General features: G+C 42.4%; 110 protein-coding genes and 1 rRNA gene (1 of these 111 running past the window's edge). 43 read left to right on the forward strand and 68 right to left on the reverse strand.

The window, feature by feature from the left end:
- Positions 1-1,722 carry the 5' portion of a MutS-related protein gene (locus AC1DUD_RS14320; RefSeq protein ID WP_477375422.1) on the reverse strand. The gene continues 87 nt to the left of window position 1, outside the view, so 1,722 of the gene's 1,809 nt are visible here — the first part of the coding sequence; the start codon lies at positions 1,720-1,722; its stop codon lies beyond the left edge, outside the window.
- Positions 1,723-1,785: 63 nt separating this feature from the next.
- Here AC1DUD_RS14320 and rlmH point away from each other — a divergent pair, with 63 nt between their 5' ends.
- From rlmH to AC1DUD_RS14350, 6 genes are all read left to right on the forward strand, one after another.
- On the forward strand, positions 1,786-2,259 hold the full coding sequence (gene rlmH / locus AC1DUD_RS14325) for a 23S rRNA (pseudouridine(1915)-N(3))-methyltransferase RlmH (protein WP_477375424.1): 474 nt from the start codon (positions 1,786-1,788) through the stop codon (positions 2,257-2,259).
- A gap of 165 nt (positions 2,260-2,424) precedes the next feature.
- Complete coding sequence (locus tag AC1DUD_RS14330) at positions 2,425-3,369, forward strand: cation diffusion facilitator family transporter (RefSeq protein WP_477375426.1); 945 nt, start codon at positions 2,425-2,427, stop codon at positions 3,367-3,369.
- Positions 3,370-3,444: 75 nt separating this feature from the next.
- Positions 3,445-3,726: a hypothetical protein gene (locus AC1DUD_RS14335; protein ID WP_477375428.1), complete on the forward strand. Its 282-nt coding sequence runs from the start codon at positions 3,445-3,447 to the stop codon at positions 3,724-3,726.
- Position 3,727: 1 nt separating this feature from the next.
- Positions 3,728-4,030: a hypothetical protein gene (locus AC1DUD_RS14340; RefSeq protein WP_477375430.1), complete on the forward strand. Its 303-nt coding sequence runs from the start codon at positions 3,728-3,730 to the stop codon at positions 4,028-4,030.
- A 64-nt stretch (positions 4,031-4,094) separates the two neighbouring features.
- On the forward strand, positions 4,095-4,502 hold the full coding sequence (locus tag AC1DUD_RS14345; protein ID WP_477375432.1) for a Dabb family protein: 408 nt from the start codon (positions 4,095-4,097) through the stop codon (positions 4,500-4,502).
- Positions 4,495-4,767 (forward strand): hypothetical protein, encoded by a 273-nt coding sequence (locus tag AC1DUD_RS14350; RefSeq protein WP_477375434.1) that lies wholly within the window; start codon positions 4,495-4,497, stop codon positions 4,765-4,767. The genes AC1DUD_RS14345 and AC1DUD_RS14350 overlap by 8 nt, the downstream gene beginning before the upstream one ends.
- Before the next feature lie 47 nt (positions 4,768-4,814).
- On the opposite strand, the gene AC1DUD_RS14355 is transcribed toward AC1DUD_RS14350, so the two are convergent.
- The 5 genes from AC1DUD_RS14355 to AC1DUD_RS14375 all read right to left on the reverse strand — a co-directional run bounded on the left by AC1DUD_RS14355 (position 4,815) and on the right by AC1DUD_RS14375 (position 7,260).
- A complete protein-coding gene (locus AC1DUD_RS14355; protein ID WP_477375436.1) occupies positions 4,815-5,207 on the reverse strand; it encodes a type II toxin-antitoxin system HicB family antitoxin in 393 nt (130 codons plus the stop codon).
- Positions 5,200-5,463, reverse strand: a complete 264-nt coding sequence (locus AC1DUD_RS14360; protein ID WP_477375438.1) for a type II toxin-antitoxin system HicA family toxin — start codon at positions 5,461-5,463, stop codon at positions 5,200-5,202. The genes AC1DUD_RS14355 and AC1DUD_RS14360 overlap by 8 nt, the downstream gene beginning before the upstream one ends.
- A gap of 166 nt (positions 5,464-5,629) precedes the next feature.
- A complete protein-coding gene (locus AC1DUD_RS14365) occupies positions 5,630-6,133 on the reverse strand; it encodes a DUF5606 family protein (RefSeq protein ID WP_477375440.1) in 504 nt (167 codons plus the stop codon).
- Between the two features lie 79 nt (positions 6,134-6,212).
- Positions 6,213-6,650, reverse strand: a complete 438-nt coding sequence (locus AC1DUD_RS14370; protein WP_477375442.1) for a peptidylprolyl isomerase — start codon at positions 6,648-6,650, stop codon at positions 6,213-6,215.
- Between the two features lie 106 nt (positions 6,651-6,756).
- A complete protein-coding gene (locus AC1DUD_RS14375) occupies positions 6,757-7,260 on the reverse strand; it encodes a hypothetical protein (RefSeq protein WP_477375444.1) in 504 nt (167 codons plus the stop codon).
- A gap of 275 nt (positions 7,261-7,535) precedes the next feature.
- Between AC1DUD_RS14375 and AC1DUD_RS14380 the strand changes: the two genes are divergently transcribed.
- Positions 7,536-8,717, forward strand: a complete 1,182-nt coding sequence (locus AC1DUD_RS14380) for an asparagine synthetase B (RefSeq protein ID WP_477375446.1) — start codon at positions 7,536-7,538, stop codon at positions 8,715-8,717.
- A 290-nt stretch (positions 8,718-9,007) separates the two neighbouring features.
- On the opposite strand, the gene sucD is transcribed toward AC1DUD_RS14380, so the two are convergent.
- The 4 genes from sucD to AC1DUD_RS14400 form a co-directional block, all read right to left on the reverse strand.
- Positions 9,008-9,886 carry a succinate--CoA ligase subunit alpha gene (gene sucD / locus AC1DUD_RS14385; protein WP_477375448.1) on the reverse strand — a complete coding sequence of 293 codons (879 nt, stop codon included), beginning with the start codon at positions 9,884-9,886 and terminating at the stop codon, positions 9,008-9,010.
- A gap of 326 nt (positions 9,887-10,212) precedes the next feature.
- On the reverse strand, positions 10,213-11,439 hold the full coding sequence (dctA, locus tag AC1DUD_RS14390; RefSeq protein WP_477375450.1) for a C4-dicarboxylate transporter DctA: 1,227 nt from the start codon (positions 11,437-11,439) through the stop codon (positions 10,213-10,215).
- Between the two features lie 134 nt (positions 11,440-11,573).
- Entirely contained in the window at positions 11,574-12,353 is a 780-nt protein-coding gene (locus AC1DUD_RS14395; protein ID WP_477375452.1) for a hypothetical protein, read from the reverse strand.
- Between the two features lie 384 nt (positions 12,354-12,737).
- A complete protein-coding gene (locus AC1DUD_RS14400) occupies positions 12,738-13,538 on the reverse strand; it encodes a hypothetical protein (protein WP_477375454.1) in 801 nt (266 codons plus the stop codon).
- Between the two features lie 336 nt (positions 13,539-13,874).
- Between AC1DUD_RS14400 and AC1DUD_RS14405 the strand changes: the two genes are divergently transcribed.
- Positions 13,875-14,624: a YoaK family protein gene (locus AC1DUD_RS14405; protein WP_477375456.1), complete on the forward strand. Its 750-nt coding sequence runs from the start codon at positions 13,875-13,877 to the stop codon at positions 14,622-14,624.
- 20 nt (positions 14,625-14,644) lie between these two features.
- Positions 14,645-15,301, forward strand: a complete 657-nt coding sequence (gene can / locus AC1DUD_RS14410; protein ID WP_477375458.1) for a carbonate dehydratase — start codon at positions 14,645-14,647, stop codon at positions 15,299-15,301.
- A 343-nt stretch (positions 15,302-15,644) separates the two neighbouring features.
- On the opposite strand, the gene pruA is transcribed toward can (AC1DUD_RS14410), so the two are convergent.
- Complete coding sequence (gene pruA, locus AC1DUD_RS14415; protein WP_477375460.1) at positions 15,645-17,282, reverse strand: L-glutamate gamma-semialdehyde dehydrogenase; 1,638 nt, start codon at positions 17,280-17,282, stop codon at positions 15,645-15,647.
- A 587-nt stretch (positions 17,283-17,869) separates the two neighbouring features.
- Here pruA and AC1DUD_RS14420 point away from each other — a divergent pair.
- Both AC1DUD_RS14420 and AC1DUD_RS14425 read left to right on the forward strand, forming a co-directional pair.
- Complete coding sequence (locus AC1DUD_RS14420) at positions 17,870-18,250, forward strand: DUF1801 domain-containing protein (protein ID WP_477375462.1); 381 nt, start codon at positions 17,870-17,872, stop codon at positions 18,248-18,250.
- A gap of 116 nt (positions 18,251-18,366) precedes the next feature.
- The gene (locus AC1DUD_RS14425) at positions 18,367-18,714 is read left to right on the forward strand and encodes an MmcQ/YjbR family DNA-binding protein (RefSeq protein WP_477375464.1); all 348 of its coding nucleotides are present in this window, start codon (positions 18,367-18,369) and stop codon (positions 18,712-18,714) included.
- A 253-nt stretch (positions 18,715-18,967) separates the two neighbouring features.
- Here AC1DUD_RS14425 and leuS read toward each other — a convergent pair whose 3' ends face one another.
- The 4 genes from leuS to AC1DUD_RS14445 form a co-directional block, all read right to left on the reverse strand.
- Positions 18,968-21,772 (reverse strand): leucine--tRNA ligase, encoded by a 2,805-nt coding sequence (gene leuS, locus AC1DUD_RS14430; protein WP_477375466.1) that lies wholly within the window; start codon positions 21,770-21,772, stop codon positions 18,968-18,970.
- A 270-nt stretch (positions 21,773-22,042) separates the two neighbouring features.
- The gene (gene can, locus AC1DUD_RS14435) at positions 22,043-22,762 is read right to left on the reverse strand and encodes a carbonate dehydratase (RefSeq protein WP_477375468.1); all 720 of its coding nucleotides are present in this window, start codon (positions 22,760-22,762) and stop codon (positions 22,043-22,045) included.
- Between the two features lie 14 nt (positions 22,763-22,776).
- Positions 22,777-24,381 (reverse strand): SulP family inorganic anion transporter, encoded by a 1,605-nt coding sequence (locus tag AC1DUD_RS14440; protein ID WP_477375470.1) that lies wholly within the window; start codon positions 24,379-24,381, stop codon positions 22,777-22,779.
- Positions 24,382-24,463: 82 nt separating this feature from the next.
- Positions 24,464-24,796, reverse strand: coding sequence for a hypothetical protein (locus tag AC1DUD_RS14445; protein ID WP_477375472.1), 333 nt, complete (start codon positions 24,794-24,796; stop codon positions 24,464-24,466).
- 106 nt (positions 24,797-24,902) lie between these two features.
- Here AC1DUD_RS14445 and AC1DUD_RS14450 point away from each other — a divergent pair, with 106 nt between their 5' ends.
- Complete coding sequence (locus tag AC1DUD_RS14450; RefSeq protein WP_477375474.1) at positions 24,903-26,444, forward strand: acyl-CoA carboxylase subunit beta; 1,542 nt, start codon at positions 24,903-24,905, stop codon at positions 26,442-26,444.
- Between the two features lie 443 nt (positions 26,445-26,887).
- On the forward strand, positions 26,888-27,322 hold the full coding sequence (locus AC1DUD_RS14455) for a GNAT family N-acetyltransferase (RefSeq protein WP_477375476.1): 435 nt from the start codon (positions 26,888-26,890) through the stop codon (positions 27,320-27,322).
- Here AC1DUD_RS14455 and AC1DUD_RS14460 read toward each other — a convergent pair.
- The gene (locus AC1DUD_RS14460; protein ID WP_477375478.1) at positions 27,297-28,202 is read right to left on the reverse strand and encodes a DUF6340 family protein; all 906 of its coding nucleotides are present in this window, start codon (positions 28,200-28,202) and stop codon (positions 27,297-27,299) included. The two genes, AC1DUD_RS14455 and AC1DUD_RS14460, sit on opposite strands and share 26 nt — an antisense overlap.
- Before the next feature lie 34 nt (positions 28,203-28,236).
- The gene (locus tag AC1DUD_RS14465; RefSeq protein WP_477375480.1) at positions 28,237-29,133 is read right to left on the reverse strand and encodes a DUF6340 family protein; all 897 of its coding nucleotides are present in this window, start codon (positions 29,131-29,133) and stop codon (positions 28,237-28,239) included.
- 242 nt (positions 29,134-29,375) lie between these two features.
- Between AC1DUD_RS14465 and AC1DUD_RS14470 the strand changes: the two genes are divergently transcribed.
- The gene (locus tag AC1DUD_RS14470; protein WP_477375482.1) at positions 29,376-30,491 is read left to right on the forward strand and encodes a M42 family metallopeptidase; all 1,116 of its coding nucleotides are present in this window, start codon (positions 29,376-29,378) and stop codon (positions 30,489-30,491) included.
- A 103-nt stretch (positions 30,492-30,594) separates the two neighbouring features.
- Positions 30,595-31,497 carry a nucleotidyltransferase family protein gene (locus AC1DUD_RS14475; RefSeq protein ID WP_477375484.1) on the forward strand — a complete coding sequence of 301 codons (903 nt, stop codon included), beginning with the start codon at positions 30,595-30,597 and terminating at the stop codon, positions 31,495-31,497.
- A 77-nt stretch (positions 31,498-31,574) separates the two neighbouring features.
- Here AC1DUD_RS14475 and AC1DUD_RS14480 read toward each other — a convergent pair whose 3' ends face one another.
- Positions 31,575-31,961: a hypothetical protein gene (locus tag AC1DUD_RS14480; protein ID WP_477375486.1), complete on the reverse strand. Its 387-nt coding sequence runs from the start codon at positions 31,959-31,961 to the stop codon at positions 31,575-31,577.
- Positions 31,962-32,451: 490 nt separating this feature from the next.
- Here AC1DUD_RS14480 and AC1DUD_RS14485 point away from each other — a divergent pair, with 490 nt between their 5' ends.
- Entirely contained in the window at positions 32,452-34,716 is a 2,265-nt protein-coding gene (locus AC1DUD_RS14485) for a glycoside hydrolase family 31 protein (RefSeq protein WP_477375488.1), read from the forward strand.
- 56 nt (positions 34,717-34,772) lie between these two features.
- On the forward strand, positions 34,773-35,237 hold the full coding sequence (gene tnpA, locus AC1DUD_RS14490) for an IS200/IS605 family transposase (RefSeq protein ID WP_477375490.1): 465 nt from the start codon (positions 34,773-34,775) through the stop codon (positions 35,235-35,237).
- Positions 35,238-35,532: 295 nt separating this feature from the next.
- Here the strand turns inward: tnpA and dnaK are convergent, their stop codons facing one another.
- Positions 35,533-37,428: a molecular chaperone DnaK gene (gene dnaK, locus AC1DUD_RS14495; protein WP_477375492.1), complete on the reverse strand. Its 1,896-nt coding sequence runs from the start codon at positions 37,426-37,428 to the stop codon at positions 35,533-35,535.
- A 256-nt stretch (positions 37,429-37,684) separates the two neighbouring features.
- Between dnaK and AC1DUD_RS14500 the strand changes: the two genes are divergently transcribed.
- Positions 37,685-37,975 (forward strand): hypothetical protein, encoded by a 291-nt coding sequence (locus AC1DUD_RS14500; protein ID WP_477375494.1) that lies wholly within the window; start codon positions 37,685-37,687, stop codon positions 37,973-37,975.
- 500 nt (positions 37,976-38,475) lie between these two features.
- Entirely contained in the window at positions 38,476-38,967 is a 492-nt protein-coding gene (locus tag AC1DUD_RS14505) for a GNAT family N-acetyltransferase (RefSeq protein ID WP_477375496.1), read from the forward strand.
- 78 nt (positions 38,968-39,045) lie between these two features.
- Here the strand turns inward: AC1DUD_RS14505 and AC1DUD_RS14510 are convergent, their stop codons facing one another.
- From AC1DUD_RS14510 to rplC, 30 genes are all read right to left on the reverse strand, one after another.
- Positions 39,046-39,528 (reverse strand): hypothetical protein, encoded by a 483-nt coding sequence (locus AC1DUD_RS14510; RefSeq protein WP_477375498.1) that lies wholly within the window; start codon positions 39,526-39,528, stop codon positions 39,046-39,048.
- Positions 39,529-40,141: 613 nt separating this feature from the next.
- Entirely contained in the window at positions 40,142-40,693 is a 552-nt protein-coding gene (gene rplQ / locus AC1DUD_RS14515; protein ID WP_477375500.1) for a 50S ribosomal protein L17, read from the reverse strand.
- 153 nt (positions 40,694-40,846) lie between these two features.
- Positions 40,847-41,839 (reverse strand): DNA-directed RNA polymerase subunit alpha, encoded by a 993-nt coding sequence (locus AC1DUD_RS14520; RefSeq protein ID WP_110585880.1) that lies wholly within the window; start codon positions 41,837-41,839, stop codon positions 40,847-40,849.
- Between the two features lie 193 nt (positions 41,840-42,032).
- Entirely contained in the window at positions 42,033-42,641 is a 609-nt protein-coding gene (gene rpsD, locus AC1DUD_RS14525) for a 30S ribosomal protein S4 (protein WP_110585879.1), read from the reverse strand.
- Between the two features lie 67 nt (positions 42,642-42,708).
- A complete protein-coding gene (gene rpsK / locus AC1DUD_RS14530; RefSeq protein ID WP_112574505.1) occupies positions 42,709-43,098 on the reverse strand; it encodes a 30S ribosomal protein S11 in 390 nt (129 codons plus the stop codon).
- Between the two features lie 134 nt (positions 43,099-43,232).
- Positions 43,233-43,610, reverse strand: a complete 378-nt coding sequence (gene rpsM, locus AC1DUD_RS14535; protein WP_090529226.1) for a 30S ribosomal protein S13 — start codon at positions 43,608-43,610, stop codon at positions 43,233-43,235.
- 91 nt (positions 43,611-43,701) lie between these two features.
- Positions 43,702-43,818 (reverse strand): type B 50S ribosomal protein L36, encoded by a 117-nt coding sequence (gene ykgO, locus AC1DUD_RS14540; protein WP_022833269.1) that lies wholly within the window; start codon positions 43,816-43,818, stop codon positions 43,702-43,704.
- A 4-nt stretch (positions 43,819-43,822) separates the two neighbouring features.
- Positions 43,823-44,041 (reverse strand): translation initiation factor IF-1, encoded by a 219-nt coding sequence (infA, locus tag AC1DUD_RS14545; protein WP_022833270.1) that lies wholly within the window; start codon positions 44,039-44,041, stop codon positions 43,823-43,825.
- Between the two features lie 64 nt (positions 44,042-44,105).
- Positions 44,106-44,897, reverse strand: coding sequence for a type I methionyl aminopeptidase (gene map / locus AC1DUD_RS14550; RefSeq protein WP_477375504.1), 792 nt, complete (start codon positions 44,895-44,897; stop codon positions 44,106-44,108).
- Positions 44,898-44,903: 6 nt separating this feature from the next.
- On the reverse strand, positions 44,904-46,247 hold the full coding sequence (gene secY, locus AC1DUD_RS14555) for a preprotein translocase subunit SecY (RefSeq protein WP_477375506.1): 1,344 nt from the start codon (positions 46,245-46,247) through the stop codon (positions 44,904-44,906).
- Between the two features lie 5 nt (positions 46,248-46,252).
- A complete protein-coding gene (rplO, locus tag AC1DUD_RS14560; protein WP_330861300.1) occupies positions 46,253-46,699 on the reverse strand; it encodes a 50S ribosomal protein L15 in 447 nt (148 codons plus the stop codon).
- A gap of 4 nt (positions 46,700-46,703) precedes the next feature.
- Positions 46,704-46,883, reverse strand: coding sequence for a 50S ribosomal protein L30 (rpmD, locus tag AC1DUD_RS14565; protein ID WP_022833274.1), 180 nt, complete (start codon positions 46,881-46,883; stop codon positions 46,704-46,706).
- A 6-nt stretch (positions 46,884-46,889) separates the two neighbouring features.
- The gene (gene rpsE, locus AC1DUD_RS14570) at positions 46,890-47,408 is read right to left on the reverse strand and encodes a 30S ribosomal protein S5 (protein ID WP_090529238.1); all 519 of its coding nucleotides are present in this window, start codon (positions 47,406-47,408) and stop codon (positions 46,890-46,892) included.
- A 12-nt stretch (positions 47,409-47,420) separates the two neighbouring features.
- Positions 47,421-47,771 (reverse strand): 50S ribosomal protein L18, encoded by a 351-nt coding sequence (gene rplR / locus AC1DUD_RS14575; RefSeq protein ID WP_477375509.1) that lies wholly within the window; start codon positions 47,769-47,771, stop codon positions 47,421-47,423.
- A 5-nt stretch (positions 47,772-47,776) separates the two neighbouring features.
- Positions 47,777-48,334 (reverse strand): 50S ribosomal protein L6, encoded by a 558-nt coding sequence (rplF, locus tag AC1DUD_RS14580; RefSeq protein ID WP_477375511.1) that lies wholly within the window; start codon positions 48,332-48,334, stop codon positions 47,777-47,779.
- A gap of 17 nt (positions 48,335-48,351) precedes the next feature.
- Positions 48,352-48,750: a 30S ribosomal protein S8 gene (gene rpsH / locus AC1DUD_RS14585; protein WP_377023524.1), complete on the reverse strand. Its 399-nt coding sequence runs from the start codon at positions 48,748-48,750 to the stop codon at positions 48,352-48,354.
- A gap of 147 nt (positions 48,751-48,897) precedes the next feature.
- Complete coding sequence (rpsN, locus tag AC1DUD_RS14590; protein WP_091215973.1) at positions 48,898-49,167, reverse strand: 30S ribosomal protein S14; 270 nt, start codon at positions 49,165-49,167, stop codon at positions 48,898-48,900.
- Positions 49,160-49,723: a 50S ribosomal protein L5 gene (rplE, locus tag AC1DUD_RS14595; protein ID WP_091149795.1), complete on the reverse strand. Its 564-nt coding sequence runs from the start codon at positions 49,721-49,723 to the stop codon at positions 49,160-49,162. The genes rpsN and rplE overlap by 8 nt, the downstream gene beginning before the upstream one ends.
- Positions 49,723-50,052 (reverse strand): 50S ribosomal protein L24, encoded by a 330-nt coding sequence (rplX, locus tag AC1DUD_RS14600; RefSeq protein ID WP_121233543.1) that lies wholly within the window; start codon positions 50,050-50,052, stop codon positions 49,723-49,725. The genes rplE and rplX overlap by 1 nt, the downstream gene beginning before the upstream one ends.
- A gap of 1 nt (position 50,053) precedes the next feature.
- Entirely contained in the window at positions 50,054-50,422 is a 369-nt protein-coding gene (gene rplN, locus AC1DUD_RS14605; RefSeq protein WP_090529260.1) for a 50S ribosomal protein L14, read from the reverse strand.
- A gap of 1 nt (position 50,423) precedes the next feature.
- Positions 50,424-50,678: a 30S ribosomal protein S17 gene (rpsQ, locus tag AC1DUD_RS14610; RefSeq protein ID WP_477375617.1), complete on the reverse strand. Its 255-nt coding sequence runs from the start codon at positions 50,676-50,678 to the stop codon at positions 50,424-50,426.
- Between the two features lie 25 nt (positions 50,679-50,703).
- On the reverse strand, positions 50,704-50,913 hold the full coding sequence (rpmC, locus tag AC1DUD_RS14615) for a 50S ribosomal protein L29 (RefSeq protein WP_022830221.1): 210 nt from the start codon (positions 50,911-50,913) through the stop codon (positions 50,704-50,706).
- Between the two features lie 122 nt (positions 50,914-51,035).
- Positions 51,036-51,458 (reverse strand): 50S ribosomal protein L16, encoded by a 423-nt coding sequence (gene rplP / locus AC1DUD_RS14620; RefSeq protein WP_090529269.1) that lies wholly within the window; start codon positions 51,456-51,458, stop codon positions 51,036-51,038.
- Between the two features lie 50 nt (positions 51,459-51,508).
- A complete protein-coding gene (gene rpsC / locus AC1DUD_RS14625) occupies positions 51,509-52,390 on the reverse strand; it encodes a 30S ribosomal protein S3 (RefSeq protein WP_377023526.1) in 882 nt (293 codons plus the stop codon).
- 6 nt (positions 52,391-52,396) lie between these two features.
- A complete protein-coding gene (gene rplV, locus AC1DUD_RS14630) occupies positions 52,397-52,819 on the reverse strand; it encodes a 50S ribosomal protein L22 (protein WP_477375516.1) in 423 nt (140 codons plus the stop codon).
- A 6-nt stretch (positions 52,820-52,825) separates the two neighbouring features.
- Entirely contained in the window at positions 52,826-53,092 is a 267-nt protein-coding gene (gene rpsS, locus AC1DUD_RS14635; RefSeq protein WP_022832979.1) for a 30S ribosomal protein S19, read from the reverse strand.
- The gene (gene rplB / locus AC1DUD_RS14640; protein ID WP_330861690.1) at positions 53,092-53,919 is read right to left on the reverse strand and encodes a 50S ribosomal protein L2; all 828 of its coding nucleotides are present in this window, start codon (positions 53,917-53,919) and stop codon (positions 53,092-53,094) included. Before rplB ends, rpsS begins: the two co-directional genes overlap by 1 nt.
- An 8-nt stretch (positions 53,920-53,927) precedes the next feature.
- On the reverse strand, positions 53,928-54,218 hold the full coding sequence (gene rplW, locus AC1DUD_RS14645) for a 50S ribosomal protein L23 (protein ID WP_477375518.1): 291 nt from the start codon (positions 54,216-54,218) through the stop codon (positions 53,928-53,930).
- 2 nt (positions 54,219-54,220) lie between these two features.
- Positions 54,221-54,853 carry a 50S ribosomal protein L4 gene (gene rplD / locus AC1DUD_RS14650; protein WP_477375520.1) on the reverse strand — a complete coding sequence of 211 codons (633 nt, stop codon included), beginning with the start codon at positions 54,851-54,853 and terminating at the stop codon, positions 54,221-54,223.
- Position 54,854: 1 nt separating this feature from the next.
- Entirely contained in the window at positions 54,855-55,472 is a 618-nt protein-coding gene (gene rplC / locus AC1DUD_RS14655) for a 50S ribosomal protein L3 (protein ID WP_477375522.1), read from the reverse strand.
- Between the two features lie 707 nt (positions 55,473-56,179).
- Between rplC and AC1DUD_RS14660 the strand changes: the two genes are divergently transcribed.
- The gene (locus AC1DUD_RS14660) at positions 56,180-56,992 is read left to right on the forward strand and encodes an O-fucosyltransferase family protein (protein WP_477375524.1); all 813 of its coding nucleotides are present in this window, start codon (positions 56,180-56,182) and stop codon (positions 56,990-56,992) included.
- Positions 56,993-57,011: 19 nt separating this feature from the next.
- Here the strand turns inward: AC1DUD_RS14660 and AC1DUD_RS14665 are convergent, their stop codons facing one another.
- The gene (locus tag AC1DUD_RS14665; RefSeq protein WP_477375526.1) at positions 57,012-58,724 is read right to left on the reverse strand and encodes a hypothetical protein; all 1,713 of its coding nucleotides are present in this window, start codon (positions 58,722-58,724) and stop codon (positions 57,012-57,014) included.
- Between the two features lie 1,418 nt (positions 58,725-60,142).
- Here AC1DUD_RS14665 and AC1DUD_RS14670 point away from each other — a divergent pair.
- Complete coding sequence (locus tag AC1DUD_RS14670; protein WP_477375528.1) at positions 60,143-60,610, forward strand: SRPBCC family protein; 468 nt, start codon at positions 60,143-60,145, stop codon at positions 60,608-60,610.
- 150 nt (positions 60,611-60,760) lie between these two features.
- Here the strand turns inward: AC1DUD_RS14670 and AC1DUD_RS14675 are convergent, their stop codons facing one another.
- From AC1DUD_RS14675 to AC1DUD_RS14690, 4 genes are all read right to left on the reverse strand, one after another.
- Positions 60,761-61,147 (reverse strand): Imm7 family immunity protein, encoded by a 387-nt coding sequence (locus AC1DUD_RS14675; protein ID WP_477375530.1) that lies wholly within the window; start codon positions 61,145-61,147, stop codon positions 60,761-60,763.
- A gap of 507 nt (positions 61,148-61,654) precedes the next feature.
- Positions 61,655-61,954 carry a hypothetical protein gene (locus tag AC1DUD_RS14680; RefSeq protein WP_477375532.1) on the reverse strand — a complete coding sequence of 100 codons (300 nt, stop codon included), beginning with the start codon at positions 61,952-61,954 and terminating at the stop codon, positions 61,655-61,657.
- A gap of 322 nt (positions 61,955-62,276) precedes the next feature.
- Positions 62,277-64,943, reverse strand: a complete 2,667-nt coding sequence (locus AC1DUD_RS14685) for a DEAD/DEAH box helicase (protein ID WP_477375534.1) — start codon at positions 64,941-64,943, stop codon at positions 62,277-62,279.
- A gap of 12 nt (positions 64,944-64,955) precedes the next feature.
- Complete coding sequence (locus tag AC1DUD_RS14690) at positions 64,956-65,885, reverse strand: HamA C-terminal domain-containing protein (protein ID WP_477375536.1); 930 nt, start codon at positions 65,883-65,885, stop codon at positions 64,956-64,958.
- A 398-nt stretch (positions 65,886-66,283) separates the two neighbouring features.
- Between AC1DUD_RS14690 and AC1DUD_RS14695 the strand changes: the two genes are divergently transcribed.
- From AC1DUD_RS14695 to AC1DUD_RS14715, 5 genes are all read left to right on the forward strand, one after another.
- A complete protein-coding gene (locus tag AC1DUD_RS14695) occupies positions 66,284-67,486 on the forward strand; it encodes a PQQ-dependent sugar dehydrogenase (protein ID WP_477375538.1) in 1,203 nt (400 codons plus the stop codon).
- A gap of 233 nt (positions 67,487-67,719) precedes the next feature.
- The gene (locus tag AC1DUD_RS14700; protein WP_477375540.1) at positions 67,720-68,286 is read left to right on the forward strand and encodes a TetR/AcrR family transcriptional regulator; all 567 of its coding nucleotides are present in this window, start codon (positions 67,720-67,722) and stop codon (positions 68,284-68,286) included.
- Positions 68,287-68,397: 111 nt separating this feature from the next.
- Positions 68,398-69,270 carry an alpha/beta fold hydrolase gene (locus AC1DUD_RS14705; RefSeq protein WP_477375542.1) on the forward strand — a complete coding sequence of 291 codons (873 nt, stop codon included), beginning with the start codon at positions 68,398-68,400 and terminating at the stop codon, positions 69,268-69,270.
- Between the two features lie 89 nt (positions 69,271-69,359).
- The gene (locus AC1DUD_RS14710) at positions 69,360-69,815 is read left to right on the forward strand and encodes a nucleoside deaminase (protein WP_477375544.1); all 456 of its coding nucleotides are present in this window, start codon (positions 69,360-69,362) and stop codon (positions 69,813-69,815) included.
- Positions 69,816-69,965: 150 nt separating this feature from the next.
- Positions 69,966-70,523 carry a hypothetical protein gene (locus tag AC1DUD_RS14715; protein ID WP_477375546.1) on the forward strand — a complete coding sequence of 186 codons (558 nt, stop codon included), beginning with the start codon at positions 69,966-69,968 and terminating at the stop codon, positions 70,521-70,523.
- Between the two features lie 483 nt (positions 70,524-71,006).
- Here AC1DUD_RS14715 and AC1DUD_RS14720 read toward each other — a convergent pair whose 3' ends face one another.
- Positions 71,007-72,266 carry a prephenate dehydrogenase/arogenate dehydrogenase family protein gene (locus AC1DUD_RS14720; RefSeq protein ID WP_477375548.1) on the reverse strand — a complete coding sequence of 420 codons (1,260 nt, stop codon included), beginning with the start codon at positions 72,264-72,266 and terminating at the stop codon, positions 71,007-71,009.
- Between the two features lie 130 nt (positions 72,267-72,396).
- On the opposite strand from AC1DUD_RS14720, the gene AC1DUD_RS14725 reads away from it, so the two are divergent.
- Together AC1DUD_RS14725 and AC1DUD_RS14730 are read left to right on the forward strand one after the other, a co-directional pair.
- Positions 72,397-73,143: a hypothetical protein gene (locus AC1DUD_RS14725; protein ID WP_477375551.1), complete on the forward strand. Its 747-nt coding sequence runs from the start codon at positions 72,397-72,399 to the stop codon at positions 73,141-73,143.
- 111 nt (positions 73,144-73,254) lie between these two features.
- On the forward strand, positions 73,255-73,920 hold the full coding sequence (locus tag AC1DUD_RS14730; RefSeq protein WP_477375553.1) for an NUDIX hydrolase: 666 nt from the start codon (positions 73,255-73,257) through the stop codon (positions 73,918-73,920).
- A 144-nt stretch (positions 73,921-74,064) separates the two neighbouring features.
- Here AC1DUD_RS14730 and AC1DUD_RS14735 read toward each other — a convergent pair whose 3' ends face one another.
- From AC1DUD_RS14735 to AC1DUD_RS14750, 4 genes are all read right to left on the reverse strand, one after another.
- Positions 74,065-74,748 (reverse strand): carboxypeptidase-like regulatory domain-containing protein, encoded by a 684-nt coding sequence (locus tag AC1DUD_RS14735; RefSeq protein ID WP_477375555.1) that lies wholly within the window; start codon positions 74,746-74,748, stop codon positions 74,065-74,067.
- Positions 74,749-74,958: 210 nt separating this feature from the next.
- Positions 74,959-75,945: a LiaI-LiaF-like domain-containing protein gene (locus tag AC1DUD_RS14740; protein WP_477375557.1), complete on the reverse strand. Its 987-nt coding sequence runs from the start codon at positions 75,943-75,945 to the stop codon at positions 74,959-74,961.
- Positions 75,946-75,949: 4 nt separating this feature from the next.
- Complete coding sequence (locus tag AC1DUD_RS14745; RefSeq protein ID WP_477375559.1) at positions 75,950-76,549, reverse strand: PspC domain-containing protein; 600 nt, start codon at positions 76,547-76,549, stop codon at positions 75,950-75,952.
- A gap of 33 nt (positions 76,550-76,582) precedes the next feature.
- Positions 76,583-77,287 carry an SDR family oxidoreductase gene (locus AC1DUD_RS14750; protein ID WP_477375561.1) on the reverse strand — a complete coding sequence of 235 codons (705 nt, stop codon included), beginning with the start codon at positions 77,285-77,287 and terminating at the stop codon, positions 76,583-76,585.
- Positions 77,288-77,454: 167 nt separating this feature from the next.
- Here AC1DUD_RS14750 and AC1DUD_RS14755 point away from each other — a divergent pair, with 167 nt between their 5' ends.
- From AC1DUD_RS14755 to AC1DUD_RS14775, 5 genes are all read left to right on the forward strand, one after another.
- A complete protein-coding gene (locus tag AC1DUD_RS14755) occupies positions 77,455-78,186 on the forward strand; it encodes an MlaE family ABC transporter permease (RefSeq protein ID WP_243485392.1) in 732 nt (243 codons plus the stop codon).
- Positions 78,183-78,935 carry an ABC transporter ATP-binding protein gene (locus AC1DUD_RS14760; RefSeq protein ID WP_477375563.1) on the forward strand — a complete coding sequence of 251 codons (753 nt, stop codon included), beginning with the start codon at positions 78,183-78,185 and terminating at the stop codon, positions 78,933-78,935. Before AC1DUD_RS14755 ends, AC1DUD_RS14760 begins: the two co-directional genes overlap by 4 nt.
- A 118-nt stretch (positions 78,936-79,053) precedes the next feature.
- Positions 79,054-79,944, forward strand: coding sequence for a class I SAM-dependent methyltransferase (locus AC1DUD_RS14765; protein WP_477375565.1), 891 nt, complete (start codon positions 79,054-79,056; stop codon positions 79,942-79,944).
- Positions 79,945-80,059: 115 nt separating this feature from the next.
- On the forward strand, positions 80,060-81,133 hold the full coding sequence (locus AC1DUD_RS14770; RefSeq protein ID WP_477375567.1) for a hypothetical protein: 1,074 nt from the start codon (positions 80,060-80,062) through the stop codon (positions 81,131-81,133).
- Positions 81,134-81,410: 277 nt separating this feature from the next.
- Complete coding sequence (locus AC1DUD_RS14775; protein WP_477375569.1) at positions 81,411-82,376, forward strand: Gfo/Idh/MocA family protein; 966 nt, start codon at positions 81,411-81,413, stop codon at positions 82,374-82,376.
- A gap of 252 nt (positions 82,377-82,628) precedes the next feature.
- On the opposite strand, the gene AC1DUD_RS14780 is transcribed toward AC1DUD_RS14775, so the two are convergent.
- From AC1DUD_RS14780 to AC1DUD_RS14810, 7 genes are all read right to left on the reverse strand, one after another.
- Positions 82,629-83,474 carry a metallophosphoesterase family protein gene (locus tag AC1DUD_RS14780; RefSeq protein ID WP_477375571.1) on the reverse strand — a complete coding sequence of 282 codons (846 nt, stop codon included), beginning with the start codon at positions 83,472-83,474 and terminating at the stop codon, positions 82,629-82,631.
- 152 nt (positions 83,475-83,626) lie between these two features.
- Positions 83,627-84,442, reverse strand: coding sequence for a glycerophosphodiester phosphodiesterase (locus tag AC1DUD_RS14785; protein WP_477375573.1), 816 nt, complete (start codon positions 84,440-84,442; stop codon positions 83,627-83,629).
- Positions 84,443-84,466: 24 nt separating this feature from the next.
- Positions 84,467-87,205: a hypothetical protein gene (locus AC1DUD_RS14790; protein WP_477375575.1), complete on the reverse strand. Its 2,739-nt coding sequence runs from the start codon at positions 87,203-87,205 to the stop codon at positions 84,467-84,469.
- A 39-nt stretch (positions 87,206-87,244) separates the two neighbouring features.
- Positions 87,245-88,339 (reverse strand): alkaline phosphatase family protein, encoded by a 1,095-nt coding sequence (locus tag AC1DUD_RS14795; protein WP_477375577.1) that lies wholly within the window; start codon positions 88,337-88,339, stop codon positions 87,245-87,247.
- Between the two features lie 76 nt (positions 88,340-88,415).
- Entirely contained in the window at positions 88,416-90,026 is a 1,611-nt protein-coding gene (locus AC1DUD_RS14800) for a SusD/RagB family nutrient-binding outer membrane lipoprotein (RefSeq protein WP_477375579.1), read from the reverse strand.
- A 17-nt stretch (positions 90,027-90,043) separates the two neighbouring features.
- A complete protein-coding gene (locus tag AC1DUD_RS14805; protein WP_477375581.1) occupies positions 90,044-93,340 on the reverse strand; it encodes a SusC/RagA family TonB-linked outer membrane protein in 3,297 nt (1,098 codons plus the stop codon).
- 178 nt (positions 93,341-93,518) lie between these two features.
- A complete protein-coding gene (locus AC1DUD_RS14810) occupies positions 93,519-94,103 on the reverse strand; it encodes a phosphonate degradation HD-domain oxygenase (protein ID WP_477375583.1) in 585 nt (194 codons plus the stop codon).
- Between the two features lie 300 nt (positions 94,104-94,403).
- Between AC1DUD_RS14810 and AC1DUD_RS14815 the strand changes: the two genes are divergently transcribed.
- The 7 genes from AC1DUD_RS14815 to AC1DUD_RS14845 all read left to right on the forward strand — a co-directional run bounded on the left by AC1DUD_RS14815 (position 94,404) and on the right by AC1DUD_RS14845 (position 103,629).
- The gene (locus AC1DUD_RS14815) at positions 94,404-94,982 is read left to right on the forward strand and encodes a helix-turn-helix domain-containing protein (RefSeq protein ID WP_477375585.1); all 579 of its coding nucleotides are present in this window, start codon (positions 94,404-94,406) and stop codon (positions 94,980-94,982) included.
- Positions 94,983-95,232: 250 nt separating this feature from the next.
- Entirely contained in the window at positions 95,233-95,919 is a 687-nt protein-coding gene (locus tag AC1DUD_RS14820) for an HAD-IA family hydrolase (protein ID WP_477375587.1), read from the forward strand.
- 4 nt (positions 95,920-95,923) lie between these two features.
- Positions 95,924-97,267 (forward strand): DUF5690 family protein, encoded by a 1,344-nt coding sequence (locus AC1DUD_RS14825; protein ID WP_477375589.1) that lies wholly within the window; start codon positions 95,924-95,926, stop codon positions 97,265-97,267.
- 49 nt (positions 97,268-97,316) lie between these two features.
- Positions 97,317-98,468: a TIGR03364 family FAD-dependent oxidoreductase gene (locus AC1DUD_RS14830; protein ID WP_477375591.1), complete on the forward strand. Its 1,152-nt coding sequence runs from the start codon at positions 97,317-97,319 to the stop codon at positions 98,466-98,468.
- A gap of 195 nt (positions 98,469-98,663) precedes the next feature.
- Positions 98,664-101,219 carry a phosphocholine-specific phospholipase C gene (locus AC1DUD_RS14835; protein ID WP_477375593.1) on the forward strand — a complete coding sequence of 852 codons (2,556 nt, stop codon included), beginning with the start codon at positions 98,664-98,666 and terminating at the stop codon, positions 101,217-101,219.
- A gap of 155 nt (positions 101,220-101,374) precedes the next feature.
- Entirely contained in the window at positions 101,375-102,325 is a 951-nt protein-coding gene (locus AC1DUD_RS14840; RefSeq protein ID WP_477375595.1) for a bifunctional helix-turn-helix transcriptional regulator/GNAT family N-acetyltransferase, read from the forward strand.
- 296 nt (positions 102,326-102,621) lie between these two features.
- On the forward strand, positions 102,622-103,629 hold the full coding sequence (locus AC1DUD_RS14845) for a hypothetical protein (protein WP_477375597.1): 1,008 nt from the start codon (positions 102,622-102,624) through the stop codon (positions 103,627-103,629).
- Positions 103,630-103,834: 205 nt separating this feature from the next.
- On the opposite strand, the gene AC1DUD_RS14850 is transcribed toward AC1DUD_RS14845, so the two are convergent.
- On the reverse strand, positions 103,835-104,203 hold the full coding sequence (locus AC1DUD_RS14850) for a winged helix-turn-helix transcriptional regulator (protein ID WP_477375599.1): 369 nt from the start codon (positions 104,201-104,203) through the stop codon (positions 103,835-103,837).
- Between the two features lie 147 nt (positions 104,204-104,350).
- Between AC1DUD_RS14850 and AC1DUD_RS14855 the strand changes: the two genes are divergently transcribed.
- The 3 genes from AC1DUD_RS14855 (at position 104,351) to AC1DUD_RS14865 (ending at position 107,032) form a co-directional block, all read left to right on the forward strand.
- Positions 104,351-105,151, forward strand: coding sequence for an SDR family oxidoreductase (locus tag AC1DUD_RS14855; protein WP_477375601.1), 801 nt, complete (start codon positions 104,351-104,353; stop codon positions 105,149-105,151).
- A 202-nt stretch (positions 105,152-105,353) separates the two neighbouring features.
- Complete coding sequence (locus AC1DUD_RS14860; RefSeq protein ID WP_477375603.1) at positions 105,354-106,070, forward strand: DUF4397 domain-containing protein; 717 nt, start codon at positions 105,354-105,356, stop codon at positions 106,068-106,070.
- A gap of 143 nt (positions 106,071-106,213) precedes the next feature.
- A complete protein-coding gene (locus tag AC1DUD_RS14865) occupies positions 106,214-107,032 on the forward strand; it encodes a cytidylyltransferase domain-containing protein (RefSeq protein WP_477375605.1) in 819 nt (272 codons plus the stop codon).
- A gap of 443 nt (positions 107,033-107,475) precedes the next feature.
- On the opposite strand, the gene rrf is transcribed toward AC1DUD_RS14865, so the two are convergent.
- A 5S ribosomal RNA gene (rrf, locus tag AC1DUD_RS14870) occupies positions 107,476-107,587 on the reverse strand.
- Between the last annotated feature and the right edge of the window lie 69 nt (positions 107,588-107,656).

The raw sequence follows: 107,656 nt of genomic DNA on the forward strand, positions 1-107,656 counted from the left end.
AAATAGCATTTCGCCACTCACTACCTGGATATCAAAATAAAAGTTGCGCACATAATCAGGGTATTTACTTTCGAGCTGGGCGATTTGCAAATCATGAGTAGCCACCATGCCTACCGCATTTTTGCGGATCAGCTGCTCTATAACTGCTTTTGATCCCAGGTATTTATCAACTGAGTTGGTACCCCGCAGCATCTCATCTATCAGGAAAAATACTTTCGGCTCGTTTTCAACTGCAGCCAACAGCATTTGCAGGCGGTCGAGTTCAGCCTTAAAGGTTGAAGTACTCTCATTGAGCGAATCTTTGATCCGCATATAGCTGATCATGGTAATCACAGAAACCTGCATGCTTTTGGCGCAGACAGGCGCACCACTTAAAGCCAGCACGGTATTAATGCCCACTGTGCGTAAAAAAGTACTTTTGCCGGCCATATTTGATCCGGTGATGATATCGACTTTAAAAGTATTATCCAGCTCATAGTCATTTTCGATACGTTTGGTAGCATCAATAAGCGGGTGGGCAATGGCTTTGGCAGTAAGCGTATAGCCCGGTCTGTCGTCAATAACGGGGAAGCTCCAGTCCGGGTAATTTACCGCTAAACCGGCCAGGCTCACCAGCGATTCAAATTCGGCAATAACATCAAATGCGGCTTCAAGACTGTCCTGGTTTTGGCGCTTCCAGTTTTCAATGGCGATGATCTGGCGGATATCCCATAAAAAAAACAGGTTGAGCACAAAACCTATAATAACGTTAAGGTGATAATTAAGTTTGTTAATGAGTTGCCCAAGCTCTTTTATTTTGGCCGATGTTTTACTGGTTTTTAGCTGCTGCGCTAATGTACTGTTATAGGAGGCCTGCCATTGCTGATCTTCAATACACTTAAACACGTCGGCATAGTTGGCTAAAGTGTCGCCTATTTTACCAGCAATAAGATCGGCTTTGCGGATATAGGCCGCTTTTGAAAATACCACACCCATATTAAACAAGCCAACAACAATTGCCGCCAATTTGGCCAGGGGATAAAAATAAGCCGCTATCAGCAAAGCTGTAAATAGGTAAGGAGCCACTTTGGTATAAGTAGCGAGCCATTTTTCGCCGGGCATATCAAGCGGGATATGCAGGTATTTGAACAGATTTTTAAGCTGGTTCACATCCTGTTTTATAGCAAAAATGAGCCGCGTTTGCAGATCAAGCTTCCAGCTGTTCGTTGCGGCAATTTCCTTAACTGCTTCCTGCCGCTGCAATACAGTTTGCTTGTTTGCCGGGGCATTGAGCCAACTGGCTAATTTGTTATTACCCGGCGTGGTAGCTGTACGGTTGATGAACTGATATAACGACGCGTTGCCGTAGATATCCAGATCGGAAGTGTAAAAGTGTTTATCGTTACCATAACGTGCACCATCATTGTAAATATTGCTGTGGGTTTGGATACTGCTTATTTCGTTTTCATTTACCCGCTGCAGGTCGTCATAGTACTGTTTTTGTTTTTCAAAAGCGCTTTGGCGCGATACCAGCCAGGCAAAGGCAAAAACCAGCAATACAAAAGCGATGGCAATGATGCTGAAATTGTCGTAATGGATGGCGATGCCTATAGTTACAGCTACCATGGCGAAAAGGCCAAGCCGGAGCAGCGAATAGGCATTGGCGAGGCTTTTATATTTTGTGGCTTCGGTAGCGGCGAGGTTTGCCCGTTGGGTATAGTCGGTTATAATTGTTTGTTCCATGTGCAGATAAATTCAACCAAAATAAACACATATATTTTAAATAAACGTTTATTTGTTTCAGATATGAAGATCACGTTCCTTACCGTTGGAAAAACTGAGGATGCCTACCTGAAGGAAGGCATAGATAAATATGTAAAACGGCTAAAACACTACACCAAACTGGAGCTTGCCGAAATCCCCGAGCTTAAAAACACCAAAGCCCTAAGCCCGGAGCAGCAAAAAGCTAAAGAAGCCGAGCTGATCCTGAAAAAAATCACCCAGCTTGATTTTGTGATATTAATGGATGAGAAAGGCTCCGAATTTACCTCAACCCAGTTTGCAGCTTACATTAATAAAAAGGAAGTTACCACGTCGGCCAATTTGATATTCATTATAGGCGGGCCTTATGGCTTTGACAATTCCGTTTATCAGCGGGCTAATGACAAGATCTCCCTTTCGCGCATGACCTTTTCGCACCAAATGGTGCGCTTGTTCTTTGTGGAGCAGCTGTACAGGGCGTATACTATTATGAAGGGGGAGCCTTATCATCATGAATAATCTGAACCATGATTTTTAGGATTTTAGGATTGCCTTGATAGTTCATCCTCAGAACCAAATTTATGAAATCATGAAATTAAGTTAATCAAGGTTCAGAAAATGAATAACAAATGAATCTGCATATCTAAAATCTGCACATCTAAAATCTTTACCTACCTTTGCTAAATGTCAGCAGGTCACGATCATTCACACTCACATTCGCACGGGCATGGGCACCATCACCATGACCATGCCCCCAAGCTCGATCATTTAAATTCGGCTTTTATATGGGGTATTGTGCTTAACTCGGTGTTTGTTGTGGTTGAGGCCATTACAGGCTTCATCACCCACTCTTTATCTTTATTAACTGATGCCGGCCATAACCTGAGCGACGTAGCCTCACTTGCCTTGGCGCTGCTTGCTTTTAAGCTCACCAAAGTAAGCGCTAACAGTCAATATACTTACGGTTACAAACGTTCAACCATTATTGTATCCTTTTTCAATGCGGTAATATTATTCGTTGCTGTTGGCTTCATTATTTATGAGGCGGTAATGCGCTTCATGACCCCCGAAACAGTATCGGGCGGAACAATGGCCTGGGTTGCTTTTATAGGCATTGGCATTAATGCTTTTACGGCCTGGCTATTTGTTAAAGATAAAGATACCGACCTCAACGTAAAAGGCGCTTACCTGCACATGGCTGTTGATGCCATAGTGTCCTTTGGCGTGGTGATATCCGGCCTCATCATATACTTTACCAAACTATACTGGATTGATAGCGTAGTGAGCCTTATAATAGGTTTTGTGATACTGCGGGGCACCTGGAGCCTGCTTACGGCCAGTCTGCGTTTGGAAATGGACGGCGTACCTGCCGAAATGGACCTGGATAAGATCAAAGCCGAGCTTAAAAAAGCCAAAGGTGTAGTTGATGTACACCATATGCACGTTTGGGCGCTCAGCACTACTGAAAATGCCCTCACTGCACACCTGGTGATCAACCCTGAATCAATAGGCGATTTTGACAATATTAAACATGACCTTCGCCACCGTTTAGAACATCTGGATATCAGCCATAGTACTTTTGAGCCTGAGTTTTCCGAAGAGGAATGCAAGCAACCGGAGTGTTTGTAATTTTTAAGTTTGTTGCTCTATTCTATTTCTTAAAAGCCCGGGTTTGTTTATTTTTATGGTAAACATTACCTGAAAATGAGCAAAGCCAAAACTTTAAAAGTACTTTCTGTAATTACCATCCTGGAGATTATCGGGATGGTAGTATGGCCAATTATAACAGGCTGGGGCCAGCTTATTGGTCCTGCCGGACTGCTTTTAGCCGTAATATTCGTATTTCCGTTCATCTATTATATAGCTTTCCTTATATTCCTGTCCCGCTATGCAAAAAGAGAGACGCAGGATCAAAATATCGGCCTCGTGATATTCTTTAATGTGGTACCTATTATTGGGCTTCTTTATGTTTTAGACGTGTTTTGATATGAATATTGAAGATTTGTTGGCCATAAACAAAATTGACGAAAGTTGGGGATTAGATGGCTTTCTGGGTAAATTGAAAGAAGGCATTTTTGATCAGGATAAATATAATGAGCTTAAAACTGCTTTGTCAAAGCTGGATTTCGATAATGACCAGCATATAGATCGGGATATTATAAGGATTCTTTGGTTTATACCGATATTCATGTACCGGTTTAAGGAACACGTGGCCAATTGTCCATCTAATTATGACGCCATGAGAGAAGATATTGAGGAGTGCCTTGCTGATATCTTCGGTTACCCCTAAGGAACTACGTATTGATGATTATTTATAATTTCTTGCTACCTTAAAGGCGATTATTTAACCTCTTATGAAATCAACCAGAAGAAAATTCATAGCCACAACTGCCGCATTGGCTGCTGGCACAGTTACCGCATCAGCAATATCACTGAAGGAGCAAAAAGAAGAATGGCCAATAGTTCACCATGTATTTTTCTGGCTTAAAAACCCAGGCTCAACAGAAGACCGCGACAAACTGGTAGCAGGCGTTAAAACCCTTGCTAAAATTGAAACCGTACGCAAACTACGTGTGGGCATTGTAGCCAGCACCGAAAAACGCGATGTGGTTGATAATTCATGGGCGGTATCCGAACTGATGTTCTTCAGCGACCTGGCCGGACAGGCAACCTATCAAACCCACCCCATCCACCTGGAGTTCATCAAAAATTGCAGCCACCTTTGGGAAAAGGTTATAGTTTATGATGCGATGGATGCCTAAATTAAAGGATCTGTTTGCCACTAAGCCAGTCCGCGCCGACAACATTGCTCAAGAGGAAGCACCATTTTTAAAAATAAAGCCAGCGTCCGGCGCAATAAAAGAAGCGTTGAATCATCCTAATGGTTGGGTGTATGAAATAGATGCCGCCTTTGAGCATGATGCAAACGTGCCGCCACAAGCTATCAAAGGTGCATGGAAGGTGAATTCAAAAGGAGTAATTGAAGGAGATTTTATTCCCAATCCTAATTATTTAGCTACGAAGTAAAAATGGATCACTAAACAAAAAAAGCCGATTATTCGGCTTTCTTTGTTTTATGCTATTCCTATCATTTCGTTATCATTTTCAGCAGATTTTTTGATGATCTGCTCCTTGCGCTGAAGCGCGAAATGCATTGCCATTTTAACAAACTCGTTTAATGTGATATTGTTAATTGCAGCAAATACTGATGCTTCTTTATGCAGGGTTGAAGGGACGCGAACGTTAAATGTGCCTTTGTAAGTTTTATCAGGCAATTTACCAATAGTATTACAAGTATCAATATAATCTTCAACCGCCTCTTCAAATGCAGCTTTAAGCTCTTTTACCGATGAGCCTTCAAAGTTAACCAAATCGCTGATTCCTAAAACTTTACCATAAAACACTTCATCATCAGCGCTAAAATGCACCGATCCGTAGTAGTTCTTATACTGTATGATATCATTCATCTTTTAAATGCCCTTTCAGCTTTAAATGTTCGATAATTTCCTTTATTGCATAACCCTTTACAATATTGGCAGGATGGGGTTTATGAAGCGTTATAATATTCTTATCTCCGTCAACAAACGGCCTTCTTGATCCTCCGGTTTTCCCACCCTTTAACTCTTCGTATCCAAATGAATTTAATACTTTGACCAACTCATCCCACGTAAAATCTTTAGGGACAGATAGTAGACGAACGATTAGTTTTTCTTGTCTTGACATTGTCTTTCGTTAATGCTTTTTTATTTATCATAATAATCCCCTTTCTACATATCTATGGGCAATTCCTTCAACCGTTGAAGTAAAATATAAAGCTAATAATAACGCCGCTTATTTGCAACTAATTTTTAGTTACAAATAAGCGGCGTTATTTCACAAAAAAAGCCGATTATTCGGCTTTTTTTGTGGCTTTTTTAGCTTTTGCTTTTGGAGCAGGTTCGGCTTCCGGTTCAGCAGTTACTGTTTCGGCAACTGGTTCTTCTGCAACCGGAGCAGGTGCCTGGGTTGGATCGRCCTCTTCAAAAATTGGAAGCGGTTTTAATATCTGGAACCAGGCTATTACCTTTTTAATATCTGATGAGTAAACTTTTTCTTCATCATGATCAGGTGCTACTTCGTAAAAGAAAGTGCGTAATGCTTTTCCGTCGGCTTTAACATCAGGTACGTTTGATGCTGTTTTCATGCGTTCAAGCACATCAGTTAACCTGATATCGTCTTCTACACCAAAAATGGTGATCTCGCTTAAAGCTGCTAATTTGGCGGTTGAAAGGTTGGCTATCAGCTTTGTTTTTTGCGCATCTAAACTTTCCAGCACATAGCCGGTTTTGTTTTGTGCCAAAGCTCTCCATAAACCCGGTTTTCCCGATACTGATACAATTCCCTGTAAATTCATATATTTTTATTGGTCAGGTTGATTGAGTGAGTGATCTATCTCATTTAACCGATAAACCACTCACCTCATCAAAATTCACTTAATCCTCTATAACTTCGATACCTAAAATTTTGTCTCCCTGACGGATAGCGTCAACAACGTCAACATTCTCGATCACTTTACCAAAAACGGTATGATTACGGTCAAGGTGAGCAGTATTTGTACGGTTGTGGCAAATGAAAAACTGTGAGCTGCCTGTGTTACGGCCAGCGTGAGCCATTGAAAGCACACCGCGGTCATGATATTGATTGTCGCCGGTTAGCTCGCAATCAATTTTGTAACCAGCGCCACCAGCACCAGTTCCTGTTGGGTCGCCACCCTGAACCATAAAATTAGGGATAACACGGTGAAAGATCACGTTATCGTAAAAGTTTGATTTTGCTAATTTTTTAAAGTTAGCAACGGTATTAGGGGCATCCTGATCGTAAAATTCTACGGTCATGTCACCTTTTTCGGTTTTGATTATTGCTTTGCTCATTTTTTTGTTTTTTTAGAAAACAGTTGGCAAAGGTAATAAAATTGAGGATTAAAGAAAAAGGTAAAAACTGAAAGGTAAAACGCGAAAGGTTTGCAAGAATTATTAATTACCAGGGCGTAAATGTCATGGTAAAAGTCTTTTCTTTAGGCGAGTAACTGATCTCCCCTTTTCTTTTCGAATCAAAGATCTTGATTTCCGTAACTGGTCTTTTATAATCTTTGCCCAATTCGGCCAATTGCGCAAAAAAACAGTCGAGCCCTTCCTGGTCTCCCAATGTATTGGCAAACCAGGCCAGTTTTTGCAGTTCGATGAGATTTACTTTTTCATCAGCCTTGAAAACGTAGGTCCACTTTACAATCATCAGTTCATCAGGCTTACCAATTAGCTGGGCCCGGCTTCCGTTGGCATCAACAGCTACAAAATTAGGCAGCAGGCTAATATCTGTATCTTGTTTAAAAACAAGGTCTTTATCAGCTTCTGTAAGCTTTTTAATTAATACATCCCGATTAAGTCGCATCCCTGCACTACCGCTTTGGGCATGCGCAGGCAAACAGGATATTAACAATACAGACGCAAGGAAAATATTTCTAATGATAACAGATAAGCTCATTTAAGGCCTGGATTTAACAGCAGCATAAAACTAAAACAACCTGCCCGATACCCGAAGCCCTGATGTGTTAAAAATGGTTAAAATACATTAGCTGTTTATTCGTTACATTTGATAACCCGGCAGTAAACAAATCATCAAGGATCGTGGATAATTCATCAGGCAATAACTTTTCACTTGTTACATTTCGTCTTTTAATTATAAAGTTAAAGTTCCTTTTACCTTTCGCCTTTTACCTTTTACCTTTAACATCAAAAGCCGCATCTATCTTAATCCCCATGGATGATGAGCAAAAAGATCATCTCAAATCATACGGAATAGCCTTTTGGGTGCTCAAAAACGGCGAGGAAGTCGACTGGCTGCTCAACTATCGCGGAGGAAGCTTTATGCTGAAATACGGCCAGAAAGTTGAAGAAGAGTGCAAGATCCGCGGGGTAAGCTATGAGGTTATTGCCGATGCCAAAGCGAATGAGATTATTACCGAGGTAAGTGATCCATCGGTAAATATGGACTTGGTTAAACTGGAGAAAGCGCCCCGGATGGCAGTTTACTCGCCCAAAAACAAACTCCCATGGGATGATGCCGTTACCCTTGTTTTAAAATATGCCGAAATTCCGTACGACCTGGTGTACGATGAAGAAGTGATCCATGGCGAACTGCCCAAGTACGATTGGCTACACTTGCACCACGAGGATTTTACCGGCCAGTACAGCAAGTTCTACGGCGCTTTCCGTTACGCACAATGGTATACCGACGATATCAAGATCCAGGAGGCCATGGCCCATAAACTGGGCTTTAGCAAGGTGTCAAAAATGAAACTGGCCGTAGCGCAAAACATTCGTGATTTTTGTGCCGGCGGTGGTTTCCTGTTTGCCATGTGCTCAGGTACCGATACTTTTGATATTGCATTATCCGCCGCAAACACCGACATCTGCGAACGCATGTTCGATGGTGATGCTGCCGACCAGGATGCACAATCCAAACTCGATTTCAGCCAGACTTTCGCCTTTCAGAATTTCACGCTGGATATGAACCCCATATCACATTCATTCAGCAATATTGATGTAACTACTACCCGCCAGGTTGATCGTACACGTGATTTCTTCACACTGTTTGATTTTTCGGCCAAATGGGATGTGGTGCCCAGCATGCTTACGCAGGATCATGACAAGGTGATTAAAGGATTTATGGGCCTAACCACGGCCTACAATAAAAGCATGCTCAAACCCGGTGTTACCATCATGGGCGAAATGAAAACCGCCAACGAAGCCCGCTACATTCACGGTGAATACGGCAAAGGCCAATGGACATTTTACGGCGGTCACGACCCTGAAGATTACCAGCATGCGGTAAATGATCCACCGACAGATTTGAAGCTTCACCCCAATTCACCCGGCTACAGGCTGATATTGAACAATGTGCTTTTCCCGGCCGCTAAAAAGAAAAAACAGAAGACCTGATTTATATAGGAGCTAAAAGCGAAATGCCGAAAGCTTAAAGCTATAAACGCACGTTGCAAACGAGCACAAGTTCAAAAACTATGTCATTTCGAGCGCAGCGTGGCAACCGCACGGAAGCTGAGTCACTCTTGATAACATGCGATTGCCACGTCGCACCCGGGGGCTCATACCCGTTTTGCTCCTCACAATGACATAATTTTATTAGACGTTAAACAAAAAATCCCGGCCAAACCATGACCGGGATTCTCAAATATTATAAAGCTTTTTCTTTCGGCTTTCAGCCTTTAGCTTTAAGCTAACTTAGCCAATTCTTCAGCCATGGCAGCACCAATTTCGGCTGGTGACTCAACCACGCGGATGCCGCACTCGGCCATGATCTTCATTTTGGCAGCAGCAGTATCATCGGCACCGCCAACAATAGCACCTGCGTGGCCCATACGACGACCCGGAGGCGCTGTTTGACCTGCAATAAAGCCAACAACCGGTTTACTACCGTTTGCTTTGATCCAACGGGCAGCGTCAGCTTCCATATTTCCGCCGATTTCGCCAATCATGATGATACCATGAGTATCCGGATCGTTCATTAATAATTCAACAGCTTCTTTGGTTGGCGTACCAATGATCGGGTCGCCACCGATACCGATAGCTGTAGTGATACCCAAACCGGCTTTAACAACCTGGTCAACCGCTTCGTAAGTTAAAGTACCTGATTTTGAAACCACACCAACATTACCCTTTTTGAAGATAAAGCCGGGCATGATACCGATTTTACTTTCATCGGCAGTGATGATACCCGGGCAGTTAGGACCAATCAGGCGTGCATCCTTATCGGTAAGATATTCTTTAACCGCAATCATATCCTTTGTAGGGATACCTTCGGTGATACAAACAATAACCTTGATACCGGCTTCGGCAGCTTCCATAATGGCATCAGCGCCAAAAGCAGGAGGTACAAAAATGATGGATACATCAGCACCTGTTGCAACTACGGCATCTTTAACCGTGTTAAAAACCGGCCTGTCTAAATGGCTTTGGCCACCTTTACCTGGTGTAACACCACCAACTAACTGAGTGCCATAAGCAATCATTTGCTCGGCATGGTATGAACCCTCTTTACCGGTGAAACCTTGTACAATAACTTTTGAATCTTTATTTACGAGTACACTCATTGGTTTTTTCGTTTTAGTACGGCAAAGCTAAAGTTTTTGCCCGAATGTCAAACCCTATTGCAATCTAAATTTATATGTTAACATAAAAGTGACTTTTGACGGGTTGGGGTATGATATCCGGTTGCGTAACGCGAAGGCACGAAGGCGCAAAGATGGTTACTGTCTGAACTCGAATTAAAAGAATTAAGTGAATTAACAGAATGAAAAGCAAATTCAATAAATTTCAAAAATTCGTTTAATTCGAGTTCAGACAAAATCGCTGAATCAAAAATCAACTAATGTAATCCTCAAAAAAAAATCCGAATTCGAAAATCCCAAATCCGAAATCATTCCTGTGGCCTAAACTCCCCCTCGCTCTTCGCTATCACAATTGTTGCCACGCCATTACCTATCACATTGGTTATAGCCCGCGCTTCCGACATAAACCTGTCGACACCTATTAATATCGCCAAACCTTCCACCGGAATAATTTTAATGGCTGTTAGCGTACTGGTAAGCACAATAAAACCGCTGCCGGTTACGCCTGCCGCACCTTTTGAAGTGATCATCAATATGCCGATGATCGTTAGCTCCTGCCCCAGCGAAAGCGGGATATTGAACACCTGTGCCAAAAATATAACACACATGGATAAGTAAATGGTAGTGCCATCCAGATTAAAAGAATACCCCGTAGGGATCACCAAACCCACTACCGATTTAGAACACCCAAACTTCTCCATCTTCTCCATCATGGCCGGCAATGCCGATTCGGACGAGGAGGTGCCCAGCACAATCAATATCTCCTGCCTGATATACTTCAGGTATTCCCAAAGACTAAATTTGAACAACCTGCAAATGATATTCAATACCACAAATATGAACAGGAACATGGTCAAGTAAACCGAACCCATCAGCAGGGCCAGCGGCTTCAATGTTTGGATCCCGTATTTACTTACTGTGAACGCCATCCCGGCAAACGCACCGATTGGTGCTACCTTCATCACTATCTTCATGATGTTAAAAAACACTTTCGAGAGTTTATCAAACAGCACGATAACAGCTTCGCCACTTTTGCCCATGCGGCTTAATCCAAAGCCAAATAGGATCGCAAAAAACAGGATCTGTAAAATATCGCCTTCAGCAAAAGCTTTAAACATATTGGAGGGAACAATATGGGCAATGAAATCGCCCCAGTGCATTTCAGCGGCCGCTTTTTCATATACAGCCAGTTTGCCGGTATCCATTTTAGCGGCATGGTTTTCAAAGCCGGCACCGGGCTTAATGATATTGGCCACAGTAACACCAATGATAAGCGCAAACGTGGTCACGATCTCAAAATACAGCAAAGCCTTGCCGCCTACCCTGCCAACCTTTTTCATATCGCTCATGCCGGCAATGCCCAGCACAATAGTTAAAAATATGATAGGCGCAATCAGCATAGTGATCAGGCTAATGAATGTTTTACTGATGAGCTCAGCAGTGGGGGCAAATCCTTTGACATATAAGCCAGCTACTACCCCAAGGGCTATAGCGATAAGTACCTGGAATGTTAGGTTTGATAAGAGGCGCTTCATGGTTGATCCCCCCAGCCCCCTAAAGGGGGAGCAACAGGTTGGGGCGGCAATATAGCAAGTTGTTATTTCAAACACAAAAAAGCCCCGTACCGGAAACCGGCACGGGGCATAATTTATTGATTGAAAGATCGTGATTAGGCCGGTGTTGCTGTGCCGGTAATTAAATCAATTAAGAATATCTTATTAAGGAAAGTCAGTTTAGCCTTGTGGTTACCAAGGAAAACAATGGTACCGCTGTAATCCCAGCCGCCACCGTTTGTTTTTCCTTCCGAACGGAAAGTAGCTGTACCGCTGGTGATATCAAAGTTATCATCGCCATGCACATAAAGGTTGCTGAACACATAAGTGTTGTGCACCCTGCTAAATGTTTTGTATTTAGTGTATTCGTTATCAACATAGGCTTTCATCGGGCCATCAAGCGAGAAGTTAGAGTTGTTGGTATTAAGTCCGCGTACTTTATACTTCTGCACAATGTTATAAACGAAAGAATAACCCGGGCCGCTGCCTACTGTATTTAATGAATCGACAGAATCGTAACCGATAGTTTTGTTGCCATCACATACAAAATAGTATTTAGTGCCGCCTGTTTTGGTAGCTTTTAAAGTATCGCCCTGGTTAAATACAAGGTTCAGGCTGGTATCAACATAAAAACCGCAATTGTAAGTACTTTGTACTTTAAGTTTTGATGTTGAAGCATTGGTTGATGGGGTAACACCATCTTTAACGCTGGCACCGCCAAATGAACCTGCTAATGATTTTGCAAGGTTATCTGCAATAGATGAGCTGGCTACGTTGTCGCTTGCTTTTGTAGTTGTTGAATCGGATTTTACATTGATCCCTGTTTTTGTACAGGCCGAATAAAGAACAGCTACACCTGCCAATAGAGGTAATATGCTGCGTAGATTTAGTTTCATAAAACGTGATATCAGATTAAAGTTTAGATCTCTTCTACCCCATTTTGCAACAAGTATACCACAGGCGAAATAATTTGGCAAAAAACATCACGATATCTATTTTTAACTCATTTTCTATTTTTGAATAGAATATACCTATGTGTTTATATTCCTAAATACAATATCAAACAGAAGTACCCACAACCATCTTTCCCCGTTTCGAGGAAAACAACGTGGAAAATATTCCCCACATCCACATAGAGCAAGCTCGATATAAAAATCATGCCGCGCTAAATATTATGTTCACTTAAATATGATTTTATAGAATTGGGGGTTGAAAATGCAAAACATAAAAAGCCCTGCATCCGATAAGGGAGCAGGGCTTTTATATATTATTAACTGATGTTAGTTCACCTCTCCGGTGATCAGATCGGCAGTGTAAACTGTACCGTCAATAGTGATCTTAGCTTTGTGACCACCTAAAAATGTTATCGTTCCTTTGTAGTTCCAGCTGTTTTTTCCCATATTTCCTTTACTCGAAAATGTAGCACTTCCGCTTAAAATAAAATCAGGATCTTTTGTAGGATCAACTACTATCGATTTAAAGTTATAGTTAAATGTACCTTCAACATTTGGCTGATCTGTTGTGGGTTTGGTATAAGCAACTTTGGCATAATAATTCACAGGACCATCAAATGAATACTGTGCGTGCTCAACACCCGGGTTAAGGCTTCTCAGCGTCAGGTTTTCGCCCATTTTTAAAGCCATTGTAAAACCGCTGCCTACCATGGTCATGTTTAAGCTGTCGTTAGCAGTAACGCCAGATGGAACGCCATTAGTGCAGGTAAGCTCATACTTCACCTTAGCCCAGATATCAAGCTTAGAAGTATCACTTTGATCCAAATTAAGTGATATCGTTGTATCCATTTTAGCACCGCATTGTGGCCTGGGATCAACAGATTGAACCTTGATTTTACCTTTTTTGTTCAGGGAAAGATCTGTTGGCATACTCAAACCGCTCTTAAAATCAAAGCCTCCGTTTTCGGGGTTAAAAATACCAACAAGGCTTTGTGCAATTTGTACACTCGCTTCTTTTTTGCTTACGGTACTTTGATTGTTAGGTGCCATATTAAGCTTATGGCACGAGGTGTAAATGGCAGTGATGCCGGCAAGCAGCAATACTATAATTTTGTACTTGTGTTTCATGTTTAGGATTTTAATTCCGCGCAAATTTAACTTATTATCAATCAATTAAGAAATTTTGAAATATTTAAGGGTAGAAGGCTATAATCTTGTTTATATCCGCTTTTACGAATGCGGTTAATAAAAAGTTATCCCACTGCCGTCGCCCATTTGCCCCCCTTTGCCTGTTGTTATGCAAATATCCATGGTATGTATCATTAAAGTATGAAAGCTTTTAGCCCGACAATTTATTAATTATTCCTAATCTGTTTTAATTATTATCCGTTGCATCAAACAAGCTTCCATAAACTCGGTTAAGTTTTTTGTAAATTTAACTTAACCTCTGCCGCCGAAATATATATGCTTAAAGCTATAAAAGAACAACGCACCCTTAAACAAAACCTGATGCTGGCCTCGTCGACCGCCTTTGTGGCCGGGGTTACCAATGTGGCGGGGATGCTGGCTTTTTTGGCCTTTACATCTAACATAACCGGCCACGTAGCCAATTTGGCCAAGCACATTGTTGAACAAAACTACCACCAGATGATCATCTTTTTGGTTTGGCTGATGATGTTCTTTGCCGGGGCATTTGTATCCAGCTTTATAGTGCGGTCGTTTGAAGAAAAGAGCCGGTGGCGGGCAAATTCGACCCCCATGATAATTGAAGCCATTATTTTACTGGCAGTTGCTGTGTACGGGCACAACTTTTACCAGGAAACACAATTGGAACGCGAAATTGTGATTAGTGCCATTTTATTTTCAATGGGGCTGCAGAACAGCCTGGTGTCGAATATCTCCGGCGGGCTTATCAAATCAAGCCATTTAACAGGCTTATTTACCGACCTGGGCAGTGAGGTTGCCGAATGGTTCCATCCACGTACCAAAAACACCGAGGCAGCAGGCAACAAGATATTGATCAGATTTACTGTGCTTGGGTTTTACTTATTTGGAGGATTAGCCGGCGGATATTTCTTTAACCTGTATGAGTTTGCCATTTTTTACTTTATCCCCCTTATTTTACTCACTATAATGTATTACGACGTTTCGCCACTTGCATTGCATAAACTAAGCCGTATGTTTGCACCAGGCAAACGCCAAACCGCATCTTAAAACATCAATCTTAAAAAATTATGAGTTCTCAAATTCATGACACCAGTCACATCACCTACGAAGGTTTACTGGAAGGAAACAAAAAGTTTATTGAAGGCGCTTTAGCCGAAGATCCAGAATACTTTGATAAGCTGGCTAACGGCCAAAAACCACCGGTATTATGGATTGGCTGTGCCGATAGCCGCGTACCAGCCAACCAGATCACCAATACTGCTCCGGGCGAGATTTTTGTACACCGTAACATTGCCAACATGGTTATCCACTCGGATATGAACATGCTGAGCGTACTTGACTACGCCGTGAACGTGCTTAAAGTGAAACATGTAATAGTAACCGGCCACTACGGCTGCGGTGGTGTTAACGCCGCTATGGGTAATAACCAGTTCGGGCTTATTGATAACTGGCTGCGCCACATTAAAGACGTTTACCGTTTACACGCCGATGAGCTTGACGCTATTACCGACGAAACAGAACGCAGCAACCGCCTGGTTGAATTGAACGTGATAGAAAATGTGAACAACCTTTGCAAAACATCCATAGTACAAAATGCCTGGGCGAATGGGCAGGAACTTTCTGTTCATGGCTGGGTTTACAGTTTAAGCACCGGCGCTATCAACGATATGAAAGTAAGCACCTCCAGCAATGAAAAGATGGATGCTGTTTTTAAGTTTAAATAGTAGCCCCCCGGGTCCCTAAAGGGGGAGGGACATAGCATAAAAAAGCGATGGGTTGTTACTGGCCATCGCTCTTTTTACTATAAAAAAATGTCATTTCGAAAGAGCAAGGGTGGGATTGAGCGCTGGGGCGAAAGAGAAATCTTGTACGCCGCGCAAGGCGGCCGTTCTTATCGGCTTTGCAAGGCGTACAAGATTTCTCCTCACCCTCGCGCGCTCACCCTCCCGCTGTTCGTCGAAATGACAATAGGTTTTTAAGTTAAACTGCATAAAAAAAGCGATGAGTGAAACCAACTCATCGCTTTTATATTCATCCACCATTCCTCCCCTTTATGGGGCCGTGGGGCTACACTTCTTTCGCCAAAAACGGATACCTGTAATCCTTAGGTGGATCAAAGGTCTCTTTGATGGTGCGTGGCGATACCCAGCGTAACAGGTTGATCATTGAACCGGCTTTATCATTAGTGCCTGATCCTCTTGCGCCGCCAAATGGCTGCTGACCAACTACAGCTCCTGTAGGTTTATCATTTATGTAGAAGTTACCTGCCGCGTTGCGTAAACGGGTGGTAGCCTTTTCAATAGCATACCTGTCTTGAGAGATAATTGAGCCTGTAAGCGCGTAGATTGATGTTTTATCTACAATGTCAAGGATCTCATCAAATTTATCGTCTTCGTAAACGTAAATAGTAAGCACCGGGCCAAAAAGCTCCTCGCACATGGTTACATAATACGGATCTTCAACTTTAAGCACGGTTGGCTCAATGAACCATCCCTGGCTTTTGTCATAGCCACCACCGGCAACAATTTCAACACCTTCGTCGGCTTTTGCCGCATCGATGTATTTGGCCAGTTTATCAAACGATACTTCGGTGATAACAGCGTTCACGAAATTCTCAAAATCCTCTACCGGGCCAATTTTAAACGAAGTGATGTCGCGCTGCATGTTTGCCTTTACCGCAGGCCATAACGAAGCCGGGATATAGGCTCTTGAAGCAGCCGAACATTTTTGTCCCTGGTATTCAAATGCACCGCGAACAAGAGCGGTACTCACCACATCGGCATTGGCGCTTGGGTGGGCAAGCACAAAGTCTTTACCACCGGTTTCGCCCACAATACGCGGGTAAGTTTTGTATTTGTGGATATTGGTGCCAATAGTTTGCCAGATGTTCTGGAATACTTTGGTTGAACCTGTAAAATGGATACCGGCAAAATCAGGATGGTTAAAGATCACCTCGCCTGCAATAGGGCCATCAACATAAATAAGGTTGATAACGCCATCAGGTACACCGGCCTCTTTAAAGATCTTCATGATCACGTTTGCGGCATAGATCTGCGGATAAGCAGGTTTCCAAACTACCACGTTGCCCATCATTGCTGCTGATGCAGGCAGGTTACCGGCAATAGCGGTAAAGTTGAACGGGGTAAGCGCAAACACGAAACCTTCCAGCGGGCGTTGCTCCAGGCGGTTCCAAACACCTTTGCCTGATACAGGCGGCTGTTGTTTGTAGATCTCGGTCATGTATTCTACGTTAAAACGCAGAAAATCGATCAGCTCACATGCCGAATCGATCTCGGCCTGGTAAGCGTTTTTAGACTGACCAAGCATGGTAGCTGCATTAATTTCAGCACGGTATGGGCCGGCTATTAAATCGGCGGCTTTCAGGAATATAGCGGCACGTTGTTCCCATGCCAGGTTTTCCCAGTCGGCTTTAGCTGCAAGGGCAGCGTCAATAGCGGCTGTAACGTGGCTTGCATCGCCTTCACTGAAAGTAGCCAGTAAATGTTTATGATCATGCGGCGGACGGATCTCCAGCTTGGTGCCGGTACGTACTTCTTTGCCGCCAATGTACATAGGTATATCTAATTGTTGGGCACGACCGGCTTCTAAAGCTGCCTTAAGCGCCACACGTTCCAAACTCCGCGGACCGTAATTTAAAACGGGTTCATTTACCGGGGCCGGAACATTAAAAAATCCTTTAAGCATAGATGATAATTTATGTTGCCGCAAAGATAGGGATTTTGCAGGTGAAGGTTGGGTAGGGGAATGTCAAAATAATGGTGGGGTTGGCACATATGTCATTGTGAGTGTTTAAGTCCGTTGGGCTCTGAAGGAGCAATTACATCTCCACCGCGTCATTGCGAGGCACGAAGCAATCCCCGACAGGCAGGTAACGAGCTTTTTCTATGGACTTAAATCGTCGCGCTCTTGGCCGCGCGGGGCCAGATACTTTTGTCTTGACACAAAAGTATCCAAAAAGTCAAGTCAGCAGATAGGCTTCTTTACCGCACAGGCCTTTGCCCTGCAAAGCGGGCAGAACCACGGGCTGCAATTATTTTGCCCCGCTGCGCTCGCGCATCCCCAACGCTTCTGCAAAAACTTGCTATGCCCCTTCTCGCGCTCAAGACCACCATTGTTCTGCCCGCCTTCACCTGAAGCTTACCTGCTGACGGGAACATTCTTTATTTATCATGTCATGCGTAGGAACGAAGCAATGAGATGGAAAAAATGAATTTGATCTCGAGAGTATATGATGTTATCGGTACCAACCGCTATCTTTAAAATATATGACCATGCTCACTCCAATAGATACCTTCTACCTAACTAAAGAGGAACCTAATAAAAGTTGCCTGTTAGCTTTGCGCGATATTATCCTGGCAGAGGATTCAAATATCACTGCAGAGTGGAAGTATAGCATGCCCTTTTTTTGTTATAAAGGAAAGATGTTCTGCTACCTGTGGATGCACTCCAAAAAGCAATGGCCGTTTTTGGGCATGGTTGAGGGCAAGCACCTGCACCACCCCGAATTGACGTTTGAAGATCGTGCCCGAATCAAGATCATGGTTTTTGACCCGATGGAGGATCTGCCGGTCGATACCATCCGTTTTATCCTGAATGAGGCGCTTGATCTGTATAGATCTGGCTTGATCAAATTGCCCAAAAAGAAGCGATAATTTTTTCTGTAGAGACGCATAATTGCGTTTCCGATTATGCAAGATCGTAAACAGTTAATTACTTTGCATCCGGGAGACGCAATTATGCGCCTCTACGGTATTTATAGAAAATAACCATGACCATTGAAACTCTTCAAACCATTTGCCGCAAGCTGCCCGGTGTAACCGAAGATATTAAACTGGGCGAACACCTGTGCTTTAATGTTGGCGGCAAATCATTCCTGTTTACCCATCCGGATGGTGTGCCGCCTTCGGCCTCGTTCAAAGTACCTGCCGAAGATTTTGAGGAGATCATCTCTAAAGAAGACCTGGAACCACAACCTTACATAGCCCGGTACAAATGGGTGCTGGCACGTGATATCAGCAGTTTGAGTGAAAAAGAATGGGAGCATTACATTGGGCAATCGTACAGGCTTATTGCTGATAAGTTGCCAGGGAAGGTAAAAAAAGAACTGGGATTGTAAACAATAAATAAACAGCTTGTCATTTCGACAGAGCGGGGGATGGACATGTGCGTTGGGACGAAAGAGAAATCTCCTACGCCATGCAAATCCGGTAAGCATGGTGGTTTATCCTGACGTATAAGATTTCTCACTCGTTCCTCGTTTCGAAATGACATTTTTATTTTAGGTTTAACAAAAAAGCCCTGAGTTTTGCGTTGCAAAACTCAGGGCTAAATGCTATTCAAAAGTACCCCCCTTTAGGGGGCTGAGGGGGCTAAACCACCATATTCACAATCCTGCCTTTAACCACAATCACCTTTTTAGGTGTTTTACCGTCGAGATATTTTTGTACATCGGGGCTGGCTAAAACGGCAGCTTCTATTTCTTTTATATCAAGACTTAACGAGATGCTCAGGTTCATTTTCATTTTACCGTTGATAGAGATCGGGTAAGCAAACTCATCCTCAATCAAATAGGCGCCGTTAAATTTAGGGAACGGTGCATATGATAAAGTACCGTCAGCATTACCCAATAATGACCATAACTCCTCGCAAATATGCGGTGCGTATGATGAAAGGATGATCACCATGTCCTGCAATATAGCGCGGTTATTACATTTCAGATCTGTTAACTCATTTACAGCGATCATGAAGCTGGAAACCGATGTATTGAACGAGAAACGCTCAACATCTTCCTCAACCTTTTTAATGATCTTATGCAGCGATTTCAATTCGGCTTTTGACGGAGCTGCATCGCTTACACCAAATTCCCATGCATCGTTATGGAACAACCTCCAGAATTTGCGCAGGAATTTGAACACGCCCTCAATACCATTGGTATTCCATGGTTTGCTCTGCTCCAGCGGACCTAAGAACATTTCGTACATGCGCAAGGTATCGGCACCGAAACGGCTGATAATGTCATCAGGGTTCACTACGTTGAACTTAGATTTCGACATTTTTTCAACCTCAACACCGCAAATGTATTTGCCGGCTTCCAATATAAATTCAGCATCAGCAAATTCGGGTCGCCATTGTTTGAGTTTTTCGATGTTCAAAACCTCGTTCTCCACAATGTTAACATCTACGTGTATCGGAGATGTTTTATATTGTTTGATCAAACCATGCGACACTAACGTGTTGGTGCCACGGCCTTCCTCATCAATCAGCCTGTAAACAAAATTGCTCCGGCCCTGGATCATACCCTGGTTGATCAGTTTTTTGAAAGGTTCTTCTTCAACAACAAGATCAAGATCCTTCAAAAACTTATTCCAGAAACGGCTGTACAACAAGTGCCCGGTAGCATGCTCGCTGCCGCCGATGTACAAGTCAACATCTTTCCAGTATTCAATAGCCTCGCGCGATGCAAATTCTTTATCGTTTTGGGCATCCATATAGCGGTACCAGTACCAGCTTGAACCTGCCCAGCCCGGCATGGTGCTTAGTTCATAAGCCAAACCGCCTTCGTATTTCCAATCCTCGGCACGGCCTAATGGCGGTTCGCCGGTTTCGGTTGGCAGATATTTATCAATTTCGGGCAATAACAATGGTAAATGGCTTTCATTAATTAAATGAGGTAATCCTTCCTTAAAGTAAACCGGTACCGGTTCGCCCCAATAACGCTGACGGCCAAAAATAGCATCACGCATCCTGAAGTTGATCTTGGCCTTACCGGCGTTGATCTCTTGCAGTTTAGCAACAACAGCAGCAGTTGCGTCCTTGTAAGCCAGACCGTTTATAAAATCAGAGTTGATGTATTTACCTTCCTTGGTTGGGTCGGCCTCGGTTTCAATATTTTGAATGTCAAGAATCGGTACAATCGGCAAATTAAAATGCTTTGCAAACAAGTAATCGCGCTGATCGCCTGATGGTACAGCCATAACCGCGCCTGTTCCGTAGCCTGCCAAAACGTAATCAGCAATCCAGATTTGAATTTGCTGACCGTTTAACGGGTTAAGTACATAGCTGCCGGTGAAAGCACCGGATACAGTTTTAGCATCAGCCATCCTGTCAAGTTCCGATTTCTTTTTGGTTTGAGCGATATAAGCCTCAATATCGGCCTTTTGCTCCGGAGTAGTAAGCGAAGCTACCAGTTCATGCTCAGGGGCAATCACCAGGAAAGTAACACCGAAGATGGTATCAACCCTCGTTGTAAATACTTCAATAAAATCGGTACCCAATTGCGCGTTATGACCTGATTTATCTATCGGGAACTTCACAGAGGCACCGGTACTTTTACCAATCCAGTTCCTTTGCATTTCTTTCAAAGGCTCGGGCCAGTCTATAGTATCAAGGCCTTGCAATAACCTTTCGGCATAGGCAGTGATGCGCATGCTCCATTGGGTCATCTTTTTTTGTTCAACAGGGTAACCGCCGCGCTCGCTGAAGCCATCTTTTACCTCGTCGTTTGCCAATACGGTACCAAGGGCCGGGCACCAGTTTACGGTGCTTTCGCGCAGGTAGGTAAGGCGGTATTTTAATAGTTCGGCCTGCTGTTCCTGGTTGCTTAACGCTTTCCATTCATCGGCAGTAAAACTTAATATTTCATCATCGCTAACAGCATTAATGCCTGCAGAACCATTGGCTTCAAAATGCGCTACCAGCTGATCAATTGATTCCGCTTTATCCGCATCTTTGTTATACCAGCTGTTAAACAGCTGCATGAAGATCCACTGTGTCCATTTATAATAATCGGGCGAGCTGGTGCGCACCTCGCGGCTCCAGTCGAACGAGAAACCGATTTGATCCAATTGGCGGCGATAGGTTGCAATATTATCTTCAGTGGTTATGGCAGGGTGCTGACCGGTTTGAATGGCGTATTGCTCGGCCGGTAAGCCAAAGCTATCGTAACCCATAGGGTGCAGCACGTTAAAGCCTTTAAGGCGTTTGTAGCGTGCAAAAATATCAGAAGCGATATAGCCCAGCGGGTGCCCAACGTGCAGACCGGCCCCTGATGGGTAAGGGAACATATCCAGCACATAATATTTGGGTTTGCTGCTTTTATCTTCGGCTTTAAAGGTTTGGTTTTGTGCCCAAAACTGCTGCCATTTTTGCTCTATCTCTTTAAATTGGTAGTCCATTTGATTTTTTACGCGTATGAGGTTGCGAAATTAAGCATTTCCCTATTAGTTTAGTAGTTATTAGTGGATTAGTTGGAGGTAATGGCATTATTCGGCCGGTTTTTGTGTTGCCTCGCAACAGCTTTTCACGTTTCTAATCATATCGGGGATAATCTGGGTAAGACTGACGAGCTTAAAAAAATCCCGGTCATTTTCATGAACCGGGATCAACTTAACAATCAAACCTCCCTTCGCCCCTTACAGCGTCGGAAGCCTCAATCAAATTATACTTTAGTGCGCAGCTACTTCTTCAGCGCCTGCAAACTCGTACACATAACCTAAATTATGCGGACTGCTGCTGGTTACTTTCAAATCTTTAACCAAACCGCTGCCCAAATCAATTACCCAACCATGCACTTCAAGATCATGACGCTCTTTCCACGCGTTTTGAATAATGGTGGTTTTGCACAGGTTATAAACCTGCTCAGTAACGTTCAATTCAACCAGGCGGTTAATTTTCGTAGTTTCGTCGGTAATGCGGTCAAGTTCGTGGCTGTGCAAACGGTACACATCTTTAATGTGGCGCAGCCAGTTATCAATTAAGCCAAACTGTTTGTTGCTCATGGCAGCGGCAACACCGCCGCAACCGTAGTGACCGGCAACAATAACATGTTTTACTTTAAGTACGTTCACAGCATAGTCAAGCACACTCAGCATATTCATGTCTGAGTGAACGCATACGTTAGCTATGTTGCGGTGTACAAACACTTCACCGGGTTTTGTACCGGTTACTTCGTTGGCAGGTACGCGGCTGTCTGAGCATCCTATCCACAGTACTTCCGGGCTCTGGCCTTTGGCCAGGTTCTTGAAATAATCGCCATCCTCGGCCAGTTTACGCTCAACCCAGGCGGCGTTGTTTTTAATTAAATTATTATAGCTGCTTGATTGTGCAAGTTTAAGGTTGTTGGTATCTATTACGGCTTTGCCGTTTGTTTTTTCTTGTGTTGACATTGTTTTTCGATTTTTTAGTTGGGGTTATAAACCATTTCTTTTAAAGGAGGTACATCATACTTCTCCTTTACATCCTGCAGTTGCACAATAATGCCCTTGGTATAGGCATTGTGCTTGTAATTGTGGATAATCTCCAGTACATCCGGATCTATATACCTTGAGTTCGATCCGTCGATCACCACTTCGGCCCCCTGTGGTAAGCTGGTAAGCGTTACCTGTATGGCGGCCTTGTTCAGGAAGGATACTTCCTCGGCCAGCTTAAGTTTAATAACTTTTTTGCTGCCATTTTTTTCAATGTGATAGAAATAGGGGTTACGCAGGTTTGTACGCAGAATATAAAAGATCCCTACCAGCATACCTATACCCACACCAATAAGCAGGTCGGTCATAACAACGGCTACAATGGTAACTACGAAAGGGATAAACTGGCTCAAGCCCTGGTGCCACATGTGCTTGAAAAGGCTTATCCGAGCCAGTTTATACCCAGTCATAAGCAGGATCGCTGCCAGACACGACAGCGGGATATGGTTAATTAAAGACGGTATAGCCAATAATGCAACCAATAAGAATATACCATGTATGATGGCGCTCATTTTGGTACGCGCACCGGCATTTACGTTGGCCGATGAACGTACAATAACTGCCGTCATGGGTAAGCCGCCAAGCATACCGCTCACTATGTTGCCCGCACCTTGAGCAAGCAGTTCGCGGTTAGTTGGCGATATACGTTTAATAGGATCTATTTTATCTACCGCTTCAAGGCTTAACAGGGTTTCCAGGCTGGCCACAATGGCAATAGTGGCTGCCGTTATCCAAACCTGCTTGTTGCCTATCTGGCTAAAATCAGCTGATTTAAACAGCGCAAAAAATTCGGCGCTGCTATTCACCAGTGGTATACGTACAAACTGCTTATCAAGCAAGGCAAAGCCGGTTCCAGAAAACGCGAGGCTTAGCCCGATACCGGCCAAAACCACCAGCAACGGTGCCGGTACAATGGCCAATTTTTTAAACTTTGGCCAGTAGATCATAAAAGCCAGGGAGACTATACTTATGATCACTGCGCCGTAGTTTATCCGGGCAAAAGCCCGCGTTATACCCGAAAAAGTATTATGGTCGTCAATCTGCCTAAAACCTTCATCGCCTTCAAAATCGGCATCATAGCCAACCGCGTGCGGAAATTGCTTCATGATCAAAATGATCCCAATTGCCGCCAACATGCCTTCAATAACTGATGAAGGAAAATAATTGGCAATGGTACCGGCTTTAATGATGCCCAGTATGATCTGGAATGCACCGGCCAATACCAGGGCCATTAAAAAGGTTTCATAAGCCCCAAGTGATGTAATACCATTAAGTACAATAACCGTTAAACCGGCCGCCGGACCTGCAACACTAAGTTGCGAACCACTAAGTGTACCCACTACTATACCGCCGATAATGCCCGTTAATACGCCGGAAAAAAGCGGCGCGCCAGATGCCAGCGCTATACCTAAACACAGCGGCAAAGCCACCAGAAATACTACCAGACTTGAAGGAATGTCCCTTTTTAGGTTTTTGGACAAAAAATATTTTTTCAGGTTGAGATTGCCCATAGCAGACTCACCTTGCTTGATTTGCATAAGAATGAAAATTGAGTAAGATTGTTAAAATGAATTAAAAAGCATTGCTATCCGGATAGGGAAGTATCCGGTTAAATTCAAATTAAACGTTGGGCGGCGGGGTGGGAACCACAGGATGATATACCTGCTTATATAATGCGTTTTCCTGGTTATGGAGAACTTTGGTTTCGGTAATAAATGTAATAAAGTTGATGGTGTGCAGATCATACTCATCGAAGGCCTTTTTCTCCTTCATCAACTCCTTTTCGGGGCTCTCCTTTTCAGTTTTGCTTTCCTGCTCCAGCTGAAGGATCACCGCGCTCACGGTTTTATTATCAAGAAATAAAAAAACAGGTGCAAGCGATATTCCCATCTTTATTGCAAAGACGGTCATGAACAGCGCCACTACCCATATTTTATTATTCCTGATCTTCATCAACACAAATATATAAAATTCTGTTATTAAACCACCAGAATAAGTAAGCAAAAGCTATTCTTACAATATAATTACTATTTTTAAGCAATTACTAACAACCTGAATTGTGGATAAAAAGCTTGATCTGTTAAGGCTTAAACGTCATGAAGCCATGCAGGGCGGAGGCCCGGTACGTATTGAAAGTCAGCATAAAAAAGGAAAATTAACGGCACGTGAACGTTTACACTTTTTATTGGATGAAGGCTCGTTTCAGGAGATAGGGATGCTGGTTACCCATCGCTCTATCGATTTTGGAATGGAGAAAGAAAAATATCCCGGCGACGGTGTTGTTACAGGTTACGGCACCATAAACGGGCGGCTCACCTACGTATTTTCACAGGATTTTACGGTATTCGGCGGCTCGCTTTCCGAAACTCATGCCGAAAAGATCTGCAAGGTAATGGATCTCGCCCTTAAAAACGGCGCTCCGCTTATCGGCCTCAATGATTCGGGCGGTGCCCGTATCCAGGAGGGGGTGGTATCCCTTGGCGGCTACGCCGATATCTTTTACCGTAATACCATGGCATCAGGTGTTATTCCTCAAATATCGGCCATTATGGGGCCTTGTGCCGGTGGTGCTGTTTATTCGCCAGCCATCACCGATTTTATTTTGATGGTTGAGCATACCTCATACATGTTTGTCACCGGCCCAAATGTGGTAAAAACCGTTACACATGAGGTGGTAACCTCCGAAGAGCTTGGCGGCGCCAATACCCACGCCAGCAAATCGGGCGTTACACATTTTGCCTGCGCCAATGAAATAGCAGCCATTCAGCATATTAAAAGTCTGCTAAGCTATATGCCTCAAAACTGCGAGGACAAAGCCCCTGCCCTTCCTTATGAAAGCGGTGATGAGCTGCGGCCGGAGCTTAATACATTATTACCTTCCGTTGCTTCTACTCCTTATGACATCCGCGAGATCATTGATCACATCATTGACAAAGATTCATTTTTAGAGGTTCATAAAGATTTTGCCGAAAACATTGTGGTTGGCTTTGCACGCTTGGCAGGCCGGAGTATTGGTATCGTAGCCAATCAGCCTGCTTTTTTAGCTGGTGTGCTTGACATTCATTCATCAACAAAGGCAGCCCGCTTCGTACGTTTTTGCGATTGCTTTAATATCCCCCTGCTGGTATTTGAAGATGTGCCCGGCTTTTTGCCCGGTACCGACCAGGAATGGAATGCCATTATTACCAACGGCGCTAAGCTGCTGTATGCTTTTTGTGAAGCTACTGTTCCGCGGGTTACGGTGATCACCCGCAAGGCTTATGGTGGTGCTTATGATGTGATGAACTCCAAACACATCGGGGCCGACATGAATTTTGCCTGGCCATCGGCCGAGATTGCAGTGATGGGTGCCAAAGGTGCCGCCGAGATCATTTTTAAACGCGAGATTAGTAAAGCCGAAGATCATGAAGCCAAATGGCTGGAGATGGAACAGCTCTATTCAGATACTTTTGCCAACCCCTACCGTGCCGCCGAACGTGGCTTTATAGATGAGGTAATTGAACCCGCCGAAACCCGTATTAAATTGATCGCGGCATTTAAAATGCTGGAAAATAAAGTAGTGAACAACCCGAGGAAAAAGCACGGGAATATTCCACTTTAGAGGTTAAAGGCAAAAGGTAATATCCAAAAGCGCCATTGCGAGTAACCATCAGGAAAATCCTGAAAAAAATCATGATGACGTATAAAATATATTTTAGTGATGGCGCGCGGGGGCCGCGTTAGATTGCAGTGAAAAGCCCACAGCGTGTGTAGGGAGTTCGGGCAGGAAAGGCGAGGACTTGTAACGGAAAGCCCGGGCCGCAGGTAACGCCCATATTATAAAATCGAATCGAAAAACACACTTAATAATCAACAACTTACGATCACGTCATTATAAGAAACGAAGCAATCCCCGATTAGCAGGTTCGCCTGTATAGTTCGCGATTGCTTCGTGCCCCGCAATGACGTGTTTTTAATAGCATTTGACCTTTATAAGTTCTATCCCAATTTGGCACTTTCAAAAAAAACCTTTTACCTTTCGCCTTTTACCTTTCTCCTCAAAAAATGACAAATATCTCCATCGAACAAATCCGTCCGGAGCTTACCTGGCGGCTAAGGCAACGTATATTATATCCCGAAAGCAAGCTTTATGAAATGGAAATGGAAGAGGATAACCACGGCTATCATTTTGCAGCATTTAAAGATAACAATATCATAGCGGTAGTATCTCTTTTTAACAAAGGCAACGACTGGCAGTTCAGAAAATTTGCTGTGGATGACTCAGTTCAGAAAATGGGAATAGGTAAAGCGATGCTTGAGCATATAACCGATTTTGCCCTTACCAATGGAGGTACATTATTATGGTGTAATGCCAGGGTATCAGCTATCGGTTTCTATTTAAAACACGGCTTTACACATACCGGTCGGCTTTTCTCAAAAAACGGCTTCGACTATGAGATCCTCGAAAAGAAACTCATTCCTTCTCCAGGGCAGGAATAATGGCCGTAGCGTAATTGTTCTGACGTTTTTGGTTTGATAATTTTGCCGCCTTAAGCGCCTCCTCAATATCACCCTGAGCTTCATATAACACGGCAAGATCATAGGCTGCATGGCTGGCCAGTTTTAAGTCCGGCCCGTCAATGAGCGGGTTCAATATTTTAAAAGCTTCGTTATATCGTTTTGCAAAAATATGGTTTACAGCAACTTTCAGGCTATCATTGTCAGTGTACATCTGCCTCTGGTTAGTTAAAGTAGATGGAAGGTAATCCTTTATTGCATCAATAGCCGCATTACCTGCCGACTGGCTGATGGCATGTCCATTGCCCTTTATAGTAGGGTGTATCAGCAAGGCTGCAAACAGGCCATAATAATGGCTCTCTGAATGAAAGTCGTTTGCCTTCCCTCTTAATACTTTAAAATAATTGCCGTTACTTTCATACAGCGTAAATTTAACATTCACTACTGTATTATATACTTCCGTGCTATCCTCAAGCGTCATCGAAATATCGGCACTCAGCGAATCAAGCGTTAAAATATAATTGGCATTGTAATTCTCGGCAAGCTTTTTTACCGGTGTGGTATCCGCAGTTAAATTAACAGAATCTGCAAGGATTGTTGTTTTGATGCGCGGCAGCATATCCAATTGTTTTGCAGCCATCGCGATAGCACTGTAAACACCGCCTTTAAGCACACCGCGCTTGCGTTTATTTTTAATATCCAACGAGTCGACAGTAAACTTATTTACCAGTATAACCCTGGTTTCATTGAGCCCCAGTTCAAGCTTAGGAGCATAGTTAACCGGTACAGTAATTATATAATCAACATGGCAAGCCGACAGGCTTAGGGCAGCCAGTGCACAGATAGTCAATAAAGTTTTCAAGGTATTTGTAATAAGGTTGGTTTAGGTTTGGTGTTTACTCTTTCATTAAATCAACAATAATAGCTTTGGCAAAATCATTCGGTTGTTTTTGGTTGGATATTTTGGCTACGTCAAGTGCCGCATCAATATCGCCCTGGGCTTCATAAACTACAGCAAGGTTGTAAGCTGCCCTGCTGGCAAGTTTCAGATCAGGCCCGTCAATAAGCGGGTTCAATACCTGGAAAGCCTTATCAAATTTGCCGGCCTTGATCAATTCAACTGAGCTGCTTAGCTGATCGCCGTTAGCGTATAAAGGGCGGTCATGGTATTCTGTATATGGCAGGTAATCCTTAAGTGCATCTAATGCCGAGTTTCGGATAGCATCAAACAAAGGACCACCGTGGGCAAGTAAACTGGATGCACTGCCATATGGGTTGTTGTCGTTTATTTCGGCCTCGCCATTTAGCTTCCTGAAGTAGATGCCGTTTGCTTCGTAAAGGGTAAAACTGGTATTAACCACCGATACCCGATAAACCGATGGTACTCCGTTGTAATAATCCTGCTTCCATTTAGTTTCGCCTTTAAAATCCTCGAACGCCAGTACATAGGCAGCTTTGTATTTTTTCGCCAGGAACTTAACCGAATCGGTATTGGCGGTAAAATTAACTGAGTCAACTAACTGCACAACTTTTACACCGGGCAATGCATGTAATTGGATGGCAGCGTTGTTTATGGCGGTATAGGCCGCTGCTTTAAATGTGGTCAGCACGCGCTTACCCCGGTTACGGGTTGAATCGGGCATGTAGTGGTTAATAACTACTATAGTTGTTTTTGCCCTGTTAAAACTCTGCTTCGGGGCATAATCAACCGGAACATTTACGTATTGAGGTACGCTGCATGCCGCTAAAAAACATGCTGCAAATAAGATACAAGTAAGCCTGAATAGTTTCACCTTATTAAAAATTAAATATCGCGGAAAGGTATAACATAAGCATGAAAGCATTATGAAATAGCCGGTCATTTTTGTATCAAAACAAACAAGGGCCCTTATTGTGACTAAATATTTTCGAAAACGTTTAATATCGATTTTACATAATTAATCTGAACTCTATATCTACCTTAATTTTAGTGCAATGTCATGAGCTTTATTATATTTGCTGTATTACTACATTAAGATTGAAACATTAATTCAATATGGCTAAAAAGAAATCTGACGCCCCACAGCATAATCCTGTTGTAAACGAAAATTCAATTGCATTTTTTGAAAAATATATCAACAACCCTTCGCCTACCGGTTTTGAATGGAAAGGCCAGGAGCTTTGGCTCGAATACCTAAAACCTTATATTGACACCCATTACGTTGATAACTATGGCACCGCGGTTGGCATTATCAATCCCAAAGCCGACTACAAAGTGGTTATTGAAGCTCATGCTGATGAAATTTCATGGTTTGTAAACTATATCACCAACGATGGTTTAATATATGTTATCCGCAACGGTGGTTCAGACCACCAGATTGCACCGTCAAAACGTGTTAATATCCATACCGATAATGGCGTCGTTAAAGCTGTTTTTGGCTGGCCGGCTATCCACACGCGCCTGGGCGGTGATAAGGAAGAAGCCCCTACCCTTAAAAATATCTTTTTAGATTGTGGTTGCACCTCAAAAGAAGAAGTAGAAAAGCTGGGCATCCATGTAGGTTGTGTTATTACTTACGAAGATGAATTTATGGTGCTTAACGACCGTTATTATGTTGGCCGCGCGCTTGATAACCGTGCTGGTGGCTTCATGATTGCCGAGGTAGCCCGTTTGCTTAAAGAAAACAATGTTAAACTACCTTTCGGCCTGTATATAGTCAATGCAGTGCAGGAAGAGATAGGTTTACGCGGCGCCGAAATGATAGCCCACAAAATAAAACCTAATGTAGCTATTGTTACCGACGTAACACATGATACGCAAACGCCAATGATCAACAAAATTACCCAGGGCGATCTGGCGTGCGGTAAGGGACCGGTTGTATCATACGCCCCGGCAGTTCAAAACAACCTGAATAAGCTGCTTATTGAAAGCGCCCAAAAAGCAGGGATCCCGTTCCAGCGCCAGGCGTCGTCACGTTCAACCGGTACCGATACGGATGCGTTTGCTTACTCAAATGATGGCGTACCATCGGCATTAATCTCGTTGCCTTTACGTTACATGCACACTACTGTCGAGATGATCCACAAAGAAGATGTTGACAATGTGATCCGTTTGATATATGAATCACTGTTAAACATACAGGCAGGTCAGGATTTCAGGTACATTAAATAACAAAAAGTTTATATACCCCGTAAAACAATCCGGGCAAAAATCTATTCCCATATAAATATTAAATCATAAAATAGCTTTTAAATAAAATACCCCAATACTATCTATGAAACCTACGTTATTGATATTGGCCGCAGGGATGGCCAGCCGTTATGGCAGCATGAAGCAAGTTGATGGCTTTGGCCCCAACGGAGAAACTATTATTGATTACTCAATATATGATGCTATAAAAGCAGGCTTTGGTAAAGTAAGTTTCATTATACGTGAAGAATTTGCTGAAAACTTTAAGGCAATTTTTGAGCCTAAACTTGCTGGCCGCATTGAAACAGATTATGTATTCCAAAGCTTTGACCTTAAGCCATTCGGTATTGATAAAGAAGTTGAGCGCGCTAAACCATGGGGAACAGCTCATGCCGTATTAGCAGCCCGTAACCAGGTTAACGAACCATTTTGCGTGATCAATGCTGATGATTACTATGGTTATGAAGCGTTTGAAAAAATGGCTGAATTTTTAACTACCGAAGTTAAAGACGATCTGTATTCGTTGGTAGGTTATCAAATTGACCGTACTTTATCCGATTACGGTTCAGTATCCCGCGGCGTATGTAAAGTTGATGATGCCGGTAATATGGTTGAAATTAACGAGCGTACTGAAGTATATTTTAAAGCAGATGGCAGTGTGGCTTATAAAGATGCTACCGGTGAGCATGCCCTTCCTAACGATACCCGCGTATCAATGAACTTCTGGGGCTTTACACCCGCCATCTTTAAACAAAGTGAGCAAATGTTTGTGGATTTTGTTGCTGCTAACGAAAATAATCCGAAATCAGAATTTTTTATCCCGCTGGCTGCAGATAAACTGATCAAAGATGGTACTGCCGCATTTAAAGTGATCCCAACCGGCTCAAAATGGTTTGGTGTTACTTATAAAGAAGATAAGCCTATCGTTCAAAAAAGCATATCTGACCTTGTAGCTAACGGCGTATATCCTGAAAAACTTTGGGACTAAATCCCTATTTATCTTAAAAAGCAAAGCTCCCGTCGGTAACCGAACGGGAGCTTTTTTTATATATGCTTAATTAAAAATTAGTCCTGGTAAATGAAGAATGTTTTTTGATCGTTTTCTTCGTAAACGTGCAGGGTTTTCTTAACCACCTGGTTGTCGGTTTTAACTTCCATAATGTAGTCGCCATCTTCCAGGTTGGTTAAAACATAGCCTCTTTCAACATCTGTTTTGGTTGAGACAACGTCTTTCAGCAAAAGTTCATTTTGTTTACTGTAAACGCGTACAAATGCCCTGCCTATATCTGATTTTGCGATAGTTAATTTAACGCCACGGTCGTGATCAAGTGCGCGGAAGGATACTACTTCTTTAGCTTTAGGGGTTACATCGGCTGCTTTGGCGGCTGTAGTTGCAAAAACGCCGGCACTTAATAAGAAGAATAATGCTGATAGTTTTATTGAAGTTTTCATGATTTTGAGCTTTTGAGTATGTTAAAATATTTTGTGTTTGTTATTTTCAATGATCAAATGAACAACATTAATTTTAACTGCTAAAAAGTGTTATACCAGTGCTTTATAAATATAGACCAATGCCAAAAAGCACTCGGCAAACGCTTAAAACATGCTAATTATCAATATTTTACAGGTTGGTCGAAAATTACAGGGCGTTGATCGGGCGGGAAAGCGGGTTGGTCGTTTTTAAGGATGGAAATGAAAAATCCATGCAACGTTTTCAAAGTTGTATTATAGCATATCTTCCACTCGCCATTGGAGGCACGAAGCAATCGCGAACTATGCAGAGCGGCTCTGTAAATAGGGGATTGCTTCGTACCTCACAGCAATGACGGGGTGGATATAGCACTTTGCAGCATTAAGCTTTAATCAATTCATATTTAACAAAACCAAGCCAACCAAACAGCGTTGCCTTTAAGTACTCTATCTATCCGGGTGCACTACAGGCATGAATTTACAAATAGCGGGCAACGTACAGGGCTTTAAACAACAGGATGGCGTTTTAACAATTAAAACCGCCGAAGCCGAAGCAAGGGTTTACATCTATAGTCCAACCATTATCAGGGTAAACATCAGCAAAAACTTTAACCCGGATGGTACTTCATTTGCGGTGATCAGACAGCCTCTGATTGATTTTGATTTTGACGAATCATCTGCCAATATTGACATTACTACTTCGGCCTTAAAGCTCAGCATTCAGAAATCGCCATTACGGTTTAACTTTTTCACAGCCGGCGGTATTTCACTGAGTGAAGATGATGCGCGCTTTGGCGCAAACTGGCAGGGTGAACGTGTAACCTGTTACCGCAGATTGTTTGACGGTGAAAGATTTATCGGTCTTGGTGAAAAAACCGGCAACCTTGACAGGCGCGGAGCAGCTTACGTAAACTGGAATACCGATGCACCTAACCACACGCCCGAATCTGATCCGCTGTACAAAACCTTTCCTTTTTTCATAGGCCTGCATAGCGGGTTAACTTATGGTTTATTCCTCGACAATACACATAAAAGCTATTTCGACTTTGGCGCATCCACAGATGAGGAAACAAGTTGGTTCGGCGCTGATAGCGGCGATCTGAATTACTATTTCTTCGGGGCACAGGGCGTTGCTAAAATTATTGAGGATTATACCTGGCTTACAGGCCGGATGGAAATGCCGCCACTGTGGAGCCTCGGCTATCAGCAATGCAGGTGGAGTTATATGAGTGCTGATGAGGTGCTAAACATCGCCCAAACCTTTCGCAAAAAGCAAATCCCCGCCGATGTGATGTATTGCGATATCGACTATATGGAGAATTTCAAGATCTTCACCTGGAACAAAAAAACCTTCCCCAAACCTAAACAGATGCTGGACAAACTGAAGGCGATGGACTTCAGACTGGTTACCATTGTTGATCCGGGTATAAAGGTTGAAAAAGGATATAAAGAATATGATGAGGGCATTGAGCGGGATTATTTTGCCAAATATCCCGATGGCGAAAATTACACCGGCTATGTATGGCCGGGTCGCTGCCACTTTCCCGATTTTTTTAGGAAAGATGTTCGCGAGTGGTGGGGCGCAGCTTTCAAAGCGCTTACAGATCCCGGCGTTGAAGGTTTTTGGAACGATATGAATGAACCCGCCGTGTGGGGTCAAAACATCCCCTGGATAGTGAAGTTTGGCGATAAGTTTATGCCCGAGTTGCGCAATGCATACGGCATGCAAATGGCTCGCGCCACTTATGAGGGTACAAGAAAGATCCTGGGTAACAAACGACCTTTTGTACTTACCCGCGCTGCATACTCCGGCACTCAACGCTACTCTGCCGTGTGGACAGGCGATAACACAGGCACCGATGCTCACATGCTGTTAGGCCAGCGATTAGTAAACAGCCTCGGCATTACAGGCATGAGTTTCGTCGGCGTGGATATCGGCGGCTTCAGCGGCAACCCTACGCCCGAGCTGATGGTGAGATGGAACTCACTGGGCACTTACACCCCGATGTTCCGTAATCATGCCATACAGGGCAGCAAAATGCGTGAACCCTGGGAATGGGGCAAGCATAATGAACAGATCATCAAAAAAGACATTGAACAACGGTATAAACTCCTGCCCTACCTGTACAGCAGCTTTTATAAATCAACCCAAACCGGCTTACCGGTAAGTCGCACATTGGTTATTGAGCACAGCTTTGATGAAAACGTTTTTGATGAGCGTTTTCAGAATGAATTTATGTTTGGCGATGCCATGCTGGTTGTCCCTGTGGAGAGCACAAAACATACCGAAGATATTTACCTGCCCAAAGGTTCATGGTACAGATTAAGCAGCGATGAGCTTTATGAGGGAGAACAGATCATCGACGTTCCGGCACCATTAACAGATCTGCCGGTGTTTGTAAAAGCCGGCAGCATTATCCCTATGCAAACCGTTGTGCAAAGCACCAATGAACCAGGCGACGGGGTATTGCAGATCCACATATGGAATGGAAGCGAGGCTAATAGTTTTGTTTATTATGAAGATGATGGAGTGTCATATAATCATGAACAGGGTATTTATTATAAACGTATTATCAGTTTTGATCCGCTGAATAAAAGCATCAGTTTATCGGCAGTTGAAGGCGCATTTAAATCGCGGTTTATGCAGTTGAAATTTGTTTTGCATGGGTTTGGGGGGATGAAATTGAAAGATGAGGTAGTTGAGAATGAGCGAGGGGAGATTGAAGTAAAGTTATAATTGTCATTTTGAAATACTTGTGATACTAATTACCTTCGGTTAAGTATCATCAAATAATGGCCAATACCTTTTCGCAAATCTATCTTCAATTTTTTTTCGCGGTAAAAGATAGGTATAGTCTTATATCAGGCAATAATAAAGAAGAGCTACATAAATATATTACCTCATTGATTCAAAGTCGCGGTGCAAAATTACTCGCAATAAATTGCATGCCTGATCATATACACATTTTCGTGGGTTTTAAACCCACCATATTAATCTCCGATTTTGTAAAGGAAATTAAGGTGCAAAGCAATGAATTTATTAATGGCAAAGATTGGGTAAGAGGTAGATTTCAATGGCAAGAAGGATATGGGGTCTTTTCTTATTCACAATCGCATATCGACTCTGTGATAAAATATATTCAAAACCAGGAAATCCATCATCAGAAACGCACGTTCAAACAGGAATATATGGCATTGTTGGAAAAATTTGAAGTTCCGTTTGAAGAGAGGTATTTGTTTGATTTCATTGAACAATAACACATTACAGATAAAAAAGGCGGAGATTACGAGGCACCTACGGAGCCCAGGAATTTCTTTTCAAGTGCTATAAACACGTTACCCCTACGGGGTTTAATGCAACCTGCCTTACTTATTTATAATCCGCCGGAGGACTCCGGTAGGAGTCACGTGTTTATAGTAAATCAAAGTGAGAGTTTCCGGCTCCGTAGGTGCCTCGTTCTGCTCCATGCTTTAGCCACAAAGCTTCCCATCCGACAAAAAAAGCCCGGTCTGGAATTAACCAAACCGGGCTTCTGTTATAAAACAAATTTAATTATTTCACTTCTTCAAAATCAACATCTGTAACGGTGTCAGAGTTATCTTGCGGAGCTCCAGCATCGCCAGCTGGTGCACCTTGAGCGCCTTCGGCAGAAGCTTTGTACATATCTTCAGATGCAGCAGTCCAGGCAGTGTTAAGCTCGGTTTGTGCGGCTTCGATAGCGTCAAAGTTTTTAGCTGAATAAGCTTCTTTCAATTTAGCTAAACCAGCTTCGATAGGTGCTTTTTTATCGGCAGGGATCTTGTCGCCGTACTCTTTCAGTTGTTTTTCTGTCGAGAAGATCAGGGCATCGGCAGCATTCAATTTTTCAACTTCTTCTTTTGCCTTTTTGTCAGCATCAGCGTTAGCTTCAGCTTCGTCCTTCATCTTTTTGATCTCGGCATCAGTTAAACCTGAAGAAGCTTCGATACGGATCTTTTGCTCTTTACCTGTAGCTTTATCTTTTGCAGATACATGCAGGATACCATTAGCATCAATATCGAAAGTAACTTCAACCTGTGGTACACCGCGAGGTGCAGGTGGGATACCATCCAGGTGGAAACGGCCTATAGTACGGTTACCCGCAGCCATTGGGCGCTCACCCTGTAATATGTGGATCTCAACTGATGGCTGGCTGTCGCTGGCTGTTGAGAAAGTTTCAGATTTCTTAGTAGGGATAGTAGTGTTTGACTCAATTAATTTAGTCATTACACCGCCCATAGTTTCGATACCTAATGAAAGCGGGGTAACGTCAAGTAACAATACGTCCTTAACTTCACCAGTTAATACGCCACCTTGAATAGCTGCACCGATAGCAACAACTTCATCTGGGTTAACACCTTTTGAAGGAGCTTTACCAAAGAATTTTTCAACAGCTTCCTGGATAGCAGGGATACGGGTTGAACCACCTACCAAAATTACTTCGTCAATATCAGAAGTGCTTAAACCTGCGTTTTTCAATGCTGATTTACAAGGGTCGATAGTACGTTTGATCAAACTATCAGCCAACTGCTCAAATTTAGCACGGCTTAAAGTTTTAACCAAGTGTTTAGGCATGCCATCAACAGCAGTGATGTATGGCAGGTTAATTTCAGTTTGAGCTGAACTTGATAATTCGATTTTAGCTTTCTCGGCCGATTCTTTTAAACGTTGTAAAGCCATTGGATCTTTACGCAGGTCAATACCTTCATCGCTTTTAAATTCTTCTGCCAACCAGTCAATAATAACCTGGTCAAAGTCGTCACCACCTAAGTGAGTATCACCATCGGTTGATTTTACTTCGAAAACACCATCGCCCAACTCCAGGATAGATACGTCATGTGTACCACCACCGCAGTCAAACACTGCAATTTTCATATCCTTGTGCGCTTTATCAAAACCGTACGCCAAAGCAGCAGCAGTAGGCTCGTTAATGATACGACGAACTTTTAAACCTGCAATTTCACCGGCTTCTTTGGTAGCCTGACGCTGAGCATCATTAAAGTAAGCAGGAACGGTAATAACTGCTTCTGTTACTTCGGTACCTAAGAAATCTTCGGCAGTTTTCTTCATTTTCTGAAGGATCATTGCAGAAATTTCTTGCGGGGTATATTTACGGTCGCCAATTTCAACACGTGGAGTGTTGTTGTCACCTTTAACTACTTTATAAGGTACACGGGCCGCTTCACTTGTAACTTCATTAAACTGGTTACCCATAAAGCGTTTGATTGACGAAATGGTTTTTGTAGGGTTTGTGATAGCCTGACGTTTTGCAGGATCACCAACTTTACGTTCGCCATTATCAATAAAAGCTACTACAGACGGCGTAGTACGTTTACCCTCGCTGTTAGCTATAACTACAGGCTCGTTGCCTTCCATTACAGCAACGCAGGAGTTGGTTGTTCCTAAGTCGATTCCAATTATTTTAGACATATATGATTGTTTTTTCTTTTTGATTTATGTTTACTAACCACTGCTGTTTATCAATGCTTGTGCCAATATGCCAATGGCAGTAAAAATTGCCTGTAATTGTCAGTTCATGAACAAGGCGGCAGGATAGCTTACTTTGCAATGACAGGTTGGCAGAAATCATAAGGGTAAAAGGTGAAAGGTTAAAGGTAAAAGGTTATTGCCGGATTTGTTAATTGGCAGGATATCGCTTAACTTAAAACCCATAGTTTAAACAGCCATGAAATATATTAGAGAGGGTAATAATAAATTTGGAACGGTATTATTCACTATCGACGGCAGCTACGTGCGAAAAGGCCAGGGCCGTTTTGGCGACATATTATATACAATAGATGGCAAGGTAGTTAAAAAAGGCCAGGGAATGTTTGGGGATGTAGTTTGTAATCTCGACGGTAAACTGATCAGAAAAGGACGAACACTCTTTGGCGATGTACTTTATAATATCGATGGGAACTTTGTGCGTGAAGGGCGGAGCCGTTTTGGTGATATAAAGTTTTTTATTGATGAGTGAGCGCCGATCAAGAAAAATGCATAATTTGTCTGAACCGGAATTTATAGAATTAAAGAATTATCAGAATGACAGGAAAATTCGATAAATTCCCTATTCATTTAATTCGGGTTTGACCAAAAATCAGCGAAATCAATGCAATCATTCTAATCAACGGTTCTGAATAATGGCGTTGCCTGCGGCCCGGGCTATCCGCTACAAGTCCTCGCCTTACCTGCCCGCAAACCCAATCGCGCTGTGGGCTTTCCGCTACTATCCCTAACGCGCTTTACGTTTTTATAAATTGCTAAAGGTTTCTGATTAAAATCCTTACTTTTATATCAATAAAGCAAAACGCCTCTGTTACTTAACACACTCAACAGGCTCATCACACTGCCTGGAATTGTATAACAAACAGCCATAACACACCGGCTGTACCTTCACTTTAAAAAAAGCGAACTGGTTTCTTATTGTTATTTAATTCAAAACATCCAATGTTTTTTATCCAATCACAACGGTTAAAAATGATACCGTTAACACATGAACAATTACTGTTACTTAAACAAGACCGCAAGCTGCTGGAGCTGTCATTAGGCTTAACCACTTCGGCTATGTTGATAGATCCTTTATATATCAAAGAAATTTATGACGCCTTCGATAGTTTCTGGCTGCCTAACACACTTGCGTTCCCCGATAAATACCTCTGGTATACCGGCTGGGAGATCGTTCTTAAAAGCACCAACACCGTTATCGGCGGCATGGGCTTTGCCGGTTATCCCAACCTTAATGGAGAAGCAGAAATAGGCTACATGATCGATGCCAACCAACATAACAAAGGTTTCGCCACCGAAGCTTTACAACTGCTTTCGCAGTGGGCATTTAGCCATGAGTTTGTACAAGCTGTCATAGTGCATACGTATGGCGATAACCTGCCATCAAGAAGGATCCTTGATAAATGTGGCTTTACCCTTACAGATGACACCGCAGGATTGCTCACCTATAAGTTAACCAGGTAACAGCAGTAAAAAAATAAAGACTTACGATTACTGCCCAAAAGGATATCGCAAGTCTTTAAATATCTATTAAAATATCAATTACTTTGCCGCATTGATCAGCGGGGTTTGGTCGTAATAAGCTATTTCTACAGTTATTTTCCCGGCTTTATTAAATTCGTCAAACTGCACCAGGTGAAATTTTGCTGTTTTCTTTGTTTTTTTGTTTACCGTAGTCACTGTCCACCATGATTGTACAGTAAAGGGATCTTTGTCATATTCCAGGCCATCAGGGTATCCTACTTTTACAATCTTTATCTGTCCCCAGTCTTTCGCAATAGCCGCCCAACCTTTTTTCTGATCAGCAAGGGAAATCTTCTTGGGGCTCGTCGGATCATAAAATATCGCCGTGTCGGCATACAGTTTTGCCAAACCAGTCCAGTCCTGTTTGATAAACAGGTTGGTGGAGTTATTCACAATAGTAATGTATGGGTGTTCTTTATAAATGATGCCGTTTTTCTTAGGGGCTTGTGCAAATGTACTGCCGGCTAACAGTACAAAAAGCACGATCAAAAAATTTCTCATCGTTTTAAGATTTAAGGGTTAAACTTGATTATAATTCCACTTAAATTTAAAAACAATAATCCGGAAAAACATACTAATTCACTGATTATTAGAAAGCTACACAATAAACAATATTATATCGGATAGTGAAATTTTTGTAAGCCTAACAATATAAAAAACATATTATCAGTTAAAGGCCTATTTAAAATCAATTTCCTTCGTTAAAGCGCTTTCTCATAAAAATCCTGACCAATACAAAAATCGCCCTTGTTTCGCCACTATCCATCATAAGTTTGAAAACGATTATCCTTGCTACGTTTAATGTCAAGCGAACTATGAAGGTAAAATGGTATTATCATATCGTCATGCTGAACTTGTTTCAGCACCCCACAAGAAAGATAGGCGATTTGTTTAGCACACGGCTTAGCAAATGAGGTGTTGAAACAAGTTCAACATGACGGCAATTTTTAATCATGCCACAGACAGAATAGCAGATCAATATTTCAGCTTCGCAGTATACAAGTTCAATCGCTGTAATAACGCCTATTTTTAACCACCTCCAAATTTTCTATAAAACAAAAACGCCCGGTTCAAATGAACCGGGCGTTTTTAATATCCGAAAGGGAATAATAAATTATTCGCCTTTTTCAGCGTTTTCTTCGTTTTCAGAAGTTGCAGGTGCTTCAGCAGCTGGTTCTTCTTTAACGTCTTCAACCACTACAGCTTCTTCCGCAGCTACCGGAGCAGCAGTTTTAGCTTTTGCAGCAGAACCACCACGACGACGTGTTGATTTCTTAGCAGGAGCAGAAGCGTCAGTACCGTAAACAGTGTTGTAATCAACAAGCTCGATGATCGCCATTTCAGCGTTATCGCCTAAACGGTTTTCTAACTTGATGATACGAGTGTAACCACCTGGGCGGTTAGCAATTTTCTCAGCAACCTCGCGGAAAAGGATCGAAGTAGCGTCTTTATCTTGCAGGTAGCTAAATACTGTACGACGTGAGTGCGTAGTATCGCTTTTTGATTTTGTTAAAAGTGGCTCAACATAACCGCGTAAAACTTTTGCTTTTGCTAATGTTGTAGTGATACGCTTGTGTAAAATAAGCGAAGTTGCCATGTTAGCCAGCATCGCTTTGCGGTGGCTGGTAGTACGGCCTAAGTGATTGTTTTTGTTTCCGTGTCTCATTGTTTTATATATTTCACGTGCATACCGTTGGGCGATAGACTCAAGCCCTCGGAATTATGCTTTCGCTTAATGTTTGCAACAAGAATCAAGAGTCAAGAAATCAAGAGTCAAGACAAAAGTCTTTCTTCTTGCTTCTCACGTCTTGCTTCTTTCTTATTCTTCGTCTAACTTAAATTTAGACAGGTTCATACCAAAAGATAAGCCTTTTGATTTAACCAGATCCTGGATCTCAGTTAACGATTTTTTACCAAAGTTCCTGAATTTTAACATGTCAGCAACATCGTACGATACCAGATCAGCCAGGCTGCGGATATCAGCAGCTTTAAGGCAATTAAGGGCACGTACAGAAAGGTCAAGATCAACCAATTCAGTTTTAAGGATCTTACGCATGTGCAGGATCTCTTCGTCAACTTCTTTGGTTTCTTCTTTAGCCTGTGCTTCAAGCATCATGTTTTCATCGCTGAACAGCATAAAGTGCTGGATCAGGATTTTAGCTGCTTCTTTCAAAGCATCTTCAGGATGAATAGAACCGTCTGTAGCAATATCCAATACTAATTTTTCATAGTCGGTTTTTTGCTCAACACGATAGTTTTCGATGGTATATTTAACGTTTTTGATTGGGGTATAGATCGAATCGATAGCTATAACACCAACGTTAGCGTCAGGATTTTTATTTTCCTCGCTTGGTACGTAACCACGGCCTTTACCTACAGTAAGCTCAACTTCAAGCGTTACAGCAGGGTCCATGTTACAAAGTACCAAATCAGGATTTAATACAGTAAAGTTGTTAGAGAACTTGGTGATATCCCCTGCCCTAAATGCATCCTGGCCATTTACAATAACAAATATTTTCTCGCTGTCGCCAGATTCACCTGTTTTCTTAAAACGAACTTGTTTAAGGTTCAGGATGATCTCGGTTACATCTTCAACAACACCTTTGATGGTTGAAAACTCATGCGTAACTCCCGAAAAACGTACAGAAGTGATTGCAAAACCCTCAAGTGATGAAAGTAAGATACGACGCAGAGCATTACCAATGGTTACACCAAAACCTGGTTCTAACGGACGAAATTCAAACGTACCATCAAAATCATTTGCTTTTTGCATGATAACCTTGTCTGGTTTTTGAAATGCTAAAATTGCCATTTATATCCTTTATTTATTGTTTACTTAATTAATAGATCTGAGATTTGAGATATTAGATTTAAGGCATTTAATCTGCCTGTATTCAACTATCTGGTACCTAAGAACATTCCTATGATTGATTTGTTTACGTATGTAACCAGAAATGAGATTTGAGAACAAGTCCCAAATCTCACATCTAATATCCAATATCTTATTATTTTGAGTACAACTCGACGATCAGGTTTTCCTTGATGTTTTCAGGAATCTCATCGCGGTTAGGATAGTTAAGGAATTTACCTGTTAAGGCATTTGCATCCCATTCTAACCAGCTGTATTTGTTGATTCTTCTTCCGGCCACTGAAGTAGTGATAGCTTCTAATGATTTAGATTTTTCACGTACTGCAACCACGTCACCAGCTTTCAATGCATATGAAGCGATGTTTACAACAGCACCGTTAACAGTGATGTGTTTGTGGTTAACCAATTGACGTGCTGCTGAACGTGTAGGAGCAATACCTAAACGAAAAACAGCATTGTCTAAACGTGCCTCTAAAAATTTCAACAGGTTTTCGCCTGTGATACCTTCTTTAGCAGAAGCACGGTGAAATAAGTTTTCGAACTGACGCTCTAATACACCGTAAGTGTATTTAACTTTTTGTTTCTCTTGCAACTGAGTTGAATACTCTGATTGCTTTCCACGACGTTTTGACGCGCCATGTTGGCCCGGTGGATAGTTTTTACGATCTAACGCTTTGTCCGGACCGAAAATCGGCTCACGGAAACGACGGGCAATTTTGGACTTTGGTCCTGTATATCTGGCCATTTTTGTGTGTTCTTAAAGTATCAAGCAACCTGTAGCTGCTGAATCTTAGCTTTAAAAAATATGTTAATTAAACTCTTCTTCTTTTTGAAGGACGGCAACCATTGTGTGGAAGCGGTGTAATATCTTTAATCGTAGTTACTTCGATACCTGCAGTTTGCAAAGTACGGATAGCTGACTCACGACCGGCACCAGGGCCTTTTACAAATACTTCAACTTTACGTAAACCTAAGTCATAAGCAACTTTACCGCAATCGGCAGCAGCCTGACCGGCAGCATAAGGAGTATTCTTTTTTGAACCTTTGAAGCCCATTTTACCAGCAGATGACCAAGAAATAGCCTGGCCTGTTTTGTTGGTAAGGGTGATGATGATGTTGTTGAAAGTAGCATTGATATGCGCTTCGCCAACAGGCTCAACAATCACAATGCGTTTCTTGGTTACTTTTTTAGCTTTAGCCATTTTTTTAATTTTTGAATTAATGAATTACTGAATTAGCGAATAATTCGGACTCATTAATTATAATTTTCAAATGAGGTATTCCTGGCGATCTCACAGCGACAACTACTCACCGCTCTCTACTCACCAATCACTTACTACTTAGTAGCTTTTTTCTTGTTAGCAACTGTTTTACGTTTTCCTTTACGGGTACGTGAGTTGTTTTTAGTACGCTGACCACGTAATGGTAAACCTTTACGGTGACGTGTACCACGGTAACAACCAATATCCATCAAACGCTTAATGTTAAGCTGCACTTCTGAACGTAATGCACCTTCAACCTTAATTTGGTCGTTGATAATTCCGCGTATAGAAGATAATTGCTCATCGGTCCAGTCTTGTACTTTGATGTTAAAATCAATACCAGCCTCAGTCAAAATTCTTTGAGCTGTTGAGCGGCCAATACCGAAAATGTAAGTAAGTCCGATTTCTCCTCTTTTATTCTTTGGTAAATCAATACCTGATATCCTTGCCATATTTTCTTGTAATTTATTGAGTTATCGAATTATTGAACTATCGAATCGCTATCATCAGTAATTCAATCATTCTCCAATTCAGTAATTGTTCTTAGCCCTGGCGTTGTTTAAACTTCGGGTTCTTTTTGTTAATAACGTAAAGTTTCCCGTTACGGCGGATGATCTTGCAATCAGCGCTGCGCTTTTTGATGGATGCTCTAACTTTCATCTTTTTATTTATATCTATAGGTTATTCTACCCTTTGTTAAGTCGTACGGACTCATTTCCAATTTCACCCTGTCACCAGGAAGAATTTTAATGTAGTGCATACGCATTTTGCCCGATATGTGCGCTATAATCTCATGACCATTTTCAAGTTCAACCCTGAACATTGCATTTGACAATGCCTCTCTAATTGTACCGTCTTGCTCAATCGAAGATTGTTTAGCCATATTTTGTTGATTATTACTTAATTATCCGCCCTAAAACCGGGATGCAAAATTAATAAAAAATTATTTAATTATTATTTTTTTCTTTTAAAACATTTTCTACGTAATCAAACGTCGATAAAATGTCTGGTGTACCTTTGCGTACTGCTACAGTATGCTCGTAATGTGCCGAAGGCTTCTTGTCAGACGTTGAAACTGTCCAGCCATCATCCCAAAACTTAACACCGGCACGGCCTGCATTAATCATGGGCTCAATAGCTATCACCATTCCTTCTTCCAGTTTGATACCCGCACCGCGTTTGCCATAGTTAGGCACTTCAGGCTTTTCGTGCAGCTTTAAACCTACACCATGGCCTACCAATTCCTTTACTACACCAAAGCCGTTCTTCTCGGCATGTTCCTGTACTGCATAGCCAATGTCACCTATACGCATTCCTACCACCGCTTTCTCAACACCCAGCTTCAAGCATTCCTGCGTAACACGCATCAGCTTTTTAACCTGGTCGCTTACTTCGCCAATGGCAAAGGTATAAGCCGAGTCGCCGTAGTATTTATTTAAAACAACACCACAATCAACCGATACCAGGTCGCCTTCTGTTAAAACATGCGATCCGGGAAAGCCGTGTACAACCTGATCATTCAGAGAGATACACAGTGAATAAGGAAATCCGTGATAGTTTAAAAAGGCAGGAATACCGCCATTATCCCGTATAAAGGTTTCGGCAAGTTTATCCAGTTCAATTGTTTTAACACCCGGAGCGATAACCTTAGCTATCTCTCCGAGTGTTTTAGAAACAAGTAAAGAACTTTCTCTTATGAGTTCTATCTCTTCGACAGACTTATAATTGATTTTTGACATTACTAATTAAATCGCTGTCGGACTGGTACCGGCAGCGGCAGGCATAGCTGTACGTCCCTTAATTCGTCCGGTTTTCATTAAACCATCATAATGGCGCATCAACAGGTGACTTTCTATTTGCTGTAGTGTATCCAAAACAACACCTACCAGGATGATCAGCGATGTACCGCCAAAAAACCTTGCAAATACCGGAGATACACCAACCAAACTGGCAAGTGCCGGAATGATTGCTATAATAGCCAGGAATACTGATCCTGGTAAAGTTATCCTTGAAATTACGCCATCAATAAACTCGGCGGTAGTACGGCCTGGTTTGATGCCCGGTATAAAGCCACCGTTCTTTTTCATATCATCAGCCATTTGGTTAGGGTTAACCGTAATAGCAGTATAGAAATAAGTGAACAGGATGATCAGGATACCAAACAGCAGGTTATGCTCCCATGAGTTATAGTTAGCCAAAGCTATTAATATACCGTTTGACGATACATTAGGGAAAAACTGCGATACAGTTTGCGGGATAAACATCAAAGCTTGCGCAAAGATGATCGGCATTACACCTGCAGCATTTACCTTTAAAGGTATATACTGGCGCACACCGCCATATTGTTTATTACCCACAATACGCTTAGCGTATTGTACCGAAATTTTACGTGTTCCCTGTACTATTAGTATAGTAAACATTACCACACCGATAAGTGCCACAATCTCAACAATGAAAGCGATCAAACCACCTGCACCGCTATTACGCGAAATGAACTCGTTAGCAAAAGCCATTGGTAACTGGGCTATGATACCCACCATGATGATGAGCGATATACCATTACCGATACCTTTATCCGTGATCTTTTCACCCAACCACATTACGAATAATGTACCTGCCGTTAATACAAACGTATTAAGGAAGATGAAGGTGAAAGGATCAGCAATAGTCCTTGCATCGGCAGCAACCTGCGATTTAAGGTAACCTATAGCTTGTAAAAAGGTAATAGCTATTGTTAGGTAGCGGGTCCATTGGTTAAGCTTGTTGCGCCCGCTTTCACCTTCTTTTTGCAATTTGGTAAAATACGGAACGGCAATACCCAGCAGTTGCACCACAATTGAAGCCGAAATGTAAGGCATAACACCTAACGCGAAAATAGAGGAACGTGAAAACGAACCTCCCGCAAACATATTCAGCAATCCTACTAATCCTTCTGCCTTTTGGGTTGATGCTACCGCAGCGTTAACGCCGGGTAAAACCACGAATGAGCCTACACGATATATTAAAAGAAATAAGAGTGTGTTAATAATACGCACTCTCAGATCTTCGATTTTCCAGATATTGGATAATGTGGTGAAAAATTTCTTCATCGAAATTATAACTTAACTATGGTACCACCTGCAGCTTCAATAGCTTTTTGAGCTGTAGCAGTAAATGCATGTGCTTTAACTTCTAATTTGGCAGTAAGCTCACCACGGCCAAGGATCTTGACCTGGTCGTTACGTGATACCAAACCGTGCTCTTTCAAAGTATCAAAATCAACAGCTGTAAGCGAAAACTTTGTTACTAATTCCTGAAGTACGTCAAGGTTTACACCTGTGTACTCAACACGGTTAGGGTTTTTAAAGCCTACCTTAGGCACACGGCGCTGTAAAGGCATCTGACCGCCTTCAAAGCCTACCTTAGTGCTGGTACCTGAACGTGAACCGGCGCCTTTGTGACCACGGGTTGACGTACCGCCACGGCCAGAACCTGTACCACGGCCAATTCTTTTTCTATTTTTGGTTGAACCTTCTGCAGGTTTTAAATTACTTAAATTCATGATATTAAATATTTTCAACCGCTACCAGGTGGTTCACTTTCCTAACCATCCCAACTATAGCAGGTGTAGCCTCAACTTCCACACTGTGGTTAATTTTACGCAAGCCTAAAGCCTCGATTGTTTTTTTCTGGCGTTCCGTTCTGTCGATCACGCTCTTAATCTGTGTTATTTTGATCTTAGCCATGACTGATTATCCGTTAAATACTTTACCTAAACTAATTCCGCGCTGTTGTGCTACTGTATTTGCATCACGTAACTGGGCTAATGCCGATACGGTTGCTTTTACCACGTTGTGCGGGTTTGATGAACCTTTTGATTTTGCCAATACATTGTGTACACCTGCCGACTCTAATACGGCACGCATAGCACCACCAGCAATTACACCGGTACCGTTAGCAGCTGGTTTAATGAAAACAAAACCACCGCTAAATTTACCAATTTGCTCATGAGGTACAGTTCCGTTAATGATTGGAACTTTTACCAGGTTCTTTTTAGCATCATCAATGCCTTTAGCAATAGCTTCAGTCACCTCTTTAGCTTTACCTAAACCGTAACCTACAACACCGTTTTCATCACCTACTACTACGATAGCAGAGAAGCTGAAAGTACGGCCACCTTTGGTTACTTTGGCAACACGCTGTATGCTTACCAAGCGGTCTTTTAATTCGATCTCGCTTGTTTTTACTCTTTTTATGTTGATTGTTGACATTTCTCTTTTCGATTAAAAGTTTAAACCACCTTCACGTGCACCTTCAGCCAATGACTTAACACGGCCATGGTACAGGTAACCGTTCCTGTCGAAAACCACATCTTTAATACCTGCGGCGATAGCCTTTGAAGCTACCAGTTTGCCTACAGCTATTGACTGATCTGATTTTGAACCTTCAGCGGCAAATTCTTTTGACAAAGATGATGCTGATACTAAAGTTTTACCGGTTACATCGTCAATGATCTGCGCATAAATACCTTTATTACTTCTAAATACTGACAGGCGGGGACGCTCTGTTGACCCTGAAAGGCGCTTTCTGATGCCTTTTTTAATCCTGTCTCTTCTTGATAGTTTAGCTCCCATGACGATTATTTTTTAGATGCTGATTTACCTGCTTTTCTTCTTAATATTTCGCCCTGGAACTTAATACCTTTACCTTTGTAAGGCTCTGGAGCACGTAACGAACGTATTTTAGCTGCTACCTGGCCAATTAACTGTTTGTCAATTGATTCAAGTATAATGGTTGGGTTTTTACCCTTATCAGCAGTGGTTGTAACTTTAATTTCTTGTGGTAATTCAAATACATAGTGGTGAGAGTAACCCAACACTAAATCTAATGTATTACCTGTATTGGTTGCACGGTAACCTACACCCACTAATTCCTGGGTCACTTTGTAACCTTCAGTTACACCAATTACCATGTTATTTAAAAGCGCACGGTATAAACCATGTAATGCTTTGTGACGTTTTTGTTCGGACGGACGTTGAACCAGTAACTGGCCGTCTTCCTGTGCAATAGTGATATCGCTATCAATTGCCTGTTGCAACTCACCTTTAGGACCTTTAACGGTAACAACATTCTCTGCTGATACTGTAATGGTTACTCCTTGTGGCAGTGCTATCGGTGCTTTTCCTACTCTTGACATTGCTTAAATTTCTTCTATTAATAAACGTAGCATAAAACCTCACCACCAACATTTTGCTGACGTGCCTCTTTATCAGACATAACGCCTTTTGATGTTGACAGGATGGCGATTCCTAAACCATTTAATACGCGTGGTAAATTGCTTGTACCTGCATATTTCCTCAAACCTGGTTTACTGATACGCGAAATGCTGCGGATTGCAGAAATTTTAGTTATCGGGTGGTACTTTAAAGCAACTTTAATGCTGCCCTGAGGACCATTGTCTTCAAACTTGTAATTTGCGATGTAACCTTTGTCGAAAAGCACCTTAGTGATTTCCTTTTTCAGATTTGATGCAGGAATTTCAACAACCCGGTGGTTGGCTTTAATAGCATTCCTTACTCTTGTAAGATAATCTGCGATTGGATCTGTATTCATTTTATTGTGTTATGACGGTGGTTTCCTTCCCGTAACATCCGGGGCGACCTTCCATCGGTTAAATTCATTTTTCAAGCTCAACGCATAAAGCAAAAAGCCTAAAGCTTTTATGCCTTACGCTTTTCGCCTTTTGCTTTCAGCTTTTGCTTACCAGCTTGCTTTTTTTACTCCCGGGATCTTGCCTTCAAGAGCCATTTCACGGAATGTAACACGTGAAATGCCAAACTGACGCATGTAACCACGAGGGCGGCCGGTTAATTTGCAACGGTTGTGCAATTTTACCGGTGATGATGCTTTTGGTAATTTATCTAAAGCAGCGTAATCACCTGCTTCTTTCAAAGCAGCTCTTTTTTCAGCGAATTTAGCTACTAATTTTGCGCGCTTTACTTCACGTGCTTTTACACCTTCTTTAGCCATTGCTATTTTGATTTTTAAATGGTAAACCAAATTGTTTCAACAACTCCAATGCTTCAACATCGTTTGTTGCGGAGGTTACAAAGGTAATATCCATACCTTGGATTTTATTGATTTTGTCAATATTTATCTCAGGGAAGATAATTTGCTCAGTAATACCTAATGTATAGTTGCCTCTTCCGTCAAAACCTTTATCGTTAATGCCTTTGAAGTCACGGATACGTGGCAGGGCAACAGCGATTAAACGATCCAAAAACTCATACATTGTGTTGTCACGCAGGGTAACACGTACGCCAACCGGCATATTTTTACGCAATTTAAAGTTTGAGATATCTTTTTTAGATTTTGAAGATACTGCTTGCTGACCAGTGATGGTAGTTAACTCAGTAATGGTGTTTTCGATCAATTTCTTGTCGGTAGTTGCACCACCTACACCCTGGTTAATGGCAATTTTCTCCAATTTAGGAACCTGCATTACGCTTTTGTACTGAAACTTATCTTTCAGTGCGGTGCGGATCTCGTCCTTGTATTTTGTTTTTAATCTTGGTATGTAAGTCATTACTTAATTTCCTCCCCTGATTTTTTTGCTACCCTTACTAATTTGCCGGCGTCATTTTTTTGACGGCCAACACGGGTTGGATTTCCTGATTTAGGATCAACCAGCATTAGGTTTGAAATATGTATAGCAGCTTCTTGTTTAACAATTCCGCCGTTAGGGTTAGCAGCATTAGGTTTGGTATGTTTTGATACCATATTGGCACCTTCAACAATAGCCCTGTTCTTATCTACCAAAACCTCAACGATTTTGCCTTGTGATCCTTTTGAATCGCCGGCGATAACTTTAACCAGGTCGCCTTTACGGATCTTTAATTTTACTTTCTTTTCCATGTTACAATACCTCCGGTGCTAATGATACAATTTTCATAAATTGTTTCTCGCGCAGTTCCCTTGCAACAGGGCCAAAGATACGTGTACCTCTTGGCTCGTCCTGGTTGTTTAACAACACAGCTGCGTTATCGTCGAAACGGATATATGAACCGTCTTTTCTACGGATCTCTTTTTTAGTGCGCACAACTACGGCTTTTGATACGGTACCTTTTTTCACGTTACCTGATGGTAAAGCGCTTTTTACGGTAACCACAATTTTATCGCCGATTGATGCATACCTTTTACCGGTACCACCCAATACACGGATCACTAAAACTTCTTTAGCGCCGCTATTGTCGGCTACTGTTAATCTTGATTCCTGTTGTACCATCTTATTTAGCCCTTTCTAAAATTTCAACTAATCGCCAGTTTTTGGTTTTGCTCAGCGGGCGGGTTTCCATGATCAATACTGTATCGCCTACGCCACAAGTATTAGTTTCGTCATGAGCCTTAAATTTGGTAGTTTTTTTTACGAACTTACCGTAGATAGGGTGTTTCACCTTACGTTCAACGGCTACAACGATAGATTTATCCATCTTGTTGCTAACTACGAGGCCGGTACGTGTTTTTCTTAAATTTCTTTCCAATTCCATTTTCCGAATGTTTAAAAAATTAATTTTTATCAGAAGCGGCCGCCGCTTTACGTTTTGTTAATTCAGTATTTAACTGAGCAATTCCCTTGCGTACTTTTGTTATACGGGATGGGTTCTCAATAGCTGAAACTGCATGAGCAAATTTCAATTTGGTAAGGGTAGCCCTTTCCTCGCTGATCTTAGCAACAATCTCTTCAGTTGATAGGCCCAAAATTTCTGAGTTCTTCATTTTTCTTTGTTATTTGTTGTCTGTTGGTAAGTTTAAACGTTGTATCGTTTCATTTGATGGGTGAAATTCGGCATCTAACTTCACAACATTAAAACTTTACAACTCTCAACTAACTCCTCAATTTATGCTTCTACGTAATCCCTACGTACAATAAATTTAGTTTGCACTGGTAATTTCTGTGCTGCAAGGCGTAAAGCCTCTTTAGCAACTTCCAAAGGCACACCTTCGGCTTCAAAAATGATCCTTCCGGGGCGTACTACCGCAACCCAGTATTCAGGAGCACCTTTACCTTTACCCATACGTACCTCTGCAGGTTTCTTGGTTACAGGTTTGTCAGGAAATATCCTGATCCAAACCTGGCCTTCACGTTTCATAAAACGTGTTACAGCGATACGTGCAGCCTCGATCTGACGGCTGGTGATCCATGCCGCTTCGAGTGATTTAACACCAAAAGATCCAAATGAAAGTTCAGCACCACGGGTGGCTAAACCTTTCATCCTGCCTTTTTGCATCTTTCTGAACTTCGTTCTTTTTGGCTGTAGCATTTTCTTAAGCTTTTATATCGTTATTCGATATTTGTCTTGTACTTTAATTATTATCTCTTACCCGGGCCACCTGGACGGTTTCCACCTTGTCCACCCGGACGGTTTCCACCTTGTCCGCCTGGACGGTTACCACCCTGGCCACCGCCACGACGATCGCCACCTGGTTTCCTGTCGCCACGACGCTCACCGCCGCGCTCGCCGCCTCTTTCGTTACCACGGCCACCAAAGCCTGGTGCACCGCCCTCTGGCCTGCCACCTTTGCCGCTTGCGCTGCTGGTACCGCCAATGTTTGGAGAAAGATCGCGTTTGCCATAAACTTCGCCTTTGCAGATCCAAACTTTAACACCTATTTTACCATAGGTAGTTAATGCTTCTGCTAATGCGTAGTCAATGTCAGCGCGGAAAGTGTGCAAAGGAATCCTGCCTTCTTTATATTGCTCGCTACGTGCCATCTCAGCGCCGCCTAAACGGCCTGAAGTCATTACCTTGATACCTTCGGCACCCATACGCATGGTTGCAGCGATTGTGGTTTTCATGGCACGACGGAAAGAGATACGTGCTTCTAATTGTTTTGCAATGCCTTCTGCTACTAATTGTGCATCAAGCTCAGGACGTTTGATCTCGAAAATGTTGATCTGAACTTCCTTTTTGGTAAGTTTTTTCAACTCTTCTTTGATCTTGTCAACTTCCTGACCGCCTTTACCGATCACAATACCCGGACGGGCAGTGTGGATAGTTACAGTAATGCGTTTTAAAGTACGCTCGATAACTACTTTAGATACACCACCTTTAGCAATACGAGCTGAAAGGTATTTGCGGATCTTTTCGTCTTCAACTAATTTGTCGGAGTAGTTGTTACCACCGAACCAGTTAGAATCCCAACCTCTGATGATCCCTAACCTGTTACCTATTGGATGTGCTTTCTGTCCCATTTCAAATTAATTGTTATCGTTTTTACTATCCACAACAAGTGTTATGTGGTTTGAGCGTTTACGGATACGGTATCCCCTTCCTTGCGGAGCAGGGCGTAACCTTTTCAGCTGACGGCCACCGCCTACAGATACTTCTTTTACAAAAAGATCATCGGCATTTTTACCTTCATTTTTGGCTTGCCAGTTGTTAATTGCCGATAAAAGCAATTTTTCAACGCGGATAGCTGCTTCTTTATTGGTGAACTTTAAAATGCTTAAAGCTTTAAATACATTTTCACCGCGGATCAAATCAACCACCAAACGCATTTTGCGTGGTGAAGTTGGACAGTCCTGTAACTTAGCAACAGAAGCGCCGCCTACAAGAGCTTTCGCAGCTTCTTTTTGTTGCCTGATCAGTACAGACTTTTTAATTTTTGTTGTTGCTTCCATTGCCTGTTATTTTTTCTTTTCTGCGTGTCCGCGGAATGTACGGGTTGGTGCAAACTCTCCCAGCTTGTGACCAACCATGTTTTCTGTTACGTACACAGGGATAAACTTGTTACCGTTGTGTACAGCGAATGTATGACCAACGAAATCAGGAGAGATCATGGAACGACGTGACCATGTTTTTACAACTGATTTTTTATTTGCATCATTCAGCACCATAACTTTCTTATCTAAGTTATGATCGATGTAAGGTCCTTTTTTAATTGAACGAGCCATTATTTCTTCCTTCTTTCAATGATGTAACGATCCGATGATTTCTTCTTATCACGGGTTTTGTAGCCTTTAGCCAATAAACCTTTACGTGAACGTGGATGACCACCTGAGGCACGGCCTTCACCACCACCCATAGGGTGATCTACCGGGTTCATGGCTACACCACGTACCCTTGGTCTGCGACCTAACCAGCGTTTGCGGCCGGCTTTACCTAATACCGCATTTGCTTTTTCGCCATTTGAAACGGTACCGATAGTTGCCAAACAAGTTGACAAGATCATACGTGTTTCGCCAGAAGGCAATTTGATAATGGCATATTTACCATCACGTGCTGATAACTGAGCATAAGTACCGGCGCTGCGGGCAATTACGCCACCCTGGCCAGGGTTTAACTCAATGTTGTGGATGATTGAACCAAGCGGGATGTTTTTCAAAGGCAGGGTGTTACCAACCTCTGGTGCAGCACCTTCGCCTGCTACTACTACCGTACCAACTGTTAAGCCTTCCGGAGCAATCATATAACGTTTTTCGCCATCTGCAAAGTGAAGCAAAGCAATACGGGCCGAACGGTTAGGATCGTACTCGATAGTTGCAACTTTTGCCGGGATGTTAAATTTATTACGTTTGAAATCAATTAACCTGTATGCTTGTTTATGACCACCACCTAAGTAACGCATAGTCATTTTACCGCTGCTGTTACGACCGCCAGACCTTGTATTAGCTGCTACAACCAACGATTTTTCAGGAACGTTTGTTGTAATATCCGAGTTAGATACATCAATTCTGAAGCGGGTACCGGGGGTAACCGGTTTAAATCTCTTTACTGCCATGTCTATAATTATATATTGCTGTAAAAATCAATTACTTCTCCGTCCTTCAACGTAACTATCGCTTTTTTGTAAGTTGCAGCGCGGCCAGATACGGCGCCTGCCTTAGTATTGCGGGTTTTTAGTTTACCGACGTATTTCATGGTGTTCACCGCTGTGATGTTTACACCATACATTGCCTCAATGGCACCTTTGATCTGAATTTTGTTAGCCCTGTGATCAACTTTGAAAGCATAACGGTTAAGCTTTTCAGTTAACTGAGTAACTTTTTCAGTAAGTAGGGGTTGTTTTAAAATTTCCATAATTACTTAGCTAATGCTTCCTCCAAAGTTTTAACAGCACCTGTAGTTAACAAAAGTTTGCCGGCGTTTAACACATCATAAGTGTTAAGCTGCTCAACTGAAATTACTTTAGTTTTTTTCAGGTTTCTGCTTGATAAATAAACATTGTTATTTTCAGCGTCTGCTACTACCAATAATGTTTTATCGTTGGTAACATTCAGATCGGCCTCCATTTTAATGTAGTTTTTAGTTTTGATGCTATCAAAATTAAAGTCTTCCAACACTAAAATATTGTTATCTTTTGCTTTGTATGATAAAGCTGATTTACGGGCCAGTGATTTAAGCTTTTTGTTTAATTTAAAGCTGTAATCGCGGGGTTGCGGACCGAATACACGGCCACCACCATTAAATAATGGAGATTTTACGCTACCGGCACGGGCACCACCTGTACCTTTTTGTTTGTATAATTTGCGGGTTGAACCTGCAATTTCATTACGCTGTTTTGATTTATGTGTACCCTGACGCTGGTTAGCAAGAAATTGCTTAACATCAAGATAGATAGCGTGATCATTTGGTTCAATACCGAAAACCGACTCAGGAAGCTGCACCTTGGCACCTGTTTCTTTACCTGATACGTTCAATACGTTAATTTCCATCTTATTTATCCACTATTACGAATGAACCCTTAGCTCCGGGGATGGAACCTTTAACTACTAACAGATTCTGCTCAGCGAACACTTTAACCACTTGTAAGTTTTGTGTTTTAACGCGAACGTTTCCGGTTTGACCTGCCATGCGCATACCTTTAAATACACGTGATGGCCATGATGACGCTCCCAATGAACCTGGCGCACGTAAACGATTGTGCTGACCGTGAGTTTGCATACCCACACCACCAAAACCGTGACGTTTTACCACACCCTGAAAACCTTTACCTTTAGAGGTACCAACCACATCCACAAAATCTCCCGCGGCAAAAATCTCGACAGTAACGGTGTCGCCTAATGATTTTTCGTCCTCGAAAGTTTTGAATTCAACAAGTTTCCTTTTTGGGGTTGTACCTGCTTTTTGGAAGTGACCTTTTAACGGTCCAGAAGTGTTTTTTTCCTTTTTGTCGCCATATGCAAGCTGAACAGCTGCATATCCATCGATATCCACAGATTTGATCTGGGTTACCACGCAAGGGCCAGCTTCGATCACAGTACAAGGGATATTCTTCCCTGTCTCGTCGAAAATGCTGGTCATTCCTACTTTTTTACCAATAATTCCTGACATTTTCTTAATTTGTTTGTGTCCATCGAAGCAGTAGGGCTTCGTTCAAGACATATTTCTCCCCCGAAAGGGACGGCAAAGATAGAAACTTTGTATTAATTATCAAATAGTTAGTAAGTTATTTTTTTATAATTTTTGCATCCGCGTTTTAACATATGTTTGAAAGGTATTTGGCTAATGCTTAGCCGGTTTGATTTTTTGACTTTTCGCGGCTATTTTGGAAGGCATGTTACCACATCACCGGATTGACGGCGTAAAATCAGAGATGGGTTGGGGAAATTTTTAAGGATTGGCGGAAAATTGGAACGGTGATTATTCGGCTCATCGCCTGCTTTAAAACACAATCGCTGATAAGATGAAAAAACATTTTTCATAAATACAACAAGATGCCATTGAGTAATCACAAGAGAAAATCGTGATGACGTATAAAAATATATTTCCTGAAGTTTTACAGCTACGGTGCGCAGGCCCGCGAGGGATGGCAGTGGAAAGCCCGCAGCGCGCGGGAGCTTGTGCAGATGGACAGGCGAGGACCTGGAACGTACAGCCCGGGCCGCAGGCAACGCCCATATTATCAACTTGTAATAACAACCAACGTTATAAAATGGCGTATTTTACGTCTTTCGCTTAACTAATAATATATATGTACATAAATTAGCCCTTTCCCCTGCCCCAATTATTCCTTATACTTATGCCGGATAAAAACAGGTATGATCTATTTAGAACCACAGGGCGGACTTGCCAACAGGCTACGGGTTATTGCTAACGGCATCTGGCTTAAACGCAAGCTTAACACCCAACTGTATGTGATCTGGAATGGGTCGCACGAGCTTAACTGCTCCTACCACCTGTTGCTTGAACCAATTACCGATTTTACCGTCATCCCCAAAAAGCGGGCATTTGATTTTGTAACACGTACTGTTCAACCCAATAGCAAAAGCCGGTTTAAGGCCAAACTTAAAAACCTGATTGCCCGGGTTGATATCTGCATCACCGACGAGGATCATCAGTTCATAGATGTTTATGAAACCGTCCGTCATCATAAACGCATCTACATAAAAACCTGCCAGCGCTTTACTGACAGCATTGACGAGTTCAAACTTTTTAAGCCTATCTCCTCGCTTAGCCTTAAAATTAATGAACTGTTAGGCTTGCTTGGCCCAACGGCAGTTGGTGTACAGGTTAGGCGTACAGACAACGCGATGTCAATTGCAAACAGTCCGCTGGAGTTGTTTACCACGCGAATGAAGGAGCTCCTTGCGACTGACGATACTACCCGCTTTTTCCTTGCGACAGACGATGTTAATGTTGAGCTTGAGCTGAAACTGATATTTGGCGATAGGATAATTAGCCGCCCCAAAGATCTAAGTCGCCAAACAGTTGCCGGCATCCAGGCGGCTGTGGTTGATCTTTTTGTGCTTGCCGGCACAGGACGGATCCTGGGATCGTACTGGAGCTCGTTTTCGGAAGTGGCCGCATGGATAGGCGATACCCCCCTGGGGATAATAAAAAAAGATCAATGATCGCCATCCCTGTTTCAATTCAATTAGTAACCACCGAACTTGTGGGCACCTCATCGGCATGTGAAAACGAACGTGTAAAACCCGACTTGTAATAAGCCAGCTTTTCCGTATGATTTTGTGCTTTTAAACTTTGATACATGCCCAGCATTGACCAGCCATTGCCTGGGTTCCGCTCCAGGTCTTCACGATAAATAGTTTCAGCCTGCGGATTATAATCAGCTTTAAGCAGGTAGGCACCCAGGAACTGCCGCGCAGGGATAGGCCACTCGGCAGGCTCAGCGTAAATCATATTATCCTCCACCGCCACCGCTTTTTTAAAGGAGGCCATACCTTCATCAAACTTATTCTTCCCAAGCAAAATAGCACCATCCAATATATTTTCGGCGATGGTTGCACCGTCCAGTGCAGTGTTAAACGGAATATGTCGCTTTTTAAAAGCCGGGTCATCAAGCCCGGCGCGCAGCAATGTAAGCTGGGCTTCGGCCGAATCCTGTTTCCCGGTGTACAGTAGCGCCAGTCCACGGGCAAAATGGTGCAGGACCTGCGCATACGCCCATTGCGGGTTAGGCCCAATACTGTCTTTCAACAGTTCGTGCCATTTGCCAAGGCGCACCATAGTAAGCACGGGCATCATATACAGGTATTGCGAATACGTATCGCCTGCCGATGGTTTTACAGCATTACGGCAGCGCTGCGCCGATTCCATGCCCCTTTTATACATGGCACCGTTAAAGGCGCAAAGCGTTTCGACAGCGTAAAAGTGGGAGTTGATTTTAGTGAGACTGATGTTCTTTACCATGTCGGCATAGGTAACTATACATTTAGCTGCTTTTTCATTGGCGTCAACACCCTGAAAATACAGGCCATTGCGCTGGTAAACATGGCTCGACATATGCACCATATGCCCGATACCGGGGAACAGCTTTTTCAAAGCCCCGGCATTAGCCAGCGCAACACCGGGATTACGCGAAGCTTCGGTTAGGTGAATATAATAATGTAGTGCCGCCGGGTGCTCGGGATTTGTATTTAAAACACCTTTACAAATTGCAACCAGTTCGGCAGTCCATGGCTTGTCGGTACCGTCGGGTGCCCAAAAATCCCAGGGGTGAATAAGCATCACCCCATCAATGTACAGCATTTTAAGGTCGGCATCTGCCGGGTAGGATTGCATCAGTTTCTTCATGCCCTGTGCGTAAGCTTCATCATCGCTGGCATGGCTGCCACCCTGCGGGTAGCGAAGGTTCATCACTGCTATCAGCGCCTTTTCCTTTTCGGGAGCATTCCCGGCAGCGGCGTTCATTTGTTTTAAAACAGCAGGCAAACCGGCAGGCGCAACATAAGGTCCGCCTGCATTATAGTAAGGACCAAGGCTCAAAGCCTGCCCCCAATACGTCATGGCAGCTGAAGGATCAAAGCGCGACGCCTCTTTGAATGATGCAAATGCTTCTTTCATGTGATAGCTGTAATACATGGTTAGGCCCTGGTTAAAGTAAAACCGGGCGCTGTCATTACGGGCAGCTATGGTATAGCTATAATGTCCCCAGCCGGGTAAGCGCGGTATAAATTTGCCGTTCGCCGCCGTATCTGCCTCATCCGCTGCGCCCGATGAGCACATTACCGGGGTCGCCGGTTTTAACTTACCCGGCACCACCGGCCTTTTACCCTGGAACGCAAACAAATAAGTAGCGAACAACACTACAGGAAATACAAATAACAGCGATACCTTTTTCATCTTGGAATCTTTAATAAACAGGAAACCGGGTGTATAATTGACTGGTTATAAAAACTTACACTAATATAAGGTATTATGGGCGGGAATGAATGGGGAATACCTATGAAATAGGCATCCAAAATGGTAAATATTATTCATTAGATTTAGCCCCACCAATAATTATATGTTGACCTTTAAAACAGATCAGGCTTTAGGTGAGTTTATAAAAACTCAAAAAAAAGAATGGTAAAAAATTCCCTTTTTGCGGTTGCTGTATTTATAGCTTATTCATTTATTCTATTTAAAAAACAAGGCAGTGTTTTAGATAACACTTATATCCTTTCTGATGTACTGTTACTCGTTGTATTGGGGGGGCGTTAACATTAGCCAGATCATATCGTTAAGCAAGACGATAAATAATACGGCAGAGGAAATTAGCTTTGCTGATAATCTGATTATAATTAAAACCTATCCTTTCAATTTCTTTTCCATTACAAATAAAAAAGCACAGACGCTAACAACTAATACCAATAAAGTATTTGTCAAAAAAGCGCCTTATCCCATTCCTGGTGGATCTAAAGAAAACGTTTTGGTATTTGTCGCTAATAATCTCAATATGTTTATAATGCTAAATATTTGCCATCTGATTTCACAAGCATTTTTCTCGAACAAAAAAAAGCATCGGAGATATTGAATTGATAACAAACCCGTCACCTGCTGACGGTGCCAATATTCCTTCCACTGGTCGAAGTTTAGCGCCAGCGTAACTTCGACTTAAAATAGTTTAAGCTTTCAGCTTAGCCCTCTTAGTTGTTAGGTTAACCCACAAAATTGTTTTGTTTGACCAGCAAGGCGTTTTGTTTTGCCCCGCTGGGGCAAAGGGTGTTTCTATACCTTTTTATGCTACAAACCTTTTACACCTCTGGTGCACATATCCTTAAGCATATCTTAATTAATACCTGTTTATATTATAAAACCTTGCCGGCCCCAGCGGGGCCACGTGTTTATAGCCTTAAAAGAGCACATTTTTGGGCTCTGTAGGTGCCTCCTATTGAAATTTCAGGTTGGTGGATTTTGTCGGTCAACTTAAACTTAATTGACACACGGGTGTCGCATATGAGTCAACTCTAACATAGCGATACTTACCAACTACCAAAAGATCAGCCTTATCAGCACAACAATAATTAAATATGGTACCCTATACACACGCCCACCGGCAAAAATGATGTAATCAAAAAAAAATCTAAAAAAAATTGCGTAACTCAAAAGTTACTTATACATTTATGTAACTTATAGGTTACCTATTTTAACAAGGCCTATTAAATTGGCAACTGAATTTTGACAGGGTTACTGATGAACTACTTTGGCTCGACGCGGGCCGGACAGTCAAACTGAAAAACTTATTAAATAATGAATTATCCAACTAAAAGATCAAAAAAATGACAAAAACAGATTTCACAACAACCTTATTAGTAAACCAAAGCCCGRAAGAAGTTTTCGACGCGCTGAAAAATGTCCGTGGGTGGTGGTTCGGCTTGTACTCAGAGAAATTTGAGGGAGAGTCGGATAAACTTGGTGACGAGTTTTCCTTTTTTGCCGGCGATGGCATGCACTACACAAAGCAAAAGCTTGTTGAATTGATTCCTGATCAAAAGATAACCTGGTTGGTTACAGACAGTAAGCTGACTTTTGTACAAAATCAAACCGAATGGACCGGCACAAAACTTTGCTTTGAAATTTTTGCAGAGGGCGACGCTACAAAAATTAAGTTCACCCATGTTGGCCTGGTTCCGGAATTTGAATGTTATGATTCCTGTGCTCCAGCCTGGACGCAATATATGCAGGAGCAATTAGTGAACTGGATAACTACCTCTACGGCAAGTAAAATAGTACCGGCCGGGAAATGATTTTATAATCAGGTGGCAACCTGGTCAAGAAATACTTAGAAGCAAAGCAGCGCAGAGTTTTGCTTCTAAGTAACGATACCACCAAAATGTACCTTCCACTGGTCGAAGTTTAGCGACACATTGCCAGTGCTGAATATTCGCGTCAGGTTTTTAATCTTCTATTTTTCGATCACAGGGCGAAAGAAATCCATCTTCTTCAATGGAAACAAAACCTTTCGCGACCTTGTATACTTTAAATCTATTAAAATCAAGACTACTCTCATGATCCCGGATATAAATAATCCCGTAACTGCCCGGAGCCAGTTTACATATTTCAGTTAACAAACTATATATTAGGTCCGTATAACCAACATCATGATTATGGTTTATTCCGATAAACAACACATAAGAACCGTTTAGAGGTGAAATCGTAAAATTTTGATTGAATCCTGCCATTGATTGAATCAGTTGGTCTACTTTTGAAATGACACTCGTCTGTATTTGATGCTCACCATCTAAGGAAGCGTGAATTGAAACCCATCCATTAATTTCTATCATATCAATATTTAATAATTAGATTAACATTTAACTCCTCCTACTACTCGAAGTTACGCTATCGCTAAACTACGTCCTAAAATAGGTTAAGCTTTCATCTCGACGCCCCTCACCATTACGAAACTATCCACTCAATAGCATATTCAATAAACGCCTTATTCACGAAAGAGAAAACCGTAACATTTGGAATGTGGTTACCTTCCACTGGTGTTTACCTGATTGCTTACGCCAGCTAATATAGTAGCATCAACCATGTTTTTTAAACACGGGTTCGTCGCTTGGTTGGTATTGTTTGAAGTGGTCACCGTGGTGCACGGGGTTCCCGTAGGAGGCGGAAAGCCCGGGTTGCCAGGAAGCGGCTGTACCTTGTTTACCGTCACCCTGTTGACGCTGACTTTACCCCCGATTTACGTACGACGACTTTATCAGCCTGCCGAAGTATCATATCTACATAAAGCTGTTGATTGACGGGACACAGAGCAAGGGGTTTAGCGCGGTGACGGCACAAGACTATACTCTGTCCTTCGCGTCATCATATTCCTGAAATGCACTTTGATATTCCGTTTTACGCGAAAGAACGGAGAGCACCATGCGTTCCTTATACATGAGGTTATAGACTTCAAACGTTTGATACTGGTGCAATTCGCCGCGAAGCGATTCGGGATTGCAGCGGGCAAACTGCGGGGCGACGGTTGCTTTATACGCTTCCAACAGGGTCTCTAAATCTCCAAGCGAGGAAATGCCGTGCGATTCGGGCGAAGCAATGAGCGTGTCGCACCGTTCCTGCAACGCCTTTCCTAAGGCGTTCATCGGTCGATTGTTGGTGTGTCTCAATATCCTCATAGTAAATTTTTATATAAAAAAGGTGTGCCACGAATCGGTGACACACGAAACAGCACTTTAATGTACCTGGCTGAATATTTCAGCATACCCTCCACTGGTCGAAGTTTAGCGACAGCGTAACTTCGTCCTAACACAGGTTAAGCTTTCAGCTTAACTGAGGCCACTTACAAAGCCTCACACGTAGATATCTCTGTGCGAATGCTCTCCTGAGATATTTTGGTAAAAGGTCAATCTGACCAATAGAAATAATCCGATGAGACACACAACAAGCATGCACCAGCAAATAAATTTATATCTTAACTACTGCCAAATCTGAGGCAGGAGGAATGCTTGCTATTAATTTCAATCTCCTTAAATATCTTGTATAGATAGATTTTAATGGCAAATCATTCTGTTTTGACAACCAACTAAAAACATCTTCCTCGTTAAAAAATCGTGTTTTTTTAAAAATTCGATAAACTTTGATAGCTACACTTCTCGACACTCCTTTGGAAATTAATTGCATTACAATTGGATCACTTGTCCCCAATTCTAAATATGTGGGCAAAGCTAATGCGAATTTATACTCTTGTTTTTCGTCTTCACTCATCAGGCTTTCAGCAATATCCATTAGCAGCTTCAAATATTTGACAAATACAAAGGATACAACATTTGAATAAATTTTAATTAACCTGTTAATTTTGCTATTCACTTCGGTTTCATCATTTTTATTCAAAAGGTTAACCGACGCCCAATAATTTAAGTCATTCTCTATAAGTTCACCATAACTTTTATTTTCCATCCACTTTAGAGCATAAAAACACATCTGCTTAATACTAATATTAATAGAATTCTTGCGTTTAGACTCTTCTCTTATTTCGAAAATATCATCTAATCTTTGCATAATGTCTACAAGTTGCCAATACAGACTTTTTTCTTTAAATGGGGTGCTAATTATCTGCTCCTTAGGAATATTTCTTTTCTTCTTTGTATCAATCATCCAACTGTTGACACCGTCAGATAATATTTGGATATACAAGATATTTTGCAATAAAGGGTCTATTGACGGATTCAATCGGAGGACCTCGGCTGGAATTTTCAAATCAACCAACGTTTTTTCCAAACTATTAACGATATCATTTATATAAGCTGAATCTATTTCTTTCGCCACCAAGGAATTTTTAAGCTCTTCTGGAGACCTTAAAAATTTTTGTCGCAACAAGACTACTGTATTAGCAGACTTAGTATTGGAGATTTCTTTTACTGGTTTATCTAAATAAATCATAAACTCATTTTTCTCCCAAATCGACTTTTCTGAAGCCGTAACAACGTTCTTTTGATAGTTACTACTTAAGTAACCATTTGCCCAATCTTCATTATTCCTCTCAACACAATAAATTGTTCCATACAATGAATCTTTTATACGCCCTGCACGACCAATTAAATTTCCAAATTCAAAGTTTGAAAGCAAGATATTTTTCTTTTTAGGAGATAATACAAACAAATTATTAGCAGGCAAATTCACTCCCTCCATTAATGTTGATGTACAAAATAGATCTTTGATATTTCCTTCTGAAAAAGCATCCTCAATTTCCTTTCTAACGATATCGGGAAGTTTACTATGATGAAATGCAATACCTCCTTTGAGGCATTTTATTAAATAATATAATGGATGAATTTCCTCCTTTAAGAAGTCAATTAACTCCATTATTTGTTTTGGTACAGACAACTTTGAATTCGATTTTTTTTCAGCATAAAGCAAAGCCCAATTTTGAACAAGATTTGGCTGGGGCGAATAAATTATGTTTTGTTCATGTTGACCAAACAAATTTACAAGCTGAGATAATCCCCTTCCCATGCTTGTTTTAAATTCCTTTGCCAAATTGAAATCAGTATCGATTGTATAGGTTTGTTCAATATTTCTCCTTGAATTTATGGTAATCTCTATCTTGTTAGAATCCAAAGGTCTAACTATTGTTAAAATCTGAAATACAGGCGAAATAGTAGTTTGTGAGGGAGCACTATCTTCACCAAATATCTTATAAAACAATTTTTTACCATTTTGTATATTAGGTCCGGCAGAAATTATCTTAGCTTGCTTACATAATACAGCTAGTTCTTTTAAAACGAATTCAAATAAGGTCCCCCGCCCTTCCTCCTCCTCTAAATTTTGTATTTCATCTACAAATATTAAATCTAATTTGAGATAACTATTCCAACCATACTGCAATAGCCTCAAACATCTTTCAGGAGTTAAAACATAGATTTGCTTTGTTTTTATTTTATATTCACTGCTCTCAATAATATAAGCGGTTCTAACATCAATCTCATTAATATCAAATTCCCGTCTTAGCTCCTCGCTTACTTGATTTATCAAAGCTTTAGATGGGACAATGTATAGAACTATATAATTCTTGTTTTTCTCAAACTGTTGATGAATAAATTTTTTAATTATAAACGATTTCCCCGAGGAGGTCGGTGCAGAAACCGCTATATTTTTTTTACTGTTTAAATCATCCCAAAGATGTTTCTGAAACTTGGTAGTTAAATAAGAATTTGAGGAAATAGTGATTATTTTATTTTGTCTTTCAATTGCAACTTCTAAATCCAATGTGCTTCCAAAATTATATTTGAATTGCTTATTAACCACATTAGTTTCACTTTCATCAAAAAGTGGTTTTAAAAATCTAGTTGCTGTAAGGTTTCCGATTCGAGAAAATAAAAGATAAGAGGCCCGTATTAAATCTAAATCTTCCGGATTCTGCAGAAATAAAAGAGAACTAAACAATTGTACCTTTTTTAAGTGTTCCTCATCTTTACTATTTGATAAGATAGATGCCAACCAAACACATTTCCTTAAGTCATCTTTAACAATCGTTGCCTTGGAATTAAACTTAAAAGACGAATTAAATTGATTCAGCGTTAAAATATCGATAACTTTATTTAGTAATTGATGGGTATAAGCTGCTTCAAACATGGAAATTAAAAATTATTTTTTAAAAGGAACTCCATGAATTTCATAGTACATAGCATTTCTAAATGAATCAACATCATTAAATGGAAGCAAAAAGAAATCAAGATATACCTTTTTGATATTAGGATACGTCTGAACCTTTTTCAATATACTCCTTTTTACAGTATCTTTCCTTTTAATAAACTCATCTTTAATAAAAGATTCTAATTCTTGATTATTATTTGCCTTTACTTCAAATTCATTTATATTTTTTGAATTATACATTAATAGTATAGGGTGTATCAAATTTTGTTCTCTAAATTCAGCAGTCGTCGGCGTTAATCTATCATATAATTCATCCAAGTCCACCGAATCTCCTATGATCAAATTATCCTTTGCTATTATTAGTTCTGTGTTATAAAACTCAGCAGCCGTACTTGGATCGTGGAATCTGTCAATAGATAATAGCGCATCACTGATAGCACTATTATAATCACCCATAATTTTCGATTCTCCAATTAAATACGCTTTCTCTTCATTCCCATTTATCAAGTAATTTCCCAAAAAAATACCATCGCCCCCTTTGACTTGATCTTTAAAATTACTAAGAGTTCTAATCTTATGGGCTACCATTTTACATTGCAAAACTGCTTCTACTAAGGCAAATAATAATAACTCTCCATATTTGCCATCCGTTTGAGTATTTTTCTCTCCAAAGAATTTCGTCGCAAGAGACATCGCTGCAACAATCTCTTGCTGAGTATTTAATTTACCGCTTTGAACATAAGGTATTAACATGCCGTAAAGCTCCTTGACGACACCTGTTGGTGACAATGTTGTACCAGAGGCTTTGATTGTATAACCTCTCAAAGTTACTTTGTCTTGAAAATCATAAAAGTGATTATTCAACTGTCGACTAACCCAACCAGGATCAATTTCGATAAGTTGTTGCCATTGATTCGACATATTTTACCAAACAAAATATAATTATAGCAATTATAATTATATTTCATAGAAAACTGTTTATAAGCATCTTACAAACGCTCACTCAAAACAATAAACTTAACTATAAATTCAATATCTATAAACCAAGCCATCGCCCTATAAAACCATTTCACTCCAGTGCGCAAATGTGCCTGACGTTGAAACTACTTATTAAGCCCTTCGCACGCGCATAACATATGTCCCAATTCTATGCGAACAAATAAATCACCAACACACGCATGCACCAGCAAATGCCTCCAGCCCAGAGAATCATTATTTTTAAAGCACGATTTGTAAAAAGTTTGATTCCAATCGGTAGGTAACCAGGCAGAACCTTACCTTTAAAAATCTGTTTACAATTGAAAACTATCTCCAACCATATGTCAATAACCAATAAATCGATTTTGCTTGCCTTAATAGCCACGGGTACTTTAGTGAGCAGGGCAAATGCTCAGTCACTCCCGCCGGTTGAAACACAGAAAGCTAACAGCGAATATAAACCTGCTTTTGCCGGGCAAACCCGCATTGGCGGCATCCAGACAAAAACAAAACTGAATGTTACGGTGATCAACCACCAGCTTAAATCGCCATGGGCATTACGTTGCCTGCCTGATGGCCGTTTCCTGATCACCGAGAAAGGCGGCACCATGCGGATCCTTAAAGCTGATGGAAGTTTCGATAAAAATATTGAAGGACTGCCGGCCATAGCCGTTGGCGGCCAGGGTGGTTTGCTTGATGTGAACTTCGATTCGTCATTTGTGAAGAACAGGACTTTATTCTGGACGTACTCCGAACAGGCAGAAGGCGGCTTCCAGCTTGCGGTTGCTAAGGGACATTTATCTGCCGATGATAGTAAACTCGAAAATTTACAGGTAATTTATCGTGCCAAACCGGCCTATAACGGGCATTTGCAATTTGGATCGCGCATAGTATTTGATAAGCAGGGCAACCTGTTTGTAAGTACAGGCGAGCATGGTGCCGAAGATATCCGCATGAAAGCCCAGGACCTGGGTGCCGCTGTAGGTAAGGTTGTTCATATCACCCGCGATGGCAAGGCGGTTCCCGGCGGTCCGTTTGCAGGTAAAAGCGGAGTATTACCTGAGATTTTTGCCTACGGTTTAAGAAACCCTGAAGGTATGACCACAAACCCTGAAACCGGCGAACTATGGGAGGCAGAATTTGGCCCGCGTGGCGGCGATGAGATCAATATCATCCGGGCCGGTAAAAACTATGGCTGGCCTGTGGTAACCTACGGTATTGAGTATAGCGGTCAAAAGGTAGGTGATGGCATACAGCAAAAAGAAGGCGTAACGCAACCGATTTATTATTGGGACCCAAGTATCTCGCCCTGTGGCATTACTTTTTATACCGGCAACCTGATTCCCGAATGGAAAAATAATTTATTTGTGGGCGCGCTTGGCGGCTCGCACATTGCAAGGCTGGTGATCAAAAACAACAAAGTAGTAGCCGAAGAGCGCCTGCTGAAAGATAAGAACGAACGCTGGAGATCATTGGTTACAGGTAAAGACGGCGCATTATATGGTGTTACCGATAATGGTAACCTGTACAGGATAGGTAAATAATTCATTTCAGACTGAATATAAAAGTAAACGCCGGGGAGCATCCCCGGCGTTTACTTTTTTCGGCATCATTGTTTTCATCATTTTCGATGGCATCCATCGTATTCAGTGGTATTTTTCACCGAATCTGTGGCATAATTCAGGGATAGTTCAATATTTATTTTTATTTTACCGAACGTTCAGTATATTTGAATCATAATTAAAGCAGAATAACGATTACCGATAATTTTTAAAACATGCGCACTCAAAAAGTTAACTCCGAAAATGTAGACCTGAAGCTGTTTGAGACCTTCAGCGAGCTGGGTTACGACGGTGCATCGATGGAGGCCCTGGCTAAGGCTACCGGGTTAAAAAAAGCCAGCCTCTATCACCGCTTTCCTAACGGTAAAAAGGAGATGGCCGCCCATGCGTTAGAAATTGTTGAACAATGGATCCTGCAACATATTGTATCGGCAGCAGCAAATAAAAATATACAGGCAGCAGCAAGGCTAAAAAAGATGATCATTTCTGTTGATGAACTGTATAACGGCGGTGCCAACAATTGCCTGCTCAGAACATTATCTATAGGTACAGATGCCGATGCTTTTAAAAAAAGTGTAACCAATTGCTTTAACCTGCTGGCAGATGGATTTGCAGATGTAGCTGTTGATATGGGTATATCGCCGGATCAAGCAAGGCAAAATGCGAAGCTGGTTAACCAGGTGATTCAGGGTTCGCTTGTACTTACCGGTGCTACCGGGGATAATAGCTATTTTAAAAGCAGCCTTGCGGGAATCCCGGAATTATTGATCACACAGTCTTAAGTTAATAGTACGGTCATCGCGCCGAATAAAAAGAATAATTTTCACATTATAAATTTACCGAACGTTCGGTAACAAATCAATTTTCAAACAAACATTTTAAAATTAAACATTATGAAAAATCAAACACGACATCACTTCATCAAGATCAATGGGGTGAACATCTTCTATCGTGAAGCAGGACCAAAGGATGCACCTGTATTAGTGTTGCTGCATGGCTATCCAAGCTCATCGCACATGTTCAGGAACCTTATCAATGATCTGTCGGACAAATACCACCTGATTGCTCCCGACTATCCTGGTTATGGCAGAAGTGAGCAGCCCCCAATTGCAGAATTTGCTTATACTTTTGAAAATTTCGCGTCGATTGTGACTGAATTACTGAGCCAGCTTCAGATCAGCAAATACAGCTTATACCTCATGGACTACGGCGCACCGGTTGGCTGGCGTATTGCTTCGGCTAATCCAGACCGTATTGAAACCCTGATTGTTCAAAATGGTTGTGCTTATGATGAAGGTCTGGAAGCATTCTGGGACCCGATCAAAGCTTACTGGAAAGATCATAATGATAAAACTGCCGAAGCTACTTTAAGGACTTTCCATGATGCCAATGGCCTGAAATGGCAATATACTCATGGCGTAGCAGATCCCAGCCTGATCAGTCCGGATAACTGGGAAATAGATCTCCGCCACCTCGAAAGGCCCGAAAACGGACAAATCCAACTCGATCTCTTTTATGATTACCGCACCAATGTGGATCTATATCCTAAATGGCAGGAATACCTGCGCACACAAAACCCCGAAATGCTGATTGTATACGGTAAAAATGATTATATATTCCCGGTAGCCGGCGCAGAGGCATACAAAAAAGACGTAAAGAACCTGGAATATCATTTATATGATGCAGGCCATTTCGCGCTGGAAAGCCACGGAAACGAAATTGCCGCTACTATCAGGCAGTTCCTTGATAAAAAGACTGGCAAATAAAAATTACCCGTTAAAGAGGTATATCATTTGAACCTGTGATATACCTCTTTTTCATTTTCTATTGCTTTTATTAATTGCGTCTGTTATTGATGCAGCACCGACATTTCGATTATTTTTGCCTCTACATTTATAAAAAACACGTTCTTATAAGCGATCATGAACCATATATGCAACGCTGTCTTGAATTAGCCGGGCAAGCCGCTGCCGAAGGTGAAAGCCCTGTGGGATGTGTTATTGTTAAAGACGGGATTATTATCGGCGAAGCTTTTGAACAGAGCCGCCGGTTAAAAGATATTACCCGCCATGCCGAAACACTGGCCATTTTAAACTCAGTTAACGATCATGGTGACTGCGAAGACGCCGTGCTTTATTCCAACGTTGAACCCTGTATCCTTTGCTCATACGTGATCAGGCATCATAAAATTAAGCAGGTAATTTTTAGTAAAGCCTGCGGCGAATTAGGCGGAACCAGTCCCCGGTTTCCGATTTTAACTGCCGAGGTTACATCATGGGCCAAAGCGCCAATGGTTATTCAATATCCCTGATTAGCGGCCGTCTGCACCGCAAAAAATGACTTTCAGGCAATTCGCCTCCATCAAAAGCGTCCCTATGTGTACCTGACATCAATAGTCGTGACGCCAAGTTACATTTCACTTTAATTGCGCTTTACCTATCTTTGGGAAACAAATAACCTTATGACAATAAAGTTAGGTGACTTCTTCCCTAAGAAATCAGTAGATGAACCGGTATTAGGACTTGACGATCCAAGGTGGTCGACGTTAGAAGGCGGTTACAGAGGGACATTATACGATGCTTCAATAGCTTTGAAGAAACTTGAGGTTGCAGACAATAAACAAATGGTTAATCAAATCTATCAAGAACTATGGAACGAGTTACACCATCAGGGAGATGTTGGCTTAGCATCATATTATTCGGTTCCTCATTTGGTTAGAATATCGTTACAAAAACAAATTGTAGACTACAATATACTTGGACTGATTTCGGTGATTGAAATACAAAGGCACAAGAATAATCCCCAAATACCAAACTCACTAAAACCAAACTATAACAAAGCAATTGAAAATTTAGCCGATCTTGCAAAACTTGCTATGAGCCAATATTGGGATTTAGATTTAGCAACAACAGCATTAACAGCTATAGCATTAGCTAAGGGACAAATAAAGTTAGCTAATGCTATTCTGAACATGGATAGCGAAGATACTATAAATGAGTTTCTCGAATCCTATAGTTAACTCCTCACCGACTATTTACTGCCACTATCTTGTCAGTGTTCAACTTTCAAAAACAGGGTGTTCAGCTTTTCGAAATACAATTTCACAACAAATTGATTATCAACACACATCTGTTCATATCAGCCATTAACGCATTTTTACTAATTCACAAGTAACTGATTATCAACAATAAAAAATCAGCAAAAAACAGCAAGTGTTCACACTTTTAAAAACTGAACAGTGACGGATAATGACATTAAAAACGGTCTTCACTTCGGTCCACACCATACGCAGAAGACCCTTCCCTATTGCGCCTGTGATATGATTAAAGATGGGTGTCATGCTGAGGCCCTCGAAGCATGGTGGGCTGGGCCTCTGCGCGCGCCTTCGACAGACCCTCTTCGCTTAATTTCAACTCCTCTTCAGAGTCCAACAGATTAAAACATTCAGGATGACAAAAGGACAAATCCGAAATCGAACATCCGAAATCCCCAATCAAAAAAATCACTCCATCATCAGCCTGCGGATCAACTCCGCGCTTTGGGCTTTCCCCTCTTCCAACCGGTGACTAAAGAATGCCTGGGTATCGTTAAAGTGTTTCTTGTAACCCTCCATATCACCATACCCAATAATAGCCGACCATTCCCTCACCGCCGAGTGAAACTCCAGATCGTCGCCGCGGATGGTTTTATCGTACAGGGCTGTTTCCAGTGATTCTTCCAGCAGTTCCTCGTTCTTAAACAGGTACTCCGCAATGCCTAAACGCAGGCGAAAAGGCGGGGTTTGGCAAATGAGGTTATCATAAGGGTTAACGCCAAGGTGGTACCAGGCATCAACCATGCTCAATATACTGAGGTGCGAGTTGGGCTTTTGGTGATCGGCATGCTGGGAGAGCGAGAACTCCTTCATCACGGTATCATTGAGCATAATGGGCTTGCGGCTTTCGTGAAAAACAAAGTCGCGCGCGCGATAAATGCGCTGCTTAAAGGCATCAGCTTCTTCCTTGATCATGAGCTTAAACAACTCCGACTCCGATTCGGCATAGCGCTTCACCTGCTGACGGGCATATGGGTTCAGGATGGCCAACCCGGCGTAAACGTGGGCTTTATAGCTGAAGATTCGGAGGGTAGTCAGGATCTTCACGTTATCGATACCACCTATATATGAGGCATTCTCCCAGGGGAAAAAGCCAGCCGATTTCCAGGCTGTGCCCATGCTTTCAAAACCAACGTGTGTCACGGCCTGGGTGTCAGCAACAATGCGGTCGTGTTCGTGGTAGTCGGCAATTTCAACTATGTTGCTGCCAATGGCTGTAAACAAGTCATACATGCGCTGGTAGGCATCAGGTGTCGACCTATGCGGGATAAGGATGAGCGTTTGCCCGGCAGGCTCAAAACCTGGCCCGTGCATACCATGAAAAGTAACGATCTGAGCATCGGCAGGCAGGTGCTTTTCAAAAGTCGTTATCTCGGGAGATTTAACTGATGTTTGCCCGGCCACAATAGCACCATACTTGGTTGAAGGGCCAAATTCAGCCACCACCCGCTCCATGCTTTCTGCCTCAACAGAATAGATGATCAGATCGTTGATGCGGGCAACATCGCTGCCGTGATCCATTACGGTGATGCCGAAAGGCGTAAGCTCGTCCTCCAGTTTCTGGCGGTTGGCGGGCAGGTCGCAGCCCGAAACGGTGTAACCCGCTTTTGCAAAAGCTTTTGCATAGAGACGTCCCATATCGCCCAGGCCAATAATACCTATATTCATGGCGCTAATATAACTATGAGTAGGTTAATTACGTATGAAAGCTTATTTTAGCCTCAAAAATGCAGGGCAGATATAATAAAAACCGAATATATCCTGTTTTGTTAATAGCATATACCTAATTTTACACTTGATGAACAAGCATTTTCTACTTACGATAACGGTTTTGATAGCGATAATAACGGGCAGTGTTACGGCAACCTTTGCACAGGACAGTACCAAAAAGAAAGCCGCTACCCTAAAACCTAATGCTATTCCGCCCATTGTAAAATCGAGCCCGGCAGCGCTTAAAAATCCGGCGGTGACACCTCCACAGCCTGCCAGGTCAGCTTATGCCCAGCCCAAAATAAGTGCTGCTGCCGATTCGGCCCTGCAAAAAGACAAAAGCCTTAACGGCCAATATCAATACCTGCTCAGCAAGTTGTTCCATTACCAGCAGCCGCTTGTTTCCGCTTTGTGGAAAAACATTAAGGATACGCTTAACACCGAGCGCCGCCAGCTTAAAGAAGCTAATGCCAAACTTGCCGAACAGGGTAAAAACGTTGAAAGCCTTAAATCGGACGCAACCAATAAAGAACAGGCCCTTAATGAATCAAATGCCAAGCGCGATGAGATCAGTTTATTGGGGATCCCGTTTACCAAGGCAACCTACAACCTGGTAATGTGGGGACTGGTTATTGTTTTTGGAGTTGTCGCCGTTATAGTGATAGCCCGCTCGGGTGCCCACAGCCGCGAAGCCAAATACCGCATCAAACTTTACGAAGAGCTTGACGAGGAATATAAAACCTACAAAGCTAAGGCCAACGAAAAAGAAAAGAAACTTGCCCGCGAACTCCAAACCGAACGCAACAAGCTTGACGAGCTGCTCGGCAGAGGGTAATTTGATTTCGGAATTCGGATTTTCGATTTCGGATTTTTGTTGAAGGCCTGTCATCCTGAGCCTGTCGAAGGACGCGCGTAGAGGCCTCACCCACCATGCTTCGATATACTCATGACACCTTATTTAGGTTCTAAAAAACATATCTACCCCACTATGCCCAACACCAACCTCCTTTCCCTCATAACCCAACTACGTTCTATTGCTGATACCGGTCTGCTTTATGCCAAAAACGAATATGATATTGAGCGATACGAGGAACTACAGCACCTGAGCACTAAAATGTTTGATGACGTAAGCGGCTACGGCACAGAGACCATTAACTTGCTATTTCCGCAGGCTGCTGACTACCCTACTGCCAAAGTTGATTTGCGTGGGATTCTGCTCTCGCCGGATAATAAGATCCTGCTGGCCCGTGAAAGCGGTGATGGCAAATGGTCGTTACCCGGTGGTTGGGGAGATATCGGTTATACCCCTAAAGAAACCATTATTAAAGAGTTTTGGGAAGAAACCGGCTTGCAGGTTACCGCCGACAGGCTACTTGCGGTATTCGATAAAAAAATGCACCCGCACCCGCCGCAGCCATTTTATGTATATAAGATGGTTTTCTACTGCAAGGCTGTTACAACGGTGATCAATAAAGGTTTTGACGTGCTGGATGTGCAGTACTTTGATATCAATAACCTGCCTCCACTATCAGAAGACCGGATACTGAAAAGCCAGATTGAACTGCTTTATCAAAAGATCGTCGCCAACGATATCAGCGTTTGGGCAGATTGAAAAAAATTGCCTTTCTTATACCGTTTATAAAAAAAAGTCATTGCGAGGTACGAAGCAATCGCGAACTATACAGAGCGGCTCTGCTTGTCGGGGATTGCTTCGTACCTCGCAATGACGTTTTTTAGAATATCCCGTCTTCAAAAACTATTCTTTCAAATCGGGCAAGGTACGTTTATCAGCTGGCAACGCCTGATATTTCTTGTACGAATCATTAATATAAACCGCAAGTGAAGGGCCATTGTTACTTTTAATGAATGCGTATGAAGGCCTGTAGAGGGTCATGAAGTTTTCGAGCTCCTGCCCACGCAGCGGGATGATGCTTTGTACGTAGTTCATCGTAAATACCTCATCAACATGGCGCTCCTCTTCCTCATGTTTAAAGTATTTTTTAAGGCGGCGGGCATCTTTTGCCTCCTTGCTAAACCATGAAGTTGGCGATAGCGGGTAAACCTTGCTCTTGGTATATACTTCCGGATATTCTTTATGAGCATCAAAAGCTTCGCGTTTAGCGCTAATGTTAACCTGCCTTAAGGCTATGGTCTGGGTAACAAGTTCTATTTTTTTGTTAGTAAAATCGGTGACATATAAGGTATCCGATACATAGCCCGGGGCGCTGAAAATGAGTGTGTGGCCTGTTTCTGTACGAATGCTGAAATTACCCTTATTATCGGTAATTGTCATTTGCCTGTTCTGGTTATCGCGCACAAAAACGTCAGATACTTTAGTACTTTTTCCCAGCTCAAACACGGTACCTTTTACAACGGTTTGAGCATTTGCTGTACAGGCTAAAAATAGTAATGCAGATAATAAAAGGTATCGGTATTTCATAGTAGATTATTTGTGCTGTAAATTAAACTTATTTTCTGTACCAAAGGTTTTCAATTTAACACTTTTTAACCCCTCGGCCACCTTAAATGACAAAACCCTGAATCAGCAGTAAAATATGGGGCAAAAAAAACGCTCCATCAAATTGATGGAGCGGATGGCAATTCATTATTGTTGTATTATGTCCCGGTATCGTTTTACTCAGGATTTAGGTTAATATCGGTTAACTTTAAAATCAGAGATGCCGCCACTCATGTGGATCAGGATCCTGTTTTTTGCGGCATCGAAGCCGTCGGTTTCGTAGTCGTTATCACTCTTTTTACTGAAGCCCTCAAACTCGTTTGATGAGAGGCCTGTGTTGGATGTGATACGGCAGGCAGCGCCTTTTGGTACACTTATAATAACCTCAGATGCACCGGTTGAAACCTCTACATTTGTGGTTCCAAATGGGGCTCCAAGCTTCACATTAAACGAGGCTGCTCCGCCCTTTAAAGATAGGGTTTTTATTTTGAATTTCGAAAGATCAAAATTTAAATCTGTTGCACCCGTAGTTACGTCAATATCCCACACCGGATTTGTGTTTAATTTGATGTCGGCCTTGTTATTTTTCTGGTCGTTTGAGTCAAAATGAAAGCCTTTGTTATTCTTCAAATTAAGGTTAAGTACATATACCGAATCATCTTTACTATGATTAAAAGTATACTTACCGTAAAGCTCCTGTGTTTGGGCACTGAATAAATCGGCAGTGCTGTCACTTAAGTTATATATGGTGCCGCCGCCGGTAATGGTAAGGCGGGCATGTTTAATACCGGCAGAATATTCCTCTTTGAAGGTTTTATCGCCGCCTATTTTTACTACGCCCTGATCGGTATTAGTGGTATCACTATCGTCATCGTCGTTGTCATTATTATAATCATCGCTGTGAAAGGTCCAGGCGTTTGGCCAAAAGTGATAACGCTTACCAAAATTGCCAAATACCAATAGTGCAAAACAGCCTATTACTACCGCAAGCTTCAATATGGTAGCCAGCGGCGACCGGTTGCCCGCAAACACCAGGCTGATGCCCCCCATAATTAAAAATATAGGCCAAAGATATAGGAGGTTCATCCAGTCGAAATTTATTACGTGGAAGTTATCCAGCAGGAATACAACTCCCAACAACACCAGGATCGCGCCCGGAACAAGTTTATCGCTTTTCATAATTTTATATGGTTGGAGGTGTATCTTTAGTTTCAGTTTCGTCTTTAGCAGGTTCTGCTTCGGGGTTATCGGTTACCTCGTTAGCGTGCCAGTTTTGTTTTTCCCAAGGTTGTTTCTTCACTCCTGAAATTATGAGTGCTATACCCGCACCCACCAGCAGTACAGGCCAAAGGTTTTCAAAATCCCAGTCGGGCATCAGGTTAAGCTCGTTAAGCAGAAATACAGATCCCAAAAGGATCATCGCCACACCAAATATCAGCCCTACCGTTGAAGCCTGTTTTTTTGGAGGATGTACAAAAGGCGGAGCGTTAAAAGGCTGGCTGCCAAATTTCGGGTCATAAAATGGTCCTGATTGCGATGCATCCGCAAACGGATTGTCCTGTGGCGGTACCCTGTAATCAACACCCGGGTTAAAGTTGAAGCCTTTTTTTGGCAGCACTATCCATAACACTATATATATAGGTAAGCTAAAGCCTTTTAAAATAAGGGTCACTAAAAATATCGCCCTGATCACTGCTACATCCGTGCCGAAGTGCTCTGCAAGGCCCGCGCAAACACCGCCTATTACCTTGTGGTGCTCGTCGCGATGAAGTTTCTTTTCCATAATTTATGTTCGTTTATGTTTAAAGTTGATTTATCATAATTGGCCCGGCGCAGGTTTGATGATGATTTCGTCGACATTGGCACCCGTGCTCATCCTGTAAATATTGATGATTGCCGATGCTATGTCTTCGGGCAGCACCATGGTGTTTTTGTCAACAACCGCGTCTTTCCACGAATCCGTTAATGTTGATCCGGGTATTACGGCGGTAACTTTTACACCATGCTCCTGCATCTCGAGCCTCATTACCTTTGTTAGACCTAACAGCGCGTACTTTGTTACACTATAACTACCGGCTTGTGGTATAGGATTTAATGACGCTACCGAACATATATTAAAGAAGTGGCCTTTACGTGCATTTGCCATCGTTTTACCAAAATAACGGTACAGTTCGTAGGCCGGCATCAGGTTAGTATTCACCTGGATCTGGAAAGTATCCTCGGTATCATCCAATATGCTTGAAGGTATAAATGTGCCTAAATTATTTACCACAACATCAATAAAACCAAGTTCCGCTTCGGCTGCGGTAGCAAAATTCAGCAGCTCGGCTTTTTTGCTGCCATCGACTTTCATGGCAAAAACTTTCACCCCCGGATCAATTTCTTCGAGCTCTTCTTTAAAATTTAATAATTCTTGCTCATTCCGCGAACAAATTGCCACGTTTAATCCTTCATTAGCAAAAGCAATAGCAATTGAGCGGCCCATGCCTTTAGTTGAACCGGTGATGAGTACGTTTTTCATATTGTTTAAATTAATTTTTATAGTTAGTGAAGCTTTATGCCCGCAATTTACGTAAGCATAATAATTGAAACGCTTACAAAATTGAATTTAAATGACTTGTTTTAACACTTGACCATTTAACCTTAAAGGTAAAAAAGCGTATTTTTAACCGATTTTTAGAAGAACAAATGTTTGAAAGTTTAGGAAGATACATACTCTTACTGCGTTTAAGTTTCAGAAAGCCCGAAAAGTTCAGTGTATACTGGGCCGAAGTAATGCGCGAAATGGTATCGGTAGGCATCGGATCGTTGGGTATTATCTCAATCATATCTGTATTTATAGGAGCGGCGACAACTATCCAGGTAGCTTTTCAGCTATCAAGCCCGCTGGTACCGCTTAGTATAGCGGGTAAAATAGCGCGCGACTCTACCATCCTTGAATTTAGTCCAACCATATCGGCGCTGGTATTGGCCGGGCGCGTTGGCTCAAGCATTGCATCTCAAATTGGTACTATGCGGGTTACCGAGCAAATTGACGCCCTCGAAATTATGGGTGTTAATGCTCCGGGGTATCTGATATCGCCCAAGATCATTGCCGGCATGAGCATGGTACCACTGTTGGTTATCGCTTCAATAACTTTAGGCATTACAGGTGGCTATATAGCCTGCGTGGCCTCTGGTGATATTACACCTGCCGATTATATTGTAGGGGTACGCGATGGCTTTGATGGCTTAACAGTAAGGGTGGCGCTTGTTAAAGCAATTGTTTTTGGCTTTATCATTGCTTCTATCTGTGCTTACCAGGGTTTTTACACATCGGGCGGCGCACTTGAGGTTGGCCAATCAGCTACCAAAGGTGTGGTTTTCAGTTGCGTAATGATCTTATTTGCCGACCTTGTTATCACCCGTTTAATGTTATGATCGAAATTAAAGACATTCATAAATCCTTTGGCGAAAATCAGGTTCTTAAGGGAATCAGCTCAATTTTTCATGAAGGCAAGAACAACCTGATCATTGGCGGTTCGGGCTCGGGTAAAACAACGTTGTTAAAATGTATAGTGGGTTTACATGAGCCAACTAAAGGCCAGGTTTTTTTCGACAATGAAAATTTCACCGAGATGGATTTTGAGCAGCGTGTACCAATCCGCACAAGTATCGGTATGCTTTTTCAAAATTCGGCCCTGTTTGATTCCATGACGGTTGAAGAGAATATCATGTTCCCACTAAATCTGTTCACTAACAGATCAAAAGCAGAAAAGCTTGAACGGGCCAACTTTTGCCTGGAACGGGTTAATCTTGCGGGCAAAAACAAACTTTTTCCTGCCGAACTATCAGGTGGTATGAAAAAGCGCGTTGGCATTGCCCGTGCCATTTCCATGCAGCCGAAATATCTTTTTGTAGATGAGCCAAACTCCGGCCTCGATCCTAAAACGTCTATATTAATTGACGAGCTGATAGCTGAACTTACCCAGGAGTATAGCATAACCACAGTTGTGGTAACCCACGATATGAACTCGGTAATGGGGATCGGTGATCATATCCTTTTTTTACACCAGGGGCAAAAATGGTGGGAAGGCAGCAATAAGGAAATTGCCCATACCGATAATAAGGAACTGAATGACTTTGTATTTGCCAGCAAATTTATGCAGGCGGCAAAGGAAAAATTGTAGTTGGCAGTTTTGAGTTGGCAGTAAGCGGTTATAGCACTATTGGGATAATAACTATATTTGCAACCTATTTAGACTGAGGCATGCAAACTGCCGACAGCATACTGCAAACTGAACAAGAATGATCCAACTACTTACCCCAACGCACTGGAAAGATTACGAGCTGATTGATTGCGGCGATTTTGAAAAGCTGGAACGCTTTGGGAACACCATACTCATCCGCCCCGAACCACAAGCGGTTTGGAACAAAACCCTGCCCGCTTCTGAATGGCAGCGCTTACATCATATTAAATTTAAAGGACGTTCGGCAACATCGGGCGAGTGGGTTAAAAAAGATCCTAAAACTCCCGACCGCTGGCATATCGAATACAAAAATAAGGAAGCAGCCATTAAATTCAGGCTGGGTTTAACTTCATTTAAACATGTGGGTATTTTCCCGGAGCAGGCCGTAAACTGGGATTACATCAGCCAAAACGTTAAAAGATTTAAAACCCCCGAGCCCAAAGTACTCAACCTGTTCGCATACACTGGCGGCGCTTCGTTAATTGCACGGGCTGCCGGCGCTGATACCACCCACGTTGATTCCATAAAACAAGTAGTAACCTGGGGCAACGAAAACCAGGAGCTCTCAGGTCTTAAAGATATTCGCTGGGTGATTGAAGATGCCCTGAAATTCGTAAAGCGCGAATTGAGACGCGGCAAAAAATACAACGGGATCATCCTTGATCCACCGGCCTACGGCAATGGCCCTAACGGCGAAAAATGGAAACTGGAAGATAACATCACCGAAATGATGCGTGATGTAACCCAGCTGCTCGACCCTGAAGAGCACTTCCTGATCCTCAACACTTACTCGCTTGGCTTCTCATCGGTTATAGTTGAAAACCTCATCAAAAGTTCGTTCCCTCAGGTGCAAAACCTTGAAATAGGCGAGCTTTACCTGCAGGCCACAGCCGGGCCAAAACTACCTTTAGGGGTTTTTGGAAAATTTCATAAAATTAAAAGTAATTAACTTCCAATATCTATCTTTGGCGGCAACCGAACCAACACAATTGCTGCTCATAAGTGGCTGGAAATTAAATTAAACACACCTTACATACACCTGCATTATATTGAACGTAAAAACAATGAAATTAAAAACGCTTGTACTATCAGCTACATTTGTGGCATCGGCAGCTTTGCTTTTAAACAGCTGCTCTCAAAATGGCAATAATGCCAAAACCGACGGTAAAAAAACCGCTGCTGCAGCTAAAGGTGATTCGGCCCAGGCTGAAACAGCAGATACCCTAAGCGTTAAAAAATCAACCTACCCTCCTGTTGATAAAAAACTGTACGATTCATTGATGAAGTTCAATGCTCATGGCGATACTACCGGCAGGTGGCCTGTAAAAAACACTCCCTACCCAGTAGGCGGTGCTATTTTGCCATTTAAACGTGTGGTTGCTTTTTATGGAAACCTTTACTCAAAAAAAATGGGCATTTTGGGCGAATTACCGCCAAACGAAATGTTAGCCAAACTTAAAGGTGAGGTAAAACATTGGGAAAAGGCTGATCCAAAAACACCGGTGCAGCCAGCATTGCACTACATTGCAGTTGTGGCCCAGGGTGATGGCGGTAAAGACGGAAAATTCCGTTACCGCATGCCGTTCAAACAAATAGACAGCGTATTGGTGCTGGCTAAAAAAGCCCATGCAATTGTATTTTTAGACGTGCAGGTAGCATTAAGCAATATCCGCGCAGAGTTGCCATTGTTTGAAAAATACCTTGAATTACCACAAGTGCATTTTGGTATGGACCCTGAATTTTCGATGAAAGACGGTACCCACCCGGGCAAAAAGATAGGCACTTATGATGCAGATGATATTAATTATGTATCAGACTACCTTACCAAAATTGTTAAGAAAAATGGCTTGCCGCCAAAGATCCTGGTAGTTCACCGCTTTACTAAAAAAATGGTAACTAACTACAAAAACATAAAATTGCATCCGGAAGTTCAAGTTGTGATGGATATGGATGGCTGGGGCGAACCTGATCTGAAAACCGGCACTTACCGCTACTTCATTAACCAGGAGCCGGTTCAGTTTACGGGCTTTAAACTGTTCTACAAAAACGATATCAAAAAAGCACCTCACCACATGTTAACTCCAGAGGAAGTTTTATCAAGATACAAACCATATCCGATTTACATTCAATATCAATAATCTTAAGTCGGGAGTCTTAAGCCCGAAGTAAAAAGTCTTAAATCAGAAGTTGAAAGTCCTGGGTAAGTAATAAAATTATTTACTCGGGACTTTTGTGTTTAAAGCTATATTTTCGAGGTCTAACAAAAAGGCGTCATTGCGAGGAACGAAGCAATCGCGAACTATACAGGGTGATTCTGCCTGTCGGGGATTGCTTCGTTCCTTACAGTAATGACGTTTCTAATTATACTATTTTTATCAAGTCATTTTAAACAGCTTCTACTTTAACAAAACACTTATGATAAAATGGGGCATTATCGGTTGCGGGCGAATCGCGCACAGGTTTATGCAGGGCTTTGCTGCCGTGCCGGATATTGAATTGGTAGCTTCCTATTCGCGTCGGCCTGAAACAGTTACTGCCTTTACAACACAGTATGGCGGCCTCGCCTGTGCAAGTGTTGATAAGCTGCTAGCCAGCGATATTGACGCTGTTTATATAGCTACACTGCCTGATAGTCATGCTGCTTATAGCATAGCGGCATTGAAAGCAGGCAAGCATGTACTTTGCGAAAAACCAGTAACTGTAAACCTTGCCGAACTTGATGAAGTACTTGCTGTTGTAAAACAAACAGGCTTGCTTTTTATGGAAGGCATGAAGCCACCATTCTTCCCATTATATCCTAAGCTGAAAGAATACCTGATCAATGATCCGATTGGCCCGGTGGGTTATGTAAGGGCAGGCTCTGCCGTAGCGGATTGCCCGCCCGATCATCCGAATTATAACCTTGACCTTATAGGTGGCAGCCTGATGGGAATCGCAATTTATGAAGCCTTTTTAGCGCTCGACTGGCTTGGCCCCATGCAGGATATCCAAACCATGGGCAGGTTTGGCAAAACGGGGATTGATATGTTTGCCATTTTCCAAACGCTACACCAAAATGGTTATGCCCAGCTTTATTGCGGCTTTGATATGCATGGGAAAGGCGATGCGTTAATTGCAGGTACGCTGGGCCATATAACCATCCACAAAAATTGGTGGAACCCATCAAAAGCAACCATTAGCTACCTTGACGGCCGCACAGTAGAACTGGATGAACCATTTACCGCCGGCGGACTTAACTATGAGATCATTCATTTCTGCGAGCTCATAAAACAAGGCAAAACCGAAAGCCCGGTACTCCCTCATGAATTGTCCCGGCAAATGATAGCCATGATAGACAAAGCGAGGGAGCAGATAGGTTTAAAATATCCGGTGGAAAAGTAGAATCTCATTTATATTTGTATTGCTGAGTGTTTAAATCCGGCGGGCTCTGAAGGTAAATTGACAAAAGGGCCTGTCATCCTGAACCTGTCGAAGGACGCGCGCAGAGGCCCGCCCGCTATGCTTCGACGGGCTCAGCATGACACCCATTTTTATTATGTCATGGGTAACGTAGTGGGGCATCTTCTGAACAAGGCACAGCGAATTTACAGGAGGAAGAAGATTCTTCTTCCCTCAGCATGACAAAAGTAAAAATTAAAGCTTAGCCGAATTAAGCACCGGATTTTGACTGGCATTTACCTGGTAAGTGTAGATAGCGTTTTGCTCATCAACTTCAACAATCCGGTAACCTTTGTAATCGGTACCCCAGTCGCCGCCTATATGCGAATCGAAAAAATGCGGAAGTTTATCTGTGTAACGTACACCATCTAACAGGTGATCATGTCCGTGAAAAACAGCTTTCACATTAGGATAAGCGTGCAGCAATTCAATGGTCTCGGGGCAATCAACAAATACATCGTTTTTCACCCATTTGGTAGGCGGGATATGCAGTACTACGAAAACGATCTTCTTACCGGCAAATTTATCTAAGGATGCTTTAAGGAAAGCATTATTGGGGCAGGTATAAATACCCTTGGTATCGGCAGTGTGGGCTAATACAAAAGCTATATCGCCAAACTCTACTGTATACTTATCCTCATAACCGAAAGCGTTCTTCCAAATTGTGGCATCGGCAAAGTCATGATTACCGGGAATGGTGTGATAAGGAACGTTTAACTTATCAAGGTATTTGGTTTTGATCTCCGGGAGCAAATCCGGACGGTTATGCACAAGGTCACCATTCACGATCACAAAATCCAGATGATTTCTGCTATGATCTTCATTAAGCCACTTAATCATATTACCGGTATGTAATGGGAAATCAGTTTCCGGCTGACCGTAATGAATATCAGATGCCAGAGCGAACCTTAATTTAAGTTTGGCTTTGGTAGTGCGGCTATACCGGTTGTTTTCGGCAGCGAAACTGTTAACAGCAGGTAAAAGGCTTAAAGCGGCTACACCTGTTAAGGCGGTGCCGAAAAATTCGCGGCGCGAGGTCATAGAATCTTATTTTGTTAGCAAAGGTAGTTTTGGGGTGTTAAATAAAGGTTAAGAAACTGTCTGAATCAGAATTTTCAGAATTTAAGAATATCCAGAATATGATGTGTTTATTCTAAAAATTCAAACATTCTGAAAATTCTGATTCAGACAATTTACCTCAAGCCCTTCTCCTTCAAAAACTTCACTAAAGCCGCCGGGTGATCAGTCTGTAAACCCTTCAATCCTACAGCAAGCGCTTTGCTCCAATCTGCAGGGCCTTCTCCGGCACTTTGAATATCCGGCCAAACCGGGATGTGGTATTCTCCTGCCAATGCAACCATATCGCTGGTATATTGATTGTATGAACCGTCAAGAATATCAGGATGATATTGGTCGATAAAGCTTTTCATGCCGGTAGTATTTTTAACGCTATCAGGTAGGCTCAGCATCAACGGCATTTTAGGGGCAGCTTTGCGCCAGCCCGTAAACTGGGCAGCACTGTTGATATAAACCAACACCTGTTTTTCCATACCATATTCCCTGATCATCTGATAAGCCTGTTCTGGGTCGGCAGCTTTAAAGTCAAGGTAAATCCCTATCCGGTTTTTACATACTTTGAGGATCTGCTTAAAGGTCGGGATCCGGAATACCTCTTTGCTTGAAGTATCCTTACTCTTTACTTTTAGCTGTAGTAGTTCAGCAAGTGTAAAATCTTTGAGTTGGCCTTTGCCATCGGTCATGCGGTTGATGCTGGCATCATGCATGCTCACCAGTTCGCCATCTTTGGTGGTGCGTAGGTCAATTTCCACATAATCTGCCTCGTTTTTGATGGCTTGCTGGTATGCTTCAAGTGTATTTTCAGGGTATATCACATGATCCCCCCGGTGAGCTGCGATTATAAACTTATGTTTTGATTTTGGGGCAGGATTTGGGTTAAAAAAACCTGTGCTCAAAATAAGAGCAATGAATGAAATCAATGAAAATTGCATTGTTTTTAAGAAGATAAAGAATTTTTAATTAATTATAGTACCCGAGGTTTTTTTCCCTTTTTGCTTATAATGATCTTCGCGCTCCCTGTCTTCGTCATCCATCTCGACACTTTTTTTAATTTTGCGCCAGTTGGTGTTTTTGCCGTAGCGGGCCATCGCTTTTTTAGTATCGAATATCCGGGTATCACTTTTATCAAAAGTGTACGGGGTATAATCGGGCTTGTCGGTAAAAAAATCCTGCAACAAGCATGCGGTAACATCATACTGGTTTACATATGGTACACCCAACACGTTATAAATGGTTTTTAATATCGACCCAAAATTGGCATGGGTATGGCTTACATAACCCTTCTTAACATACGGACCGGCCAGCATCAGAATGGAACGATGGGCATCCACATGGTCAACGCCGCCCTGCGGATCATCTTCAGTAATAATTACCAGCATATTTTTCCAGTATTTGGTGTGCGACAGGAAATCAAGTATGCGACCTACAGCCAGATCATTATCGGCCATGTAGGATTGGCGATACGGATAACCATCTTTGGGCCTTAGGTCTGCGCCGTGATCATTAGGTACCTGCATAGTGATGAGCGATGGCATTTTCTTTTTACCGGTGATCCACATTTTGGTGAACTCACTTTTAAATTGCTCAACCCTAAACTGATCAGGGATGTTGGTATTAAAGCCGGCGTAATTATGACTTGTACGGGTAAATAAAGCTCTTTGCATAGGCACCATCACAAGGTGTGCAGCACCTGTATTGGTATCTTCCCATGTTTCGCGCACGTGGGCGGTTTCATTAGCCTCTCCAAAATTATAAAAGTCAACATGTTTACGCTCCAGGGCTTCCCACAAGCCGCCCGTTTCTGCATAATCTTCCGGATCCATACTTCCGGTTGAACCAGGAAAACGCCTGCCCGGTGCATTAGAAAACAACTTTGCAGTTTTGCTCACGTTTGAATTTGCTTCCACCCATTCGTTTGGAATAACACCCATCATCCAGTGATGCCCGTGTATGGATGCATCGCTATCGCAATAGTAATTATCAGAAAATGCAAATTGCTGCGCTGCCTTAATATGATTTGGCGAAACTTTTAATCCCGGAAACTTCACCCGTAAAGCATCAGGCAGGGTATATTCGCAATTTATGCCAAAACGGGCGAGCGTACTATCGCCCCTGGCATTTTTAAGCTGACCAAAAACCTCGTCGTAGGTACGATTTTCTTTGGTGATGTAAACAATATATTTTATCGGAGTTGGCGATGCACCAGGCAATAAGGGTAATGGATTTTTAGTATCGATGGCAACACTTTTGCTTACAAAGGTATTATTAATAACCTGTTGCGTATAAGCAGTCAGCCGGGTATCATCAGGCATAGCTACTTTTTGAAATGTACCCAGCTGGATATCGCCAATGTAAGTGCCTTGTGGTGGCGTAACAAAACCGCTGCCCCCATTTGGCCCGGCACCGTAACCGCGGCAGGAAGTGATATACATCTCCTTTTCATCTGCTGACAGTTTTACCCTTGATGTTCCCCAGCCGGTTGGTATTAAACCTTTAGTTGTTTGGGTAGCAATATCAATTACAGCAACCGCGTTAAAGCCTAATAAGGCAACATATAAAGTTTTTTCGTCTTTACTTAAGCTAATGCCAAAGGGTAATAATCCCCTGAACTTATCAATTCGGCTATCTACCCTGATAGGTATATCACCTAAAAGTTTATGGTTCTTATAATCGATGACAGTAATATTATCATTGGTGGCATTGGTAACATAAGCGTAACTGCCACCAACGGCTATTGAATTAGGACTTGCACCGCCTGTTACCTCGGCGTCTTCCAGCATTTGTCCTATCTGGTGCCCGGTTTTAAATTTATCAACAACCTTATTGGTTCCAAGATCAATAGTGAAAACGCTCATAGCCTCCGGCGATAAAGGATCGCCCACACCAGGTATTTTACGGCCTTCAATCTCTGTTCCCTCACGCGATTCCTTTGTATTATCACCATAAGGGTGCTGAGAGATCATGATCGAATCGGCATTTTGAGGTGTTGCACCTTTGATCAGCGGATAGGCATACATGCCCACATTTGCCACAAACGCAGTCTTTTTATCCGGACTAAGCGCAAGCCCAAATGGTTGCCGGCCAGCATCTATCGAAGCGGTGATCTTTTTTGTTGCCAGGTCAATGCGCACTAGGCGAAAGTTGCCACGATCTAAAACCAGTAATTCGTTATTATCTGCATTTAACAACAAGTCAGACGTAAAGCTGTCGTCATAATCTTTATTGCCCACTTTTCCGTTTAGCGAGAGTGAATCGATCTTTTTAAGTTTTTCAGCATCATAAATAATAACAGCTCCATTGTCTCCTCCACTGAGGTACAATGTTTTTGAATCGGGCGAAAAAGCAACACCCAAAAATGACCCGTTGCTTAAAGGGGATTTTATAGTTTTATCGTAGCTGGGTACCCTGACAGCATCCATAGCAGCTAAATCAATAATGGTAATCACTCCGTTATGTAAGGTAACGGCCTTTTTTCCGTCGGGCGATATGGATAAACCAAAGGGATCATGCGTAATACGCAATGTTTTACCCGCCGGCGTAATAAATCTGCCGCTTGGTAAAACCGAAGTACCGTTTGTATTTATGTTGCAATACTCGTTAACGCCCGGTACCTGCAAAATACTTACCTGCTTTTGGGCAAATGCGCAGCAAATTGTGCTTGTTAAAATTGCGGTAGCTAAAAATACTTTATTCATCGTCCACTCTTTTAAATACTTATCATTATAACGTATCGTTTATTTGCCGGTAACACTACCTATAGCATCACCAACCTCATGACCTGCAGCAGCCTTAAAATCAAAGCCTAATAAATTAGCTATAGTTTGGGCCAGTTGTTTATGATAGGTTATAGCAGCCAATTTCATTTCGCCTGAGGCTGGGGTGTCCGGACCAATAACGGCAAACCAGGTTTGTTCTGAATGTACTATGTCCGATCCATGATCATGCCATTTTTTTATCGGCTCGTCGCCCCTGCCATGGTCACAGGTAATGATCAGGGTCGTTTTGTTTTTATATKCCGGCTCTGATTGGATGTAATCCCAAAGCTGTTTTATAAAGCCATCTTCCTGTTTAACACGATCAAGATAAAACTTATAATTGCCTGCATGGGCCATATCATCCGGTTCATCAAATGAAACATACAATGCACGTGGCTTGTACTGCATCATATAGTTTTTAGCAAATTCAAACGTCAGAAAGTCTATACGAGTTGAATCACTGATATAACGAGGGGCTTCCAGCTGAAGCTCATTCAGGTGTTTCAGACGGTCATTCATGCCCGGAACTTCTAAAGGCATAAAACCGGCGTTCACTAAAATACCGGCACGTTTCGGGCTCAAGATCTGTGAAAAGCGTTCCCACGATGCAAAGGCAGCTACTTTATTTTCAAAGCCCTTTTGCTTGTTCAAAAATTCAAGCAGGTTCACATTGGGATTGTAAATACCGTCATTAGTGTTCATCCGTTTATCGGGGAACCCGGTAAATATTTCATTGTATCCCGGGTATGAAAAATGATAAGGATTAGCAACCTCATCCTTACTACCTAAATCGCGATTCCCGTACAGCTGTCCTTTTTCAACCACTGTACTCCAAAAGAAAGGCATCAGCAATTTACGGCGATGAGCATTTGCATCTGTCCAAAAGTTCTTACGTACCTCATCCTTGTCATGGGTATCGTTTGAATTGATAATGGCCGAATCAGCACCGCGGAAAACTTCCTGCCAGCGCAGTCCGTCGATAGTAACGATAACTACATTTTGTGTTTTGTGCGTTTGCGCATACAAGGCTGGGATCCACAACGCGAATAATGCAAATAAGATAACTTTTTTCATAGTTGTTGTTTTTAATGATAAAGGCCCCTGAGTAGCGGGGCCTTTATGTAGATTAATTAAAACGTATAATCAGATGTTATTTAAGCAACCACATAGTAGCGTTAATGTCATCACTGCCACCGAACTGGCTTGTTAATGCCGCTTTATAATTTGTAGCATTAACGGTACGCTCAGATTGAGGATATTCAAAGCGTTTAGGGATACGGCTGCTATTACCTGTACCCGGACCGGTAGTAAAGGTTGGAACACCGGTACGGCGATAGTTAAAGTAAGCCTCTAAACCTGAATGGCGGAACATCGCAAGATATTTTTGCTGCAATATTTGGGTAAGGCCGGTTGTACCATCGGCGTATTTTACAGTTGGTTGTGCATAATATGTGGTCCAGTTTACAGTAACCGGGAACACATCATAACTTGACTGATCGGCAGGGCCTTTTGTTGCACCTGGCCTGTAAAAGTAAGCAGAGAATATGCTTGCACCTGCAGCTGTTGGGATACCGTAATATTGGTACGATGCCTGGATACCGTTAACATAATAAGTTTCGGCATTACCTGAAGCCCAACCGCGGTTAATACCTTCGGCAATGTTAAACATCAGTTCAGGGTATCCGATCTGGATGCTTGGTTCGCCGATATAGGTTGAGTAAAAATGTTTACGGTTGATGAACGAATAACGCTGTAAAGTTGCGTTGTTGTACATCACACCAAGGTCAAGGCCCGGATCGGCACCAACAAATGAATCAAAACTTGTCGGACTTTGTTTCAAAGTATCAACCAGGTAACGTGAAGGCTCAGCAGTTACAAAAACCCTTGGATCTTTTAAGTTGGTAAGCAAACCAACGTAAGTTGCTGATGAATTTTGCCTTGAACCGTTTTGGCCGAAGTTATCAGGGTTTTGAGGATAGTAGTTGCTTGGCGCTACAAATTTATATTGCAGGTTATCATCAGAGCTTGCCATGATAGGGTATTTAGCCGGGTTACCAATTATAGCAGCGAATTGCCCTTTTACATCAATATCGGCAGTCTTCTTGCTTAACTCAAGCAATAACCTGATATGGAAGGTATTTACCGTTTTTTGCCATTTTGCAAGATCGTTACCAAAATAAATATCATTTGATAAAGCGGCACCAACACCTGTACCACCTGCATTCGGATTGGCAATCAGTGCAGTCATATCGGTATTGGCTGCCTCAAGCCATGCCAAACACTGTACCATCACATCTTTCTGTGCATCATATTTTGGAGTAAGGTTATCCAAACCTTTTAGCGCGTCGGTCATTGGGATATCACCTTCTTCCAGGCTCATTTTGCTGAAGAAGTAGGCCCTGAAAAATTTACCCAAAGCTTCGTAAGGATTTACTGCTGCACCACCGGTTGCCGCAGCGCGCTGTTCCATTGCTACTACGTTTTTTAATGTATTGTAATAATTGTCGCCGCCATTAGCAAAATCATCGTAACGGTTGTTGCCATAGTAGTCATAGTTATAAAGGTAGTACTGACCATAGATCTCGTTTTCTGATTGCGGCAGATCGGCCATTTTGTTAAGGATACCGTTGAATAATAATGATGCAGGTACTACACTTGGCACATTATTATTTTTGGTAAGGTCCTCAAAACTCTTCTTACATCCGGATACTGTTAGCAAAGCAAACGCCGGCAGTATTAAAATTCTAAATATCTTTTTCATAATCATCGTATGTTTTATTAGAATGATACATTTAAGTTAAAACCATAGCTACGTACTGTAGGCGACTGCAATACAGTTGAAGAAGTAGCGTAGTTATACTGATCTAAATCCACATCCTTGAAGCGTTTGTCTCCGTAGAAGTATAAAAGGTTACGGCCATAAACTGATACCGATGCCTTTTTGATGAATGATTTATCAAGCCATGCTTTAGGGAAATCATAACCAAGGCTTACTTCACGAAGTTTTGAGAAGGTTTTGCTCATGAGGTTTGACTCATCAACATTGTAATATTTACTCACATAATCCTGAACCAGGGCTGTTTGCTTATTAGGAGCATATTGCAAAGCACCGTAGTTGATAATTTTACCGGTTGCAGGGTCATAGTTAATAGCTGCGCCGTTTGATACAGTTACGCCTTCGCCTACGTAGCTACCGTTGTAACCTTTTTTACCAAAGTTTTGCCAGTCTTTATAGCGGGCATCACCCAAAGCGCCTGTAGCAGTTTCAATATTTGAACCACCACGCATGGTTTTGTTGTGCATGTAATCGATGATCACACCACCAACAGAGCCATCAAACTGGAAACCCAGATTAAAGTTTTTATAATGCAGTTTGTTGGCAAAGCTCCATGAGTATTTAGCATTTTCGTTACCTAAATACTGAGGAACCGGTAAGGCTAACGGTTTGCCGGCAGCATCATTGATAATTTGACCTTGTGGTGTTCTGGCAAAAGCAGTACCATATAGTTTATCGGTACGATCGCCTTTCTTGAAGAAGGTTTGGTAAGAATCCTGACCTGGAGGCAGTTCTTCATAAACGTCTTTAAAGGTTGATACGTTAACCAAAACATTCCAGCCAAAGCCGCCAAGGTTTTTGATCGGGGTACCTTCCAATGAAAACTCGTAACCTGTTTTCTTTGTTTTTAAAGCGTTCAGGTATAAGGTAGTATAACCGGTAGCGGTTGATATAGAGTTAGCCAAAATCTGCGGACCATCGATGTATTGGAACGTTGTTGCCGATAAACCTAAACGATTTTGCAGGAATTTGATATCGAAACCTTCCTCGTAGTTAACACGGGTTGAGGTTTTGATGTTGTTTTGGTATAAAAAGTCAGATGCAGAAGCTGCAGGCTGGCTGTTATATGGTTTGCTGGTTAGGTAGAACGGATTAAGCTGATAGCTTGGACCGTTGTAAGGTGAATTGTAAGTACTACCGTAACCAAGCGGATTTAAGAATAAAGGGTTTGAATTAGGGTTGCTGGTAGTTGTTGAACCGCCGTAAACCGAAATCGCGTTAAAAGGTGCAGGGCCAATTGTTGAGCTTGAAGCATCAGCTTTTACTGTTGAGTAAGATGCCCTTGCTTTCAAGAATGAAATAACCTCTGGCAGTTTAACATAATCAGAGATTACCGTTGCTGCCGATAAACTTGGATAATAATAAGTAGTAACGTTTTGGAAAGCCGATGATTTATCGATACGGCCGGTGCTTGATAAGGTAGCATATTTACCAAATGTAGCATCAATTGAGTAGTAACCGCTCAGTACACGTTCTGCTGATGAGAAGTTGGTTGACTGTACAGCATTTTTTGAGTTGCTGAAAGCATAAACTTCAGGCACGTTCAAATAATCTGTTGATGTCCAGCTTGAGTTGTAGTTAAAGCTACGCAGGTTTGAACCAACTAAACCTGATAAGTTCACGAAGTTTTTGATAGTATAGTTGTAGTTAACAAATAACTCGGTGTTGTTATCAAAAAGGTTACGGCGGTCTTCGCGGTAATCCCCCTGGTTACCTTCACGACCATAAGGGTGGGCCGAAAATGGCAGGTCCTCAGTACGCAGGATATTATAGGTATCAATTTGCGAACGTAAAGTAACGTTTAAGTTATCGTTGATCTTGAAGTTTCCAGACAAGTAACCGTAAACATCATTTTTGTAATGACCGCGGGTCCATTTTTCAGTTAACAGGTAAGGGTTATGATAACGGGTGTACTCAGCAAATACTGATTGTACGCCTTCTTTACCTGGCTGCCAGATAGCTTTGATATCTGGTGCATTGATATTCCAGTCGGCACCTGTCCAAACAGCGATGTTATAGATAATACTGTTAGGGCCGTACTGAACGTCTGGAAAGTTATCAGTTGATTGCCTGTTGAAATCAACGTTTGCTTCAAATTTCCAACGTTTTGTAGGGGTGAACTGAGCGTAAAAGTTAGCGTTGGCTATATCAAGATATTGAGAAGGGATATAGCTGGTTTGATGTTGCTGTGAAACCGAAAAGCGGGTTACATAAGTATCGCCAACAGAACCTAATGAAATGTTGTTGTTGGTTTGGTAACCGGTTTTCAAAAAGTTTTTCAGGTTGTCTTTACCACGCGCAACCCATGGAGTACCCTGGCGAACGCCATTAACAACAGGGCTGTCATACTGAGGGATCAGCTGACCTGCAAAATAAGGTCCCCAAACGTCATAATCACTATCTACACCACCTGGTGCACCACCTTTACCATCAACAAATGTGTAAAAAGTGTTTTCGCCCGGGCCAAATGTGTTTTGTGTACGTGGGAAAGCAAGGAAGCCGGTATTCATTACCGTACTGCTGTTTATATCAACAGTTAAACCTTTTTTGTTTTTCTCACCTTTTTTGGTGGTGATCAAAATAGCACCGTTTTGTGCACGGCTACCGTAAAGCGCCGCAGCCGATGGGCCTTTTAATACAGTGTAAGTTTCAATATCATCGGGGCTGATATTATAGGTATCAGTGTTAATAGGGAAACCATCCACTACGTATAATGAAACCGCGTTACCCCTGATCAATACAGAAGGGTTACCCAATAACTCGGCCGAAGGGCCTACCGATAAACCTGCAACTTTACCTGTTAAACCGGTAATAGGGTTAGGGTCACGGGCTGTAGTAACGTCAGCTCCGCTTACTGATTGAGTTGAATAACCGATACGGCGTGTTTCTTTCTTAACACCCAAGGCAGTTACAACAACCTCGTTCAGGGCCCTGCTATCACCAATAAGGCTTACGTTTATGGTTGTTTTGTTATCAACCACTACATAAACCGGGGCATAACCTACAAACGAGTAAACAAGTGTTTGACCTGCATTTGCAGTAATACTGTAATGACCGTCAATATCAGTAACGGTGCCTTTGTTTTGATCTTTAATTCTTACACTTACGCCTGGCAGTGGCAAGTGTTTGTCATCGGTAACAGTACCGTTTATTTTGGTTTGTCCGAATAAAATAGATGGAGCTACGCAAAATAACAAAACCGTTATTACGGTTTTTAATCTCTGGTAAATCTTGTTCATCTGCTAAAATTTAAGGGTGAAATAGTTAAGTTCTTCATACAGCAATACTAAACTTTGTTTATTATTAGTAAACCAATTTAGTATTAAGCTATACTTAACTTGATGTTCACCCTGTGTTAAGCAGGCAATTTTTATAACAGACAGATTATAAATTAATCACAAAAACTTAACATGACGTTTACTCATTTACCACTTGCAGGTGCGCAAGGGCAATGGCTTTTAAATGATCAACATTATTTACAGGTACATGCATTTCCTTGGCCATATCGTCCCAGTAGCGCAACCTGATAATAAGTTCTGCGTCCTGGTTCAATTCAAATTCGGCAGCCTCTTCGGTAGTCATCACTCCCCCCTGAAACTCAAGGGTAGCTTTGCTGGCATCAGACAGGCGGTTATAATATTCGGGGTATTTATAGGTAAGATATCTTTTAGCAATTACATGGCCTTGCACCAGGTTGGCAACCCTTTCAGAAAATCCACGTTCCAGCAGATAGTCGGCACCAAGACGCTCATGGTCAACATTGCCCATCCCATCCATACTGCCAGCTTCTTCGGCATCGGCACAAAGATGGCCAATGTCATGAAAAAATGCGGCAAGTACTACTTCATCATCATAACCTTCAGCCTCGGCCAGGGCCGCTGCCTGCGACATGTGTTCCAGTTGTGAAACAGGCTCCCCTATATAATCGGCGTCGCCAAATTTTTCATATAATGAAAATACTTCATCAACTACCGCTTTCGGATTATATTGGGATGGTGCCATGTTATTAAATTTTTTAGGTGCAAATAAACAATATACAGGTTAGGTAATTATTAAATGTTCGTGAAATATATCAGTCAGCACCAATTCTTAACATTAAATTTTATTATGACGAGCTTGTTCTTATTATTTAAAGATAAGTACTTCCTAAACTTATATTGTTTGTGAAACATAACCAAATGCAACAATACTATGTAAGCATCCGTTAGCTTTAAAAACCATGACGTTATAAAGCGTAACAAAAAAATCATTTTGGATAAATGGCCTGATTAACTACTTTGCGCACCAAATAACCTGCTATAAATGGAAGAAGATATACTGATACAGATCAGTAACCGGATAAAAGAACGCCGCCGCGAAAAAAACATAACCGTACAGGAACTTGCCATAAGGGCCAACGTAAGCAAAGGCCTGATATCACAAATTGAAAACAGCCGCACCATCCCATCGCTCATTGTACTGATAGACATTATTAAAGCACTGGAGATAGACCTGAACGAGTTTTTTAAAGACATGCGTTCAAAAAGTGACCACCCGCCTGTTTTAGTAAAGCGCAAACAAGAATACGATCACTTTGAAAAAGAACACGCCGATGGCTTTCATTATCAGCGCATCTTTACACAATCTATAAGTAAGAGCACCGTTGATATTGTAATACTCGAACTTGAACCCGATGCCACCCGCCCGCTTGTGGAAACCGAAGCCTTTGAATATAAATATATATTATCGGGCCAGATAGCCTACCAGTTTAATGATGATACCATCATCCTTAACCAGGGTGATAGTATGCTCTTTGACGGGCGCATCTCCCATACTCCAAAAAACATGGGCGATACCAAGGCCAGCATGCTGGTGATCTATTTTTTTGAAGAGAAGAAGTGATTGGTAAGTGGTTGATTGAGTGAATGGTTGTGTTTATCCTTTAGGCGTTCATCAAAGATATTGGTTCACCGACCTTCAGAACCATTCACTCAATCAACTACTCACTTTGATAAGCTAAACCAACTACTGACCTAATCAACTCAATCAACCACTTAACTAACACTCAACCACGTTAACCAAACCTTAACACTAATTTAGTTTAATTTTAATAAAAAAAGTTTAGTATTGCTAAACAATTATATTTGTTATTATGAGCATAAAATTGGTAGTATTTGATATAGCCGGCACCACGGTTAAAGACGATCATGAGGTTAGTAAGGCTTTCAGAGCTGCTATGCAAAAGTCTGGTTACGAAGTTGAACTGGAGAAAATAGATCCGTTGATGGGTTATGAGAAAACCCTCGCCATCCGTAAAATGCTTGCCGAACATGAGGCCGATCAGTCAGTCATTACCGACGAATTGGTAACTACCATACATAAAGAATTTGTACAGCAAATGATCAACTTTTACCAGTTTGAGCCGGGCATTGAACCGCTGCCAAACGTAGAAGAAACATTTGCCAAACTGCATGAGCAAGGCGTGAAAGTGGGTATCAATACCGGCTTTTCGCGCGATATTGCCGATACTATTGTAACCCGCCTGCAATGGCAGGAGAAAGGCCTGATCGATTACGTTGTGGGCTCAGACGAGGTAGAACTTGGCCGCCCACATCCTTTCATGATCCAGAAAATGATGCAGGAAGCCGGCATTATTGATCCACAGGAAGTTGCCAAAGTAGGCGATACCGAGGTTGACGTACGCGAAGGACAAAACACCGGCTGCAAATATTCCATAGGCGTAACTACAGGAATTTTCACCCGCGCCGAGCTGGAAACCTATAATCCTACCCATATTATTGACGATATTGCACAGGTAGTTGACATCATAAATCAATAAGTAAATGAGGCTGATTGAAAGTTTACGTGCAAAAGTAGCCCAATGGCCTTATGCACTGATTTCAGTTTTGGCAGCGGTTTCGGCCTTCGGAACGTATACATCCATGTATGCTTTTCGTAAGGCTTTTGCGGCGGCAACTTTCACAGGTCACGAATATTTTCACGTTGATTATAAGGTTTGGTTGGTTATAGCCCAGGTCATCGGCTATATGAGCAGCAAATTTTACGGCATCAAATTTATAGCCGAAGTAAACAGCAAAACACGGGCACGCTATATTTTAGTGCTGATCGGTATTGCCTGGGCCGCCCTGCTCGCCTTCGCCTTTGTACCTGCACCGTGGAACATCGCCTTCCTTTTTTTTAACGGTTTCCCACTTGGGCTTATCTGGGGCTTGGTTTTCGGTTATCTGGAAGGCAGGCGCTCAACCGAGTTCATGGCATCTGTATTGTCCATCAGCCTCATCTTTGCCTCCGGTTTTGTAAAAACAATCGGGCGTACTTTAATAAGCAGCTTTCATGTAAATGAATATTACATGCCTTTTTTAACGGGGGCTGTATTTGCATTGCCGCTGCTATTTTTTGTGGGTTGTATGGAGCTCATTCCCGCACCTACTGCCGAAGATAAACAGTTGCGTTCGGAACGCACTCCGATGAATGCCACCGAGCGTAAGCAATTCGTTATCCGTTTTTTACCAGGCATTATCCTTACCCTCATCGTTTACGTGCTGCTCACCATTATGCGTGATGTACGCGATAATTTTGAGGTTGAGATTTGGGCCAGCCTGGGCATTAGGGATAACAGTATTTTCACCACTACTGATATTAAAATTTCGCTGGTGGTGCTTGTTGCTATGAGCCTGCTGATCCTGGTACGTAAAAACCTGCGCGCCTTTAGCATCATTCACTTAATGATCATTAGCGGCTGCGTACTGGTAGGCATATCAACTATTATGTTTACCCTTAAAATGATGGGGCCAACCTCATGGATGACTTGCGTAGGCCTTGGCCTGTATATGGGCTATGTACCCTACAATGCTATATTTTTTGAACGGATGATAGCATCGTTCCATTATAAAAGTAACGTTGGCTTTATCATGTACATTGCCGATTCGATGGGTTACCTGGGCAGCGTAAGTGTTTTACTGGTAAAGGAACTGGGCCGGCCATCAATAAGCTGGGGGACATTTTTTCAGGAGGGCGTAATGATAGTAGCCCTCGTGGGCGCTATTTGCGCTGCACTATCACTTATTTACTTTTTGCAAAGTGCAGCACGCGATAAAAAAAAGTTGAGTGAAGATGAAAGCAGCCGGGATCAGATAAATTTTCAGACAATAAGTCCGCAGTCATGAGTTCAACGTCAAAATATGACGAATGAACAATGACCTAATGAATAATATAATGAGCGAAAATAACAAAAGTGTTATAATTATAGGCGCAGGTATAGTAGGTTTGGCTACGGCTCGCGCTTTAGCTGTTCGCGGCTATAAGGTGACCGTGTTTGAGCGTAACGAACGTGCAGTAGGCGCTTCCATCCGTAATTTTGGCATGGTGTGGCCTATAGGCCAGGCTACCGGGCCAATGTTTGAGCGCGCCATGCTTTCAAAAAGCATCTGGAAAACAGTTTGTACCGAAGCTAACATCTGGCATAATGAAGTAGGTTCACTACACCTTGCCTATCATGATGATGAACTACAGGTGATAGAAGAATATGTTGATGTAAACAAACAACACCGCGATTGCACTGTGTTGACTCCAGCCGAAGCCCTTTCAAAATCACCGGCCATTAATACCGTTGGCTTAAAAGGTGCATTGTGGAGCGGCGAGGAAATGATTGTTGAATCGCGCGTGGCAATAGGCCAGGTAGCCGCTTATCTTGCCGAAAAATTTGGCGTGGAGTTTCACTGGAACACGGCTATCAGTCGCATAGAATACCCAAAAGTTAGTTCAGGTACCCAAAGCTGGGAAGCCGACGAGATCTATGTTTGCAGCGGTGCTGATTTTGAAACCCTGTACCCTGAACTGTTTGCTCAAACACAGATCACCAAATGCAAACTGCAAATGATGCGTTTGGTTACCCAGCCTGATGAATGGCGGATTGGCCCATCATTATGCGGCGGTTTATCTATGATTCATTACCCGGGTTTCCAGGCCGCAGCATCATTACCTGCTTTACGTAAACGTTATGAAGAGCAATATGCAACGCACCTCAAATGGGGCATTCATGTTATGGCATCGCAAAACGGCAGCGGCGAACTTACTATTGGCGATTCGCACGAATATGGCTTGGTTCATGATCCCTTCGATAAGGAATTTATTAATAATTTAATAATCGAATACTTACATACATTCGCCAATTTTAAAGACTGGAAAATGCTGCAGTCATGGCACGGCATCTACCCTAAAATGACCAACGGTGCATCCGAACTGGTAGTAGATATTGAGCCCGGTGTAACGCTCATTAATGGCCTTGGCGGTAATGGCATGACATTATCATTTGGCTTATGTGAACAGGTTATTGCGCAGCGGAAAGACGGGATAGTTAATGGTTGATGGTTCATAGATTAATTTATAGTCATCAAGCTGTTTTAATTTAATACAATGATATATTCCTCCAACGTCATTGCGAGGCACGAAGCAATCCCCTACTTTACAGGACGGGCTTGCACAGCCTCTCTGCCTGTTGGGGATTGCTTCGTACCTCGCAATCACGTTTTTTTAAAAAACTAAAATATACCTCAAATAAACATGTCTGATTCAAGGAGAGATTTTCTTAAAAAAGCAGCCTTACTAACCGGAGCGGCCGGTCTCGCCAGCGTTTTACCCCAATCTATACAAAAAGCAATGGCCATTAACCCGGCACCGGGCAGCACTTACCTCGATGCCGAGCACATTGTGATCCTGATGCAGGAAAATCGCTCATTTGACCATACTTATGGCATGCTGAAAGGGGTACGTGGTTATAACGATCCACGTGCTATTGATCTGCCGAACAAAAACAAGGTTTGGCTGCAATCAAACAAAAAAGGCGAAACCTACGCACCATTCCACCTTGATATCAAAAACACCAAAGCAACATGGATGAGCTCATTGCCGCATTCATGGGGCAACCAGGTTAATGCCCGTAACGATGGCAAGTTTGATCAATGGCTTAATGTTAAACGCAACAGCATTAAGGAATACTCAAACATGCCTTTGACTATGGGTTTCCATAACCGTGAGGATATTCCATTTTACTATGCTTTAGCTGATGCCTTTACCGTTTGCGATCAGAATTTTTGTTCATCCCTGACAGGCACCAATCCAAACAGGCTATATTTCTGGAGCGGTACCATCCGCGCCGAGCAGCATGAAAACTCATTAGCTCATGTTTGGAACGATGACATGGATTACGGTACCCTGAACTGGGCAACGTTCCCCGAGCGTTTGGAAGACCATAACATATCATGGAAACATTACCAGAACGAAATTGCCATTGATACCGGCTTACAGGGCGAAGAAGATCCGTGGCTATCCAATTTCCAGGATAATCCGCTCGAGTTCTTCGGCCAGTATAACATTAAACTGTACGACAAGCATATCGCTCATCTGCAAAAAAAATCAACCATTTTGCCTGATGAAATTGCTGCTGTAGAAAAACAAATTGCCGCTTTGCCTGCCGGCGATGCACACATAGACCATCTGCAAAAACAGCTTAAACAAAAGCAGCGCGACCTGGAAAATACCAAAAAGGACATGGCAAGCCTTGATCCGGGTAAATTTGCCAGCCTTTCGCAACGCGAAAAAAACCTGCACCAAAAAGGTTTTGTAACCAATACCAATGATCCGCATTACCGTACTTTAAGTCCGCTGAAATATAATGATGATGGCACCGACCGCGAAGTATTGGTACCTAAAGGTGATGTGCTGCACCAGTTCCGTGCCGATGTAAAAGGCGGTCAGTTACCAACCGTGAGTTGGTTATCGGCCCCTGAACATTTCTCCGATCACCCAAGTTCGGCCTGGTATGGTGCCTGGTATGTATCCGAAGTATTGGACATCCTGACACAAAATCCGGACATTTGGAAAAAGACAGTTTTCATTTTAGCTTATGATGAAAATGATGGTTACTTTGACCACATCCCTCCTTTCACTGCACCAAACCCGCATAAACCAGGTACAGGTAAGGTATCTGAAGGAATTGATCCAAGCGTTGAGTTTGTTACTTTAGAACAAGAAAAGGCCCGCAAAAACTTTCCCGAAGTATTCGATCGCGAAAGCTCGATAGGTTTAGGTTTCCGTGTTCCCTTGGTAATTGCTTCACCTTGGAGCCGGGGTGGCTGGGTGAACTCCGAGGTGTTTGACCATACTTCAACCCTGCAATTTTTAGAGAACTTTTTAAGCCGCAAAACCGGCCAAAAAGTAACCGAACCAAATATCAGCGAATGGCGCCGTACCGTTTGCGGTGACCTTTCAAGCGTTTTCCGCCCGTACAATGGTGAAAAGATCGAAAATCCGGAATTTGTTGCAAGGGAAGCATTTTTAGAAAGCATACACAAAGCGCAATTCAAAAAACTCCCTTCCGACTATAAGCTGCTTACTGCCGATGAAATTGCGCAGATCAATAAAGATCCGCGTTCGTCACCGTACATGCCTCAGCAGGAAAAAGGGATCAAACCATCATCGGCCCTCCCTTACCAATTATATGCAGATGGTAAACTGAGTGCAGATAAAAAATCGTTCGAGATCAAATTTACTGCAAGTAACAAGACCTTTGGTGCAAAAGCATTGGGCTCGCCGTTTAACGTATATGCTCCAGGCAAATACACAACAATGAATGATCCGCAGAAAATGGAAGACCTCCGTACCTGGGCCTATACAGTTAAAGCCGGAGACACACTTGCCGATGTATGGCCGCTGCATGAGTTTGAAAACAGCGAATACCATTTACGTACCTATGGCCCTAACGGCTTCTTCCGCGAATACCAGGGTAACGCCGCCGATCCGCTGGTTGATACTGCCTGCGAATATGAGCAGGTTGCCGGTAAGCTAACAGGTAATATCGTGTTAAAATTAACCAACCATACCAGCAAAGCACAAACCATAACAGTAGCTGATCACGGTTACAAAACCGCTGATCATAAAGTTTCTGTAAAAGCAGGCGCCAGTACCACTGTAGCATTAAACTTAAGCAAAACCCATGGCTGGTATGATTTCAGTACGAAGGTTGATGGTTTTGAGAAATTTGCGAAACGTTTCGCAGGCCGCGTGGAAACAGGCAAATCAAGCTTCAGCGATCCTTTAATGGGGAAAGTATTAGCATAATATTTAACACAACTTCATGCGAAAGCCGGGCTATCCAGTCCGGCTTTTTTTCTCTGCATTTGTTTTATGAATTGAACATGACATTGAGCCACTTGTGGTTTTAGAAACAACATTATATATTTGAGTAATCAGTTACATAATTAATTACACAAAATATGGATTTCTTTAATAAAGTAGGAAAAATGGCTATAGGCAGCCGCCTCAGGATGCTGACCGAAACCGTTGGGGAAGACGCAGCAAGGATCTACAATTTATACCAGATTGATCTTCAGCCAAAATGGTTTCCTGTTTTTTATGTATTACAGGATGGCGGTGAATTTACCATCACCTCAATTGCCAGGGAGATTGGCCACTCGCACCCTTCTGTAAGTAAGATCATTGCCGAAATGGTAAAGAATGGATTTGTTATTGAAAAAAAGGATAAAACGGACGGGCGCCGAAACATGGTAAGTCTTTCGGCTAAAGGACTTGATGCGGCTGTTAAGATCAAGGATCAGTACGCTGATGTTACTAATGCTGTAGAAGAAATCCTGGCGCAGGCAAACCATGACCTGTGGAAAGCCATTGAAGAATGGGAATATCTGCTGGAACAAAAATCATTGTTGCGCAGGGTACAGGAACACCAGAAGATACGGGAGAGTAATAAAGTACAGATAGTACCTTATGAGCCACGCTATAACGCGGCCTTTAAAGCATTAAATGAAGAGTGGATCTCCAAATACTTTAAAATGGAAGAAGCCGATTACAGAGCCCTTGATAATGCGGATAGTTATATCATCGACAATGGAGGACTTATATTGGTTGCCCTTTATAACGATGAGCCGGTTGGTGTTTGTGCACTATTAAAAATGGACGACCCCGATTATGACTACGAGCTGGCAAAAATGGCGGTTTCGCCAAAGGCACAGGGGAAAAATATAGGCTTTTTATTAGGGCAGGCCATTATTGAAAAAGCAAAAGCGCTTGGCGGCCACAAGTTGTACCTGGAGAGTAACACCATCCTAAAGCCGGCTATCAGCCTGTATCATAAACTGGGCTTTACTAAGGTAGCAGGCAGACCTTCGCCGTATGAACGCGCCAATATCCAAATGGAGCTTGCGTTGTAACAACTGGCCAACTAAAAATGCTGTCCGAATAGCTATCTATGCTATCTGAAGTCATCCTAAGTCAGAGGCCTCCAATAGCGACATATAGATTTGAAAGCGAACCCCATTGTTTTATACTACAAGGCACTACATTATTGCCCCCATCAATAGATATATTAACTATTGTATAACAATTGTGAATAAAATCAAAAAACAGTTAGTGCCTTTTTTTGTTTATTGCAATTGAAACTTAAACATTATATCCATATGAAGCACAAAAAACTCCTGCTCCCTACACTAACATACCTATTTTTTTTATGAAAAACATCAAAAAACATCTTATCATTTGCCTGGGTATCTGCCTATTTTGCAGCACTGCTGTACAAGCTCAGTTTGGCGGTTTTGGGAAAGCCATATTGGATAAAGGAACCGATATGGTATCGGGCGGCAGCCTTAATAAATTGCTAAAACAGCCGCAGGCCATTACCACCAGTTTTAATGACGTTAACAAAACAGGCTCCAAACCGCCATCGTTTATGGAAGGGCAGGTGGCCGAGCCTTTATACCTTTTGCCAAAAGCACCCGGGGGCGGATTTAAGCTTTGCGCCGGTTTTTATGAAATGACCAGCAAAAGCTATTGTCTGCATGCGGGTACCCGTGGCCCCAGTACAGGCGACGGGTATATGCTTGCCCCGGTGCTGGGGCCAAAGCGTGATGTGGTAATACTGATATTAAAACATGCTGAAACTCATCCCGAGGTTGACCAGCATAGCATCCAGATATTATTATGGTCGATTATTGCACGCACCAGGTTTGTTGATATGGGGGCCGATATTAAGCTTACCGCAACCAGGCTGCTATCAGCTAATGAACTGTTAATGCTGGAAGGCGGTGCGCTGGGTGTATTGCCCGCCAGTGTAATGGATAAAGCCAAAAGCCAATTGCCGCCTGCGGTTCAAAGTGTTTTTGAGGCTGAAAACAATATCCGCCGATTAGCTGCCTCTGGTAATTCATCTTACGAAGAGATGGAAAAGTATGCCATGTTAGCCGGTTTGGCTCCGGCGCCTGATCCGGCGGTACCATCAGGCATATGGTCATTACATCCAGATGGATATTACATCCGGTTTTATCCGCATAGCTATTCAAAAACCACGGTACAGATCTACGTACCGAAAGAGCTCCTCAGCACAAAATCCGGTTTGGTTTATGACGGGCCTAATGGCATTGCCTGTCCGGCCAATGTAGGTTCGCAGCGCCTGGCTCAAACCAATGAACCGCTAAATCCTGATTATCATCAAACATTAAAAACGATCTGTAATCAATAGATAGGGGAAAGGTTAAAGAAAAAAGGCGAAAGGTTTTGTTACTTTTCGCCTTTTTTTGTTTGCTGGTGCCTCATGCTTTATTATTAAACAACCGGTGGATAAAACTATTGAAGACTTACGAAGTTTTAAAAACTTCGTAAGTCTGGATAAAAAAACCGGCTGTTATTTACATTAACAGGCGGTCCTTTTTATCGTGGTTAAGGTGTTACACCTCCGGCAATATCAATCGCTTTTTAATTACCCGGCGCAGGTGTTCGCTGTTATTATCTCCCCATTGGCCCAGCTCATTTATGATAGGCATTATAGATTTGCCCAACTCTGTTAAGTAATACTCCACTTTGGGCGGTTGCTGATCATATACGGTCTTGGCAACCAATTCGTCATCTTCCAGTTGCTTTAGCTGGATGTTTAAAACCCGGCGGGATGCTTCAGGAATGTTTTTCTGTAGCTGCCCGGGCCTGCTGATGCCTTGCGATATGTAGTATAACAGATGGATCTTCCATTTGCCAAATACCACTTCACGTATCAGATCAAGTCCGCATTCCTCTTGTATCGGTAATTTCCTTTCGTACATAATAATTCCGTTTTCGGTATTATTTAAACTGCAAATTTCCGAATCTACAGGGATAAATTTATCCGTATTGAATCATTTTTCCGTACTTGACCTGCCCCTGATACTTCACCAACTTTGCATCAACATACAAACAAAAATCGACACAAAATGATTGCAAAAGCAAATTTCAATATCGACACAAACGAGTTTCAAGGTAAAAAGATCCTGGTTACGGCAGGTACTAAAGGCGCAGGCAAAGCCATTTTTGAACGCCTGCTTAAAGGTGGGGCCAGCATTGTAACTACTGCCCGCACCCAACCGGTAGATCTTGATCCCAAACACTTCATCCAGGCCGACCTCAGCACCAAAGCAGGGACTGATAAGGTAGTAAAAGAAACTCTTGATCGTTTAGGCGGCATCGATATCCTGATCAATAACCTTGGTGGTTCTGAATCACCTGCCGGCGGGGTCATGATGTTAAGCGATGAAGATTGGGAAGCTGCTCTACAAACCAATTTGTTGGCAGCGGTTCGTTTAGACAGGGGCTTGCTGCCAACCATGCTCAATCAGAAACAGGGTGTCATCCTGCATATTTCATCAATCCAGCGTAAAATGCCGCTTTTTGAAGCCACGCTGCCCTATGCTGCCGCAAAAGCGGCGTTGAGTAATTACAGTAAAGGAATCTCTAAAGAGCTTGCCCCAAAAGGCATACGCGTTAACTCGGTAGCACCCGGATTTATCAACACCGGTGGCGCGCAAGGCATGATCGACAACCTCGCATCTCAAAACGGCGGCGATAAAGCGGCGGCGCTGAAAATCATTATGGATTCGCTGGGAGGCATCCCTATGGGCCGCCCAGCCGAGCCTGAAGAAGTTGCCGAATTGGTAGCATTCCTGGTATCAGACAGGGCAGCTTACTTAAACGGCGGCGAATTTACTATTGATGGGGGTACTATTCCTATAATATAAGCTCCATCAGTGATTATGATAGCGGATAACATTTATCCGCTATTTTTTTACAATTGAAACCGGTATGCTTTAGATACTAAAACAAAAACCCGAACGTACTTAAGTTAAATCACACCCGGGGTTAAATTTACAACCCCAAGTAGCGTAATGCCTGCTGATTACGTAAAGTTAAAATATCAGTTTATAACCAATATTTTATTTTATGAAAACAGTTCAGCAAAAATTAACAAGGCGGGCAGGCATTATCGGGATGGTGTGTTTGCTGGCAGCAACACTCAGTTCCTGTTTAAAAGATCATAACAACTACGTACAGCCGCCGGTAGCGCTTGTTTCGGTTATTAACGCCTCGCCAGATTCTGATCCCGTTGATTTTTACCTGGAACCTAACAGGGCTAATACTTTCCCCATCCGTTACGGTCATGGTATAGATTACATTAATGCTTACCCCGGCAAAAGAACAGCTACCTTTTATGTATCCGGCACAAAGCAGAAATTAGCCGCCGATACTATCGACCTTACAGCCAAAAAACTTTATTCAGTATATCTTGCCAACACCGCAGGCAAACGCGACGTAATTTTCGTTGCCGATTCTATCTTTCAGCCGGCTACAGGGATGGCGAGTATCCGTTTGGCAAACTTAAGCGCCGATGCAGGTGTTGTTGACCTGGTCACTTCAAAAGACAGTGTTCTGGCATCAAACAAGGCATACAAGCAAGTGTCAGATTTCGTGACCATCAAGGGTGGCACTACTTATACACTTAATATCCGCCGAAAAGGTACTACTACCGTATTGGCCAGCCTTACTAATGTTAACCTTCGTGCAGGTTCGGTATATACGGTATGGTTACAGGGCATTGCAGCAGCTACCGACTTTAAGAAACTAAGCGCCGACATTCAAACCAACGTTTTCTATTATTAAATAACCTATACCTATGTTGTAAGACCCGGCCCGTGTGCCGGGTTTTATTTTTTATAGATTCCCATACTGGTTAACAATTTCATAATATAAACTTCGCCATATTTAAACCTTACCATTATACATTTAACCCGGTTAATATTTTTTTGATAAACCTCAAATTTCCGGAAAAGATGGATGAGCGTGTAGTGATCATAGTGCCGGCCCGCATGGCATCAAGTCGTTTATATGGTAAAGTAATGCTGCCTATATTGGGTAAAAGTTTATTGGCGCGCATGGTGGAGCGGATAAGTATGATCCAGCACCAGGCCAATATTGTTATTGCCACCTCCGAAGGTGCCGAAGACGATGTTATTGCAACGGAGGCCGAAAGCCTTAACGTTCAGTGCTATCGCGGCAGCCTTATCAATTTATTGGACAGGCATTACCAGGCAGCTAAATTTTCCAATGCTGATGTAGTTGTAAAAATCCCCGCCGACTGCCCGCTGATCGACCCGCGGATCATTGATAAAGTATTGGAATACTTTTTCAGTCACAGGCAAAAGTTTGATTATGTGAGCAACCTTTATCCGGCCACTTATCCCGATGGTAACGATGTGGAGGTAATGTCTATGGCCTGCTTAAAACAAGCCTGGGAAAACGCCGGTCGCCCTTATGATCTGGAGCATACTTCGCCATACATATACGAAAACCCGCTTATTTTCAATATAGGCAATATAACATGGGAAACCGGTCTGGATTATTCCATGTCGCACCGCTTTGCGCTTGATCACCCCGAAGATTTTTATTTTATTGAGCGCGTGTTCAAAGAGCTATACCCTGTTTGTAACCGTTTCTCGTGCCAGGATATCCTTAACCTGCTGAAACTAAAACCCGAGATCTACGAAATTAATGCCCGCTATAACAGTACCAACTGGTACAATAAACACCTGAGTGAAGTAAAGCCCGAATTTGCGATGGCTTGAGTTGAGAGATTGGAGCTTGGTGATTGGAGATTAGTTAGCACCTTGGTTTGCTAACGGAATAAACTTTTTTAACGTCGAAACCCGCAATGGATCTTTTGACGTGACGAATCATTTCTAAACAGCTCTCCAATCGATCATAAATTAGAAGCAAATACATATTTATTCATCATGCGTTGCCTGCGGCTCGGGCAGTATCCGCTCATACTGCACCCTGCATTAGCCACAAGGCCGGTATCCGCTGCTATCTAACGCAGATTGAGGTTAGTAGAGAGCAGTAAATAGTGAGTGGTTACTATTGATGGCATGCTTTGCGTCTTAGCGCCTTTGCGTGAAACAAATAGAGGATTTGTAGGTCGTGGTTGTCCAGCTAAAGCATTATAAACGCAAAAAGCCTTAGTTATTAGCTAAGGCTTTTGCATTATTACACCATCTAAGGTGATAAAGATCGGCACCGACCTACTCTCCCACGTTTTACCGCAGTACCATCGGCTCTGGCGGGCTTGACTTCTCTGTTCGGAATGGGAAGAGGTAGACACCGCCGATATAGGCACCTGAATATTTTATAGTTAGTGGTTGATTGGGTGAGTTGTGAGTGGTTCTTGTCTGGTTCATAGCTTTTAACTA

Source organism: Mucilaginibacter sp. P4_A11 (genome assembly GCF_056402535.1).

Coding starts and splice junctions, on each gene's coding strand:
- AC1DUD_RS14380 (WP_477375446.1), top strand. CDS start 7,536: ATGGATGATGAGCAAAAAGATCATCTCAAATCATACGGAATAGCCTTT.
- AC1DUD_RS14720 (WP_477375548.1), bottom strand. CDS start 72,266: ATGAATATAGGTATTATTGGCCTGGGCGATATGGGACGTCTCTATGCA.
- rpsD (WP_110585879.1), bottom strand. CDS start 42,641: ATGGCCAGATATACAGGACCAAAGTCCAAAATTGCCCGTCGTTTCCGT.
- AC1DUD_RS14355 (WP_477375436.1), bottom strand. CDS start 5,207: ATGAATGATATCATACAGTATAAGAACTACTACGGATCGGTGCATTTT.
- AC1DUD_RS14500 (WP_477375494.1), top strand. CDS start 37,685: ATGAAATATATTAGAGAGGGTAATAATAAATTTGGAACGGTATTATTC.
- sucD (WP_477375448.1), bottom strand. CDS start 9,886: ATGAGTGTACTCGTAAATAAAGATTCAAAAGTTATTGTACAAGGTTTC.
- AC1DUD_RS14855 (WP_477375601.1), top strand. CDS start 104,351: ATGATTGCAAAAGCAAATTTCAATATCGACACAAACGAGTTTCAAGGT.
- AC1DUD_RS14665 (WP_477375526.1), bottom strand. CDS start 58,724: ATGAAAAAGGTATCGCTGTTATTTGTATTTCCTGTAGTGTTGTTCGCT.
- AC1DUD_RS14660 (WP_477375524.1), top strand. CDS start 56,180: ATGATCTATTTAGAACCACAGGGCGGACTTGCCAACAGGCTACGGGTT.
- rpsE (WP_090529238.1), bottom strand. CDS start 47,408: ATGTCAACAATCAACATAAAAAGAGTAAAAACAAGCGAGATCGAATTA.
- AC1DUD_RS14510 (WP_477375498.1), bottom strand. CDS start 39,528: ATGAGAAATTTTTTGATCGTGCTTTTTGTACTGTTAGCCGGCAGTACA.
- rplR (WP_477375509.1), bottom strand. CDS start 47,771: ATGGGAGCTAAACTATCAAGAAGAGACAGGATTAAAAAAGGCATCAGA.
- AC1DUD_RS14810 (WP_477375583.1), bottom strand. CDS start 94,103: ATGGCACCATCCCAATATAATCCGAAAGCGGTAGTTGATGAAGTATTT.
- AC1DUD_RS14800 (WP_477375579.1), bottom strand. CDS start 90,026: ATGAAAAAGATATTTAGAATTTTAATACTGCCGGCGTTTGCTTTGCTA.
- AC1DUD_RS14730 (WP_477375553.1), top strand. CDS start 73,255: ATGACACCTTATTTAGGTTCTAAAAAACATATCTACCCCACTATGCCC.
- AC1DUD_RS14685 (WP_477375534.1), bottom strand. CDS start 64,943: ATGTTTGAAGCAGCTTATACCCATCAATTACTAAATAAAGTTATCGAT.
- tnpA (WP_477375490.1), top strand. CDS start 34,773: ATGGCCAATACCTTTTCGCAAATCTATCTTCAATTTTTTTTCGCGGTA.
- infA (WP_022833270.1), bottom strand. CDS start 44,041: ATGGCTAAACAATCTTCGATTGAGCAAGACGGTACAATTAGAGAGGCA.
- map (WP_477375504.1), bottom strand. CDS start 44,897: ATGTCAAAAATCAATTATAAGTCTGTCGAAGAGATAGAACTCATAAGA.
- AC1DUD_RS14395 (WP_477375452.1), bottom strand. CDS start 12,353: ATGAAACTAAATCTACGCAGCATATTACCTCTATTGGCAGGTGTAGCT.
- AC1DUD_RS14505 (WP_477375496.1), top strand. CDS start 38,476: ATGATACCGTTAACACATGAACAATTACTGTTACTTAAACAAGACCGC.
- AC1DUD_RS14780 (WP_477375571.1), bottom strand. CDS start 83,474: ATGACCTCGCGCCGCGAATTTTTCGGCACCGCCTTAACAGGTGTAGCC.
- AC1DUD_RS14715 (WP_477375546.1), top strand. CDS start 69,966: ATGACAATAAAGTTAGGTGACTTCTTCCCTAAGAAATCAGTAGATGAA.
- rpsK (WP_112574505.1), bottom strand. CDS start 43,098: ATGGCTAAAGCTAAAAAAGTAACCAAGAAACGCATTGTGATTGTTGAG.
- rpsM (WP_090529226.1), bottom strand. CDS start 43,610: ATGGCAAGGATATCAGGTATTGATTTACCAAAGAATAAAAGAGGAGAA.
- ykgO (WP_022833269.1), bottom strand. CDS start 43,818: ATGAAAGTTAGAGCATCCATCAAAAAGCGCAGCGCTGATTGCAAGATC.
- secY (WP_477375506.1), bottom strand. CDS start 46,247: ATGAAGAAATTTTTCACCACATTATCCAATATCTGGAAAATCGAAGAT.
- AC1DUD_RS14440 (WP_477375470.1), bottom strand. CDS start 24,381: ATGCAAATCAAGCAAGGTGAGTCTGCTATGGGCAATCTCAACCTGAAA.
- rplB (WP_330861690.1), bottom strand. CDS start 53,919: ATGGCAGTAAAGAGATTTAAACCGGTTACCCCCGGTACCCGCTTCAGA.
- AC1DUD_RS14680 (WP_477375532.1), bottom strand. CDS start 61,954: ATGAACGCCTTAGGAAAGGCGTTGCAGGAACGGTGCGACACGCTCATT.
- can (WP_477375458.1), top strand. CDS start 14,645: ATGAGTTCTCAAATTCATGACACCAGTCACATCACCTACGAAGGTTTA.
- AC1DUD_RS14335 (WP_477375428.1), top strand. CDS start 3,445: ATGAGCAAAGCCAAAACTTTAAAAGTACTTTCTGTAATTACCATCCTG.
- AC1DUD_RS14425 (WP_477375464.1), top strand. CDS start 18,367: ATGACCATTGAAACTCTTCAAACCATTTGCCGCAAGCTGCCCGGTGTA.
- dctA (WP_477375450.1), bottom strand. CDS start 11,439: ATGAAGCGCCTCTTATCAAACCTAACATTCCAGGTACTTATCGCTATA.
- rpsN (WP_091215973.1), bottom strand. CDS start 49,167: ATGGCTAAAGAAGGTGTAAAAGCACGTGAAGTAAAGCGCGCAAAATTA.
- rlmH (WP_477375424.1), top strand. CDS start 1,786: ATGAAGATCACGTTCCTTACCGTTGGAAAAACTGAGGATGCCTACCTG.
- AC1DUD_RS14755 (WP_243485392.1), top strand. CDS start 77,455: ATGTTTGAAAGTTTAGGAAGATACATACTCTTACTGCGTTTAAGTTTC.
- dnaK (WP_477375492.1), bottom strand. CDS start 37,428: ATGTCTAAAATAATTGGAATCGACTTAGGAACAACCAACTCCTGCGTT.
- AC1DUD_RS14445 (WP_477375472.1), bottom strand. CDS start 24,796: ATGAAGATCAGGAATAATAAAATATGGGTAGTGGCGCTGTTCATGACC.
- rplD (WP_477375520.1), bottom strand. CDS start 54,853: ATGGAAATTAACGTATTGAACGTATCAGGTAAAGAAACAGGTGCCAAG.
- AC1DUD_RS14360 (WP_477375438.1), bottom strand. CDS start 5,463: ATGTCAAGACAAGAAAAACTAATCGTTCGTCTACTATCTGTCCCTAAA.
- AC1DUD_RS14790 (WP_477375575.1), bottom strand. CDS start 87,205: ATGAATAAAGTATTTTTAGCTACCGCAATTTTAACAAGCACAATTTGC.
- AC1DUD_RS14520 (WP_110585880.1), bottom strand. CDS start 41,839: ATGGCAATTTTAGCATTTCAAAAACCAGACAAGGTTATCATGCAAAAA.
- AC1DUD_RS14785 (WP_477375573.1), bottom strand. CDS start 84,442: ATGCAATTTTCATTGATTTCATTCATTGCTCTTATTTTGAGCACAGGT.
- can (WP_477375468.1), bottom strand. CDS start 22,762: ATGTCAACACAAGAAAAAACAAACGGCAAAGCCGTAATAGATACCAAC.
- AC1DUD_RS14485 (WP_477375488.1), top strand. CDS start 32,452: ATGAATTTACAAATAGCGGGCAACGTACAGGGCTTTAAACAACAGGAT.
- AC1DUD_RS14750 (WP_477375561.1), bottom strand. CDS start 77,287: ATGAAAAACGTACTCATCACCGGTTCAACTAAAGGCATGGGCCGCTCA.
- AC1DUD_RS14480 (WP_477375486.1), bottom strand. CDS start 31,961: ATGAAAACTTCAATAAAACTATCAGCATTATTCTTCTTATTAAGTGCC.
- AC1DUD_RS14745 (WP_477375559.1), bottom strand. CDS start 76,549: ATGGAAAAGAAACTTCATCGCGACGAGCACCACAAGGTAATAGGCGGT.
- AC1DUD_RS14400 (WP_477375454.1), bottom strand. CDS start 13,538: ATGAAACACAAGTACAAAATTATAGTATTGCTGCTTGCCGGCATCACT.
- AC1DUD_RS14705 (WP_477375542.1), top strand. CDS start 68,398: ATGAAAAATCAAACACGACATCACTTCATCAAGATCAATGGGGTGAAC.
- AC1DUD_RS14805 (WP_477375581.1), bottom strand. CDS start 93,340: ATGAACAAGATTTACCAGAGATTAAAAACCGTAATAACGGTTTTGTTA.
- leuS (WP_477375466.1), bottom strand. CDS start 21,772: ATGGACTACCAATTTAAAGAGATAGAGCAAAAATGGCAGCAGTTTTGG.
- AC1DUD_RS14850 (WP_477375599.1), bottom strand. CDS start 104,203: ATGTACGAAAGGAAATTACCGATACAAGAGGAATGCGGACTTGATCTG.
- rplF (WP_477375511.1), bottom strand. CDS start 48,334: ATGTCAAGAGTAGGAAAAGCACCGATAGCACTGCCACAAGGAGTAACC.
- rpmC (WP_022830221.1), bottom strand. CDS start 50,913: ATGAAGAACTCAGAAATTTTGGGCCTATCAACTGAAGAGATTGTTGCT.
- AC1DUD_RS14700 (WP_477375540.1), top strand. CDS start 67,720: ATGCGCACTCAAAAAGTTAACTCCGAAAATGTAGACCTGAAGCTGTTT.
- rplE (WP_091149795.1), bottom strand. CDS start 49,723: ATGACTTACATACCAAGATTAAAAACAAAATACAAGGACGAGATCCGC.
- AC1DUD_RS14735 (WP_477375555.1), bottom strand. CDS start 74,748: ATGAAATACCGATACCTTTTATTATCTGCATTACTATTTTTAGCCTGT.
- AC1DUD_RS14820 (WP_477375587.1), top strand. CDS start 95,233: ATGAGCATAAAATTGGTAGTATTTGATATAGCCGGCACCACGGTTAAA.
- AC1DUD_RS14740 (WP_477375557.1), bottom strand. CDS start 75,945: ATGAAAAGCGATAAACTTGTTCCGGGCGCGATCCTGGTGTTGTTGGGA.
- rplP (WP_090529269.1), bottom strand. CDS start 51,458: ATGCTACAGCCAAAAAGAACGAAGTTCAGAAAGATGCAAAAAGGCAGG.
- AC1DUD_RS14725 (WP_477375551.1), top strand. CDS start 72,397: ATGAACAAGCATTTTCTACTTACGATAACGGTTTTGATAGCGATAATA.
- AC1DUD_RS14420 (WP_477375462.1), top strand. CDS start 17,870: ATGCTCACTCCAATAGATACCTTCTACCTAACTAAAGAGGAACCTAAT.
- rpsC (WP_377023526.1), bottom strand. CDS start 52,390: ATGGGACAGAAAGCACATCCAATAGGTAACAGGTTAGGGATCATCAGA.
- rplW (WP_477375518.1), bottom strand. CDS start 54,218: ATGGAAATTTTAAAACAACCCCTACTTACTGAAAAAGTTACTCAGTTA.
- AC1DUD_RS14350 (WP_477375434.1), top strand. CDS start 4,495: ATGCCTAAATTAAAGGATCTGTTTGCCACTAAGCCAGTCCGCGCCGAC.
- rplC (WP_477375522.1), bottom strand. CDS start 55,472: ATGTCAGGAATTATTGGTAAAAAAGTAGGAATGACCAGCATTTTCGAC.
- AC1DUD_RS14825 (WP_477375589.1), top strand. CDS start 95,924: ATGAGGCTGATTGAAAGTTTACGTGCAAAAGTAGCCCAATGGCCTTAT.
- AC1DUD_RS14775 (WP_477375569.1), top strand. CDS start 81,411: ATGATAAAATGGGGCATTATCGGTTGCGGGCGAATCGCGCACAGGTTT.
- AC1DUD_RS14695 (WP_477375538.1), top strand. CDS start 66,284: ATGTCAATAACCAATAAATCGATTTTGCTTGCCTTAATAGCCACGGGT.
- AC1DUD_RS14340 (WP_477375430.1), top strand. CDS start 3,728: ATGAATATTGAAGATTTGTTGGCCATAAACAAAATTGACGAAAGTTGG.
- AC1DUD_RS14455 (WP_477375476.1), top strand. CDS start 26,888: ATGACAAATATCTCCATCGAACAAATCCGTCCGGAGCTTACCTGGCGG.
- AC1DUD_RS14765 (WP_477375565.1), top strand. CDS start 79,054: ATGATCCAACTACTTACCCCAACGCACTGGAAAGATTACGAGCTGATT.
- AC1DUD_RS14835 (WP_477375593.1), top strand. CDS start 98,664: ATGTCTGATTCAAGGAGAGATTTTCTTAAAAAAGCAGCCTTACTAACC.
- AC1DUD_RS14370 (WP_477375442.1), bottom strand. CDS start 6,650: ATGAGCAAAGCAATAATCAAAACCGAAAAAGGTGACATGACCGTAGAA.
- AC1DUD_RS14860 (WP_477375603.1), top strand. CDS start 105,354: ATGAAAACAGTTCAGCAAAAATTAACAAGGCGGGCAGGCATTATCGGG.
- AC1DUD_RS14770 (WP_477375567.1), top strand. CDS start 80,060: ATGAAATTAAAAACGCTTGTACTATCAGCTACATTTGTGGCATCGGCA.
- pruA (WP_477375460.1), bottom strand. CDS start 17,282: ATGCTTAAAGGATTTTTTAATGTTCCGGCCCCGGTAAATGAACCCGTT.
- AC1DUD_RS14405 (WP_477375456.1), top strand. CDS start 13,875: ATGCTTAAAGCTATAAAAGAACAACGCACCCTTAAACAAAACCTGATG.
- AC1DUD_RS14475 (WP_477375484.1), top strand. CDS start 30,595: ATGAAACCTACGTTATTGATATTGGCCGCAGGGATGGCCAGCCGTTAT.
- AC1DUD_RS14815 (WP_477375585.1), top strand. CDS start 94,404: ATGGAAGAAGATATACTGATACAGATCAGTAACCGGATAAAAGAACGC.
- AC1DUD_RS14330 (WP_477375426.1), top strand. CDS start 2,425: ATGTCAGCAGGTCACGATCATTCACACTCACATTCGCACGGGCATGGG.
- AC1DUD_RS14675 (WP_477375530.1), bottom strand. CDS start 61,147: ATGATAGAAATTAATGGATGGGTTTCAATTCACGCTTCCTTAGATGGT.
- rplN (WP_090529260.1), bottom strand. CDS start 50,422: ATGGTACAACAGGAATCAAGATTAACAGTAGCCGACAATAGCGGCGCT.
- AC1DUD_RS14375 (WP_477375444.1), bottom strand. CDS start 7,260: ATGAGCTTATCTGTTATCATTAGAAATATTTTCCTTGCGTCTGTATTG.
- rplX (WP_121233543.1), bottom strand. CDS start 50,052: ATGGAAAAGAAAGTAAAATTAAAGATCCGTAAAGGCGACCTGGTTAAA.
- rpsS (WP_022832979.1), bottom strand. CDS start 53,092: ATGGCTCGTTCAATTAAAAAAGGACCTTACATCGATCATAACTTAGAT.
- AC1DUD_RS14760 (WP_477375563.1), top strand. CDS start 78,183: ATGATCGAAATTAAAGACATTCATAAATCCTTTGGCGAAAATCAGGTT.
- AC1DUD_RS14710 (WP_477375544.1), top strand. CDS start 69,360: ATGCAGCACCGACATTTCGATTATTTTTGCCTCTACATTTATAAAAAA.
- rpsH (WP_377023524.1), bottom strand. CDS start 48,750: ATGAATACAGATCCAATCGCAGATTATCTTACAAGAGTAAGGAATGCT.
- AC1DUD_RS14345 (WP_477375432.1), top strand. CDS start 4,095: ATGAAATCAACCAGAAGAAAATTCATAGCCACAACTGCCGCATTGGCT.
- rpmD (WP_022833274.1), bottom strand. CDS start 46,883: ATGGCTAAGATCAAAATAACACAGATTAAGAGCGTGATCGACAGAACG.
- AC1DUD_RS14690 (WP_477375536.1), bottom strand. CDS start 65,885: ATGTCGAATCAATGGCAACAACTTATCGAAATTGATCCTGGTTGGGTT.
- rplV (WP_477375516.1), bottom strand. CDS start 52,819: ATGGAAGCAACAACAAAAATTAAAAAGTCTGTACTGATCAGGCAACAA.
- AC1DUD_RS14845 (WP_477375597.1), top strand. CDS start 102,622: ATGAAAAACATCAAAAAACATCTTATCATTTGCCTGGGTATCTGCCTA.
- AC1DUD_RS14830 (WP_477375591.1), top strand. CDS start 97,317: ATGAGCGAAAATAACAAAAGTGTTATAATTATAGGCGCAGGTATAGTA.
- rplQ (WP_477375500.1), bottom strand. CDS start 40,693: ATGAGACACGGAAACAAAAACAATCACTTAGGCCGTACTACCAGCCAC.
- rplO (WP_330861300.1), bottom strand. CDS start 46,699: ATGAATTTAAGTAATTTAAAACCTGCAGAAGGTTCAACCAAAAATAGA.
- AC1DUD_RS14840 (WP_477375595.1), top strand. CDS start 101,375: ATGGATTTCTTTAATAAAGTAGGAAAAATGGCTATAGGCAGCCGCCTC.
- AC1DUD_RS14470 (WP_477375482.1), top strand. CDS start 29,376: ATGGCTAAAAAGAAATCTGACGCCCCACAGCATAATCCTGTTGTAAAC.